103 protein-coding genes and 4 pseudogenes (1 of these 107 running past the window's edge) are annotated in these 112,166 nt (G+C 63.1%); 55 read left to right on the top strand and 52 right to left on the bottom strand.

The genetic code is table 11. The features are described 5' to 3' along the window. Positions 1–179 precede the first annotated feature (179 nt). The 6 genes from recC (at position 180) to ACIQUF_RS19770 (ending at position 11,795) form a co-directional block, all read left to right on the top strand. Positions 180–3,656 (top strand): exodeoxyribonuclease V subunit gamma, encoded by a 3,477-nt coding sequence (gene recC, locus ACIQUF_RS19745; RefSeq protein WP_403134507.1) that lies wholly within the window; start codon positions 180–182, stop codon positions 3,654–3,656. Continuing rightward, the gene (gene recB / locus ACIQUF_RS19750; protein WP_403134510.1) at positions 3,653–7,324 is read left to right on the top strand and encodes an exodeoxyribonuclease V subunit beta; all 3,672 of its coding nucleotides are present in this window, start codon (positions 3,653–3,655) and stop codon (positions 7,322–7,324) included. The genes recC and recB overlap by 4 nt, the downstream gene beginning before the upstream one ends. Then, a complete protein-coding gene (gene recD / locus ACIQUF_RS19755) occupies positions 7,321–9,396 on the top strand; it encodes an exodeoxyribonuclease V subunit alpha (RefSeq protein WP_403134512.1) in 2,076 nt (691 codons plus the stop codon). The genes recB and recD overlap by 4 nt, the downstream gene beginning before the upstream one ends. Positions 9,397–9,465: 69 nt before the next feature. Beyond that, positions 9,466–10,032 (top strand): YfiR family protein, encoded by a 567-nt coding sequence (locus ACIQUF_RS19760; protein WP_403134515.1) that lies wholly within the window; start codon positions 9,466–9,468, stop codon positions 10,030–10,032. Next, positions 10,029–11,300, top strand: coding sequence for a diguanylate cyclase domain-containing protein (locus ACIQUF_RS19765; RefSeq protein ID WP_403134518.1), 1,272 nt, complete (start codon positions 10,029–10,031; stop codon positions 11,298–11,300). The genes ACIQUF_RS19760 and ACIQUF_RS19765 overlap by 4 nt, the downstream gene beginning before the upstream one ends. A 3-nt stretch (positions 11,301–11,303) precedes the next feature. Continuing rightward, positions 11,304–11,795 carry an OmpA family protein gene (locus ACIQUF_RS19770; protein ID WP_403134521.1) on the top strand — a complete coding sequence of 164 codons (492 nt, stop codon included), beginning with the start codon at positions 11,304–11,306 and terminating at the stop codon, positions 11,793–11,795. A gap of 114 nt (positions 11,796–11,909) precedes the next feature. Here the strand turns inward: ACIQUF_RS19770 and ACIQUF_RS19775 are convergent, their stop codons facing one another. After that, entirely contained in the window at positions 11,910–12,860 is a 951-nt protein-coding gene (locus ACIQUF_RS19775) for a LysR family transcriptional regulator (protein ID WP_403134524.1), read from the bottom strand. A gap of 132 nt (positions 12,861–12,992) precedes the next feature. Between ACIQUF_RS19775 and ACIQUF_RS19780 the strand changes: the two genes are divergently transcribed. Then, the gene (locus ACIQUF_RS19780) at positions 12,993–14,519 is read left to right on the top strand and encodes a CoA-acylating methylmalonate-semialdehyde dehydrogenase (RefSeq protein ID WP_400804779.1); all 1,527 of its coding nucleotides are present in this window, start codon (positions 12,993–12,995) and stop codon (positions 14,517–14,519) included. A gap of 10 nt (positions 14,520–14,529) precedes the next feature. Further along, positions 14,530–15,417 carry a 3-hydroxyisobutyrate dehydrogenase gene (gene mmsB, locus ACIQUF_RS19785; RefSeq protein WP_403134527.1) on the top strand — a complete coding sequence of 296 codons (888 nt, stop codon included), beginning with the start codon at positions 14,530–14,532 and terminating at the stop codon, positions 15,415–15,417. Between the two features lie 141 nt (positions 15,418–15,558). Here the strand turns inward: mmsB and ACIQUF_RS19790 are convergent, their stop codons facing one another. The 4 genes and pseudogenes from ACIQUF_RS19790 to ACIQUF_RS19805 all read right to left on the bottom strand — a co-directional run bounded on the left by ACIQUF_RS19790 (position 15,559) and on the right by ACIQUF_RS19805 (position 17,732). Then, entirely contained in the window at positions 15,559–15,924 is a 366-nt protein-coding gene (locus ACIQUF_RS19790; protein ID WP_403134530.1) for a hypothetical protein, read from the bottom strand. Further along, positions 15,921–16,898, bottom strand: a pseudogene (locus ACIQUF_RS19795) (hypothetical protein). Before ACIQUF_RS19795 ends, ACIQUF_RS19790 begins: the two are co-directional and overlap by 4 nt. Before the next feature lie 10 nt (positions 16,899–16,908). Beyond that, positions 16,909–17,148 (bottom strand): annotated as a pseudogene (locus ACIQUF_RS19800) (type VI secretion system tube protein Hcp); the annotation flags it as partial. A 239-nt stretch (positions 17,149–17,387) separates the two neighbouring features. Beyond that, positions 17,388–17,732, bottom strand: a complete 345-nt coding sequence (locus ACIQUF_RS19805; RefSeq protein WP_403134533.1) for a cupin domain-containing protein — start codon at positions 17,730–17,732, stop codon at positions 17,388–17,390. Positions 17,733–17,978: 246 nt separating this feature from the next. Here ACIQUF_RS19805 and ACIQUF_RS19810 point away from each other — a divergent pair. The 4 genes and pseudogenes from ACIQUF_RS19810 to ACIQUF_RS19825 form a co-directional block, all read left to right on the top strand. Next, positions 17,979–18,257, top strand: a pseudogene (locus ACIQUF_RS19810) (type II toxin-antitoxin system HicB family antitoxin); the annotation flags it as partial. A 322-nt stretch (positions 18,258–18,579) separates the two neighbouring features. Then, complete coding sequence (locus ACIQUF_RS19815) at positions 18,580–18,798, top strand: hypothetical protein (RefSeq protein WP_403134535.1); 219 nt, start codon at positions 18,580–18,582, stop codon at positions 18,796–18,798. A gap of 17 nt (positions 18,799–18,815) precedes the next feature. Continuing rightward, a complete protein-coding gene (locus ACIQUF_RS19820; RefSeq protein ID WP_403134537.1) occupies positions 18,816–19,076 on the top strand; it encodes a DUF3077 domain-containing protein in 261 nt (86 codons plus the stop codon). A 145-nt stretch (positions 19,077–19,221) separates the two neighbouring features. Beyond that, complete coding sequence (locus tag ACIQUF_RS19825) at positions 19,222–19,986, top strand: sulfite exporter TauE/SafE family protein (protein ID WP_403134539.1); 765 nt, start codon at positions 19,222–19,224, stop codon at positions 19,984–19,986. On the opposite strand, the gene ACIQUF_RS19830 is transcribed toward ACIQUF_RS19825, so the two are convergent. Continuing rightward, positions 19,976–20,290 (bottom strand): putative quinol monooxygenase, encoded by a 315-nt coding sequence (locus ACIQUF_RS19830; RefSeq protein ID WP_403134542.1) that lies wholly within the window; start codon positions 20,288–20,290, stop codon positions 19,976–19,978. The two genes, ACIQUF_RS19825 and ACIQUF_RS19830, sit on opposite strands and share 11 nt — an antisense overlap. 165 nt (positions 20,291–20,455) lie before the next feature. Between ACIQUF_RS19830 and ACIQUF_RS19835 the strand changes: the two genes are divergently transcribed. The 3 genes from ACIQUF_RS19835 (at position 20,456) to ggt (ending at position 23,886) form a co-directional block, all read left to right on the top strand. After that, positions 20,456–21,046 carry an NAD(P)H-dependent oxidoreductase gene (locus ACIQUF_RS19835; RefSeq protein ID WP_403134544.1) on the top strand — a complete coding sequence of 197 codons (591 nt, stop codon included), beginning with the start codon at positions 20,456–20,458 and terminating at the stop codon, positions 21,044–21,046. Between the two features lie 158 nt (positions 21,047–21,204). Next, positions 21,205–22,101: a LysR family transcriptional regulator gene (locus ACIQUF_RS19840; protein WP_403134547.1), complete on the top strand. Its 897-nt coding sequence runs from the start codon at positions 21,205–21,207 to the stop codon at positions 22,099–22,101. A 117-nt stretch (positions 22,102–22,218) separates the two neighbouring features. Beyond that, positions 22,219–23,886: a gamma-glutamyltransferase gene (gene ggt / locus ACIQUF_RS19845; protein ID WP_403134550.1), complete on the top strand. Its 1,668-nt coding sequence runs from the start codon at positions 22,219–22,221 to the stop codon at positions 23,884–23,886. Positions 23,887–24,000: 114 nt separating this feature from the next. On the opposite strand, the gene ACIQUF_RS19850 is transcribed toward ggt, so the two are convergent. Further along, the gene (locus tag ACIQUF_RS19850) at positions 24,001–25,920 is read right to left on the bottom strand and encodes a methyl-accepting chemotaxis protein (protein ID WP_403134552.1); all 1,920 of its coding nucleotides are present in this window, start codon (positions 25,918–25,920) and stop codon (positions 24,001–24,003) included. A gap of 175 nt (positions 25,921–26,095) precedes the next feature. Further along, complete coding sequence (locus tag ACIQUF_RS19855) at positions 26,096–26,983, bottom strand: neutral zinc metallopeptidase (RefSeq protein WP_403134554.1); 888 nt, start codon at positions 26,981–26,983, stop codon at positions 26,096–26,098. Positions 26,984–27,171: 188 nt separating this feature from the next. Between ACIQUF_RS19855 and pcaH the strand changes: the two genes are divergently transcribed. Further along, positions 27,172–27,891 (top strand): protocatechuate 3,4-dioxygenase subunit beta, encoded by a 720-nt coding sequence (gene pcaH / locus ACIQUF_RS19860; RefSeq protein ID WP_403134556.1) that lies wholly within the window; start codon positions 27,172–27,174, stop codon positions 27,889–27,891. A 10-nt stretch (positions 27,892–27,901) separates the two neighbouring features. Then, on the top strand, positions 27,902–28,507 hold the full coding sequence (pcaG, locus tag ACIQUF_RS19865; protein ID WP_403134558.1) for a protocatechuate 3,4-dioxygenase subunit alpha: 606 nt from the start codon (positions 27,902–27,904) through the stop codon (positions 28,505–28,507). A 33-nt stretch (positions 28,508–28,540) separates the two neighbouring features. On the opposite strand, the gene ACIQUF_RS19870 is transcribed toward pcaG, so the two are convergent. From ACIQUF_RS19870 to ACIQUF_RS19890, 5 genes are all read right to left on the bottom strand, one after another. Continuing rightward, the gene (locus ACIQUF_RS19870; protein ID WP_403134559.1) at positions 28,541–28,975 is read right to left on the bottom strand and encodes a cupin domain-containing protein; all 435 of its coding nucleotides are present in this window, start codon (positions 28,973–28,975) and stop codon (positions 28,541–28,543) included. Positions 28,976–29,084: 109 nt separating this feature from the next. Then, the gene (locus tag ACIQUF_RS19875) at positions 29,085–29,984 is read right to left on the bottom strand and encodes a LysR family transcriptional regulator (protein WP_403134561.1); all 900 of its coding nucleotides are present in this window, start codon (positions 29,982–29,984) and stop codon (positions 29,085–29,087) included. 58 nt (positions 29,985–30,042) lie between these two features. Then, on the bottom strand, positions 30,043–31,128 hold the full coding sequence (gene trmA, locus ACIQUF_RS19880) for a tRNA (uridine(54)-C5)-methyltransferase TrmA (protein WP_403134564.1): 1,086 nt from the start codon (positions 31,126–31,128) through the stop codon (positions 30,043–30,045). Then, positions 31,125–32,420, bottom strand: a complete 1,296-nt coding sequence (locus tag ACIQUF_RS19885) for an NCS2 family permease (protein ID WP_403134566.1) — start codon at positions 32,418–32,420, stop codon at positions 31,125–31,127. The genes trmA and ACIQUF_RS19885 overlap by 4 nt, the downstream gene beginning before the upstream one ends. A gap of 164 nt (positions 32,421–32,584) precedes the next feature. After that, positions 32,585–33,805: an MFS transporter gene (locus tag ACIQUF_RS19890; protein WP_403134568.1), complete on the bottom strand. Its 1,221-nt coding sequence runs from the start codon at positions 33,803–33,805 to the stop codon at positions 32,585–32,587. 347 nt (positions 33,806–34,152) lie between these two features. Between ACIQUF_RS19890 and ACIQUF_RS19895 the strand changes: the two genes are divergently transcribed. The 3 genes from ACIQUF_RS19895 to ACIQUF_RS19905 are packed head-to-tail and all read left to right on the top strand — an operon-like array spanning position 34,153 to position 36,765. After that, positions 34,153–35,589 (top strand): cytochrome ubiquinol oxidase subunit I, encoded by a 1,437-nt coding sequence (locus tag ACIQUF_RS19895; protein ID WP_403134571.1) that lies wholly within the window; start codon positions 34,153–34,155, stop codon positions 35,587–35,589. A gap of 3 nt (positions 35,590–35,592) precedes the next feature. Next, complete coding sequence (gene cydB, locus ACIQUF_RS19900) at positions 35,593–36,600, top strand: cytochrome d ubiquinol oxidase subunit II (RefSeq protein ID WP_403134573.1); 1,008 nt, start codon at positions 35,593–35,595, stop codon at positions 36,598–36,600. 9 nt (positions 36,601–36,609) lie between these two features. Continuing rightward, positions 36,610–36,765 (top strand): DUF2474 domain-containing protein, encoded by a 156-nt coding sequence (locus ACIQUF_RS19905; RefSeq protein ID WP_403134574.1) that lies wholly within the window; start codon positions 36,610–36,612, stop codon positions 36,763–36,765. A 37-nt stretch (positions 36,766–36,802) separates the two neighbouring features. Here ACIQUF_RS19905 and ACIQUF_RS19910 read toward each other — a convergent pair whose 3' ends face one another. Together ACIQUF_RS19910 and ACIQUF_RS19915 are read right to left on the bottom strand one after the other, a co-directional pair. Continuing rightward, the gene (locus tag ACIQUF_RS19910; protein WP_403134577.1) at positions 36,803–37,927 is read right to left on the bottom strand and encodes a methyltransferase; all 1,125 of its coding nucleotides are present in this window, start codon (positions 37,925–37,927) and stop codon (positions 36,803–36,805) included. A 93-nt stretch (positions 37,928–38,020) separates the two neighbouring features. Then, complete coding sequence (locus ACIQUF_RS19915) at positions 38,021–38,734, bottom strand: autoinducer binding domain-containing protein (protein WP_403134580.1); 714 nt, start codon at positions 38,732–38,734, stop codon at positions 38,021–38,023. A gap of 211 nt (positions 38,735–38,945) precedes the next feature. Here ACIQUF_RS19915 and ACIQUF_RS19920 point away from each other — a divergent pair, with 211 nt between their 5' ends. Continuing rightward, positions 38,946–39,722, top strand: a complete 777-nt coding sequence (locus ACIQUF_RS19920; RefSeq protein WP_403134582.1) for a ferredoxin--NADP reductase — start codon at positions 38,946–38,948, stop codon at positions 39,720–39,722. Between the two features lie 30 nt (positions 39,723–39,752). On the opposite strand, the gene mscL is transcribed toward ACIQUF_RS19920, so the two are convergent. Continuing rightward, on the bottom strand, positions 39,753–40,172 hold the full coding sequence (mscL, locus tag ACIQUF_RS19925; RefSeq protein ID WP_400804842.1) for a large-conductance mechanosensitive channel protein MscL: 420 nt from the start codon (positions 40,170–40,172) through the stop codon (positions 39,753–39,755). 177 nt (positions 40,173–40,349) lie between these two features. Here mscL and radA point away from each other — a divergent pair, with 177 nt between their 5' ends. Beyond that, positions 40,350–41,717 carry a DNA repair protein RadA gene (gene radA / locus ACIQUF_RS19930; protein ID WP_400804845.1) on the top strand — a complete coding sequence of 456 codons (1,368 nt, stop codon included), beginning with the start codon at positions 40,350–40,352 and terminating at the stop codon, positions 41,715–41,717. 63 nt (positions 41,718–41,780) lie between these two features. Here the strand turns inward: radA and ACIQUF_RS19935 are convergent, their stop codons facing one another. Both ACIQUF_RS19935 and ACIQUF_RS19940 read right to left on the bottom strand, forming a co-directional pair. Then, complete coding sequence (locus ACIQUF_RS19935; protein WP_403134585.1) at positions 41,781–43,298, bottom strand: nucleobase:cation symporter-2 family protein; 1,518 nt, start codon at positions 43,296–43,298, stop codon at positions 41,781–41,783. Positions 43,299–43,561: 263 nt separating this feature from the next. Further along, positions 43,562–43,924, bottom strand: coding sequence for a PilZ domain-containing protein (locus tag ACIQUF_RS19940; protein WP_403134586.1), 363 nt, complete (start codon positions 43,922–43,924; stop codon positions 43,562–43,564). Between the two features lie 165 nt (positions 43,925–44,089). Between ACIQUF_RS19940 and ACIQUF_RS19945 the strand changes: the two genes are divergently transcribed. From ACIQUF_RS19945 to yjiA, 3 genes are all read left to right on the top strand, one after another. Then, the gene (locus tag ACIQUF_RS19945; RefSeq protein WP_400804852.1) at positions 44,090–46,156 is read left to right on the top strand and encodes a carbon starvation CstA family protein; all 2,067 of its coding nucleotides are present in this window, start codon (positions 44,090–44,092) and stop codon (positions 46,154–46,156) included. 13 nt (positions 46,157–46,169) lie between these two features. Beyond that, positions 46,170–46,367, top strand: a complete 198-nt coding sequence (locus ACIQUF_RS19950) for a YbdD/YjiX family protein (RefSeq protein WP_400804855.1) — start codon at positions 46,170–46,172, stop codon at positions 46,365–46,367. A 71-nt stretch (positions 46,368–46,438) separates the two neighbouring features. Further along, positions 46,439–47,416, top strand: a complete 978-nt coding sequence (gene yjiA / locus ACIQUF_RS19955; protein WP_403134589.1) for a GTPase — start codon at positions 46,439–46,441, stop codon at positions 47,414–47,416. Here the strand turns inward: yjiA and ACIQUF_RS19960 are convergent. Further along, positions 47,352–48,863, bottom strand: coding sequence for a methylenetetrahydrofolate reductase C-terminal domain-containing protein (locus ACIQUF_RS19960; RefSeq protein ID WP_403134590.1), 1,512 nt, complete (start codon positions 48,861–48,863; stop codon positions 47,352–47,354). The two genes, yjiA and ACIQUF_RS19960, sit on opposite strands and share 65 nt — an antisense overlap. A gap of 211 nt (positions 48,864–49,074) precedes the next feature. Here ACIQUF_RS19960 and ACIQUF_RS19965 point away from each other — a divergent pair. Continuing rightward, positions 49,075–50,019: pseudogene (locus tag ACIQUF_RS19965) on the top strand (5-methyltetrahydropteroyltriglutamate--homocysteine S-methyltransferase); the annotation flags it as partial. 26 nt (positions 50,020–50,045) lie between these two features. On the opposite strand, the gene ACIQUF_RS19970 reads toward ACIQUF_RS19965, so the two are convergent. After that, a complete protein-coding gene (locus tag ACIQUF_RS19970; protein WP_403134592.1) occupies positions 50,046–51,224 on the bottom strand; it encodes an acetyl-CoA C-acetyltransferase in 1,179 nt (392 codons plus the stop codon). A gap of 221 nt (positions 51,225–51,445) precedes the next feature. Here ACIQUF_RS19970 and ACIQUF_RS19975 point away from each other — a divergent pair, with 221 nt between their 5' ends. Together ACIQUF_RS19975 and ACIQUF_RS19980 are read left to right on the top strand one after the other, a co-directional pair. Further along, positions 51,446–51,712, top strand: a complete 267-nt coding sequence (locus ACIQUF_RS19975) for a PepSY domain-containing protein (protein ID WP_403134594.1) — start codon at positions 51,446–51,448, stop codon at positions 51,710–51,712. Further along, positions 51,712–52,239: a cytochrome b/b6 domain-containing protein gene (locus tag ACIQUF_RS19980; protein WP_403134596.1), complete on the top strand. Its 528-nt coding sequence runs from the start codon at positions 51,712–51,714 to the stop codon at positions 52,237–52,239. Before ACIQUF_RS19975 ends, ACIQUF_RS19980 begins: the two co-directional genes overlap by 1 nt. 5 nt (positions 52,240–52,244) lie before the next feature. On the opposite strand, the gene ACIQUF_RS19985 is transcribed toward ACIQUF_RS19980, so the two are convergent. From ACIQUF_RS19985 to ACIQUF_RS20000, 4 genes are read right to left on the bottom strand one after another with little or no spacing between them, the layout of a single operon-like run. After that, complete coding sequence (locus ACIQUF_RS19985) at positions 52,245–53,351, bottom strand: agmatine/peptidylarginine deiminase (protein ID WP_403134598.1); 1,107 nt, start codon at positions 53,349–53,351, stop codon at positions 52,245–52,247. Between the two features lie 3 nt (positions 53,352–53,354). Further along, positions 53,355–54,440 (bottom strand): extracellular solute-binding protein, encoded by a 1,086-nt coding sequence (locus ACIQUF_RS19990; RefSeq protein WP_403134606.1) that lies wholly within the window; start codon positions 54,438–54,440, stop codon positions 53,355–53,357. 2 nt (positions 54,441–54,442) lie between these two features. After that, complete coding sequence (aguB, locus tag ACIQUF_RS19995; protein ID WP_403134609.1) at positions 54,443–55,339, bottom strand: N-carbamoylputrescine amidase; 897 nt, start codon at positions 55,337–55,339, stop codon at positions 54,443–54,445. Beyond that, entirely contained in the window at positions 55,336–56,376 is a 1,041-nt protein-coding gene (locus ACIQUF_RS20000; RefSeq protein WP_403134611.1) for an agmatine/peptidylarginine deiminase, read from the bottom strand. Before ACIQUF_RS20000 ends, aguB begins: the two co-directional genes overlap by 4 nt. 136 nt (positions 56,377–56,512) lie before the next feature. Between ACIQUF_RS20000 and ACIQUF_RS20005 the strand changes: the two genes are divergently transcribed. From ACIQUF_RS20005 to ACIQUF_RS20015, 3 genes are all read left to right on the top strand, one after another. After that, positions 56,513–57,397, top strand: coding sequence for a LysR substrate-binding domain-containing protein (locus tag ACIQUF_RS20005; RefSeq protein ID WP_403134612.1), 885 nt, complete (start codon positions 56,513–56,515; stop codon positions 57,395–57,397). Between the two features lie 97 nt (positions 57,398–57,494). Further along, complete coding sequence (gene fabV, locus ACIQUF_RS20010) at positions 57,495–58,694, top strand: enoyl-ACP reductase FabV (protein WP_403134614.1); 1,200 nt, start codon at positions 57,495–57,497, stop codon at positions 58,692–58,694. 77 nt (positions 58,695–58,771) lie between these two features. Continuing rightward, positions 58,772–59,680, top strand: a complete 909-nt coding sequence (locus tag ACIQUF_RS20015) for an alpha/beta fold hydrolase (protein WP_403134615.1) — start codon at positions 58,772–58,774, stop codon at positions 59,678–59,680. A 23-nt stretch (positions 59,681–59,703) separates the two neighbouring features. On the opposite strand, the gene ACIQUF_RS20020 is transcribed toward ACIQUF_RS20015, so the two are convergent. The 4 genes from ACIQUF_RS20020 to ACIQUF_RS20035 form a co-directional block, all read right to left on the bottom strand. After that, entirely contained in the window at positions 59,704–60,045 is a 342-nt protein-coding gene (locus ACIQUF_RS20020; RefSeq protein WP_403134617.1) for a HopJ type III effector protein, read from the bottom strand. Further along, complete coding sequence (locus ACIQUF_RS20025; RefSeq protein ID WP_400799743.1) at positions 60,038–60,334, bottom strand: DUF1244 domain-containing protein; 297 nt, start codon at positions 60,332–60,334, stop codon at positions 60,038–60,040. Before ACIQUF_RS20025 ends, ACIQUF_RS20020 begins: the two co-directional genes overlap by 8 nt. A gap of 9 nt (positions 60,335–60,343) precedes the next feature. Further along, positions 60,344–61,036 carry a dihydromonapterin reductase gene (gene folM / locus ACIQUF_RS20030; protein WP_403134621.1) on the bottom strand — a complete coding sequence of 231 codons (693 nt, stop codon included), beginning with the start codon at positions 61,034–61,036 and terminating at the stop codon, positions 60,344–60,346. Positions 61,037–61,113: 77 nt separating this feature from the next. Next, positions 61,114–61,674 (bottom strand): antibiotic biosynthesis monooxygenase, encoded by a 561-nt coding sequence (locus ACIQUF_RS20035; protein ID WP_403134624.1) that lies wholly within the window; start codon positions 61,672–61,674, stop codon positions 61,114–61,116. Between the two features lie 218 nt (positions 61,675–61,892). Here ACIQUF_RS20035 and ACIQUF_RS20040 point away from each other — a divergent pair, with 218 nt between their 5' ends. Beyond that, positions 61,893–62,825, top strand: a complete 933-nt coding sequence (locus ACIQUF_RS20040) for a MerR family transcriptional regulator (RefSeq protein WP_403134627.1) — start codon at positions 61,893–61,895, stop codon at positions 62,823–62,825. Here ACIQUF_RS20040 and ACIQUF_RS20045 read toward each other — a convergent pair. Both ACIQUF_RS20045 and ACIQUF_RS20050 read right to left on the bottom strand, forming a co-directional pair. After that, positions 62,810–63,427 carry a hypothetical protein gene (locus ACIQUF_RS20045; protein WP_403134629.1) on the bottom strand — a complete coding sequence of 206 codons (618 nt, stop codon included), beginning with the start codon at positions 63,425–63,427 and terminating at the stop codon, positions 62,810–62,812. The genes ACIQUF_RS20040 and ACIQUF_RS20045 overlap by 16 nt on opposite strands. Before the next feature lie 59 nt (positions 63,428–63,486). Continuing rightward, entirely contained in the window at positions 63,487–63,915 is a 429-nt protein-coding gene (locus ACIQUF_RS20050) for a PAS domain S-box protein (protein WP_403134636.1), read from the bottom strand. Positions 63,916–64,017: 102 nt separating this feature from the next. Between ACIQUF_RS20050 and ACIQUF_RS20055 the strand changes: the two genes are divergently transcribed. The 3 genes from ACIQUF_RS20055 (at position 64,018) to ACIQUF_RS20065 (ending at position 66,605) form a co-directional block, all read left to right on the top strand. Continuing rightward, positions 64,018–64,473, top strand: a complete 456-nt coding sequence (locus ACIQUF_RS20055) for a flavodoxin (RefSeq protein ID WP_403134638.1) — start codon at positions 64,018–64,020, stop codon at positions 64,471–64,473. 197 nt (positions 64,474–64,670) lie between these two features. Next, positions 64,671–65,576, top strand: a complete 906-nt coding sequence (locus ACIQUF_RS20060) for an alpha/beta fold hydrolase (RefSeq protein ID WP_403134640.1) — start codon at positions 64,671–64,673, stop codon at positions 65,574–65,576. A 114-nt stretch (positions 65,577–65,690) separates the two neighbouring features. Next, complete coding sequence (locus tag ACIQUF_RS20065) at positions 65,691–66,605, top strand: SDR family oxidoreductase (protein WP_403134643.1); 915 nt, start codon at positions 65,691–65,693, stop codon at positions 66,603–66,605. A 230-nt stretch (positions 66,606–66,835) separates the two neighbouring features. Here the strand turns inward: ACIQUF_RS20065 and ACIQUF_RS20070 are convergent, their stop codons facing one another. Continuing rightward, a complete protein-coding gene (locus tag ACIQUF_RS20070; protein ID WP_403134645.1) occupies positions 66,836–67,618 on the bottom strand; it encodes an IclR family transcriptional regulator in 783 nt (260 codons plus the stop codon). 114 nt (positions 67,619–67,732) lie between these two features. Here ACIQUF_RS20070 and hmgA point away from each other — a divergent pair, with 114 nt between their 5' ends. The 3 genes from hmgA to maiA are packed head-to-tail and all read left to right on the top strand — an operon-like array spanning position 67,733 to position 70,975. Then, a complete protein-coding gene (gene hmgA / locus ACIQUF_RS20075) occupies positions 67,733–69,034 on the top strand; it encodes a homogentisate 1,2-dioxygenase (protein ID WP_403134648.1) in 1,302 nt (433 codons plus the stop codon). A gap of 3 nt (positions 69,035–69,037) precedes the next feature. Beyond that, positions 69,038–70,330, top strand: coding sequence for a fumarylacetoacetase (gene fahA, locus ACIQUF_RS20080; RefSeq protein WP_403134649.1), 1,293 nt, complete (start codon positions 69,038–69,040; stop codon positions 70,328–70,330). Positions 70,331–70,342: 12 nt separating this feature from the next. Beyond that, a complete protein-coding gene (gene maiA, locus ACIQUF_RS20085) occupies positions 70,343–70,975 on the top strand; it encodes a maleylacetoacetate isomerase (protein ID WP_403134652.1) in 633 nt (210 codons plus the stop codon). Here the strand turns inward: maiA and ACIQUF_RS20090 are convergent. Beyond that, on the bottom strand, positions 70,969–71,775 hold the full coding sequence (locus ACIQUF_RS20090) for a SirB1 family protein (protein WP_403134654.1): 807 nt from the start codon (positions 71,773–71,775) through the stop codon (positions 70,969–70,971). The genes maiA and ACIQUF_RS20090 overlap by 7 nt on opposite strands. 123 nt (positions 71,776–71,898) lie before the next feature. On the opposite strand from ACIQUF_RS20090, the gene ACIQUF_RS20095 reads away from it, so the two are divergent. Then, positions 71,899–72,918, top strand: a complete 1,020-nt coding sequence (locus ACIQUF_RS20095; RefSeq protein WP_403134656.1) for a Glu/Leu/Phe/Val dehydrogenase dimerization domain-containing protein — start codon at positions 71,899–71,901, stop codon at positions 72,916–72,918. A 4-nt stretch (positions 72,919–72,922) separates the two neighbouring features. Here the strand turns inward: ACIQUF_RS20095 and ACIQUF_RS20100 are convergent, their stop codons facing one another. Continuing rightward, a complete protein-coding gene (locus tag ACIQUF_RS20100; RefSeq protein WP_403134658.1) occupies positions 72,923–73,186 on the bottom strand; it encodes a YebG family protein in 264 nt (87 codons plus the stop codon). A gap of 226 nt (positions 73,187–73,412) precedes the next feature. Between ACIQUF_RS20100 and ACIQUF_RS20105 the strand changes: the two genes are divergently transcribed. Together ACIQUF_RS20105 and ACIQUF_RS20110 are read left to right on the top strand one after the other, a co-directional pair. Then, complete coding sequence (locus ACIQUF_RS20105) at positions 73,413–73,883, top strand: phosphate-starvation-inducible protein PsiE (RefSeq protein ID WP_403134661.1); 471 nt, start codon at positions 73,413–73,415, stop codon at positions 73,881–73,883. Positions 73,884–73,996: 113 nt separating this feature from the next. Continuing rightward, positions 73,997–74,293 carry a hypothetical protein gene (locus ACIQUF_RS20110; RefSeq protein WP_403134663.1) on the top strand — a complete coding sequence of 99 codons (297 nt, stop codon included), beginning with the start codon at positions 73,997–73,999 and terminating at the stop codon, positions 74,291–74,293. A 3-nt stretch (positions 74,294–74,296) separates the two neighbouring features. On the opposite strand, the gene ACIQUF_RS20115 is transcribed toward ACIQUF_RS20110, so the two are convergent. The 5 genes from ACIQUF_RS20115 to ACIQUF_RS20135 all read right to left on the bottom strand — a co-directional run bounded on the left by ACIQUF_RS20115 (position 74,297) and on the right by ACIQUF_RS20135 (position 79,131). Then, positions 74,297–74,599, bottom strand: coding sequence for a DUF3509 domain-containing protein (locus ACIQUF_RS20115; protein WP_403134665.1), 303 nt, complete (start codon positions 74,597–74,599; stop codon positions 74,297–74,299). A 124-nt stretch (positions 74,600–74,723) separates the two neighbouring features. Further along, positions 74,724–75,071: an HPF/RaiA family ribosome-associated protein gene (locus tag ACIQUF_RS20120; RefSeq protein ID WP_016395445.1), complete on the bottom strand. Its 348-nt coding sequence runs from the start codon at positions 75,069–75,071 to the stop codon at positions 74,724–74,726. A gap of 179 nt (positions 75,072–75,250) precedes the next feature. Beyond that, a complete protein-coding gene (gene fecA, locus ACIQUF_RS20125) occupies positions 75,251–77,578 on the bottom strand; it encodes a TonB-dependent Fe(3+) dicitrate receptor FecA (protein ID WP_403134669.1) in 2,328 nt (775 codons plus the stop codon). Between the two features lie 81 nt (positions 77,579–77,659). Then, positions 77,660–78,589, bottom strand: a complete 930-nt coding sequence (locus ACIQUF_RS20130) for a FecR domain-containing protein (protein WP_403134672.1) — start codon at positions 78,587–78,589, stop codon at positions 77,660–77,662. Beyond that, complete coding sequence (locus ACIQUF_RS20135; RefSeq protein WP_403134674.1) at positions 78,586–79,131, bottom strand: sigma-70 family RNA polymerase sigma factor; 546 nt, start codon at positions 79,129–79,131, stop codon at positions 78,586–78,588. Before ACIQUF_RS20135 ends, ACIQUF_RS20130 begins: the two co-directional genes overlap by 4 nt. Positions 79,132–79,232: 101 nt before the next feature. Between ACIQUF_RS20135 and ACIQUF_RS20140 the strand changes: the two genes are divergently transcribed. The 5 genes from ACIQUF_RS20140 (at position 79,233) to ACIQUF_RS20160 (ending at position 85,203) form a co-directional block, all read left to right on the top strand. Further along, positions 79,233–79,538 carry a DUF3649 domain-containing protein gene (locus ACIQUF_RS20140; protein WP_403134676.1) on the top strand — a complete coding sequence of 102 codons (306 nt, stop codon included), beginning with the start codon at positions 79,233–79,235 and terminating at the stop codon, positions 79,536–79,538. Then, positions 79,535–81,109: a PepSY-associated TM helix domain-containing protein gene (locus ACIQUF_RS20145; RefSeq protein ID WP_403134678.1), complete on the top strand. Its 1,575-nt coding sequence runs from the start codon at positions 79,535–79,537 to the stop codon at positions 81,107–81,109. Before ACIQUF_RS20140 ends, ACIQUF_RS20145 begins: the two co-directional genes overlap by 4 nt. After that, complete coding sequence (locus ACIQUF_RS20150; RefSeq protein ID WP_403134680.1) at positions 81,109–81,435, top strand: DUF3325 domain-containing protein; 327 nt, start codon at positions 81,109–81,111, stop codon at positions 81,433–81,435. Before ACIQUF_RS20145 ends, ACIQUF_RS20150 begins: the two co-directional genes overlap by 1 nt. Positions 81,436–81,439: 4 nt before the next feature. Beyond that, positions 81,440–82,675: a sigma-70 family RNA polymerase sigma factor gene (locus tag ACIQUF_RS20155; protein ID WP_403134683.1), complete on the top strand. Its 1,236-nt coding sequence runs from the start codon at positions 81,440–81,442 to the stop codon at positions 82,673–82,675. 137 nt (positions 82,676–82,812) lie between these two features. Further along, the gene (locus ACIQUF_RS20160; protein ID WP_403134695.1) at positions 82,813–85,203 is read left to right on the top strand and encodes a TonB-dependent siderophore receptor; all 2,391 of its coding nucleotides are present in this window, start codon (positions 82,813–82,815) and stop codon (positions 85,201–85,203) included. 99 nt (positions 85,204–85,302) lie between these two features. Here ACIQUF_RS20160 and ACIQUF_RS20165 read toward each other — a convergent pair whose 3' ends face one another. Continuing rightward, positions 85,303–86,175, bottom strand: coding sequence for a helix-turn-helix domain-containing protein (locus ACIQUF_RS20165; protein ID WP_403134698.1), 873 nt, complete (start codon positions 86,173–86,175; stop codon positions 85,303–85,305). 137 nt (positions 86,176–86,312) lie between these two features. Here ACIQUF_RS20165 and ACIQUF_RS20170 point away from each other — a divergent pair, with 137 nt between their 5' ends. Beyond that, positions 86,313–87,209: a DMT family transporter gene (locus ACIQUF_RS20170; protein WP_403134700.1), complete on the top strand. Its 897-nt coding sequence runs from the start codon at positions 86,313–86,315 to the stop codon at positions 87,207–87,209. Here the strand turns inward: ACIQUF_RS20170 and ACIQUF_RS20175 are convergent. Both ACIQUF_RS20175 and ACIQUF_RS20180 read right to left on the bottom strand, forming a co-directional pair. Further along, positions 87,206–88,180: a 2-hydroxyacid dehydrogenase gene (locus tag ACIQUF_RS20175; protein WP_403134703.1), complete on the bottom strand. Its 975-nt coding sequence runs from the start codon at positions 88,178–88,180 to the stop codon at positions 87,206–87,208. The two genes, ACIQUF_RS20170 and ACIQUF_RS20175, sit on opposite strands and share 4 nt — an antisense overlap. Before the next feature lie 79 nt (positions 88,181–88,259). Then, positions 88,260–89,207, bottom strand: a complete 948-nt coding sequence (locus tag ACIQUF_RS20180) for a LysR family transcriptional regulator (RefSeq protein ID WP_400799821.1) — start codon at positions 89,205–89,207, stop codon at positions 88,260–88,262. A 180-nt stretch (positions 89,208–89,387) separates the two neighbouring features. On the opposite strand from ACIQUF_RS20180, the gene ACIQUF_RS20185 reads away from it, so the two are divergent. Genes ACIQUF_RS20185 through ACIQUF_RS20200 form a run of 4 tightly spaced genes read left to right on the top strand, consistent with a single transcriptional unit; the run spans position 89,388 to position 94,155 of the window. Then, positions 89,388–90,917, top strand: coding sequence for an efflux transporter outer membrane subunit (locus ACIQUF_RS20185; protein WP_403134706.1), 1,530 nt, complete (start codon positions 89,388–89,390; stop codon positions 90,915–90,917). After that, positions 90,914–93,091, top strand: coding sequence for an FUSC family protein (locus tag ACIQUF_RS20190; RefSeq protein WP_403134709.1), 2,178 nt, complete (start codon positions 90,914–90,916; stop codon positions 93,089–93,091). Before ACIQUF_RS20185 ends, ACIQUF_RS20190 begins: the two co-directional genes overlap by 4 nt. Beyond that, the gene (locus ACIQUF_RS20195; protein ID WP_008097766.1) at positions 93,081–93,281 is read left to right on the top strand and encodes a DUF1656 domain-containing protein; all 201 of its coding nucleotides are present in this window, start codon (positions 93,081–93,083) and stop codon (positions 93,279–93,281) included. The genes ACIQUF_RS20190 and ACIQUF_RS20195 overlap by 11 nt, the downstream gene beginning before the upstream one ends. Before the next feature lie 10 nt (positions 93,282–93,291). Then, positions 93,292–94,155 (top strand): efflux RND transporter periplasmic adaptor subunit, encoded by an 864-nt coding sequence (locus tag ACIQUF_RS20200; protein ID WP_403134712.1) that lies wholly within the window; start codon positions 93,292–93,294, stop codon positions 94,153–94,155. A 906-nt stretch (positions 94,156–95,061) separates the two neighbouring features. Here the strand turns inward: ACIQUF_RS20200 and ACIQUF_RS20205 are convergent. Further along, the gene (locus ACIQUF_RS20205; protein WP_403134715.1) at positions 95,062–95,511 is read right to left on the bottom strand and encodes a universal stress protein; all 450 of its coding nucleotides are present in this window, start codon (positions 95,509–95,511) and stop codon (positions 95,062–95,064) included. A gap of 155 nt (positions 95,512–95,666) precedes the next feature. On the opposite strand from ACIQUF_RS20205, the gene ACIQUF_RS20210 reads away from it, so the two are divergent. The 4 genes from ACIQUF_RS20210 (at position 95,667) to ACIQUF_RS20225 (ending at position 100,766) form a co-directional block, all read left to right on the top strand. Then, positions 95,667–96,572, top strand: coding sequence for a LysR family transcriptional regulator (locus ACIQUF_RS20210; RefSeq protein ID WP_400799836.1), 906 nt, complete (start codon positions 95,667–95,669; stop codon positions 96,570–96,572). A gap of 115 nt (positions 96,573–96,687) precedes the next feature. Further along, a complete protein-coding gene (locus ACIQUF_RS20215) occupies positions 96,688–98,229 on the top strand; it encodes an MFS transporter (protein ID WP_403134718.1) in 1,542 nt (513 codons plus the stop codon). Positions 98,230–98,256: 27 nt separating this feature from the next. Further along, positions 98,257–99,318, top strand: coding sequence for an HlyD family secretion protein (locus ACIQUF_RS20220; protein WP_403134720.1), 1,062 nt, complete (start codon positions 98,257–98,259; stop codon positions 99,316–99,318). After that, a complete protein-coding gene (locus ACIQUF_RS20225; protein WP_403134722.1) occupies positions 99,315–100,766 on the top strand; it encodes an efflux transporter outer membrane subunit in 1,452 nt (483 codons plus the stop codon). Before ACIQUF_RS20220 ends, ACIQUF_RS20225 begins: the two co-directional genes overlap by 4 nt. A 4-nt stretch (positions 100,767–100,770) precedes the next feature. Here ACIQUF_RS20225 and ACIQUF_RS20230 read toward each other — a convergent pair whose 3' ends face one another. The 10 genes from ACIQUF_RS20230 to ACIQUF_RS20275 form a co-directional block, all read right to left on the bottom strand. Continuing rightward, on the bottom strand, positions 100,771–101,595 hold the full coding sequence (locus tag ACIQUF_RS20230; RefSeq protein ID WP_403134724.1) for an SDR family oxidoreductase: 825 nt from the start codon (positions 101,593–101,595) through the stop codon (positions 100,771–100,773). 68 nt (positions 101,596–101,663) lie between these two features. Next, entirely contained in the window at positions 101,664–102,128 is a 465-nt protein-coding gene (locus tag ACIQUF_RS20235) for a multidrug transporter (protein WP_403134727.1), read from the bottom strand. Between the two features lie 96 nt (positions 102,129–102,224). Then, positions 102,225–103,679: a mannose-1-phosphate guanylyltransferase/mannose-6-phosphate isomerase gene (locus tag ACIQUF_RS20240; RefSeq protein WP_403135314.1), complete on the bottom strand. Its 1,455-nt coding sequence runs from the start codon at positions 103,677–103,679 to the stop codon at positions 102,225–102,227. 35 nt (positions 103,680–103,714) lie between these two features. After that, positions 103,715–104,362 carry an alginate O-acetyltransferase AlgF gene (locus ACIQUF_RS20245; protein WP_403134731.1) on the bottom strand — a complete coding sequence of 216 codons (648 nt, stop codon included), beginning with the start codon at positions 104,360–104,362 and terminating at the stop codon, positions 103,715–103,717. Between the two features lie 20 nt (positions 104,363–104,382). Further along, positions 104,383–105,540 (bottom strand): alginate O-acetyltransferase, encoded by a 1,158-nt coding sequence (locus tag ACIQUF_RS20250; RefSeq protein ID WP_403134734.1) that lies wholly within the window; start codon positions 105,538–105,540, stop codon positions 104,383–104,385. Between the two features lie 10 nt (positions 105,541–105,550). Further along, positions 105,551–107,008, bottom strand: coding sequence for an MBOAT family O-acyltransferase (locus tag ACIQUF_RS20255; RefSeq protein ID WP_403134737.1), 1,458 nt, complete (start codon positions 107,006–107,008; stop codon positions 105,551–105,553). A 181-nt stretch (positions 107,009–107,189) separates the two neighbouring features. After that, positions 107,190–108,293, bottom strand: coding sequence for a mannuronate-specific alginate lyase (locus ACIQUF_RS20260; RefSeq protein WP_403134738.1), 1,104 nt, complete (start codon positions 108,291–108,293; stop codon positions 107,190–107,192). An 8-nt stretch (positions 108,294–108,301) separates the two neighbouring features. After that, a complete protein-coding gene (locus ACIQUF_RS20265; protein WP_403134739.1) occupies positions 108,302–109,744 on the bottom strand; it encodes an alginate O-acetyltransferase in 1,443 nt (480 codons plus the stop codon). A gap of 13 nt (positions 109,745–109,757) precedes the next feature. Continuing rightward, a complete protein-coding gene (algG, locus tag ACIQUF_RS20270) occupies positions 109,758–111,317 on the bottom strand; it encodes a mannuronan 5-epimerase AlgG (protein ID WP_403134741.1) in 1,560 nt (519 codons plus the stop codon). A 19-nt stretch (positions 111,318–111,336) separates the two neighbouring features. Further along, positions 111,337–112,166, bottom strand: partial view of an alginate export family protein gene (locus ACIQUF_RS20275; RefSeq protein ID WP_403134742.1) — the 3' portion only. The gene runs 649 nt beyond the window's last position; 830 of the gene's 1,479 nt are visible here — the last part of the coding sequence; the start codon falls outside the window, past its right edge; the stop codon is at positions 111,337–111,339.

Here is a 112,166-nt window from a genome sequence, read left to right on the forward strand (position 1 = left end):
TGGTAGTGTGGGGTTTCCCCATGTGAGAGTAGGTCATCGTCAAGATTCATTTCGCAAAACCCCTATCTGCGCGAGCAGGTAGGGGTTTTGTCTTTTCTGGATTTTACTTAGCCCGGTTACGGCAGCCAGCCGTGATATCGTTCCCTATCAGTTCGCAGCCGCCTTCTAGAGAACCCTCAATGGCCAATACCACCTCACTCCACCCCGGCTTCATGATCGTGCACGGCAACCGCCTGGACGACTTGCGCAGCCTGGTGGTGAGCTGGATGCGCCGCTATCCGCTGGCACCGCTGGAAAACGAGATCGCCCTGGTACAGAGCAATGGCATTGCCCAGTGGCTCAAGCTGGCCCTGGCTGAAGACCCGCTCGACGATGATCAGGGAGGTTGCGGCATTGCCGCTGCCATCGATGTGCAGTTGCCAGGCAGCTTCATGTGGCAGCTTTACCGAAAAGTGTTGGGCCGCGAGGAGATTCCCGAGGTTTCTCTGCTCGACAAGGCGCCCCTCACCTGGCGCCTCATGCGTTTGCTGCCAGCGCTGATCGAGCGCCCGCATTTCGAGCCTCTGCGGCGCTTCCTCACTGATGACAGTGACCTGCGCAAACGCTATCAACTGTCTGAACGCCTGGCTGACCTGTTCGACCAGTATCAGGTCTATCGCGCCGACTGGCTGAAGGACTGGGCTGCCGGTGAGCACATCCTCAACACGGCCCGTGGCGAGCGAAAACCGCTGGCTCCCGGCAATCGCTGGCAAGCCGAGTTATGGCGATCATTGCTCGAAGATGTCGGCGAGCAGGGCATGGCCCAGAGCCGGGCAGGGGTGCATCAACGCTTCATCGAGCGCATCAACAGCCTTGAGCAGCCACCTCCCGGACTGCCTTCACGGGTGATCGTGTTCGGCATCTCCTCCTTGCCCGCCCAAGCGTTGGAAGCGCTGGCCGGTCTCGCCCGTTTCAGCCAGGTGCTGCTGTGCGTGCACAACCCTTGTCGCCATCATTGGGCCGACATCGTTGCCGACAAGGACCTGCTGCGCCACCAGTACAAGCGCCAGCAACGCAAGCAGGGCATGCCTTTGCAATTGGACGACGAGTCATTGCACCAGCATGCTCACCCCTTGCTGGCGGCCTGGGGCAAGCAAGGCCGTGACTACATCAATCTGCTCGACAGCTACGACGACCCCGGCAGTTACCAAGGTGTCTTCAGCGATGGTCGCATTGACCTGTTCAGCGAGAGCGAACCGACGAACCTGCTCAATCAACTGCAGGACGATATCCTCGAACTGCGCCCGCTCGCTGAAACCCGTGAGCTGTGGCCGGCGGTAGATACAACCAAGGACCGTTCCGTCCGCTTTCACATCGCGCACAGCCCACAGCGTGAAGTGGAGATCTTGCATGACCAGCTGTTGGCGCGGTTCAGTGCCGACCCGAGCCTGCGCCCGCGTGACGTCATTGTCATGCTTCCGGCAATCGACATTTATGCGCCACATATTCGCGCCGTATTCGGCCAATTGCAGCGCAATGACCCCCGCTACATCCCCTTCACCCTGACCGACCAGGGCCAGCGAGGGCGTGATCCGCTGCTGATTGCCCTGGAACATCTGCTCAAGCTCCCAGACAGCCGTTTCGCCGTCAGTGAAGTACTCGACCTGCTGGACGTTCCAGCGGTGCGCGCGCGGTTCGGCATCCGTGAAAGCGACCTGCCGACCCTGCACCGCTGGATCGAAGGCGCCGGTATCCGCTGGGGCCTGAATGCCGAGCAGCGGGCAACCCTCGGCCTGCCCGAAGGCCTGGAGCAGAACAGCTGGCGGTTCGGCCTGCGGCGCATGCTGCTGGGGTACGCCGTCGGCATGGGCGAGGGCTGCGACGGTATCGAACCCTATGACGAAATCGGCGGCTTGGATGCGGCACTGATCGGCCCGCTGGTCGCCTTGCTCGACGCCCTCGAAGTAGCCAACCAGGCCTTGTCCCAACCCGCCACGGCAGCCCAGTGGGGCGAGCGCCTGAATGCAATGTTGCAGGTATTTTTCCTCGCCGAGGACGAGCACGACGAGTACCTGCTGATGCAGCTGCAGGAGCTGCGCGATAGCTGGTTGGAAGTCTGCGAGACCGTTGGCCTGCAAGACCTGCTGCCGCTCACGGTTATCCGCGAGGCCTGGCTGTCCGGCCTCGACCAGGGCAAGTTGTCCCAGCGTTTTCTCGCAGGTTCGGTGAACTTCTGCACGCTCATGCCCATGCGCGCCATCCCGTTCCGGGTGGTCTGCCTGCTGGGCATGAACGATGGCGACTACCCACGCGCCCAGCAGCCGCTGGATTTCGACCTGATGGCCAGCGACTACCGCCCCGGCGATCGCTCGCGCCGTGAGGATGACCGTTACTTGTTGCTCGAAGCGTTGCTGTCGGCACGCGACCAGCTCTACATCAGCTGGATAGGCCGCAGCATTCGCGACAACAGCGAGCGACCCGCCTCCGTGCTCATCGGCCAGTTACGCGATCACCTCGCCGGCGGCTGGCGGCTGGCCGGTGATGGCAATGATCCGCAGGCGGGCGAGCAGTTGCTACACGCTCTGACTCAAGAACACCCGCTGCAACCGTTCAGCCCCCGCTACTTCCAGAAGGGCAGTGCGCTGTTCAGCTATGCCCATGAGTGGCAGTTGCTGCACCAGCAAGTCGATGAGGATCAACAGGCCGCACCCGCTCTGCCTCCTTACAGCAACGATGAAGCGCTGACTCTGACGCAGTTGCAGGACTTTCTGCGCCACCCGGTACGGCATTTCTTCAGCCAGCGGCTGAAAGTGTTCTTCGAGGCGCTCGAAGCCCCGACCCCGGATGAAGAGCCATTCGTCCTCGACGCACTGCAGCGCTACAGCGCCAGCGAACAGTTGCTCGGTGCCGCTTTGGCCGACCCGGAAAACGCTGAACAGGCATTGCAGGCCCAGGCGCACCGCCTGCAGGCTTGCGGCATGCTGCCCCTGGCCGGGTTCGGCGAGCTGCTGCAGGCCGAGCTGATCCAGCCGCTGCCCGATCTGCTTCAGCGTCACCGCCAGCTATTGCAACGCTGGCCGGAAGTGGTCGATGGTGCGCTGCCGATCCATTTCGAGCACGGCAGCCATCGCCTGGAAGGCTGGCTTGGCCGTGTGTATCAGGCTGATGATCAAAGCCTGCTGAGCATCACCACGGTGCCAAACACCATCAGCGCCGGGCGAAATGGCCTCAAATGGCACCGCCTCATCAGCAGCTGGGTCATGCACCTCGCCGCTTGCGCCGCAGGCTATCCGCTGCACAGCGCGCTGCTGGCCAGTGATGTGACCTTGTTGCTCGCACCGCTGGAACAACACGAAGCTGCCGAGCAATTGGGCCATCTGCTGGTGTCGCGCCAGGCCGCCATGAATGCGCCGCTGCCGGTAGCCGCCAAGACCGCGTTCGCCTGGCTGGCCCAGGACGACCCTGATAAAGCGCTCGCCGCCGCCACCCGTGCCTACGAGGGCGACGGCCGCACCAGCTTTGGTGAGCGCAGCGAAAGCCTGGCCTTGGCCCGTCAGTTCCGTGACTTCGCCGCGCTCAGCGCCGACGAAACTTTCGAAGGCTGGTGCGAAACCCTGTACCGCCCGTTATTCAGTGCAGCCTGGCAGACCCTGGGCAATCCGGAGAGTGGCGCATGACCCAGGTCCGTCCCCTGGCATTGAGTTTTCCCCTGCACGGCAGCCAGCTGATCGAGGCCAGCGCCGGCACCGGCAAGACCTTCACCATTTCCGCACTGTATTTGCGCCTGATCCTCGGCCATGGTGGCGATCAAGGCTTTGGCCGCGAGTTGCTGCCGCCGCAGATACTCGTGGTGACCTTCACCGACGCCGCCACCAAGGAGCTGCGTGAGCGCATTCGTGCACGGCTGGCCGAAGCGGCGCGTTTCTTCCGCGGCGAATTGCCAGACGCTGATCCGCTGCTGAACCAACTGCGTGACGACTACCCTGAGGACCTTTGGCCGCGCTGCGCGAACCGTCTGGAAGTCGCCGTGCAATGGATGGACGAAGCGGCCGTGTCGACCATCCATGGCTGGTGCCAACGGATGTTGCGCGAGCACGCCTTCGACAGCGGCAGCCTGTTCACTCAAAGCCTGGAAACCGACCACAGCGACCTGCTCGGTCAGGTCATGCGCGACTACTGGCGGCGCTTCTGCTACGGCATGCAGGGCGAGGCTTTGGCCTGGGTGCGCGATCACTGGGGCAGTCCGGACGCACTGTTGCCGCGGATCCGCCCGCTGTTTGGTCGCGTGCGTGCCCAGCAGGACGAGCAGGAGCCGCAAACGCTGATCGATGATGCACTGCAGCAGCGGGTCGACCAGCTGCGCCAGTTGAAGGCGCCCTGGCTGCAGTGGGCCGACGAGTTGCAGCAGATCTGCCGGGATGCCGTGGCAGCCAAGCAGGCGGATGGTCGCAAGCTGCAGGCGCGCTACTTCGAGCCGTGGTTCGAAAAGCTACGTGCCTGGGCCGCTGACGAGCAGGTGGTAGACCTTGACCTGGGCACTGGCTTCACCCGTCTGACCCCTGATGGCATGGCCGAGGCGTGGAAGGTCGGTGAGCCGCCTGAACACCCGGGCCTGCATGCCATGCAGAGCCTGCCGCAACAGTTGCAGGCTCTGGCCAGCCCGGATGCGCGTTTGCTCGAACACGCCGCCGCCTGGGTTTCGGCGCGCTTCGAGGTGGAAAAGCGCCGACGCGCCGAGATGGGTTTCGACGACATGCTGCTGCGCTTGCAGCATGCCTTGGCCAGTGACGCAGGCGAGCGGCTGGCCAGCCTGATCCGCGAGCAGTTCCCGGTCGCGTTGATCGACGAATTCCAGGACACCGACCCCGTTCAGTACGGCATTTTCGAACGCATCTACTGCATCAGCGAAAACCGTGCGCAAACCGGCCTGTTCATGATCGGCGACCCCAAGCAGGCGATCTACGCCTTCCGTGGCGCCGATATCTACACTTACCTGTCCGCCCGACGTGCCACAACCGGTCGCCTGCACAGCCTGGACACCAACTACCGTTCCAGCGAAGCGATGGTGGCGGCGGTCAATCAGGTGTTCCTGCAGGCAGAAGCGCGTGAGCAAGGGCGCGGCGCCTTCCTGTTCCGCGAAGCCGACGACAACCCGCTGCCGTTCATCGAGGTGCGCGCGAAAGGCCGCAGCGAACAGCTGGAGATCAACGGCGAAACCAGTGCCGCCCTACAATGCTGGCAGCTGGAAAGCGATGAACCCGTTTCCAGCACCTTGTACCGACAACAAATGGCAGCCAGTTGCGCCAGCCACATTGTTGCCCTGCTAAATGGTGCCCAGCGCGGCGTCAGCGGTTTGCGCCAGGCTGACGGCGAACTTCGTCCCTGCCTGCCCTCCGACATCGCCATTCTGGTACGCGACGGTCACGAGGCACAGTTGGTCCGCGCAGAGCTGGCCGCCCGCGATGTGCGCAGCGTGTACCTCTCCGACAAGGATTCGGTGTTCGCCGCTCAAGAGGCGCATGACCTGCTGGCCTGGCTCAAGGCCTGCGCCGAGCCGGATTCCGAGCGCCTGCTCAAGGCCGCCCTGGCCAGCCTGACGCTGGACCTGTCGCTGGCCGAGCTCGACCAGTTGAACCAGGACGAGCGCGTATGGGAAGCCTGGGTCATGCGTTTTCGTCGCTACCGCGACACCTGGCAGCGCCAAGGTGTGTTGCCAATGCTCCGGCACCTGCTGCACGACTTCCACCTGCCGCGCACGCTCATTGCGCGCAGCGATGGCGAGCGAGTGCTGACCAACCTGCTGCACCTGGCCGAGCTGCTGCAGCAGGCGGCCGGCGAACTGGATGGCGAGCAGGCACTCATTCGCCATCTTGCCGAGCACCTCTCCCATTCCGGCCAGGCCGGTGAAGAACAGATCCTGCGCCTTGAAAGCGACGAACAGCTGGTCAAAGTGGTAACCATCCACAAGTCCAAGGGCCTGGAATACCCCTTGGTCTACCTGCCGTTCATCTGCACCCACAAGCCGGTGGATAGCAGCCGACTGCCGTTGGCCTGGCACGACAGCCAAGGCAACGCGCAAATGACCCTGAGCCCCGACCAGGCGCAAATAGCCCTGGCCGATGACGAGCGCCTGGCTGAAGACCTGCGCTTGCTCTATGTGGCCCTGACTCGCGCCCAACACGCCTGCTGGTTGGGTGTCGCCGACCTCAAGCGCGGTAACCAGAAGAGCTCGCAGTTGCACCGTTCCGCGCTCGGCTACCTGCTTGGCGGTGGCTTCCCATTGCAGGGTTCGGCACAACTGGGGGAGTGGCTGCAGCACTTGTTGGCGGGCTGCCCCCACATTGCTTGCCCAGGCGTGCCGCAGGTCGATGACACTCGCTACCGCACGCCCCACGATGAACACGAGCTGTTGCCTGCTCGCAAGCCACGTCGCGCAGCGTCCGAGCATTGGTGGATCGCGTCCTACAGTGCCTTGCGGGTCGGTGAGCAGACGCTGGGGGCCGACAGCTCCCAGGCACAGCAGCTGCTGGATGACGAGGTCGTGGACGCGCAAGTGTTGCGTGAAGTGCCTGCTGACGGCGGCGATATTCATCGTTTCCCGCGCGGGCCAAATCCCGGCACCTTTCTTCATGGCCTACTCGAATGGGCCGGCCGCGAAGGCTTTGCCGACGTCGCCGCCAATCCCAAGCTGATCGAGCGCACCGTGGGCCAGCGCTGCAACCGCCGCGACTGGACCGGCTGGATCCCAACGCTCAGCCAATGGCTGCAGCAGCTGCTCAGCGAGCCACTGCCAGCCCACGATGCGACCCTGACACTGGCGCAACTGCAGCACTACCAGATCGAAATGGAGTTCTGGTTCGCCAGCCATCAGGTCGATGCCGAGCAACTCGATCGCCTGGTAGCCCGCCACACCCATCCAGGTATAGCGCGCCCGGCCGCTCAGCCGACCTTGCTCAACGGCATGTTCAAGGGCTTCATCGACCTGGCCTTCGAGTTGGGCGGGCGCTACTACGTGGCCGACTATAAGTCCAACTGGCTCGGCCCGGACATCCAGGCTTACGACACCTTGGCCATGGAGAAGGCGATCCTCGCGCACCGCTACGACCTCCAGTACGTGCTCTATCTGCTGGCCCTGCATCGCCAGTTGCGCGCGCGGCTGCCCGATTACGATTACGACCTGCATGTCGGTGGTGCCCTGTTCATCTTCCTGCGCGGCGCCAACAGCAGTGGCCATGGCGTGTATTTCGCCAAGCCGCCGCGCGAGCTGATCGAGGCCCTCGACGCGCTGTTCCGGGGTGTACACGCCCCTCAACAGCAGGACCTGTTTGCCGGAGCTGCGCCATGAGCCGTACCCTCGATGACCTCTTGCCCACGCCGCTGAACGCCGAGCACCTGTTGGCGCTGGCCCCCCAACGCAACAGTGCAGACCTGCTGCAACTGCTCGACCGTTGGGTCGAACGTGGTTGGCTGCGCGCCCTCGACCGAGCGTTCGTGTCCTTCCTCGAAGAGCGCGCTCCCGGTAGTGACCCTCTGTTACTGCTGGCCGCCGCGTTGGCCAGCCATCAGCTAGGCCACGGGCATGTCTGTCTCGACTTGCAGCAGACCATCGCCGAGCCGGACTTCGCCCTGTCGCTGCCACCTGAAGGCGATGCGTTGGCCGGCCCCTTGCTGCTGCCTTCGCAATTACTCGCCGGCCTCGACCTGCACACCTGGCGCCAACGGATTGCCGCGAGCCCCTTGGTGGCCGCTGGCAACACCCCCGGCCAGCACGCGCGACCGCTGGTCATCAGCGCCGAGCGCCTGTACCTGCGCCGCTACTGGAGCTATGAGCGGCAGATCGACGAAACCCTGCGCCATCGCCTCAGCCAGGCTGACGCGGCCCCGGCAGACTTGCCGGCGCGCCTGGCTCAGCTTTTCGATGAAGGCGCCCTGGCCGGCCAGGTGGACTGGCAGAAACTGGCCTGCGCCCTGGCCACCCGCGCAGGCTTCAGCATCATCACCGGCGGCCCGGGTACCGGCAAGACCACCACGGTCGTGCGCCTGCTGGCCTTGCTTCAGGCACCTGCGGTGGAGCAGGGCAGGCCGCTGCGCATTCGCCTCGCGGCTCCGACCGGCAAGGCCGCCGCGCGCCTGACCGAATCCATCGGCCAGCAGGTCGAGCGCTTGCAGGTGAGCGACACTGTGCGCGGGCAGATTCCCACCGACGTCAGCACCGTGCACCGCTTGCTCGGCAGCCGCCCAGGCTCGCGGCACTTCCGCCACCATGCCGGCAACCCACTGCCGCTGGATGTGCTGGTGGTCGATGAAGCGTCGATGATCGACCTGGAAATGATGGCCAACCTGCTCAATGCCCTGCCACCCAAAGCGCGGCTGATTTTACTGGGCGACAAGGACCAGTTGGCCTCGGTCGAGGCGGGCGCGGTGCTCGGTGACCTGTGCCGGGATGCCGAAGAGGGCTGCTACTCGCCCGCGACGCAAGCCTGGCTGGAGCAGATCGGCGGCCAGTCGTTGGCCGACAGCGGCCTCAAGGCTGGCGACGCGCAACGCAACCCCTTGGCCCAGCAAGTGGTGATGCTGCGGTTCTCCCGGCGCTTTGGCGAAGGCAGCGGCATTGGCCAGTTGGCCCGCCTGGTCAATCGCCAGCAAGCCCAGGCGGCACGCGACCTGTTGACGATGCCGCCAGCGGATGTGTTCGGCCTGGCGCTGCGCGGTGAGCACGACCGAGCGTTCGACCGCCTGATACTCGATGGCCTCAACCGCGGTGCAGAAGGCCCACAAGGCTATCGCAGCTACCTGCGCGCGATCGGCCGCTTCCGTCCCGCACTGGGTAGCGCCTTTGACGACCCATGCTGGGAGCAGTGGGCCGGCAAGGTGCTACGCAGTTTCGAAGACTTTCAGTTGCTGTGCGCGGTGCGCAAGGGCGCCTGGGGTGTCGAAGGGCTGAACGAGCGGGTGGCGCGCGTGCTGCACAGTGCCGGGCTGATCGACAGCCAGCAGCCTTGGTACGAGGGCCGCCCCGTGCTTGTAACGCGTAACGACTACGGGCTCGGCCTGATGAACGGCGACATCGGCATTGCCCTGCGCTTGCCGGATGAACAGGGTGAGCCGTTGCTGCGTGTAGCCTTCCCACGTAACGACGGCAGCGGCGGGGTACGCTTCGTCCTGCCCAGCCGCCTCAACGAAGTGGAAACGGTGTTCGCCATGACCGTTCACAAATCCCAGGGTTCGGAGTTCAGCCACACTGCGCTGGTGTTGCCGGATGCGCTCAACCCGGTACTGACCAAGGAACTGGTGTACACCGGCATTACCCGGGCCAAGCACTGCTTCAGCCTGATCGAGCCACGTCAGGGCATTTTCGAGGAGGCCGTGGCGCGCAAGGTGCGGCGGATCTCCGGGCTGATGCTCGAGCAGGTATAGCCCGACTGGATTGGCGGCGTTGTGCTATCGTTGCGCCAATATCTGAAGGGACTTTAAGAGATTTCCCACATGACAGTGGCCGGGAAACGAATGACGGGCTGTGTGCATTCGCTGTTGCTGGCCGTGCTGTTGCTAATGGCCGGCCCTGCCCGGGCGGATGATTCGGCCACTTCCGTGCAGGCCCAGCAGCGGGCCAAGGCAGTGACTCAGGTGGTGCTGGGTATTCTCAGCTACGCCCGCTGGCCAGCCGACCCGGTGCCGCTGCGCCTGTGCCTGGTAGGCCCCACCGAATACGCCGACGACCTGATCAAGGGCAATCTGCAGAACTCCGGCCAACCGCTGCAGGTGCGCCGCCTGCTTGCCGATGACCGCGAGGTAGCCCAAGCCTGCGATGCGGTGTATATCGGCAAGCTCGACCACGGGCAGCGTGATCGGTTGTTCCAGGCGGTCAGCGGCCACCCGGTCTTGAGCATCAGCGAAGCCGACGACCCCTGCACGGTCGGCAGCTTGTTCTGCCTGCGGGTCAGTGACCAGCAGGTGGCTTTCGAGGTCAACCTCGACTCCGTCGCCCGTTCCGGCGTGCGCATCCACCCCAGCGTGCTGCAGTTGTCGCGGCGCCGGGCGGTGCAGCCATGAAGCCCATTGGCAAAAAACATGCTCGCCCGACGCTGCGCTCGGTACTGGGCCGTGGCCACCTCAGTGTGGCCCTGCTGGCTGTCGGCCTGGCCGGGATCTCACTGACCGTACTGGGCGTACTCGCCCTGCGCGTTTACGCCGATCACAACCTGCACCTGATTGCCCGCTCGATCAATTACACCGTTGAAGCCGCCGTGGTGTTCGATGACAGTGCTGCAGCCAACGAGGCGTTGGAGCTGATCGCACGGTCCGAGGAAGTGGCCGATGCCAAGGTGTTCAATAACGACGGTGAGCTGCTGGCGCACTGGCGGCGCAACGCTGACGGCATGCTCGGGCAGCTGGAAGCGCAGGTGGCAACGGCCTTGCAGGGTGAACCGATCCACCTGCCTATCATGCATCAGCAGCAGAATGTCGGGCACATCGAGCTGACGGGCCAGGGGCGCAGCCTGTTGCTGTTCCTGCTCAGCGGCCTCGGCGGCATTCTGTTGTGTACGGCTCTCAGCGCGTTTATCGCCCTGTACCTGTCGCGGCGCTTGCTCGGCGATATCGTCCGCCCGCTGCGAGCCCTGGCCAGCGTCGCCCACGGCGCCCGCCGCGAGCGCAGTTTCGACCGCCGCGTGCCGGAAGCCCCGATTGCCGAACTCAACGAGCTGGGCAATGACTTCAATGCCTTGCTCGATGAACTGGAGGTCTGGCACAGCCACCTGCAAAGCGAGAATGCCACCCTGGCGCATCAGGCCAGCCACGACAGCCTCACCGGCCTGCCCAACCGTGCCTTCTTCGAGGGCCGGCTCAGCCGCAGCCTGCGCAATGCCGCCCGGCAGCAGGACCACATGGCGCTGTTGTTCCTCGACAGCGACCACTTCAAGCAGATCAATGACAGCCTCGGCCACGCCGTGGGTGACGAAGTGCTGATCAACGTGGCCGACCGTGTGCGCGCGCAGCTGCGCGAACACGACCTGGTGGCGCGCCTGGGCGGCGATGAGTTCGCCGTGCTGCTGACACCGCTGCAATCACGCGAAGACGCCGAGCGTATTGCCGAGAAGATCATCGCCAGCATGCACCAGCCGATGCAGCTGGACAGTGGCGACAGCATCAGCACCTCGCTGAGTGTCGGCATCGCGTTTTACCCGGAGGATGGCGACGACTCCGCCAGCCTTCTCAATGCCGCAGACGCGGCGATGTACCAGGCCAAGCGCAAGCGCCGTGGCCAGTGGCAAGCGGCGCAGACGGAACGGTCCGCCGCCGAACTCAAGAACAGGAGCTGAACCGTGATACACCGTTTGCGTTTTCCCTTCGTCGCCTTGTTGCTGGCCATGCTGGCGCTGACCGGCTGCCAGAGCACCCCGCAGAAAGGGCTGACGGCCGAGCAAGTCGCCGTGCTCAAGCGCGAAGGCTTTGCCCCCACTGACGAGGGCTGGGCGTTCGACCTATCGGGCAAGGTGTTGTTCGGTAGTGACCTGGACAGCCTCAACGGCGCGAGCCAGGCGATTGTCGAGCGTATTGGCAAGGCCCTGCTGGGCGTGGGCATTCAAGGCGTGCGGGTCGATGGCCATGCCGATGCCTCGGGCAAGGCGGCGTACAACCAGCAGCTGTCAGAACGCCGGGCGCAGAGTGTGGCCAAGGCGCTGATCGGCGTGGGCATGCCGGCGCAGAACATCAACACCCGAGGCTTGGGCAGCACCCAGCCGGTAGCGGATAACCGCACCAGCGCGGGGCGCACCGAGAACCGGCGGGTGTCGATTGTGGTGGCGTCCTACTGACAGCACACAACCCCAGTGGGGGCGGCTTTAGCCGCGAAGCAAGCGATGCGGTGGATGGCACCGGCGTTGCCGGTGATCGCGGCTGAAGCCGCTCCTACAGGGGAGGTGCGAGCCTTACGCTTTCGCGAACTGCATCTCACGGGTTTCACCCATCAACAACGGCGCATTCGCCTCGGTCACCCCGCGTATGTAATCCCACAACAGGGTAATCCGCTTCAACTTCCTTAAATCCTCCCGGCAATACATCCAAAACTGCCGCGTCACTTCGATCTGCTCAGGCAACACCGTCACCAACCGCGCATCCTGCGCCGCCAGAAAACACGGCAGGATCGCCAACCCACGCCCTTGCAACGCCGCCGTGTACTGGGCAATCACACTGGTGCTGCGCAGGTGCGCGCTGGCATTGGGGATCAGGTTGGCCAGATACAGCAGCTCCGAGCTGAACGCCAGGTCATCCACATAGCTGATGAACGGATGCCCCACCAGGTCGCTGACCTGCTGAATGGGCGCATGGCTGTCCAGGTAATCCTGGGTCGCATACAGCCGCAGGCGGTAGTCGCACAGTTTGCAGCACACGTAAGGCCCATGCTCCGGTCGCTCCAGGGCGATGACGATATCCGCCTCGCGCTTGGACAGGCTGATGAAGTGCGGCAGCGGCAGGATGTCCACCGAGATCGCCGGGTAGGCATCGACGAAATGGCTCAACTGTGGGGTGACGAAGAAGCTGCCGAAGCCTTCAGTGCAGCCCATGCGCACATGCCCCGACAATGCCACGCCTGACCCGGACACCTGCTCGCAGGCCATGTGCAGCGTGCTTTCGATCGACTCCGCATACCCCAGCAAACGCTGACCTTCGGCAGTCAGCACAAAGCCATTGGTGCGTGATTTTTCGAACAGCAAGGTGCCCAGCGCGCCTTCCAGCGAGGTGATGCGCCGCGACACCGTGGTGTAGTCGACGCTCAGGCGTTTGGCCGCGCTGCTGGCCTTGCGGGTGCGCGCCACTTCGAGGAAGAACTTCAAATCGTCCCAGTTCAGCGCACTGAGGGAGGTCAGGTCTTTTTGCATGTTGATCCGGTTTTTTTGTGCGTTCTTGTTGGATGTTTGCACATCTATACTCGAAAAAAGCCCCCTGACGCCACCTCGCGTTTGCACGGCGCTGGCGATCTCGTCCTGACAATAATTCCAAGGAGAACGCAGATGAACGCACCCCAATCCCCCGGCCAGACCAAGGTCGAGCAGGTCAAGCTGCTGATCGACGGCCAGTGGGTCGAATCGAAAACCACCGAATGGCGTGACATCGTCAACCCGGCCACCCAAGCGGTGCTGGCGCGGGTCCCGTTCGCCACCGTTGAAGAAGTGGATGCCGCCGTGGCCGCCGCCGAGCGCGCCTTCAAGACCTGGCGCGACACCCCGATCGGCGCCCGCATGCGCATCATGCTCAAGCTGCAGGCGCTGATCCGCGAACACAGCAAACGCATCGCCGTGACCCTCAGCGCCGAGCAGGGCAAGACCATCGCCGATGCCGAAGGCGACATCTTCCGCGGCCTGGAAGTGGTCGAGCATGCCGCCTCCATCGGCACCCTGCAGATGGGCGAGTTTGCCGAAAACGTCGCCGGTGGCGTAGACACCTACACCCTGCGCCAGCCGATCGGCGTGTGCGCCGGCATCACCCCGTTCAACTTCCCGGCGATGATCCCGCTGTGGATGTTCCCGATGGCCATCGTTTGCGGCAACACCTTCGTGCTCAAGCCGTCCGAGCAGGACCCGCTGTCGACCATGATGCTGGTCGAGCTGGCGCTGGAAGCCGGCGTGCCGGCCGGCGTGCTCAACGTGGTGCACGGCGGCAAGCAGGTAGTGGACGCCATTTGCACGCACAAGGACATCAAGGCGATTTCCTTCGTCGGCTCCACCGAAGTCGGCACCCACGTGTACAACCTGGGCAGCCAGCACGGCAAGCGCGTGCAGTCGATGATGGGCGCGAAGAACCACGCTGTGGTGCTGCCCGATGCCAACCGCACCCAGACCATCAACGCCCTGGTCGGTGCCGCATTCGGCGCTGCCGGCCAGCGTTGCATGGCCACCTCGGTGGCGGTGCTGGTGGGCAAGGCGCGCGAGTGGCTGCCGGATATCAAGGAAGCGGCGAGCAAACTGAAGGTGAATGCCGGCAGCGAGCCGGGCACCGATGTCGGCCCGGTGGTTTCCAAGCGTGCCAAGGAGCGCGTGCTGGGGCTGATCGAGAGCGGTATCAAGGAAGGCGCCAAGCTGGAGCTGGATGGCCGCGACGTGAAGGTGCCGGGCTACGAGCAGGGCAATTTTGTCGGCCCGACTCTGTTCTCCGGGGTGAAGACCGACATGCAGGTGTACACCCAGGAAATCTTCGGCCCGGTGCTTGTGACCCTGGAAGTCGACACCCTCGACGAGGCCATCGCCCTGGTCAATGCCAACCCGTTCGGCAACGGCACCGGTCTGTTCACCCAGAGTGGCGCGGCGGCGCGCAAGTTCCAGAGCGAAATCGACATCGGCCAGGTCGGTATCAACATCCCGATTCCGGTGCCGGTGCCATTCTTCAGCTTTACCGGTTCGCGTGGCTCCAAGCTCGGCGACCTCGGCCCATACGGCAAGCAGGTGGTGCAGTTCTACACTCAGACCAAGACCGTCACCGCTCGCTGGTTCGATGACGACAGCGTCAATGACGGTGTGAACACCACCATCAGCCTGCGCTAAGGAGCTCGCCATGCGTATCGCATTCATCGGCCTGGGCAACATGGGCGCGCCCATGGCCCGCAACCTGATCAAGGCCGGGCATCAGCTGAACCTGTTCGACCTGAACAAGACCGTGCTGGCCGAGCTCGCCGAACTGGGCGGGCAGGTCAGCGCCTCGCCCAAGGAAGCAGCGGCCAATAGCGAGCTGGTGATCACCATGCTGCCGGCTGCTGCCCATGTGCGCAGCGTGTATTTGAACGAAGACGGCGTGCTGGTGGGCGTGCGTCCCGGCACACCGACCGTGGACTGCAGCACCATCGACCCGCAGACCGCCCGCGAAGTGTCCAAGGCCGCTGCGGCCAAGGGCGTGGACATGGGCGATGCGCCGGTTTCCGGCGGCACCGGTGGCGCGGCGGCCGGCACCCTGACGTTCATGGTCGGTGCCAGCCCTGAGTTGTTCGCCACGCTCAAGCCGGTACTGGAGCAGATGGGCCGCAACATCGTGCACTGCGGCGAGGTCGGCACAGGTCAGATCGCCAAGATCTGCAACAACCTGCTGCTGGGCATCTCGATGATCGGCGTGTCCGAAGCGATGGCGCTGGGCAATGCATTGGGCATCGACACCAAGGTGCTGGCCGGCATCATCAACAGTTCGACCGGGCGTTGCTGGAGTTCCGACACCTACAACCCCTGGCCGGGCATCATCGAGACTGCGCCGGCATCACGGGGTTACACCGGTGGCTTTGGTGCCGAATTGATGCTCAAGGACCTGGGGCTGGCCACTGAAGCGGCTCGCCAGGCGCATCAGCCGGTGATTCTCGGGGCAGTGGCACAGCAGCTTTATCAGGCGATGAGCCTGCGCGGCGAGGGGGGCAAAGATTTCTCGGCGATTGTCGAGGGGTATCGCAAGAAGGATTGATAAGCGAGTGGGACTTCATCGCGGGCCGGGTGGCCTTCCCCCTGTAACTGCGCACCAGAGGGGAGGAACCCGTACTGCGGTGTTTTTTCTTTATCCTGCGCTAAATGGTTTTTATAGTTTCAAATAGCTACACGTTAAGGGTTAAAACTTCAGGTAGTGGGTTGCTACAAAGGATGAGAAAAAAATTATATGTAGGGCCCAGAGTGTCACTAGTAGAATTTTAGTTTTCTTAGGGAAAGCATCAATTTCTTGCTGCTCTACCAGGTTTCTATTCGTGAAAATAGATGGGAGTGCGAGTACTGTTGAAATTGTTCCTGTGCGCATTAGTTTCCCGATCAGCCCGGCTCGCTTGTAAGTTTCTTTATTTTTTATGATGTAATGGCTGTTAGGGAAAAATGACTCAAAATACTCGGTCCGCCGGGCAGCGATAAAACACTGTGTTGTCATTGTGATGATGATCAGATTGATGATGGTTGCCGGAATTAACCCTTCATCAATGATATTCACTTTGAAAACTCCCGATACAGAAACTCACCGTAGATCTCACCTTGCTCTTCTCCCACTTTGCCTCCAATGGTTGCTCCAGCACCACCGATCACTACTGCACAAATCAGCCCACCCGTACCTGCCGTTGACAAACCGATCGCGGCACATATTGCAGGGGCTAGAACTGTCCCAGCCACATATCCACCAGCACTTCCGCCAGCCAGCCCTCCTATTAGTGAACCTCCTTCAACATATTTCGCTCTCTCGCAATCCGCTTCACGGCCGAGCGTACAAGCCTTGTGGATTTCGAGTCCTGTTCCTGCGACTTCAAGGGCTACTCCAGCGTAGGCACCTTGCTTTATCAAACTGGCTGCCTTGGCTACACCGGCGACTTTATTTGCATACCCTGCTATCTCGGCCGTGTGGAGAAAGCTCTTGGTGGATATCCCCAGCGTCCTTTTGATGGAGCTTCTATTTTTGAGACCAGAACCGTAAGCAGCTAGCTTGTTCAACTGCTCATCCAGCTTCATGAACGAGGCGGCACGCTTGGCATAGAACTGATCACGAGCCGCCATGGTCCCTGATCCGAGATGCTGTTGATGCAACCTCTCGATTTCCATCAAGGTGGCCTCGATAGCTTTCAGGTGCTTGCTCCAGCCTTCACTGACCACTCCCGCGCCCATGGACGCATGGGCGATCAGGCTTTTCAGCGTTTCGAAGTTATCCAGGAAGAAGTTATCCACACCCTGGCCATTGTGCAGTAGCCCTACGTGCACCTTGGCTGCTTGCCCCATCATCCAGGCTTCCTGACCGGTACAGGAGGCCGTTGTGGAGTCGCCGATGATGATCAATTCTCCCTTTCAGACCACTGTGTTGGCGACGTGAGCATTAAGCACATCAAATTTTTCCAGCGAATGGCCACTAAGCGCCAGGTCAGCTTTGAGCCGATGATAGTTTTGCAGCTTGAGATTCAGAAACGCGCGCGCTTCAGACATGACGATGCCCTCACGCGTATTTTTTATTGCCGATACGGTCCCAGCCACCGGCAATATTGCCGCCGCCGCTTCCATCAATGCGCCGCTGTTGAATATAAGTGGTTTTTATTCGGCCGTAATTGAGTTGCACCACCTCCAGCGGAGTGCCCGTGTCTACACCCTGTGAGTATTCGGCAATGATCACCTCTTCAAGGACGATTTCGTAGTACTTCAATTTGTCGCCACCGGCACGGCAGAGCGCCAGCTTTACTCGTAAGGCTGTCATGGGGCAAGGGCAATGCCTTCGGGGGCAAAGTCGGGTAATTCAGAAAGGGACTACACTGAAGGGATAACTTGAGGGGGAATGTTAAAAGATGTGACAGAATTCTTGCAGTTTGAATGACACATGGATGGGCCGGTGATTCATGCAAACTGCATGTTCAGAAAAACATATGCCCCTGTAGGAAACGTCGTAATTCAAACAGGGGCATATCTGGAGCGGCTTACGAATCAGGCGAAGACAAAGTATTTGCGCACAGTCTCGACCACTTCCCAGGTCCCTTTCATCCCCGGTTCGATCACGAACACATCCCCTGCCTTCAGGTGCTTCGGCTCTTCACCTTCCGGGGTGATGATGCAGTAGCCATCAAGGAAGTGACAGAACTCCCACTTCTCATAATTCACCTCGAACTTGCCTGGGGTGCAGATCCAGGTCCCCATGATCTTGCTGCCGTCGGCCGACAGGTAGGCATTGAGGTTGACGGTGTGCGGATCGCCGCCGATGCGCTTCCACCTGGTGGCGTCCACGACCGGCGTCGGGCAGGTTTCGCGCAGGACGGTGATGAAATCGGACATGGCACAACTCCTGGTGACTGGCTGAATGACTCGACACCATAGGGGGATTGGTCAAGCCGCAGTTGCCTGGGCTCGACGTTCAGGTGCCTGACTGCGCTATCTGTGCCTTAGCCAGCCGCCTGAGGCTGAATGAAATTTCCTACGCATTGAGTCACTCGCTTCAGCGGCTCTTGGAGTGAACTGCCCGATAGGCGTCGCGTTGGATGCGGGGTTTAGTTCGCATTGGTCGATCAATGAGTACAAGCAATGGAATTTCTGGTGGTGTTACACACAGATGATGGTTCGAACTATGGGGTGACTGTTCCTGACCTGCCTGGCTGTTTTTCCGCTGGAGCGAGTGTTGCGCAAGCTTTGGGTAATCTTCAGGAAGCAATGGCCATACATTTTGAAGGTTTAGTCGCTGATAACGAGAGGTTACCGCGAGCGCAGGAAATTCACGTCCACATGGCAAACGAGGATTACGAAGAAGGGATGTGGGCTGTCGTGGATTTCGATGTAACTCCGTACTTGGGTGATGCGAAGCGGCCCCAAAATCCCAGATCCCACAAGAAATCATCAGATTTTCCATCTTCCTTGTAGTCCATTTCCCAAAGATACTCTCGCAGTGCTTAAGTCATTGCGATGGGTATGTGTCGCGCTCTAGTCTCGGCGGGTCGTTGCCAATTCAACGGCCGGGTTTAGCAGCCCAGTCCATATCAGGCTCAAGCATTCACCTTCATGGTGGCTGTGCGCGGGGCACCCTCGGGTGCGCCGGGTGCCTGACTTGCCGGTCTGCTAACCCGCGTACAGCTGCCTCCATTCGTTTAGCAGCGTTGATAGGCAGCTTCATTCCCGTCAGGAGCAAGCCATGCTGAAAATCGTCCCCGATCCACCCCTCAATTCTCTCGAAGACTCCCTCGCCATCATTTCCGAATACCTCGTGTGCGCCCACACCATCACCCAGCAACTGGTGTTCCTGAATGCTCAACAGCCCATGCAGGCGATGGGCTTGGCAGTGCTGCATGAAGTCGAAGCAGCCCGTGGCCTGGTCGAGCAGACCTTGGCCCGGGTGCAGACACGTCACTGAACAGCGAGCAGAAAACCATGGACAAGGAATTCATGACACCCGGCGTGGCCACCATGCGCGTTAGCGAATCGATCCCCGAACTGATGCGCGTGTTGCCTGGTATTCCAGTGAATGTGGCGTTGGAGCAGGCCTCGATCATTCAGGATTGTGTGCGTCACCTGACACTGGAATCGGCCCTGGCAGAGCAGGGCGGCGGCAATTTGATGTGGGCGGCGCATTATCTGAGCGGGATGGCAAAAGCCTTGATGGATGATGCGGCGCAGGGGCTACAGGCCTGAGAGGTGTGGGGCGAGTGCGGGCCTTTTCGCGGGCGGTCCGACGTCTCGGCAAGCCCGCTCCCACAGGTTTCGCGAAGAGGCTTTTCCTGGCAGCATCATGCTCACGCGCGGCAGCGAAACCCTTCCCCCCATCATGATAGCGGCCATGGAAACCTTACTCGCGTTCTACCAAAACATCGGCCCGGCACTCTCGCTGCTGGTGATCATCACCTTCGTGCTGGCGGGCGCGGTGAAAGGCGTAATCGGCCTCGGCCTGCCGACCATCGCCATGGGCCTGCTTGGGTTGGCCATGCCTCCGGCGCAGGCCGCCGCCTTGCTGATCGTGCCGTCGACGCTCACCAACCTCTGGCAGCTGGCGACTGGCGGCCATTTGCTGGCGCTGTTGCGGCGACTTGGGCCCATGCTCGCAGCGATCTTCATCGGCACCTTGCTCGGCAGTGCCTGGCTGGGCATCAACAGCGGCCCATGGGCGGTGCACGCGCTGGGCGCAGCGTTGCTGGTGTATGCGGTGTATGGCCTCATCGGGCCTGGATTGCGCCTCGAGCCGAAAAAGGAAGGATGGCTTGGGCCGTTGTGCGGGCTGGTGACTGGCGTGGTGACCGCCGCCACGGGTGTGTTCGTGATGCCCGCAGTGCCCTATCTGCAAAGCCTGAACCTGAGCCGTGACGAGATGATCCAGGCGCTGGGCCTGTCGTTCACGGTCTCGACCGTGGCTCTGGCCCTCGGCCTGGCCGGGCAGGATGCCCTGGGTGGCCAGGCATTGGGTGCGTCATTGCTGATGCTGGCGCCAGCGCTGCTGGGCATGCTGGCGGGCCAGTGGTTGCGTCAGCGCATCAGCGCGGCGCTGTTCAAGCGTTGCTTCTTCATTGGCCTGGCCGTGCTTGGCGGCCATTTGCTGATCAACGGCTAGCAGAAGAAGCGCTGAGCATCTCGATGGCCTGGATATCGAAGTCGCGTTCCAGATAATCCATGCGCTTTTCGAAGAACTCGACCATGTGCGGCAGTGCCGAATGAACGTCTAGAGCAGCCTTGCTCGCCCAGACCTCGAAGAACACGAACAGGCTCGGGTCAGCCTTGTCGCGCAGCATGTGGTACTCGATGCAGCCAGGCTCCTGACGGCTCGGTTCAACATAGGCGCGGAACAGGGTTTCGAAGGCGTCGGCCATTTCCGGACGGGTCTTGGCCTTGAGGATGAAAGCGTGCTGCTCGCTCATGAATCGATACTCAGTGATGAATGATGAAACGATTCTAAGGCAATAATGCCCTTGGCATTCGTGACTTGAGGGCAATTGTATTTTGACCGCCACCTGCTGTTTCCCACCCCAGCGAGCCTCTAATCTGCCGGTCATTCAATTTGACTCGACCCCTAGAGGCTCAGCATGAAAAAGATTCTCCTGCTCAACGGCGGCAAACAGTTCGCTCACTCCGACGGCCGCCTCAACCAGACCCTGCACGACGCCGCCCTGGCCCATCTCGACCGCGCCGGCTTCGATGTGCAGCAGACCTTCATCGACGGCGGCTATGACGTGCAGGCCGAAGTCGAGAAATTCCTTTGGGCCGATGTGATCATCTACCAGATGCCGGGTTGGTGGATGGGCGCGCCCTGGACCGTGAAGAAGTACATCGACGAGGTGTTCACCGCCGGCCACGGCAGCCTCTACGCCAACGACGGTCGCACCCGTTCGGATGCCTCGCAGAAATACGGCAGCGGCGGCCTGGTGCATGGCAAGCAGTACATGCTGTCGCTGACCTGGAACGCGCCGCAGCAGGCCTTCGACGACCCGAGCGATTTCTTCGAGGGCAAGGGGGTGGATGCGGTGTACTTCCCGTTCCACAAGGCCAATCAGTTCCTCGGCATGAGCGGGCTGCCGACCTTCCTCGCCGTGGATGTAATGAAGCGCCCGGACGTGCCGGCCGCGTTGGCTGCGTATGAAGCGCATCTGAACGAAGTGTTCGGCCAGGCAAAGTAGCTGTTGATGCCGGCCTCTTCGCGGCTAAAGCCCCACAGAGGCAGCACTGCACCCGTGGGAGCGGCTTTAGCCGCGAAGAGGCCGGCACAACCACCGCTAGACTCAAAGGCCACAAGCAGCTATCTAGTACCCGCAAAGCTCCCAACACAGGCGCCGCCGTGAAAACCCGATCCGAGGAACTCCAGGTATTCGTCGCCGTGATCGACTGCGGCTCGATCTCCGCCGCCGCCGAGCAGATGGGCCAGACCCCATCGGCGGTGAGCCGCACGCTGTCACGCCTAGAGGCCAAGCTCGGCACCACCCTGGTCAACCGCACCACGCGGCGCATGGACCTGACCGAGGAAGGGCGTTTCTTCCTCGAACGCTCGCGGCGGGTGCTTGAACAGATGGACGAGATGGAAGAGCGCCTGTCGATGCATCGCCAGAGCGCCACCGGGCGCCTGCGCATCAATGCCGCCGCACCGTTCATGCTGCATGCCATCCTGCCCTGGATCGGCGAGTTCCGTTGCGAGTACCCCGGCATCGAGCTGGAACTCAACACCGACGACCTGATCATCGATCTGCTGGAGCAGAGTACTGACGTGGCCATCCGCATCGGTGACCTGGCCGACTCCAGCCTGCATGCCCGCTCGCTGGGCTGCAGCCCGGTGCAGATCCTCGCCAGCCCGGCCTACCTGGAAAAGCACGGCACGCCACAACAGGTCGAAGACCTGAGCCAGCACTGCCTGCTCGGCTTCAGCCAGCCCGAATCCCTCAACCAATGGCCGCTGCGCCACGCCCAGGGCGACCGCTGGCCAATCCGCCCGGCACTGATCGCCTCCAGTGGTGAAACCCTGCGGCAACTGGCGCTGGCCGGGGAGGGCATCGTCAGCCTGTCGCATTTCATGACCCATGAAGACATCCGCGCCGGCCGCCTGCAGGTGCTGCTGGGTGACGCCAACAACGGCTACCGTCAGCCGATCCACGCCGTGTACTACCGCAACACGCAACTGGCCCTGCGTATCCAGTGCTTCCTTGATTTCATCCAGCAAAAGTTGGCGATGTACGCCTGCTGAATTGCCTGAACGCGACAATTCCTGCCCAAAGGCGGCGAAACCTTCCTTGGTTGATTGCACAGTCGACATGCTTCGGCCTTACTGACTGATCAACAAAAACAACACCAAGGAAGTGTCATGCGTATTGTCCTGTTCCAGTCCATGGCCCTCGGCGCCGCGATCTTGAGCTGTTCATCAGCCTATGCGGCAAACCTGGAAGGCGGCGCGGTGGCCGCGCCCGATCAATATGGCGCACAGGTGGCAGCCGATATCCTGAAAAAAGGCGGCAATGCGGTAGACGCAGCCGTGGCCACGGCCTTTACCCTGGCGGTGACTTACCCTGAGGCCGGCAACATCGGTGGCGGTGGTTTCATGACCCTGTTCGTCGACGGCAAACCCTACTTCCTCGACTACCGCGAAGTGGCGCCCGAGGCCGCGACCCGCAACATGTACCTGGACGACAAGGGCGAGGTCATCGAGAACCTGAGCCTGGTCGGCGTTCGTGCGGCCGGCGTACCTGGCACGGTCATGGGCCTGTGGGAAGCGCATCAGAAATTCGGCAAGCTGCCCTGGAGCGAACTGCTGACCCCGGCCATCGGCTATGCGAAAAACGGCTTCAAGATCGCCGAAAAGCAGTACCAATACCGCAACGATGCCCAGGGCCTGTTCAAAACCGCGACCAACTTCAACGACTACTTCGGCACCATGAAAGTCGGCGAGCTGCTCAAGCAACCGGAGATGGCCCAGACCCTCGAACGTATCGCCGACAAGGGCGTGAGCGAGTTCTACCAGGGCAAGACCGCCGACCTGCTGGTGGCGCAGATGCAGGCTGACAAAGGCCTGATCACCAAGGAAGACCTCAAGGACTACAAAGCCGTATGGCGCGAGCCGATGGCCCTGAGCTGGCGCGGCAACGTGGTGTACACCGCGCCACCGCCGAGCTCCGGCGGCGTCGCTCTGGCCCAGTTGCTGGGCATCAAGGAAGACCGCGCCGCCGACTTCAAGGGCGTGGCGCATAACTCGGCGCAGTACATCCACCTGCTGGCCGAGATCGAGAAGCGCGTATTCGCCGACCGCGCCGACTACCTGGGCGACCCGGCCTTCACCCAGGTGCCGGTCGACAAGCTGATCGCCAAGGATTACCTGGCCAAGCGCGCCGCGCAGGTCAACCCCAAGGCCATCTCGGTCACCGACGACGTCAAGCCAGGGCTGGAACCGCACCAGACCACGCACTTCTCGATCGTCGACAAACAGGGCAACGCAGTCAGCAACACCTACACCCTCAACCTCGACTACGGCAGTGGCGTGGTGGTCAAGGGTGCGGGCTTCCTGCTCAACGACGAGATGGACGACTTCAGCGCCAAACCGGGCGCGGCCAACGCCTTTGGCGTGGTCGGCGGTGATGCCAACGCCATTGCCCCCGGCAAGCGCATGCTGTCGTCCATGAGCCCAAGTCTGATGACCCGCGATGGCAAGGTCGAACTGGTGATCGGCACGCCGGGTGGTTCGCGGATCTTCACCTCGATCTTCCAGGTGATGAACAACCTGTATGACTACGGCATGCCGCTGGATAAAGCGGTGGCGGCGCAGCGTGTGCACCATCAGTTGTTGCCTAAAGACACCATCTACTTCGACAGCTACGCGCCGCTGACCGGGCCGGTGGCGGATGAGCTGAAGAAAATGGGCTATGTGCTGGAGGATCAGGGCTGGGAGATGGGGGATATCCAGGCGATCCGGGTGAACGGGGCGAAGCTTGAGACGGCTTCGGATCCGCGGGGGCGTGGGGTGGGGATGATCGTCAAATAGTTTTGTTCGAATCTCCTGTGGGAGCGGCTTCAGCCGCGAACACCGGCGAAGCCAGCGCCATCCAGCGCGTCGCAAGCTTCGCGGCTGAAGCCGCTCCCACAGGTTTGTAAGTGATCAGACCCGGAACTGGCTGACCAGCATCTGCAAGTGTCCACCCAGGCGCGCCAGCTCCACGCTGGACGCTGCGGTTTCATCACTGGCCGCCGCCGTCTGTTCCGACACATCGCGCACATTCAGGATGCTGCGGCTGATCTCCTCAGCCACCGCACTCTGTTGCTCGGCCGCCGCGGCAATCTGCTGGTTCATCGACTGGATGCTCGACACCGTGCTGGTGATGTTCTCCAGCGACACCCCGGCCTTGCGCGCAAGCTCCACACTGCTGTCGGTCAGGGTGCGGCTGCCCTGCATGGCATTGGCCACTTGCTGAGTACCATGCTGCAGGCCGGCCACCAGTTCTTCGATCTCTTCGGTGGATTTCTGCGTGCGCTGGGCCAGGCCGCGTACTTCGTCGGCGACCACGGCAAAACCACGGCCAGCCTCGCCTGCGCGCGCGGCTTCGATCGCGGCGTTGAGCGCCAGCAGGTTGGTCTGCTCGGCCACCGACTTGATCACGTCCATCACGCTGCCGATCTTCTGGCTTTCCTGCTGCAGCAGGTTCATGGCCTCGGTGGAGCGGTGCACTTCCTCGGCCAGGCGTTCGATCTGGCTGATCGCTTCGCCCACCACGCGGTCACCCGCGCGGGCCTCGCCGTCGGCGCCGGTCGCCGCGTGCGAAGCCTGCTCGGCATTGCGCGCGACTTCCTGAACGGTCGCGGCCATTTCGTGCATGGCGGTGGCGACCTGGTCGGTTTCGACCTTCTGGCTGTTGGCCCCGGCGCTGGTCTGCTCAGTAACGGCCGACAGCTCTTCGGCGGCGCTGGCAATCTGCGTGACGCCGTCGCGGATACCGCTGATCAGCTCGCGCAGGGTGGTGCCCATGCGCGCGATGCCTTGTTGCAGCACGCCGATTTCGTCGCGGCGGGTGATGCGCATGTCGTGGGTCAGGTCGCCACCGGCGATGCGCTCCACGGCCTGCAGGGTCTCGCGCAGGGGGCGGGTGATCTGGCGGGTGATGATGACGGCTGCCAGTACACCGGCGAGCAACGCCAGGAGCGTGGCGATGGTTTGCAGGCTGCGGGCCTGGGCGCTCTCGACGTCACGGCGGTCGATCTGGATCTTGTACAGCGCGTCGCTGCGCTTGACGATGTCGGCGCCCTGCACGGTCATTTCTGCACGGGAAGTGGTGATCTCCGCGACCGCATTGCGGAACTGGCGCACCGCCTCGCGGTAGGCCTGGACCGACTGTTCGAACTGCTGCACGCGGGTGGCATCGGATGGCAGCTGGCGCTTGAGACTGTCGATCTCCACCAGCGCCGACTCCAGCTGGCGCAGGGCCGCCTGTTCGTTGGCCGCGCTGTTGTCGGCGATGTAGCCGCGTACGTCGATACGCACTTGTAGCAGTTGTTGACGCACTTTGCTGATCAGCTGGTACTGCGCCAGGCGCACGCTGTCGGCGTCAGGGCGGGCCATGACGTCCTGGCTGAGGGATTCCATGGCCTCGTCGGCCTTGGCCGCCGATACGTTCATCGCCTCACGGGCGGCCAGGGAGTTCTTGTAGCCAGCGCGCATCTTGTTCAACGAGACCTTGTATTCGCTGATGGTCTGGCCCAGTTCTTTCAGCAGCTTGACGTTTTCCGGGCTCTTGAAGGTGCTGACCAGGTATTCCTGCTGCTTGCTGAACGCGTCCAGCTTGGCCTGGGTATTGGCGGCGGCGGCATCGTCGCCATTGGCGATCATGTACTGCAGGCGCGCGATGCGCAGGTCGGTCAGGTCTTTGTTGAGCTGGCCGATGTCGCCCATCCAGTTGCTGCGGTCGATCAGGCTGCCCAGGCTGGTCCAGCCGGTCAGCGCCAGCAGGCCGGTAAGGACCAGCACCAGGCCGAAGCCCAGGCCGAGTTTAAGGTTGACGCTGATGTTGGCGAACCAGCTGTTCATGCACGCTCTCCAGAAATAATTTCGCTCACTTGATCATTTTTCGATCGCAAGGCGTTGTTGTTCTGGATGCCCGCTGAATCGTGCAGGAGTTATCGGCACGAGACCGCGAAGCTGAAACGCTTTTTCAGCTGATTTGTAACTCTATGAAACCCTTGGCAATTTCACTGACCATTGGTCAAAGGCTGCGCGCACTGAAGGTATCGCAGCTGTTCACATCCCCCTGGGCAAACCCGGCCTTGAACCAGCGCACCCGCTGCGCCGAAGTGCCATGGGTAAACGAATCCGGGACCACGCGCCCCTGGCCCTTCTGTTGCAAACGGTCATCACCGATGGCGTTGGCGGCATTCAGCGCTTCCTCGACATCCCCGGGCTCCAGCCAGTTCAGGCGTTGCTGCGCCTGGTAGGCCCAGACACCGGCCAGGCAGTCAGCCTGCAATTCCTGGCGCACCAGCAGGCCATTGTCGCCCTCCATGCGTTGCCCAGCTCGGCGCGCGGCATCGACCTTGGCCGACACCCCGAGCAAAGTCTGCACATGGTGGCCGATCTCGTGGGCGATCACGTAGGCCTGGGCGAAGTCGCCGGCAGCTGCGAAGCGAGTTTCCATCTCGCGGAAGAACGACATGTCCAGGTACACGCGCTGGTCTGCCGGGCAGTAGAAGGGGCCTACCGCCGCCGAGGCGAAGCCGCAGGCGGAATTCACCTGGCCGCTGAACAGCACCAGCTTGGGGTCGCGGTATTGTTTGCCTGCCTGGGAGAACAGGGCTTTCCAGGTGTCTTCGGTGTCGCCGAGGATCGACGCGACGAATTGCGCCTGTTCGTCGTTGGCCGCCGGCGCCTTGTTGTCTACGCCGCTGGGGGCCTGCTGCTGTTGCTCCATCTGCCCGGTGAGCTGGCCGAGAATCTGCAGCGGGTCCTGGCCGGTCAGCCAGCCGATGCCGACGATCAGCAGGATCGCGCCGAGCCCCAGGCCCTTGCCGCCACCAAAGCGCATGCCACCGCCGCCGCCACCTTCGCCACGGGCATCGACCACGTTGTCGCTGCGCCGGCCTTTTCGCCATTCCATCAGATGCACTCCCGAGCTTGAAACATGAAGTCAAAGATTAGTTCACCTCAGCCAAACGGACTAATGCATAACCATTTGGTTAAGTAACGGACCACTGAATTCAATATTCATCCCTGGCGACTTATCTGAAACTGCATGTCCGCCTGCCACGCCCAGGCGTTCAGATAATTCCAAGAGAGGAAAACGGCATGCCCGCCCAGGACAACAGCCGCTTCGTGATCCGTGATCGCAACTGGCACCCCAAAGCCTTGACTCCCGACTACAAGACTTCGATTGCCCGCTCACCGCGTCAGGCACTGGTCAGCATCCCGCAATCAATCAGCGAAACCACCGGCCCGGACTTCACCCACTTGGGCTTCGGGGCCCATGACCATGACCTGCTGCTGAACTTCAACAACGGTGGCCTGCCGATCGGCGAGCGCATCATCGTTGCCGGCCGTGTCGTCGACCAGTACGGCAAGCCGGTGCCCAGCACCCTGGTGGAGATCTGGCAGGCCAACGCTGGCGGCCGCTATCGCCACAAGAACGACCGCTACTTGGCGCCGCTGGACCCAAACTTCGGCGGTGTCGGCCGCTGCCTGACCGACCGTGATGGCTACTACAGTTTCCGCACCATCAAGCCCGGCCCGTACCCGTGGCGCAACGGCCCCAACGACTGGCGCCCGGCGCACATCCACGTAGGCGTCAGCGGCCCATCGATCGCCACCAAGCTGATCACCCAGCTGTACTTCGAAGGCGACCCGCTGATCCCGATGTGCCCGATCGTCAAATCGATCGCCAACCCTGAAGCGGTGCAGCAGTTGATCGCCAAGCTCGACATGAGCAACGGCAACCCGATGGACTGCCTGGCGTACCGCTTTGACATCGTGCTGCGCGGCCAGCGCAAGACCCACTTCGAAAACTGCTGAGGACCCCGCCATGCCAATCGAACTGCTGCCGGAAACCCCCTCGCAGACCGCCGGCCCCTACGTGCACATCGGCCTGGCCCTGGAAGCGGCCGGCAATCCGACCCGAGACCAGGAAATCTGGAACTGCCTGGCCAAGCCAGAGGCGCCGGGTGAACACATTCTGCTGATCGGCCAGGTGTACGACGGTAACGGCCACCTGGTGCGCGATTCGTTCCTGGAGTTGTGGCAGGCCGATGCCGCCGGCCAGTACCAGGATGCCTACAACCTGGAAAACGCCTTCAACAGCTTCGGTCGTACCGCCACCACCTTCGATGCCGGCGAGTGGACCGTGCAGACGGTCAAGCCGGGTGTGGTGAAGAACGCTGCCGGCGTGCCCATGGCACCGCACATCAACATCAGCCTGTTTGCCCGTGGCATCAACATCCACCTGCACACGCGGCTGTATTTCGATGATGAGGCCGAGGCCAACGCCAAGTGCCCGGTGCTTAACCTGATCGAGCAGCCACAACGCCGCGAGACCTTGATTGCCAAGCGTTGCGAAGTGGATGGGAAGACGGCGTATCGGTTCGATATCCGGATTCAGGGGGAAGGGGAGACGGTGTTCTTCGACTTCTGAATGAAAATGGGGCCGCAATGCGGCCCCAGCATCTCAGCCTTTCACCGGTTTCAGGTCGAATGCATCGCTCTGATACTGGAACAGCAGGCAATCTGCTGCGGCGGTGCAGCCGCTTTCATGCACCAGGTTCGCGGGCAGCTTGTAGTAGGACCCGGCCGGATACTCAATACGCTTGCCGTCGATCACTGCGTAGAACGTACCGCTCAACACCACTGTTGGCAGCGTCTGGCTGTGCTGGTGCAGACCGTTATCAGTGCCTTTCCTGAACTTCACGTACGCTGAATAAGGCCCTTTGCCGAAGATATCCCCTTCAACATTGGCGTAGCTGACAGCGCCGTTGGTCTTGGGTACGTCCTGCCAGTTCAAGGCCGCGCTATCGGTCACTGAAATGGTTTTTTCAGCCGCGTTGACGCCGAGGGCCAGGGTGCTGAGCGCCAAGGTCGCGATAATTGTCTGCACAGCTTTCATGATGAAGTTCCTTCGTTGAGTGACGATGCAACGAAGGTTACCTAAACGAAGAAAGCACAAATACGCGCCTTAGAGGCCATGACCTGTGCTGATAATGCACAGATCGACTTCACCATCTCGCCTCGGCGTAGTACGTCTGCACGTACTCCAGCAATGCCCGCACCTTGGGCGCCAGATAGCGGCTTTGTGGATAAACCGCGTAGAGGTTGCGCGCTGGCAGCTTCCAACTCTCCAGCACTGGCACCAGCCGCCCATCCTCCAGGGCATCATGAACGATGAAAGGGTCGAAGCTGGCGATGCCCAGTGCACCGATGGCAGCGGCGCGCAGGGCCATCGGCGAGTTGGCGCTCAAGCGCCGGGGCATCAGCACTTCACATTGCTCTCCAGTGTCGCGGGCAAGCTGCAAGCGTTGCGGGTGCAACAACTGGCTGTAGCCGAGCAGAGGGTGGTTGGCCAGGTCCTCGGGCGTGGCCGGTGTGCCGTGCCGTTCCAGGTAGCGCGGGGCGGCCACCAGCATGACCTCGCTGGCAGCCAGCCGACGCGCCACCAGGCTTGAGTCAGGCAGGTGGTCGGTGACCCGCAGGCAGACATCGATTTCCTCTTCCAGCAGGTCGACGAAACGGTCACTGCAGTGCAGCTCGATTTGCAACTGTGGATGGCGCTCGACGAAATCCGGCAACCAGCGCCCCAGTTCCAATTCACCAAACGCGGTAGCCACGCCCAGGCGCAAGGTGCCGGTGGGCTGTTGCTGATGCTCGGACAACTCCAACGTCATCGCCTGCATCTGTTCGAGGATCTGCACGCAATGGCGATAGAACAGCGCACCGGCTTCGGTGAGGTGCAGGCGGCGGGTGTTACGGGTGAGCAATTGCGTGCCGAGATGGCGTTCGAGGTGCTTCACCTGGCGTGACAGGACGGTATGCGAGACGCCCGCCTGGTGGGCGGCGGCGCTGAAACTGCCGAGGTCGACGACCCGGCGGAAGGTCTGCATGGCACTGAACTGGTCCATCGGCACAACTCTCCTGGCTGCGTGCGCCGGGGCCATTGCGGCCCCGGTGCAACGCGGATCAGCGCCGGACCAGCAGCACCCCGCTTTCCATGTGATGGGTATACGGGAACTGGTCGAACAGCGCGCAGCGTTCGATACGGTGGGTATCTTGCAGCTGAGCGATGTTCTGCGCCAGCGTCTCGGGGTTGCAGGAGATGTACAGGATTCGCTCGAAACGCCGGGTCAGCTCGCAGGTGTCCGGGTCCATGCCCGCACGTGGCGGGTCGACGAACACGGTGCCGAAGTCGTAGCTTTTGAGGTCGATGCCCTCCAGGCGACGGAACGGGCGCACGTCATTAAGCGCCTGGGTCAACTCTTCGGCCGACAGGCGCACCAGGCGCACGTTATCCACAGCGTTTTCGTCGAGGTTGCTCAGCGCGGCGTTGACCGAAGTCTTGCTGATCTCGGTGGCCAGCACCTGGCGCACGCGGGTGGCCAGCGGCAGGGTGAAGTTGCCGTTGCCGCAGTACAGCTCCAGCAGGTCGTCATCGCGATCGCCGATGGCCTCGAATGCCCAGCTCAGCATCTTCTGGTTCACCGCGCCGTTGGGCTGGGTGAACGCGCCTTCTGGCTGGCGATAGCTGAACACCCGGCCAGCGACGTCGAGTTGCTCTACCGCGTAATCGCGGCCGATGACCAGGCGTTTGCCCTTGGAGCGGCCGATCAGGCTCACACCGAGTTCTTCAGCCAGTTGCCGCGCGGCCACTTCCCAAGCCTCGTCCAGCGGCCGGTGGTAGCACAGGGTGATCATCGCGTCGCCGGCCAGGGTGGTCAGGAACTCCACCTGGAAAAGGCGGTTGCTCAGGTCCTCGCTGGCCTGCCAGGCGGCTTTCAGGCGCGGCATCAGGTCATTGATGCGCTGGCTGGCAATCGGGAAATCATCGATCAGGATGGCCTTGTGCTTCTCGCCGGGGGCGAACATCGCGTAGTGGCGCTGGCCGTCTTCGCGCCACAGGCGGAACTCGGCGCGCAGGCGATAGTGCTCGCGCGGCGAGTCGAATACGGCCGGCTCTGGCGCACCGAAGGGCGCCAACAGCTCGCGCAGGCGGGCGACTTTGCCCTGCAGCTGCGCGTCGTAGGCGTAAGGGTCGAAGACAGCACTCATGCGTTGAACCAGCCCAGCTTGATGACGAACAGGATGGAAAGGATCACCAGGGCCGGGTTCAGGTCGCGGTGGCGCCCGGAGATCAGCTTGACGGCGGTCCAGGAAATGAAGCCGAAGGCGATGCCGTTGGCGATCGAATAAGTCAGCGGCATGGCCAGGGCGGTCACCACCACCGGTGCGGCTTCGGTGACGTCGTCCCAGTTTATTTCCGCGAGGCCCGAGGCCATCAGCACGGCGACGAACAGCAGCGCCGGGGCGGTGGCGAAGGCCGGCACGCTGCCGGCCAACGGGGCGAAGAACAGCGCCAGGAGGAACAGCACGGCCACCACGATGGCGGTCAGGCCGGTGCGGCCACCGGCACTGACGCCCGCTGCCGATTCGATGTAGCTGGTGGTGGTCGAAGTGCCCAGCAGGGAGCCGGCCATGGCCGCGGTGCTGTCGGCGATCAGGGCACGGCCCATTTTCGGCATGTGGCCGTCCTTGCCCATCAGCCCGGCGCGCTTGGCCACGCCGATCAGGGTGCCCGAGTTGTCGAACAGGTCGACGAACAGGAAGGCGAAGATCACGCTGACCAGGCCCACGTCGAGGGCACCGGCGATGTCCAGCTGGAGGAAGGTCGGCGCCAGCGACGGCGGCATGGAAACGATGCCGCCAAATGGCGTCACGCCCATTGCGATCGCGGCCACGGTGACCGCCAGAATGCCGATCAGCACCGCGCCGCGCACCTTCAGCGACTCAAGGCCGACGATCAGGAAGAAGCCCAGGGTGGCGAGAATAGGCGCAGGCTGCTTGAGGTCGCCCAGGCCAACCAGGGTAGCCGGGTTATCGACGACGATGCCTGCGTTATGCAGGGCGATCAGCGCCAGGAACAAGCCGATACCCGCCGCAATGGCCGAACGCAGCGGCAGCGGGATGCTGTTCACGATCCATTCGCGGATGCGGAAGATCGACAGCAGGAAGAACATCACCGCCGACAGGAACACCGCACCCAGCGCGACCTGCCAGGTGTGGCCCATGTGCAGGACCACGGTGTAGGTGAAGAACGCGTTCAGGCCCATGCCCGGCGCCAGGGCGATCGGGTAGTTGGCGATCAGGCCCATGGTGGTCGAGCCGATGGCCGCGGCCAGGCAGGTGGCGACGAAGATCGCACCCTTGTCCATGCCGGTCTCGCCGAGGATGCTCGGGTTGACGAACAGAATGTAGGCCATGGCCAGGAAGGTGGTGACGCCCGCCAGAATCTCGGTGCGCACGTTGGTGTTGTGTGCTCTTAGTTGAAACAGCCTTTCCAGCATGCCCGCTCCCCAAGGCGCCCCCGGCGCCGTGATTGTATCGACCCCATCAGCAAAGCACAGACCGTACCGGATGCCGTGGTTTTGTGTGGGGAGGAAAAAAGCCGCGCATCATACCAGCATGACTGGCGGGGGCCTATGGCCGTTGGGTAAGGGGATTGGCAATGTCAGCCATTGTGCAACCGATCGCGTTTGGCCAAGGTCGGGAACAACTTTATCCACACCCCGGTCACCACCAGGGTGCCGACACCGCCGAGCACCACCGCCGGCACCGTACCAAACCAGTGCGCAGTCACACCCGATTCAAACTCGCCGAGTTGATTCGAGGCACCGATGAACAGGCCATTCACCGCACTGACCCGGCCACGCATCTCATCAGGCGTCTCCAACTGCACGAAGGCGCCGCGGATCACCATGCTGATCATGTCCGCCGCACCCAGTACCACCAGCACCGCCAGCGAGAACCAGAACGAGGTCGACAGGCCGAAGGCAATGGTCGCCACGCCGAACACGCCGACCGCCGTGAACATGGTGCGGCCGACCTTGCGTTCCACCGGGAAGCGCGCCAGCCACAGTGACATCAGCAATGCCCCCACCGCCGGTGCCGAACGCAGCAGGCCAAGGCCCCAGGGGCCGGTGAGCAGGATGTCCTTGGCGAATACCGGCAGCAACGCGGTGGCGCCGCCCAGCAGCACGGCGAAGAGGTCCAGGGAAATGGCCCCGAGAATATCAGGCCGGCTGCGGATGAAGCGGATCCCTGCCAGCAGTGATTCCAGGCTAGCCCGGCCGCGCTGGGGCACCTGTTGGCGCGAATCCAGGCTCAGCATCAGTACACAGGCAATGGCGTACAGCGCCACGGTCGGGCCATACACCCAGATGCTGCCAAAGGCATAGAGGAAACCGCCCACGGCCGGGGCGACGATGGTCGCCGCCTGGGTCGCCGACGCAGACGCCGCCACGGCACGTGGAAACAGCCCAGGTGGCACCACATTGGGCAGCAGCGCCTGGGTCGCGGGCATTTCGAACGAGCGGGTGGCGCCCAGCAGGAAGGCCAACACGAAGATCAACTCGCGGCTGACGTTGTCGGTGGCACTGCCCAGCGCCAGCGCAAGGGCGATCAGCCCCTGCAGGGTCTGGCACAGGGCAGCGACCTTGCGCCGGTCATAGCGGTCGGCGACATGGCCGGTGTGCAGCATGAACAGCACCCGTGGGGCGAATTCGACCAGGCCGACCAGGCCCAGGTCGAGCACGTTGCCGGTGAGCTGGTAGAGGTGCCAGCCAATGGCCACGGTGAGCATCTGGAAGCCGCTGGCGGTGAAGACTCGGGCCAGCCAGAAGGCCACGAACGGGCGGTGATGGCGCAACAACTGCGGTGCTGAATCGGACATCGTGAGCCTGTGGCCTCGGCGCAGTAGAGGGGTCGGCAGCGTATCATCTGTTTGTAACAAACAGTTACTGTTTGCCGTGATCGGCACTTTTTCACGCGTGCGAACAGTGGGGTGGGGCAACGGGTCACGCGGCAATCAACCACACGGCCCGGCGGGCCATTCGAGACTATGCTTCCTAGCAATCGTTGATCTGGATCAATCGTTCCAGAAGCAACGAATTGGCCTATTGGCCGAAATCCCTGCGATCGAACAGAACAATTCCAATGTGCCGCACTCGACTGAAACGTGGGGGCAGTGGGCAACGGGGCCACAAGCCCGGAAGCCGGATTATCTGAAGAGGAAGCACCATGTTCGGAATAGAAGCCCTAGAGCTCGCCCGAATTCAGTTTGCCTTTACCGTGTCGTTCCACATCCTGTTCCCGGCCATCACCATTGGCCTCGCCAGTTACCTGGCAGTCCTCGAAGGCCTGTGGCTGAGGACCCACGAGCAGGTCTACCGTGACCTGTATCACTTCTGGTCGAAGATCTTCGCCGTCAACTTCGGTATGGGCGTGGTCTCGGGCCTGGTCATGGCCTATCAATTCGGCACCAACTGGAGCCGGTTTTCCGACTTTGCTGGCGCCGTTACCGGGCCGCTGCTGACTTATGAAGTGCTCACCGCATTCTTCCTGGAGGCCGGTTTCCTCGGCGTCATGCTGTTCGGCTGGAACCGTGTGGGTCGCGGCCTGCACTTCTTCGCCACGGTGATGGTGGCGCTGGGCACGCTGGTCTCGACCTTCTGGATCCTCGCCTCCAACAGCTGGATGCAGACCCCGCAAGGCCACGAAATCATCGACGGTCGCGTGGTGCCGGTGGACTGGCTGGCGGTGATCTTCAACCCGTCTTTCCCCTACCGCCTGATGCACATGGCCACGGCCGCGTTCGTCGCCACGGCGTTCTTCGTCGGCGCCTCGGCCGCCTGGCATCTGCTGCGCGGGCGCGATAACCCGGCTGTGCGCAAGATGCTGTCGATGGCCATGTGGATGGCACTGATCGTAGCACCGGTGCAGGCGGTGATCGGTGACTTCCATGGCCTCAATACGCTCAAGCACCAACCGGTGAAGATTGCCGCGATCGAAGGCCATTGGGAGAACGTGCCCGGCGAGCCGACCCCGCTGATCCTGTTCGGCATCCCCGATATGAAAGCCGAGACCACCCGCTACAAAGTTGAAATTCCGGCGCTCGGCAGCCTGATCCTCACCCACAGCCTGGATAAACAGGTGCCGGCAATGAAGGAATTCCCGCCTGAAGACCGGCCCAACTCGACCATCGTGTTCTGGTCGTTCCGGGTCATGGTCGGGCTTGGTTTCCTGATGATCTTCGTCGGCCTGTGGAGCCTGTGGCTGCGCAAGCGCGGCACGCTCTACAGCTCACGACCGTTCCTGTACCTGACCCTGTGGATGGGGCCATCCGGCCTTATTGCGATCCTGGCTGGCTGGTTCACCACCGAAATCGGCCGCCAACCGTGGGTGGTCTACGGGCTGATGCGCACGTCCGAAGGCGTTTCCAACCACAGTTATGCACAGCTCGGCTTCACCCTGGTGGCGTTCGTGGTGGTGTACTTCGCGCTGTTCGGCACGGGCTTGGGCTACATGATGCGCCTGGTGCGCAAAGGGCCGAAAACCGGTGAGGGCGATGAGCACACGCCAGGTGGACCCGGACAGAAACGTACGCCGGCACGGCCGTTGTCGGCCGCCGATGATGGCCGTGGGGCCAACACGCCCAGCCTGAGCAAGGAGAACTGAGCCATGGGTATCGACCTTCCGCTGATCTGGGCTGTGATCATCATCTTCGGCGTCATGATGTACGTGGTGATGGATGGTTTCGACCTGGGCATCGGCATGCTCTTCCCCTTCGTCAAGGGCGAGCGTGACCGTGACGTGATGATGAACACCGTTGCACCAGTGTGGGACGGCAATGAAACCTGGCTGGTGCTGGGTGGCGCCGGGCTGTTCGGGGCGTTTCCGATGGCCTACTCGGTGGTGCTCGAAGCCTTGTACCTGCCGCTTATGCTGATGCTGATCGGCCTGATTTTCCGTGGCGTGGCATTCGAGTTCCGCTTCAAGGCCAAGGACGAGAAGCGCCATATCTGGGACAAGGCGTTTACCGGTGGCTCGCTGGTGGCGACCTTCTTCCAGGGCGTTGCACTGGGTGCTTTCATCGAGGGCTTCAAAGTGGTCGACCGGCATTACGCCGGTGGCACGCTCGACTGGCTGACCCCGTTCAGCATTTACAGCGGCCTGGGCCTGATCGTCGCCTACACCCTGCTGGGCTGCACCTGGCTGATCATGAAGACCGAAGGGCCGCTGCAGAAACAGATGCATCACTTGGCCAGGCCGCTGGCACTGGTGCTGCTGGTGGTGATCGGCATCGTCAGCCTGTGGACGCCGATCGCCTACCCGATGATCGCCGACCGCTGGTTCAGCATGCCTAACCTGATCTGGTTCATGCCGGTGCCGATCCTGGTGCTGGTGACCTTCTACGGGCTGCTCAAGGCGGTGGCGCGCAATGCCCATTACACGCCGTTCCTGCTGACGCTGGTGCTGATTTTCCTTGGCTACAGCGGCCTGGGCATTAGCTTGTGGCCGAACATCATCCCACCGTCGATCTCGATCTGGGATGCCGCCGCACCGCCGCAAAGCCAGGGCTTCATGCTGGTGGGCACGTTGTTCATCCTGCCGTTCATCCTCGGGTATACCTTCTGGAGCTACTACGTGTTCCGCGGCAAGGTCACCCACGAAGACGGCTATCACTAGGAGGGGCGCATGATGACAGGCAAACATGGCCTTGAAGAAAAGAAACCCCTTTGGCAGCGGCTGGGCTGGCTGCTGCTGATCTGGGCGATGAGCGTGGCGGCGCTTGGGGTGGCCGCTTATGTGATGCGGATGTTCATGAGCGCGGCCGGGCTGACTACCCACTGACGATGCAAGGGGGCTGCAATGCAGCCCCTTTTTCTGTTTACTTGCGGGCCTTGAGAATCACGAATTTGGGCGTCGCCGCCACTTGTTCAACACCCCGGAACAACCGCGCCAGCTTGCTGTGATAACCCAGGTGGCGGTTGCCGACGATAAACAACGCACCGCCCACCACCAGCGCCTCACGCGCCTGCTGGAACATGCGCCAGGCAAGGAAGTCGCCCACCACCTGCTGCTGGTGGAACGGCGGATTGCACAGCACCACGTCCAGCGATTGCTTTTCCACCCCGGCCAGGCCATCACCGGCCAGCACGCTTACCTCACGCTCGCCCAGTGCCGCCTGCCAGTTTTCCTGGGCCGACTGCACCGCCATGTACGACTCGTCGACCAGGGTGTAATGCGCCTCGGGGTTGGCCAGCGCGCTGGCGATGCCCAGCACGCCATTGCCGCAACCCAGGTCAGCCACACGAGCGTTACCCAGGCCACGCGGCAGGTGCGGGAGAAACGCACGAGTACCGATGTCCAGATCGTCGCGGCAGAACACGTTGGCATGGTTGAGCAGTTCCAGTGCCGGCGTTTCCAGTCGATAGCGAGTCGGGTAGGGCGAACGCGCGGCAGGGCGCTCGGCGACGGTGGCGGTCAGCAGACGCGCCTTTTTCTGTGCCAGAGAGGCCTGCACCGGGCCGATGTACTTTTCCAGCAGATCGCCCGCCGCCCGCGGCAAGTGCTTGATCATGGCTCCGGCGATCACCTGGGCGCCGGGGGCCAGGTGGCCTTGCAGGCGGATCAACTGCTCTTCGAGCAGGGCCAGGGTCTTGGGTACGCGCACCAGCACGCGATCGAACGGGCCTTGCCAGTGCTCGCTGGCCGGGACGAAGGGTACGCTGTCGAATGCTTGGCCGTTGCGTGCAAGGTTTTTTTCCAGGGCCAGGTGGGCCAGGTGCGAATCCCCACTGCTGACCACCGACACATGGCCGACCAGGCTGGCAGCCAGGGCGCCGAAGCTGTCATTGAGCACCAGGACATGGCTGTCTGCGGCCAGCTGCTGCCCATGCAGCTGTTCGAGCAGGTATTCATCGGCGGCATCGAAGGCCTGCAGTGGGTCGTTGGCCTGGTCCGGCTGGCGGATCAGGTCGAGTTCGGCATAGGGGGTGGTCAACAGGGGCATGGCGTCTGGCTCGGGTACGGATCTGCCCGTTGCGGATCGCCACGAGCTTTGGCCGGCGATTCTACAGGGCTTTGCCGACGGTCGCAGGCCTGGCTATTGATCGATCAGGCCGCGCATCATGGCGATGGCGATGGCGCCGGCCTTGTTGGCGGCATTGGTCTTGGTGATGACGCTGCGGATATGGAAGTTCACCGTGCTCTGCGACAGCGACAAGATGCAGGCGACATCGGCAGCGGTCTTGCCAGCAGCCGACCATTTCAGCACTTCGATTTCACGCTCGCTCATTCTGGGCTGGGGCGGGCAGAGCCGGGCCAGGTGATGCTCGCTGATGATCGCGTGCAGGGTGTGGCACAGCCACTGCACCTTGCCAGCCTTGTCGTAGAGTTCGGCGATGCTCACGTCGCCTATCGGCCTGGCCACACTGACCTGGCTCTCGTGATGCTGCTGGTCGTGCAGGGACTGGGTCCAGCCATGGCGCAGGCCATGTTGACACGCTTGTTCGCGATACAGCGGCACTTCGCGGTACAGGTCGTCGGTCCACAGCACCGGCATGGTTGAGGCATGGCTGCGAGCGGCTGCCGCGTCCTGTTTGTAGAACTCGTCGCGCTGATATCGCTCGATCCATTCAACGGGATAGTTGCTGTAGAGGTAGAGCTTGGGTGACTGTGCAGCCAGCTGAATGCGCAGCTTCAGACCCAGGAATTCCATTTCCATGTCTTGCGCCAGATGCACGGCGAGATCGAACACGTTCTGTGGCGCGCTCTCGCTGATCAATTGATGGAGATGCTCATGATTCCACTGAAGCATCTGTCACACTCCCTGAAGTTCGCGAATCCAATCCGTTTGCATACCCGGAAGATTGTAGGAAAAGACCGAGGGCGGCGTTGGGATTTTTTGTTATAGCAATCAGGTTTTCCATGAAATCAGGACGAAAGTCCAGCGGTGCCCCTACACTCCAGCGGTTTTTATCTGGCCCGGTTTGCGCGACACTGTGCGCACGCCATCCAGGAAGCCGATCATGACCGCAAGTGCCGACAAGTTTACCCGCCAGACGCTGCTCGACGTCCAGCCGTTGACGCCGAACCTGTTCAGCCTGCGGGTGACGCGCGACGCGGGGTTTCGCTTCCGTGCCGGCCAGTTCGCCCGGCTGGGCGTGACCAAGGCCGATGGCAGTGTGGTCTGGCGTGCCTATTCGATGGTCAGCGCACCGCATGACGAACACCTGGACTTCTTTTCCATCGTGGTGCCGGGTGGCGAGTTCACCAGTGAGTTGAGCCGCCTGGGCGAGGGTGATTCGCTGTTGATCGACCGTCAGGCATTCGGCTTCCTGACCCTCGATCGCTTCGTCGGTGGTCGCGACCTGTGGCTGCTGGCGACCGGTACCGGCATTGCACCCTTCATGTCGATCCTGCAGGACTTCGAGGCCTGGGAACGCTTCGACAACATCAAACTGGTGTATTCGGTGCGCGAGGCCAAGGAGCTGGCGTATGTGGACGAAATTGCCGGGTTGGAGCAGCGCGAATACCTGGCCGAATTCGCTGGCAAGCTGCAGTTCATTCCCGTGGTCACCCGTGAGCAGCACCCGGGCGCCTTGAATGCGCGCATCACCACGCTGATCGAAAATGGCGAACTGGAGAAAGTGGCGGGGCTTGAATTTTCCCCCGAGCACTCGCGGATCATGCTCTGCGGTAACCCGGAGATGATCGACGAAACCCGCAAAGTGCTCAAAGCGCGTGACTTGCAGCTGAGCCTGAGCAAGCGGCCGGGGCAGGTGGCGGTAGAGAACTACTGGTGATACAGGGGGCGCAAGGCGCCCCCTGTCATTTCACGGCAGGCGATTCTGGTTCTGCGTCTTCAGCAGATCGCGAATCTCGGTCAGCAGTGTTTCCTGAGGCGTCGGCGCCGGTGGCACGCTCGGCGCCACGGCTTCTTCGCGCTTCAGGCGGTTGATCACCTTCACGCCCATGAAGATCGCGAAGGCCACGATCACGAAGTCGATCACGGTCTGGATGAACTTGCCATACGCCAGCACCACGGCCGGCACATCGCCTTCAGCTGCTTTGAGGGTAATGGCCAGGTCACTGAAGTCCACCCCACCGATCAGCAGCCCCAGTGGCGGCATGACCACGTCACCGACGAAAGACGAGACGATCTTGCCGAAGGCGGCGCCGATGATGATACCGACCGCCATGTCGACGACATTGCCTTTGACCGCGAAGGCCTTGAACTCACTGATCATGCCCATGTTCGATTCCTTTGTAACAAATGGTGAGGTTAACCCAGTGTAAGCCACTAAAACGCTTCATGCGTGGCACACAGGGGTAGTGACTGCGCTTAGAACGAATAGTTTTGTCGCATCCCGGCGCGTTCGAGACACGTCTGCGTCGGCTATCATGGCAACTTTTTCCAGGAGACCCTGCCCATGGCCAAGGCCAAGCGTTTGTATGGCTGCACCGAATGTGGCGCGACCTTCCCCAAATGGGCCGGCCAGTGTGGCGAGTGCGGGGCCTGGAATACCCTGGTCGAAACCATGATCGAGAGCGGCGGCGCGGCGGCGCCCAGCGGGCGCACCGGTTGGGCCGGGCAACAGGCGCAGATCAAGACCTTGGCCGAGGTCAGCGTCGAAGAAATTCCCCGGTTCACCACCAGCAGCGCCGAACTCGATCGGGTGCTGGGCGGTGGCCTGGTCGACGGTTCGGTGGTGTTGATCGGCGGCGACCCCGGTATCGGTAAATCGACCATTCTCCTGCAAACGTTGTGCAACATCGCCGTCGGCATGCCGGCGCTGTATGTCACCGGCGAAGAGTCACAGCAGCAGGTGGCCATGCGCTCGCGGCGCCTGGGCTTGCCGCAGGATCAGCTGAAGGTCATGACCGAGACCTGCATCGAAACCATCATCGCCACGGCGCGCCAGGAAAAACCGCGGGTCATGGTCATCGACTCGATCCAGACCATCTTCACCGAGCAGTTGCAGTCGGCGCCCGGCGGGGTCGCCCAGGTACGCGAGAGCGCGGCGCTGCTGGTGCGCTACGCCAAGCAGAGCGGCACGGCGATCTTCCTGGTCGGCCACGTCACCAAGGAAGGCTCGCTGGCCGGCCCGCGCGTGCTGGAGCACATGGTCGATACCGTGCTGTATTTCGAGGGCGAGTCCGATGGCCGGTTGCGCCTGCTGCGGGCGGTGAAGAACCGCTTCGGTGCGATCAACGAGCTGGGTGTGTTCGGCATGACCGACCGTGGCCTGAAAGAGGTGTCCAACCCGTCGGCGATCTTCCTCAACCGGGCTCAGGAGGAGGTGCCGGGCAGCGTGGTCATGGCCACCTGGGAAGGCACCCGGCCTATGTTGGTGGAGGTGCAGGCGCTGGTCGACGACAGCCACCTGGCCAACCCGCGCCGGGTCACCCTGGGCTTGGACCAGAATCGCTTGGCCATGCTGCTGGCCGTGCTGCACCGGCATGGCGGTATTCCCACCCATGACCAGGACGTGTTCCTCAACGTGGTGGGCGGGGTGAAGGTGCTGGAAACCGCATCCGACCTGGCGTTGCTGGCGGCGGTGATGTCCAGCCTGCGCAACCGGCCGTTGGCCCATGGGCTGCTGGTCTTCGGTGAGATCGGTCTGTCAGGGGAAGTGCGACCGGTGCCGAGCGGGCAGGAGCGTTTGAAAGAAGCGGCCAAGCATGGCTTCAAGCGCGCCATCGTGCCCAAGGGCAATGCACCGAAGGACCCGCCGGCAGGGTTGCAGGTGATTGCCGTGACCCGCCTGGAACAGGCGCTGGACGCATTGTTCGAGTAGGCAAACAAAAAGGGGAGCCGACGATGCGCATCGGCTCCCCTCTCTTTACCGCTCAGTCAGCGGTCAATGCTCGGCCACCGGCGTTCGCCTCGGCGTGGCATTGCCATGCTCGTCCAGCTCCAGCAACGGCACTTCGTTGCCCTCGGCATCGAACAGCTTGCCGTCCTTGAAGTAATCGCCATCACGCAGCGCGGAAATGTCCGAGTACTGGATGGTGCGCTCGTAGGCGGCAGCGAAAACGGACTGGTTTTCCGAGTTGCCGGTTTTGAAGTGGTTGAAGATCAGGTTCAGCAGGATGGCCATGATCGCCGCCGAGCTGATGCCCGAGTGGAAGATGGTCTCGAACCAGTTCGGGAACTGATGGTAGAAGTTCGGCGCGGCAATCGGGATCATGCCGAAGCCCAGCGAGGCGGCGACGATGATCAGGTTGACGTTGTTCTTGTAGTTGACCTTCGACAGGGTGCGAATGCCACTGGCCGCCACGGTGCCGAACAGCACGATGCCCGCACCGCCCAGTACCGGAGTCGGTACTGCGGCGATCACCCGGCCCATGACCGGCAGCAGGCCGAGCACCACCAGGATCACGCCACCGGTGGCCACCACGTAGCGGCTCTTGACCCCGGTCACGGCCACCAGGCCGACGTTCTGGGCGAAGGCGCTCTGGGTGAAGGAGCCGAAGATCGGCGCCAGGATGCTCGATGCCATGTCAGCGCGCAGGCCGTTGCCCAGGCGCTTGGAGTCGACTTTGGTGTCGATGATCTCACCCACGGCAAGGATGTCCGCCGAGGTTTCCACCAGGGTCACCATGATCACGATGCACATCGACAGGATCGCCGCGATGTGGAAGGTCGGCATGCCGAAGTGGAACGGCGTGGGGAAGGCGAACATCGGGCCTTCGGCGACCTTGCTGAAGTCGGTCATGCCCAGCGCCCAGGCGATCAGGGTGCCGCACACCATCGCCAGGAGAATCGACAGCCGCGAGATGGTCGCGCTGCCCAGCTTGCTCAACAGCAGCACGATGGCAAAGGTCAGCCCCGCCAGGCCGATGTTGGCCATGCTGCCGAATTCCGGCGAAGCGCTGTTGCCGCCCATCACCCAGCGTGCGGCCACGGGCATCAGAGTCAGGCCGATGGTGGTGATGACGATGCCGGTGACCAGCGGCGGGAAGAATTTGGTGATACGCGAGAACACCGGGGTGATCAGAAAACCGATCAACGACGCCGCCATGACCGCGCCCAGCACACCGGGCAAGCCACCGCCGCCTTCGCTGCTGAGAATCGCCCCCATGGTCGCCACGCCGGCGAACGATACGCCTTGCACCAATGGCAACTGGCAGCCGAAGAACGGCAAGCCAAGCGTTTGCAGCAGCGTGGCCAGGCCGCCGGCAAACAGCGAAGCGGCGATCAGCATGCCGATCTCGGCACCGTTCAGGCCTGCGGCCTGCCCAAGGATCAAGGGTACTGCGACGATCCCGCCATACATGGTCAGCACATGCTGCAGACCATAAGCCAGGTTGGCGCCAAGCCCGAGGTTTTCATCCTCGGGGCGCTTGGCGGGAGACGTGCTAGGGGACGTAGTCATTGAGCAGGCTCGCTGTTTATTGTTGTGCCGCTACTGTAGACACTTCCTACAAATCATTGCCACAAGAATTGTATACAATTTTTTGATTGGAGCGCGCACAGCCGGCCTTGCAGTGTGTGCTTGACTGCAATGCAGATCGCGTACCAAGTGGATAAATGCTGTGCTAGAAGGGTGTGTACAAAGCTCAGCCGCCCAGGCTGGAAGCTGTCTGGGTAGACAAGAAACATAAGGTGGGAAAAATCTAAGCTAGCTAAGAGATTCCATTATTCGATGAGTTCGCGCAGCTCGCGCATCATTTCGGTGCTGTCGGCCAGGTTCAATTCCACAAGACGGTGCAGATGGGTCATCGAGTCGACGTCGATATAAAGGCAGACGAAACCCAGGCGGGTGTCCTCTTCGTGGCGCAATTCCACCTGCATCTGCACGCGGACTTTTTCATCGAGATGGATGATCGCGTCGAAATCCTGAGTCTGATCGGCATTCCAGGACGTGGGGCGTTCAACCAGCAGGCCCTTGAGCGACAGATCGAGGAGTTTTACCGGCCAACGGCAATCACCCTGGCGCAATTCGGCGGGGGCATCGAAGTCGATGCGTTGGAAACGGCGACGTTCGTCGTGTTGACGCATGGGCAAGACCTCCGGGGTTCATCCTGACTATAGTTAATCCTGTACGCCTATCAGGTACCGCAATCTGGCCGCAGAGGCTCTAGACCAAAGCAAGTGTGGCAATGCGTCTTGACTCGCCCTAGACTCGATGGGCGGTCTTTCCAATCCACCAGCTGGAAGTAAACCATGAACAACAATAATAGCCTGCTACGCCACATTCCGTGGCTGGCGCTGGCAGTCATAGGAGCCTGCGCGCTGGGTGTGGTTGCCCTGCGTCGCGGCGAAGCGATCAACGCCTTGTGGATCGTGGTCGCGTCTGTGGCCATCTACCTGGTCGCCTATCGCTACTACAGCCTGTTCATCGCCACCAAGGTGATGCAACTCGACCCTCGCCGCGCCACACCGGCGGTGCTCAACAACGACGGCCTGGACTACGTTCCGACCAACAAACACATCCTCTTCGGTCACCACTTCGCCGCCATTGCTGGCGCCGGCCCGTTGGTCGGCCCAGTGCTCGCCGCGCAGATGGGCTACCTGCCCGGCACGCTGTGGCTGATTGCCGGCGTGGTGCTGGCCGGTGCGGTGCAGGACTTCATGGTCCTGTTCCTGTCCACCCGCCGCAACGGCCGCTCGCTGGGCGACATGGTGCGCGAGGAAATGGGCCGTATCCCGGGCACCATCGCCCTGTTCGGCTGCTTCCTGATCATGATCATCATCCTAGCGGTGCTGGCGCTGATCGTGGTCAAGGCCCTGGCCGAGAGCCCGTGGGGCATGTTCACGGTCATGGCGACCATCCCGATCGCGATGTTCATGGGCGTCTACATGCGCTACATCCGCCCGGGCCGCATCGGCGAAATCTCGGTGGTCGGCGTGGTGCTGCTGCTGGCGTCGATCTGGCTGGGGGGCCAGATTGCCGCAGATCCGGTCTGGGGCCCGGCGTTCACCTTCACCGGCGTGCAGATCACCTGGATGCTGGTGGGCTATGGCTTCGTCGCCGCGGTGCTGCCGGTGTGGCTGGTGCTGGCGCCGCGTGACTACCTGTCGACCTTCCTCAAGATCGGTACCATCATCGCCCTGGCCATCGGCATTCTGGTGACCATGCCCGAGCTGAAAATGCCGGCGCTGACCCAGTTCACCGACGGCACGGGCCCGGTGTGGAAGGGCACCCTGTTCCCGTTCCTGTTCATCACCATCGCCTGCGGCGCGGTGTCTGGCTTCCACGCGCTGATTTCCTCGGGGACCACGCCGAAGCTGCTGGACAACGAAACCAACGCCCGTTACATCGGCTACGGCGGCATGCTGATGGAATCGTTCGTCGCCATCATGGCCATGGTCGCCGCCTCGGTGATCGAGCCGGGTGTGTACTTCGCCATGAACAGCCCGGCCGCCGTGGTCGGTGCCGATGCCGTTTCGGTGGCGCAGACGGTCAGCAGCTGGGGCTTCCTGATCACCCCGGAGCAGCTTGAGGCCGTCGCCCGCGACATCGGCGAGCACACCATCCTGGCCCGTGCCGGTGGTGCGCCAACCCTGGCGGTAGGTATCGCGCAGATCCTCCACCAGGTGTTGCCGGGTGAAAACACCATGGCCTTCTGGTACCACTTCGCGATCCTGTTCGAGGCGCTGTTCATCCTGACTGCGGTGGACGCCGGTACCCGTGCTGGCCGCTTCATGCTGCAGGACCTGCTGGGCAGCTTCGTGCCGGCGCTGAAACGCACCGAATCGTGGACTGCCAACCTGATCGGCACCGCCGGCTGCGTGGCGCTGTGGGGTTACCTGCTGTACCAGGGCGTAATCGACCCGCTGGGTGGCATCAACACCCTGTGGCCGCTGTTCGGCATCTCCAACCAGATGCTGGCCGGAATCGCCCTGATGCTCGGCACCGTGGTGCTGATCAAGATGAAGCGCCAGCGCTACGTCTGGGTCACCCTGCTGCCGGCGGTGTGGCTGCTGATCTGCACCACCACTGCGGGCCTGATCAAGCTGTTCGACCCGAACCCGGCGGTTGGCTTCCTGGCCCTGGCCAAGAAGTACAGCACCGCACTGGACGCCGGCCAAGTGCTGGCCCCGGCCAAGGACATCGGGCAGATGCAGCACGTGATCTACAACGCCTACACCAACGCCGGCCTGACCGTGCTGTTCCTGCTGGTGGTGTTCAGCGTGCTGTTCTTCGCCCTCAAGGTTGGCTACGCCGCCCTTGGCCGCAAGGAACGCACCGACAAGGAAACCCCGTTCCAGGCTTTGCCTGACGCTTGAGAGGACTGCTGCGATGTTCAACGACCTGGGTCGACTGGGTAAATACCTGGGGCAGGCAGCCCGCCTGATGGTCGGCATGCCCGACTACGACAACTATGTCGAGCACATGCAGAGCAAGCACCCGGACAAGCCGGTGATGAGCTACGAGGCGTTCTTCCGCGAACGCCAGGAAGCGCGTTACGGTGGCAAGTCCGGCCCCAAGTGCTGCTGAGCCGGCACACTGCGTGAACCTGTGGGAGCCTGTGGGCTCCCACAGTCATTTTCAGCTTGAGGAGATTTTGCGTGCAGACGCCTATTCCCGTAACCGTCCTGACCGGCTTTCTCGGTGCTGGCAAGACCACCTTGCTCAAGCACATGCTCAAGGCCGAGCACGGCCTGAAAATCGCCGTGATCGAAAACGAGTTCAGCGAGGCCGGCATCGACAGCCAAATGCTTGGCGACGAGCCGGTGCAGGTCATGACCCTGGCCAATGGCTGCGTGTGCTGCAGCATCCATGGCGACCTGACCCGCGCCCTGTACCTGCTGCTCGAACGCCTGGATAGCGGCGAAATCGCCTTCGACCGCCTGGTGATCGAATGCACAGGCCTCGCCGACCCGGCGCCGGTGGCGCAGACCTTCTTCATCGAAGAAGACTTGCGCGACCGCTACATCCTCGACGGCATCATCACCCTGGTCGATGCGGCCCATGCCGAGGTACACCTGACCCAGACCATCGCTCAGGCCCAGGTTGGTTTTGCCGACCGCCTGCTGCTGAGCAAAACCGACCTGGTCGAGCCTGCGGCGGTGCAGGCCCTGCGTGAGCGCCTGGCGCGCATCAACGGCCGTGCGGCCATTGGCGTGGTGGAGCATGGTCGGATCGACCTGGCCGAGCTGCTCGATGTGCGCGGCTTCAACCTCAACCCGGACCTGGGCGCGAACCTGCAGTCAACTTTGCGCCCGGTGCTCAAGCCCGCCACCCCGGATCGCATCTCCACCCTGGTGCTGCGCACCGAGGTGCCGCTGGACATCGACCGCCTCAGCGACTTCATGAACGAGCTGCTGGAAACCCACGGCAAGCAACTGCTGCGCTACAAGGGCGTGCTCAACATCGCCGGGGAAGATCGGCGCCTGGTGTTCCAGGGCGTGCTCAAGCTCTATGGCTTCGACTGGGACGCCGAGTGGGCCGATGGCGAAAGCCGCGAAAGCGTGATGGTGTTCATTGCCGATGAGCTGCCTGAGGAGACGATTCGGGCTGGCTTCGAGGCGCTGGCCGCAGGCTGACCTGGCGCGGCTCCGAGGCGTCGAACCACTGCGGCCACGAGCTGCGGTGGCGAGTCTCGACCTCGATGCACGGGATCAACCGCTCAGTGAGCACGGCGGTCTGCCGTACAGCCTTGGCGGTGCGGTACTTGACGCTGTGGATGCACTCGCGGTCGCCGAATTCGCAGCGGTTCAGCGCGGTTCCGCCGCAGGGGCCGTTGGCCAAACCTTTGGGGCAGGTTTCCGGGCAGATGTACAAGGTGTCTTCAAGGCGGCAACGGCCGCAGGTGTCACAGCCCAGCAGCGGTCGCTTCACGCTGCGCTCCAGGCCATGCAGCCAGCGAGCACCGCGGCGGGTGGCCCAGAGCGGCTGACGTACAGCCCAGCCGAAGGCCTTGCTCAGCCAGTTGTTGCGGCTGAACAGCAGCGCATGAAAACCGTGCAGCAGGTGATAGCGCCATTGTTCTTTGCGGCTTGCATTGACCTTCGATTCGCCCTGGCGCCAGGCCGCTTGCGGCGGGTGGAACGTCACCGCTGGCAGGCCAGGCATCTGCCAGCTCTCGGCCCAAGCGGGCGTCCACTGCTCCAGCGAATGAATGCGCGCCTGCCAGTGCTCAAGGCGCTCTTCCAAGGCCAGCAGCTGCTTGAGCTCGTGTATCCCCGATAGGTGCACCCCGGCATAGCCCATCAACTTCACGCCAATGATCTGCAGGGCCAGGCGATCGACGCTGCGCTCCTGGGCGTAGGCCTTGGATACCGCCGCTTCGGCTTCAAGCAGGTCGCACATGGACGGCGAGACGGTCACCCCGGCGACATGCTCGAGCATCGCCGCGCGGGCATGGGTCAGGCTCATCAGGCACGCCAGCATGGGCTTGGGCGCAGCCTGACGGTTCATCCACTGCATGGCTTCGCGGTGCTTGCTGGCATCGAAACCCAGCTGCAGGGTAAGAAAGTCTGCCCCTGCTGCGAGCTTCTTCTCGGCCTTGAAATACTGCGCGCCGCCTTCTTCCTCCCGGTACTTGAACGGGTTGAGCGCGGCACCCAGCAACCAGTGGGGGCAGGCCTGGCGCGCGATCTGCAGGGCGGCGACCGACTCCAGGTAACGCACCGGGCGTTCGCCGGGCTGGTGGCCGGGCAGGCGGTCGCCGGTGAGCAGCAGCAACTGGTCGAGGCCGGCGGCATCCATGCGTTGCAACTGGGCAAGCAGGTGATGGCGTTCGCGGTCCTTGCCGGAAAAATGGGGCAGGGCGGGGAGAGGCGCGCTGAAGCTGGCCAGGGCATCCAAGGGCGACAGGTCCAGCGGGCTGCCAACCCGGTCGCCAATGGCCACGGTCATCGGCCAGCCGCACAGCTGCGCGCGCGCCATGATCGCCTCCATGGCGGCGAATCGCTCTGCCGAGGGCTTGGGCACGAACTCCATGACGCAGACGAAAGTTTTTTCGTGCAGCGCCGATTTCAGCAGGCTCATGGCTGGGGACACCTGGGTTGATCAGGGGGCAGTGTGCGGCAGGGCGCAAGCGGGATCATGTCCAAAGGCGAAGGATGTTGCTCTGAACAAGACAAGCGGACAAGCGAATCATGAAGAATTCTTGGGTTCATCTCAAATTTAATGAGTTTGTCTCAAGCCCCGCGTGCCCGGAAAATGTTCTCGAACATTTATGCACTTTTAGGGGCAAGGCATGGCACTGGCACACAACCTGGGATTTGGCCGCGTCAGCGGCGATTGCGAACTGAAGAAAGCCCAGGAAGCCTTCTGCAACGGTGAGCTGGACGAAGCCGGCCTGCGTGAAGTGGGTCGTGAGCTGCGCGCCGCGCGCTGGCAAGCGCAGAGGGACGCCGGCATCGAGCTGCTGCCGGTTGGCGATTTCGCCTGGCATGACCGCGTGCTGACCCACTCGTTGACCTTCGGCGTGGTCCCAGAGCACTTGCAGGGCCGTGACGCTGCCAAGCCCACCTTGCATACCCTGTTTGCAATGGCCCAAGGCGCCAGCGCTCAGTGGTTCGACACCGATGACTATTATTCAGCGCCTGAGTTTATCGCCGACCAGCAGTTCTCTCTGAGCTGGGAGCAATTGTTCGAGGAGGTCGAGGAAGCCAAGGCGCTCGGCCACGCCATCAAGCCGGTGGTGATCGGCCCGCTGACCTACCTGTGGCTGGGCAAGATTAAAGATTCCGACTTCGACAAGCTCGAACTGGTCGACCGCCTGTTGCCGCTGTACGACGAACTTCTCAACCGCTTGGCTGCGCAAGGGGTGGAGTGGGTGCAGATCGACGAGCCGATCCTGGTTCTGGACCTGCCGCAGGCATGGAAGAACGCCTATGAGCGCGTCTACAACATCCTGCAGCGCGCGCCGCTGAAAAAAATGCTGACCACCTACTTCGGTGGCCTGGAAGCCAATCTAGGCCTGGCCGCCAACCTGCCGGTCGATGGCCTGCACGTCGACCTGGTGCGTGCTCCGGACCAGTACACGACCGTCCTGGACCGTTTGCCGGCGTACAAAGTACTGTCGCTGGGCCTGGCTCAGGGGCTTAATGACTTGACCTGCGATCTGGAAAAGGCCGGCGACCTGTTGCATCACGCCGCCGAGCGGCTCGGTGATCGCTTGTGGGTAGCGCCGGCCTGCTAGCCGCGGCCTGCCTCAATCCCTGATCAACGCTCGATCGCCAACGCCACACCCTGGCCGCCGCCAATGCACAACGTGGCCAGGCCTTTCTTGGCATCGCGCTTGATCATTTCATGCAGCAGGGTCACCAGTACGCGGCAGCCGGATGCCCCAATCGGGTGGCCCAGGGCAATAGCGCCGCCATTCACGTTGACCCGCGCCGCATCCCATTCCAGCGCCTTGCCCACCGCCAGTGCCTGTGCAGCAAAGGCTTCGTTGGCCTCGATCAGGTCCAGTTCGCCCAGCTGCCAGCCCGCTTTGTCCAGGCAACGTTGGGTCGCCGATACCGGGCCGATGCCCATGATCGCCGGGTCAACGCCGGCACTGGCATACGCGGCAATCTTCGCCAGCACCGGCAGCCCCAGAGCCTTGGCCTTGCTCGCGCTCATCAGCAGCACTGCGGCGGCGCCGTCATTGAGGCTGGAGGCATTGCCTGCGGTAACGCTGCCGTCTTTCTTGAAGGCCGGGCGCAGTTTGGCCAGGGATTCGGCGGTGGTGTCCGGGCGTGGTTGTTCGTCACGGTCGAACACCTTGGGTTCGCCTTTCTTCTGCGGCATCACGATCGGCGTGATTTCGGCCTTGAAGCGGCCCGCTTCGATGGCCGCTACCGCCTTGCGCTGCGATTCGGCGGCGAACGCGTCCTGTTGTTCACGGCTGAGGCTGTATTTTTCGACCAGGTTTTCCGCCGTGATGCCCATGTGATAGTCGTTGAACGCATCCCACAGGCCGTCGGTGATCATGCTGTCGATCAACTGGCCGTGGCCCATGCGCTGGCCGGTACGGGCCGAAGGCATCACATAAGGCGCGAGGCTCATATTTTCCTGGCCGCCAGCAATCACCACCTCGGCGTCACCACAGCGGATGGCCTGGGCTGCCAGGTGCAAAGCCTTCAGGCCGGAGCCGCAGACTTTGTTCAGGGTCAGCGCCGGTACGCTGTAAGGCAAGCCGGCCTTGATCGCGGCCTGGCGGGCGGGGTTCTGCCCGGCACCGGCGGTGAGCACCTGGCCGAGGATCACTTCGTCGACCTGCGCTGGGTCCAGCCCGGTCTGTTCCAGCAGGTGCTTGATCACGGCCGCGCCCAGGTCGACGGCGGGCACACTGGCCAGAGCGCCCTGGAAGCTGCCGATGGCGGTACGGGTGGCGGCGACGATGACCACATCGTTCATCTTGTTGTTCTCCGAATGCAGTTAGGCGCCGAGCGGGCGCGGTGCCTCCAGCTTCGGTGGGTTTGGCTCATTTGTTAAGTTTGTTTTTCTTTGCCATTGATGTGAAAAGCAAATGAATGGCTTCCCTGCAGTAAACAGGCAAACGCTACGCCGCTGGCTAAGCTTGATGGGGCTTGGACGCGCATCGTGTTGTTTCACTCAACAGACTGGAGCTCATAGCCATGCGTACCCTGATTGCCATCACTCTTCTTCTCGGCTGCAGCAGCGCATTCGCCGCCACTCAATGCACCACCGCTGACAAAAGCACCTGGCAAGACCAGGACAAGTTCCAGGCCCAGCTGAAGGAGCAGGGTTACAAGATCAACAAGTTCAAGGTCACCAAAGGCAACTGCTACGAGATCTACGGCTTCAACAAGGAGGGCAAGAAGGTCGAGATCTACCATGACCCAGTCACTGGAAAGGCGGTAAAGACCGAGATCGAAGACTGATGTCGATGCCCACGGTACGGCTGTGGGACCCGCTCCTGCGGTTGTGCCACCTGTCTTTCGCCACCGTGTTCTTTGCCGATTACTTCTTCAACGAAGAGGGTGACGACTGGCATCAGTGGCTGGGCTATTCCGCGCTGGGCTGCGTGCTGGTGCGCCTGGTGTGGGGCTTTGTCGGGCCGCAGAGTGCGCGTTGGGCCGATTTCTGGCCAACGCCGGCGCGCCTTGCTGCCCATGCCCGGGCGTTGGTACGGGGCGAGCCTTACCATCGCCTGGGGCATTCCCCGATCGGCGCTCTGGTGATGCTGCTGATGCTGGCCGGCATCACAGGGCTGGGCCTGACCGGCTGGGCCTCGCAGGAAATCGATGCACTATGGGGCGCCGACTGGCCCATGGAGGTGCACAGTTTCCTGGCGGATGCCGTGCTGGCGCTGGTGTGCGTGCACGTGCTGGCGGCCATCGTCGAAAGCGTGCGCCTGGGCGAGAATCTGCCGCTGTCGATGATCACCGGGCGGCGTCGCCAGCGCTAGGCGAATCACACGGCCGGGCACTGGTGGGTGACGCAATGGATACCTCCACCGCCTGCGGCAATGGCATCGATATCCAACTGCACGATGTCGCGCCCTGGGTACAGCGCGGCCAGCAATGCCCGCGCCTTTTCATCAACCTGCGCATCGCCGAATTGCGGGGCGATGACCGCGCCATTGATAACGAAGTAATTGATGTAGCCCGCCGCGAAGTCGGCATTATTGCTGAACCTGTTGCGGCGCCCGTGCATTGGTGGCGAAACCAGGTGCACTTGCAGGGTGCGACCTTCGGCGTCGGTCGCCTGCTTGAGAATGTCCAGGTGTTTGCGAGTCACGTCGTAATCATAGGATTCGGGGTCGTTGTCCAGGTTGGCGATCACCACACCGGGCCGAACGAAGCGGGCATAGAAATCCACATGCCCGTCAGTGATGTCTTTACCGGCGATGCCTGGCAGCCAGATGATCTTGCTCAAGCCCAGGCGCTCCTTGAGTTCGGCCTCGACCTCAGCCTTGCTCCAGCCCTTGTTGCGGTTGGCGTTGATCCAACTGCTCTCGGTCATGATGCCGGTGCCATGGCCGTCCACTTCGATCGCGCCACCTTCGCCCACCAGTTCGCTGCGCTGGTAATGCGCGCCTGTCAGCGTGGCCGCGCGCTTGGCCAATTGGGCATCGTTGCGGTGGCGCTGCTTGTTGCCCCAGCCGTTGAAGTTGAAGTCCACCGCGCCAAGGGCGCCGTCGTCATCGACGACGAAGTTGGCGCCGATGTCGCGCATCCAGATGTCGTCCAGTGCGCAGGTGACGAAGCGGGTGTTGTAACTGCCGCAATGCTGCTCGGCCAGCTCCCGCTCGCTGGCACGGCAGAACACGGTCACCGACTGGTAGCGGGCGATGGCCTGGGCGATGCGGCCAAGGGCGGCCTGCACGTCGGCGGTGAAGTCTTCCCAGATAGCGTCCTGGGCGCCGAAGGCGATGAATGCGCGTTGCTGCGGCTCGCCCTCGTCGGGCATGAACCAGCGCCCCGGTTCGTCAGCGCGGGCCATGCCCAGCGGCAGGCCCAGGCCGGCGCCAAGGCCGGCAGCCAGGGACAGTTGCAGGAAGGTTCTACGGTTTGGCATGTGTCAGTCCTGTGCAGTCTTGAAGCGCGTCCACACCCGCATGCGTGCGCGCATGTCGGCTTGCGGAATGTCCCGGCCCGGGATCAGGCGGGCGTAGGTGGCTTCGTCGAGGTAGATATCGGGGTTGTCGCGCATCTGCGGGTCGACCGCCTGGCGCGCCTTGGCACTGGCGGTGGGGTAGCCGGTGAAGTTGCTGATCGCGGCCATGTTCGCCGGGCGCATGACGAAGTTGATGAAACGATAGGCGTATTCGGGGTGCTTGGCGTCGGCGGGGATGGCCATGGTGTCCATCCACACCGTGGTGCCCTGGCGTGGGACGCGGTACTGGAAGTCCAGCGCCTTGCCGGCGGCGGTTGCCGTGCGCTGGGCCTGGATCACGTCGCCGCTGTAGCCCAGCGACAGGCAGAGGTTTTCGTTGACCAGCTCGGTCACCGGCTGGGACTGGAACTTGCGGATGTACGGGCGCACGGCCTTGAGCAGCTCGCTGGCCGCGGCCAGGTCCTCACGCTTGGCGCTGCGCGGCTCGCGGCCCAGGTAATGGAGGACCACGGCCAGCACTTCGTCTGGCGAGTCGATCACCGAGATGCCGCAATCGGCGAACTTGGCCGCCAGCTCCGGTTTGAACAACAGGTCGAGGTCGTCCAGCGGCGCATCCGGCATGCGCTCGCGGACCTTGGCGGCGTTGACCGTCAGGCCGATGGTGCCCCAGGTGTAGGGCACGGTCGCCTGGCTGGCCTTGGGGTATTGCGCATGCAGCTTGCGCAGGCCGGGTTCGATGTCGTCCAGCGCCTCAAGCCGGCTGGGGTCGAGCGGCTGCAGGCTGCCGGCGCGCATCAGGCGCTCGGCCACGGTGTCGCCGGGGAACACCAGGTCGTAGCCGCTGCGCCCGGACATCAGCTTGGCTTCGAGTACTTCGCTGCCGTCCATCACGTCATAGATCACCTGGATGCCGGTCTCGGCGGTGAACTGCTTGAGGGTGTCTTCGGCGAAATAGTCCGCCCAGTTGTAAAGGCGCAGCGTCGGTTGGTCGGCGTGAGCCTGGCTGGTGCACAGGGCCAGGGCGAGCACGGCTATCGCAGGCAGCTTCATGGTCAGGTCCTCGCGACGTGGGGGTGGGCGCCGTCCAGGGTCAGCAGCGGCGCGTACATTTCTGGGCGGCGGTCGCGGTAGATGCCCCAGCTCAGGCGGTCTTCACGCATGCGTGCAAGGTCCAGGTCGTGCAGCCAGATGCCGCTGCTGTCGCGGTCTGCTTCGGCGAGCAGCGCGCCTTTGTGGTCACAGATGAACGATGAGCCGTAGAAGCGCATGGCCAACGTTTCGTCGCTTTGCGCCACCTCGCGGCCCACGCGATTGGCGGCGACCACCGGCAGCAGGTTGGCGGCGGCGTGGCCGCGCATGGCGACCTGCCAATGGTCGCGCGAATCTAGTTCGGCGGCGCCGGGCTCGGAGCCGATGGCGGTCGGGAACAACAGCACTTCGGCGCCCATCAACGCCAGGCAGCGGGCGGTCTCGGGGAACCACTGGTCCCAGCAGATGCCGATGCCCAGGCGGCCGAAGGCGGTGTCCCAGACTTTGAAGCCGGTGTCGCCGGGGCTGAAGTACTCCTTCTCCTGGTAGCCGATGGCATTGGGGATGTGAGTCTTGCGGTAGACCCCGAGCAGGCGGCCATCGGCGTCGGCCACGGTCAGCGAATTGAAGAAGGCATTGCCGGCCCGTTCGTACCAGCTCAGCGGCAATACCACGCCCAGTTCTCCGGCCAGCGCGGCGAAGCGTTGCAGGATTGGGCTGTGCGGGTACGGCTCGGCCAGGGCCTGGTGACGGTGGTCCTGTTCGATGCAGAAGTACGGCGTGGCGAACAACTCTTGCAGCAGGATCACCTGGGCACCTTGCGCGGCGGCCTGGCGCACCAACTGCTCGGCGCGGTCGAGGTTGTCGGGCAGGTTCCAGCTGCACGGCATCTGGGTGGTGGCGACGCGCAGCAGGCTCATCGGCTGACCTCCGGCTGTTGCTGGGTGATGCAGTGGATGCCGCCACCGCCGTGGGCGATGTGGTCGATGCGCACCGGCACGATTTCCCGGCCGGGGAAGGCGTGGGCCAGTTGGGCGGCGGCTTCGGCGTCGGCGGCGATGCCGTAGGCCGGCATGATGATCGCGCCGTTGGCGATGTAGAAGTTGGTGTAGGAGGCGCAGAACACCTCGGCGTCCTGATCGACCGCAGCGCTGGCCTCGTAGAGGTCGAGGAGTTCAAAGTGACGGCCCCGGGCGTCGGTGGCCAATTCGAGGGCGCGGCGGTTTTCCCGCACGACGTCGGCGTAGACCGAGTGGTGTTCATGGGTGGCGTCGACCAGCAGCACGCCGGGGCGGGCGAAGGCGCACACACCATCGATGTGGCCATCGGTCATGTCGCCGGTCACATACTGCGGGTCGCCCGGCAGCCAGATGGTCTTGCTGACGCCCAGGTAGCGGGCGAAGCATTCCTCGAAATCGGCCTTGCTGATGCCGGGGTTGCGGTTGGGGTTGAGCAGCACCGACTCGGTGGTGATCAGCGTGCCTTCGCCGTCCACATGGATCGCACCGCCTTCGTTGCACAAGGGGGTGCTGAAACCGTCCAGGCCCAGGTGGTCGAGCATGCGTCGGCCCAGGCTGCGGTCGTGGGCATGGTGCGACTTGCCGCCCCAGGCGTTGAAGCGCCAGCTCAGCCCGGCGAGGCCATGTTGTGGATGGCACAGGAAGCTCGGCCCACTGTCACGGCACCAGCTGTCGTCCACGGCCAATTCGATCAGTTCGATGTTGGCACCACACAGGACGCGAGCGCTCTCTACTGCAGAGGGATCAACGACCATTTTCACCGGCTCGAAGCGGGCGATGGCGGCGGCGACGCGGGCGTAGTCGCGCTGCACGTCGGCGAGGTTGACGTTCCAGCCGTTTTCCCACAGGGCTTGATTGTGTGGCCAGATCATCCAGGTTGCCGCGTGGCAGGCCCATTCGGCGGGCATGCGCCAGCCGCTGTCGAGGGACAGGTGCATAGAGAACTCCGATCTATTAAGGATTTTTTATCAACGAAGCCCGCCGTCGCGGGTGTTGGTGTCCATGCTATGGCTATGAAGGGCGTGCGACAAACGATAGATTTAGCGCATATCTGATCAGCACGGCTTATCGATCATGCTCAAACACTGGCCACCCCTCAATGCGCTCAGAGGCTTCGAAGCGGCTGCCCGGCTCGGCAGTTTTCACAAGGCTGCCGTGGCGCTCAATCTCACCCAGTCGGCCATCAGCCAACAGATTCGTAGCCTGGAAACCTACCTGGAACAGCCGCTGTTCCACCGTGCAGGCCGCAGTGTGAGCCTGACCGATGCCGGGCATGACCTGCTCAGCACCACCCAGTCGCTGCTGCAGCACTTGGCCGTGGGTATTCGCCGACTGGAGCAATACCGCAAGCCCAACCAACTGGTGGTCAACACCAGCCCAGCCTTCGCCCGGCACTGGCTGCTGCCGCGGCTGGCTGATTTCCATCAGCGCTGCCCCGAGGTGGACCTGTGGCTGTTCACCAGTTTCGAGGTGCCGGACATGGCCAGCGAGACCATCGACCTGGCCATCCGTGACGACCTGAGTGCGCAGGCCGAATGCAGTTTCAGCGTGTTGCATCAGGATAGGTTGTACCCGGCCTGCCACCCGTCGCTGGTGTCTTCGGCGGCACGCACCACCTTGCACGGCGAACGGGAAATGGACTGGAGCCACTGGCAGCTGGAAGGTGGCGAAGATGTCGGGCAGCAGGGCAAGGGGCTGAACTTTTCCGACCCCGGTTTGTTGCTGGATGCCGCCAGTGAAGGGCTGGGCATCGCCCTGGTCAGCCAGTTGCTGGCCCAACGGGCGGTGCAGGAGGGGCGCTTGCAGGCGCTCTCGGCGCAGCGGGTACGCGGCCCAGCATGGGCCTGCCTGGTGCATCGTGACAGCCAGGACGATCCCTTGGCGCGACGCTTTCTGCAGTGGCTGCAAGGCCAGCTGGCAGAGCAAGCGCCGTTTTGCATCCCCTCAAACACCCCGTAATATGTGTCGGATAACCTGCGGGGGTAGTCTCACCCTCTGATCAAACGGAATCGCCCATGGCGGCGCTTCCCTGCATAAACCTGACGAGGTACAGACATTGGCCATCATTCATCCTAAGGTTCGCGGTTTCATCTGCACCACGACTCACCCGAAGGGCTGCGAGCTCAACGTCCGTGACCAGATCGAAGCCACCCGCAAGCTGGGCGTACGCGAGGATGGCCCGAAGAAGGTCCTGGTCATCGGCGCATCCAGCGGCTACGGCCTGGCGGCGCGCATCACCGCAGCCTTCGGCTTCAAGGCCGACACCCTGGGTGTGTTCTTCGAGAAACCAGGCACCGAGACCAAACCCGGTACCGCCGGCTGGTACAACGCCGCTGCCTTCGATAAGTTCGCCAAGGCCGAAGGCCTGTACAGCAAGTCGATCAACGGTGATGCCTTCTCCGACGAAGCCCGCGCCAAGGTCATCGAGCTGATCAAGAACGAAATGGGCGGCCAGGTCGACCTGGTGATCTACTCCCTGGCCTCGCCGGTGCGCAAGTTGCCGCAGACCGGTGAAGTGATCCGCTCCGCGCTCAAGCCGATCGGCCAGCCGTACAAGTCGACCGCCATCGACACCAACAAAGACACCATCATCGAAGCCAGCATCGAGCCGGCCACCGAGCAGGAAATCGCCGACACTGTCACCGTCATGGGCGGCCAGGACTGGGAACTGTGGATCGATGCCCTGAACGCCGCTGGCGTGCTCGCACCGCAGGCCCGCACCGTAGCCTTCAGCTACATCGGCACCGAAATCACCTGGCCGATCTACTGGCACGGCGCCCTGGGCAAGGCCAAGCAGGATCTGGACGAAACGGCCGAGCGCCTGGCCAAGAAAGTCGGCGGCAGCGCCAACGTGGCCGTGCTCAAGTCGGTGGTCACCCAGGCCAGCTCGGCCATTCCGGTCATGCCGCTGTACCTGTCGATGGTCTTCAAGATCATGCAGGAGAAGGGCGTTCACGAAGGTACCCAGGACCAACTGGACCGCATGTTCCGTGACCGCATGTACCGTGCCGACGGCGCCCCGGCGGAGCTGGACGAGAAAGGCCGCCTGCGCCTGGACGATTGGGAACTGCGCGACGACGTGCAGGACGCCTGCAAGGCCATGTGGCCGCAGGTGACCACCGAGAACCTGTTCGAACTGACCGATTATGCCGGTTACAAGAAACAGTTCCTCAACCTGTTCGGCTTCGAGCGCGCTGACGTCAACTACGACGAAGACGTGGCGACCGATGTGAAGTTCGACTGCATCGAGCTGTAATTCGATGTAGAAGATGGGGGCCGATACAGGCCCCCATTTTTTTGCTAGCGTTGGCGCACAACAACAGGAAGCGCGCCATGAGCAGCCTCACCCAACCGGCCACGCCCTTTCGCCAGATCGCAGCCGACGGCTACAGCCTCGGTGGTTTCTGCTGGCGCCACGCCCAGGCCAATGCCCAGCGCCCGCTGGTGATCATCAACGCTGCCACGTCCGTGCGCTGCCGTTACTACGCCCGCTTTGCCGACTACCTGTTCGCCCAAGGCTGCGACGTCCTTACCTACGATTACCGTGGCATCGGCGAATCCCGTCCAGCGTCCTTGCGCGGTTTTCAGGCGTCATGGAGTGACTGGGGTCGTCTGGATTTCGAAGCCATGCTGGCGCACGCCGCGCAGGCATTTCCCGGGCAGCCGGTGGATGTTGTGGGGCATAGTTTCGGCGGCTGCGCCGTAGGGCTGGCGCCGTCTGCGGGTCAGGTCCGCCGGGTAGTGATGGTGGGCGCGCAGTTCGCCTACTGGCGCGACTACGCGGCCGATCAGCGTTGGCGGCTGTTTGGCAAATGGCATGTGGTGATGCCGTTGCTGACCCGTGCATTCGGCTACTTCCCCGGCAAGCGCCTGGGCTGGATGGAAGACACGCCGGCAGGCGTGGTGATGGACTGGACCACGCGTACCCCGCGCTATGAGCACAGGCCCAGCGGGCGTCGCCTGGAGAGGCTGCCCTTTGCCCAGCTGCAGGCTGCTACGCTGGCGATCAGCCTGACCGATGACCCGTTTGGCACCGTGGCGGCAACCGAGCGACTGCTCGCTTATGTGCAGGGTGCCGAGCGTCGGCATCTGCGGATCGCGCCTGTGGATATCTCGGTCAAGGACATTGGCCACTTCGCGTTTTTCCATGATCGGTTTCGCGAAAGCTTGTGGCCTGTTGCGCTGCAATGGTTGCAGCACGGCAGGTTGCTGGCAGACGGGCCGGGGCAGATCATCAGCTGACCGTGCCTGCCGGCCCGTGGCTATCAGGCGTTGCGCGAAAGCGGCTGCGCGGTGAATTTCACACCCGCCAGGCCATGCTTGATCAGCGCGCGGATGTTGCCATGGTCAGTGCCCTCGGGCGTTTCCAGCACATCGCGGTAGTGCTCGCCGAAGGCCAGCAGGGCCTCCTGATCGCTCAAACCTTCCAGCAGGGCCAGGCCCAGGGTCTTGCACGAGCCTTCGTTCTGCCCGGCGGCGTTTTCCACACCGCCATTGTTGAAGGCTTGAGGCTGGTAGCTGTAGTTGCCGGCAATGAACGCCAGGGTATCGGCAAAGGCGTGTTGGCCGCTGGCCAGGCTGGCGCGCAGGGTATTCAGATCAGTCACGAGGTTTTCCTTTTTCAAATGCCGCCTGCTGGTCGGCACTGGCTTCTTTCTGGTACTGGGCTTTCCACTCGGCGTAGGGCATGCCATACACCGCTTCACGGGCGTCATCCAGGCTGATATCGACCTGGCGCTCGTCGGCAGCGGCCTTGTACCACTTGGACAGGCAGTTGCGGCAGAAACCGGAGAGGTTCATCAGGTCGATGTTCTGCACGTCGGTGCGTTTCTGCAAATGGTCGACCAGGCGCCGGAAGGCGGCGGCTTCGAGTTCGAGCTGTTGTTGGGGGGTCATGGGCTTCTCTCAGGTCATGCGATTCTTCAAGTGGCGGCCACCGTTGACGACCACCTGGCTGCCAGTGCTGTACTGGCTGGCGAGCAGGTACTTGACCGTCTCGATCAGTGGCCCGGCGCCGGGTTCGAACGGCAGCAGGGCCTTTTGCAGGGTCTGCTGGCGGTAGGCGTCGTCACCCCCTTCCTTGAGGATCAGCAGCCCGGGCAGGATACCGTTGACGTGTACCTTGGGCGCGTATTTTTCGGCGAACGACAGCACCATGTTCTGCAGCGCGGCCTTGGTGGCGGCATAGCCGATATGGCTCTTGCTGCCCCGCGAAGAGGTTTCGTCGCAGATGTGGATGATGTCGGCCTTGTCGACCTTGGCCAGCAGGTCACCCAGTGCAAGGTTCAGGTGATACGGCGCTTCGACGTGCAGGCGGAACATGGTCTCGAGGTTGTCCAGGCCGTCGTCGAGCCACAGCGAGGCGTTGTGGATGATCGCGCGCAGCCCGTCGTAGTGCTGCTGGAGATGGTCGATCAGTGCCTGACGGTCGCTTGCCTGGCACAGGTCGGCCTGGAAGTGCACGATGTTCGGGTGTGCGGACTGCGGCTGAGCGCTGCGGCTGGCACTGACCACGGTATGGCCGGCCTCTGCCAGTTCCAGGGCCAGGGCCAACCCGACGCGCTGGCTGGCTCCGGTAACGAGAATGGGGCTGTTCATGTGCGGGCGGTCAACTTGTCTTTCCTGTCGTTGCCGCCCAGCATACCCGAACTGTTTGCCTGTTGTATGGCCAGGCCTCAACGGCCGCGCAGCGCCGCGCCAGTCGGCGGCGAGGCGTGCAGCCAGTTGGCCAGCAGGCGGGTCGAAAGGGGGATGAACAGGTAGACCATCAGCGGCGTCAGGGCCAGGGTGCTGAGCATGACCCGCGGCACCAGATCCACGGCGGCCAACCAATGGCCGAACAGCAGATTGAACAGCAGTGAAACCGGGAAGAACGCCAGCCAGATGGCCACTGCCTGCTTCCAGCGTGGCGGTTTTTGCACCGTATTGGTGCCGAACCAGTCGTCGATGCCGCTTACGCGCCTCTCTTTGGGGCGCTCGAACAGTCCGTTGCCGCGTTGCAACCACGCCCTGCGAGAGGCGGAATGCTCCCACGCCTGCAAGGTGGGTTCGTCGCTGAAGCGGAAGATGATCTGGAATTCATCGCCATCGCGAGGTGGAGCGAGGATGCCTGAGCCGAGATAGCCGGGAAAGTCGGTGGCCAACTGCTCGCCTTCATGCAGCCAGGCCAGCAGGTCCTGGTAGCGGCCATGGGCGGCGCGGCGCGACACCATCAGGGTGACGGGTGGGGTAGACATCGTGTATCTCCTGGCGACGGGGTTGGCGGGTAGCCGACCCCTTGACTGTGTTGCCCGGGGTGGTGGGCAGCGCAGGCTTGGATGCAAGAATTGGGCGCGAAGTATCGCGCAGTTGTCATGATTGGCAAATATCCAGTGGCAAATGGTGGCTAACCTGTAGCTCAACACCTCGTAGTAGAATGCGCATTCAATTACCGCGCACAGGTTACTCAGTGCAGATGAACAAACACGGACGTACCTCGCACCTCGAAGCAGGGGTGGAGCACCAGGAGCTATATCCGATTCGTGAAGTGTCCCGGCTCACAGGGGTCAATGCCGTGACCTTGCGTGCCTGGGAGCGCCGTTACGGGCTGATCCAGCCTACCCGTACCGAGAGCGGCCACCGGCTGTATTCGCAGGTTGATATCGACGATATCCGCCGTATCCTCGGTTGGCTTGAGCGCGGCGTTGCGGTGAGCAAGGTCGGCAGCATCCTGGCGCGCGGCCAGGCTCATGTGCAGGACACGCTTGTGGGCGATTCCGCTGCTCGCTGGCAAGCGCAAGTACGTGAGGCGGTGCAACGCTTCGATGCCGTCAGCCTGGACCGGCTGTTCGACCAGGTGTTCGGCGCCGTCAGCCTGGACCAGGTGTTCACCGAGGTGTTCATGCCTGTCTGGCATGACCTGGCGGCAGGGCAGGGGGCGTTCGGCAAGACCAGTGAATGGTTGTTCCTCGATCAGTTTCTACGGGCTCGGGTGTTCTCACGCCTGCAGCTTGCTCGCGGGGGGCGTACGTGCAGTGTGCTGCTGGCCCCTTTGCCCGGTCAGTGCTTCGAACTGGAGTTACTCATCACCGGCCTGCAGCTGGGCAGCGACGATGTCGGGGTGACTTTGTTGATGCCTGGGCAGCCGCTGGATGAACTGGTGGTGGTCTGTAGCAAGCTGAGGCCGGATGCCGTGGTGCTGTTCTCCAATCACCTACCCACTGCCGAACTGGGCAAACGTTTGAGCCGTCTGGGCGTGGCGCTGGAGTGCCCGTTGCTGTTGGCGGGCGAGGCAGCGGAGATGGCCCAGGAGCGCCTGGCGGGCAGCCCGGTAGCCTGTCTGGGCGCGGAGGGTGCCTTGATGCGGCTGCGCTTGCGGCAATACCTTGCGGGTCAGCTCGATACCTGAGCGTGCAGCTCTGGATGGGCTTGGCGATGGGCGTGAAGGATGTATTCACGCAGACGCTCGATTTCTTCGTCTGCGCTGCGGCTGAGGTCGTAGGCCGCAAGGTCCGGCCCGATACGCCGGCGTAGCCTGCCGTGCAGGCTGATTGGCGGGATGCCGGCTGGCGCGAAGCGCAGGTCGAAACGCGTGGGCGCTTCCGGCAGGCCGCGAACTTCCAGCAGCGCGCCTTTGAACGAAATATCGCGCACGAACAATCCACTGACTTTGGACTGTGCATCAAGCAGTGCGCTCGGCTGGTCCATCGACAGGCGCCAAGGGCGCAACATCGGGCCGTCTTCGTAGATTTCCGGTGAACCGATCTGCAGGTGCACGGCGTGGAATTCGTCCTCCACCAGCTGCAGCGGGAAACTGATCTGCTGATTGTTGAACTGTGCCTGCAGAGTGACCTGATCGTTGGCGACCAGGCGGGTCAGCAAGGACTGGATGTGACGGTCGCCATTGACCCGCAGGCTCGACATGGGGTCGGCCAGGTTCAATTGCGGGGAATGCTGCATGTCCTGGATGAAATCCAGCTCGTCCTGGGTCAAAAGCGCATCGGCGTGCATGATCGAACTCGGTGGTGACGATTTCTTCAACGGGATTGACCGTGCCGTAGGCGCTTGGTTCAAGGGTGCTCGTCAGAATTTCGACGAGCGTGCAATTCTGCCAGTTCGCGTTCCAGCTCGACCTGGCGGCTGACATCCTTCTGGATACCAATGAAATAGGTGCGCTGGTCGGCATCGCTCCTCACCGGGGTGATCGACAGCTCGTTCCAGAACGAACTGCCATCCTTGCGATAGTTGCGCAGCACTTCGCGGCACGGCCGGCCCTCGCTCAACGCCTTGCGAATGCGTGCGCGGCCAAGTTGGTCGCGGTCATCGGCCTGCAGGAAGCGGCAGTCCTGGTAAAGAATCTCATCACGGCTGAAGCCGGTCAGGCGTTCGAACGCCGCGTTTACGTAGATCAGGATGGTGTCTTCGCCTTCCTGTTCGGCAACGACGATCCCATCGTTGGACGCGTCGACCATGGATTGCAGCAACTGCGCGTTGATCATGCCCGGGCCTTTCACAGAGGGGGACTTTGGTAGGTGCGGCCTTTTGCCACCGTTGAATGCTAGTATCCTACGTTTTCACTCAGTTTCGGAATCCACTTCCCGATGAAAGTCGCCATTATTTCCGGCTCGGTGTATGGCACCGCCGAAGAAGTTGCCCGCCACGCCGAATCGCTGCTCAAGGCTGCCGGCTTCGAAGCCTGGCATGCGGCCCGCGCCACGCAGCAGGATCTCGAAGGTTTTGCCCCGCAAGCGTTGCTGGCAGTGACTTCGACCACCGGCATGGGCGAGCTGCCGGATAACCTCATGCCGCTGTACAGCACCATCCGCGACACATTGCCCGCCGCCTGGCGCGGTCTGCCGGGGGCGGTGATCGCCCTGGGCGATTCCAGTTACGGCGATACCTACTGCGGTGGTGGTGAGCAGTTGCGTGAGTTGTTCGCCGAACTTGGCGTGCGTGAAGTGCAACCGATGCTCAAACTCGATGCCAGCGAGACGGTCACCCCGGAGACCGATGCCGAGCCTTGGTTGGCAGCGTTTGCCCAAGCCTTGAAGGCTTGAGACAGGCCAGCAAAGTGACCGTTCGTGCCACTGACTCGCTCGGTCATCAAGCTGGCTGGCAACGCAAGTTTCACCGGCATTGCGCCTGACTAGACTCAGCCTCGACATAGAGAGCACATGTATGTGCCGAGGTGACATGCAATGACCGCAGCCTTGCCCTATTCCCTCAACACCCCCTCACTACCGGGACGACTCTAATGCCTCTGGCCGAGATACCATTGTGCGTCTGGCGTACCCGGAGTCAGAGTTTCACATTCCGGGGCCAGAGCATTCGCTACTGGACCGCAGGGCAAGGAGAGCCCCTGCTGCTTCTGCATGGATTCCCGACCGCCAGTTGGGATTGGCATTACCTCTGGGCACCGCTGGCCCAGCGCTTTCGGCTCATCGCTTGCGACATGCTCGGCTTCGGCGATTCGGCCAAACCGCTCAACCACGCTTACAGTTTGATGGAGCAGGCTGACCTTCAGCAGGCGCTGCTTACCCACTTGCAGGTCAGCCAGCCCGTGCACCTGCTGGCGCACGATTACGGTGGCAGCGTGGCCCAGGAACTGCTGGCACGACACCACGAGCAGCGCGCAGAAATTGCCAGCTGCGTATTCCTCAACAGCGGTTTGATTGCTGAAAGCTGCCGGGTACTGCTTGTGCAGAAGCTGTTGCTCAGCCGCTTGGGCTGGCTGGTGGCGCGTTCTTTCGGGCGTGATGATCTGGTGCGCAATGTCACGCAGGTCTACGGCCCGTGCACACACCCCAGTGAGAGTGCGCTGGATGACTTCTGGAGCCTGATTGCAGCCAACGGCGGTACGCGCATCCTGCACAAACTGGTCGGTTTCGTGACTGAGCGCAGGCTGCATCGCGAGCGCTGGGTCGGCGCACTGCAGCGCGAAAGTGTGCCGCTGCGCTTCATCAATGGCGTGGTCGATCCGCTTTCTGGCGCGCACATGGTGGAGCGCTATCGGCAATTGGTGCCCAATCCGGACACCGTGCAACTGCAAGGCATTGGCCATTACCCGCACACCGAAGCGCCGGTGCAGGTGTTGCGCCATTACCTGGCCTTTCGTGAACAACCGCTGAGCTTCCTGCCGCAAAAGGTGGCCTGGTCCTGAACGGGTGACATCGTTCAGCGTTATCGCCTGGCATTCAGCCTGAGTGAGCTTGATTGTCCGCCGGCAAGGGCTGGCGGACACTCGACGTATTCAACCTGACCTGGAGCCATGAGCATGAGCGAGCCGGTAAGTCTGCAAGACCGTGTGGTGATCGTCACAGGGGCCGGTGGTGGCCTGGGCCGAGCCCATGCGCTGCTGTTCGCCGCACGTGGCGCCAAGGTGGTGGTCAACGACCTTGGCGGCTCCACCCAAGGCGAGGGCGCGAGCGCTTCGGCGGCCGACCGGGTGGTGGACGAAATCCGCGCCGCAGGCGGTACGGCGGTGGCCAACCACGATTCGGTCAGCAAGGGTGCACGCATCGTCGAACAGGCTCTGGACAGCTTTGGCCGGGTCGATGTGCTGGTGAACAATGCCGGCATCCTGCGCGACAAGTCCTTCCTCAAGATGGAAGACAGCGACTGGGAGCAGGTTTACCAAGTCCACGTCGAGGGTGCCTACAAAGTTACGCATGCCGCCTGGCCGCACTTGCGCGAGCAGAATTGGGGGCGGGTGATCTTCACCGCCTCGACCTCTGGCATCTACGGCAATTTCGGCCAGGCCAACTATGGCATGGCCAAGTTGGGCCTGTATGGTTTGACCCGCACTCTGGCCATCGAAGGGCGCAAGCACGGCGTGCTGGTCAATGCGATTGCGCCAACGGGTGGCACACGCATGACCGAGGGCCTGATTCCGCCGCAAGTGTTCGAGCGCCTCAAGCCTGAACTGGTCAGCCCGCTGGTGGTTTACCTGGGCAGCGAGCAATGCCAGGACAGCGGCCAGCTGTTCGAAGTGGGCGGTGGCTGGATTGGCAAGGTGCGCTGGGAGCGCAGCCTGGGTGTCGGCTTCGACCCGCGCGAAGGGTTCACGCCGGAACAGGTCGCGCAGCGCTGGGCGCAGATCGGTGATTTTGCCGATGCGGTGCATCCGCAAGACAGCTTGCAGGCGTTACAGCAGATGATGGCGAACCTGCAGAAGTACCCACTGGGGTGATTTTTCACGGGCAATAAAAAAGGCCGCTGCAAAGCGCAGCGGCCAATCGAGACGTTAGATCAAGGAGCTTCAAAATCAACGTCGGTGAACCTCGCGGGCCTGAGGGGCTGGGGGGGTAGTTGCCCTTCATGCCGGCCAGTGAGTGAAGAATAAGCGCTTGATCGGGTGGGAAAAATAGCCGCTGGTGACATTCACCTTTACGTTTCGGGCAACAGTGCCACAGCGCTGTTTCAGGGCTTTGGCGAGTGGCCCATGCGCCAGCTGGTGTCTCGCGCCGCCGCCAGCAGGCGCTGCGCCGCTGGCCCGTGTTCATCGGCATGGAAGATCGATGTCGGCCCAACCACGGTCATCACCGCCGCGATCTGTCCCAGGGCGTTGAACACCGGTGCCGACAGCGCATCCACCCCTGGCATCAGCAAACCATGCACATGGTGCAAACCCTGTTCGCGGATGCCGGCCAGCAGCGCGTCGTAGTCACTGGCGCTGTGCTGCAGCACGGCAAGTTCCTTGTCACGCAGCTCAAGGGTTTCACGTTCCGGCAGGTAGGCTGCGAACACCAGCCCGGTGGACGAGCTGAGCAGCGGCAGGACCGAACCGATCTGGGTTACCACCGTGACGGCGCGCACCGCAGGCTCGATGCTCACCACCGTCGCACCCTGATTGCCCCACACGGCAATGAAGCAACTCTCATTCAGCTCATCGCGCAATTGCGAAAGCGGCAGCGCCGCGACCTTGAGCACATCGATGCTGCCCAGTGCCGCCAAACCCACCCGCAATGCCTCACGTCCCAGCCCGTAGTGGTTGGTGGCTGCATCCTGTTCGGCAAAACCACTGGCGATCAGGGCCTGCAGGTAGCGGTGCACTTTGCTCGCCGGCATCTGCACGTGTTCGGCCAGGCGCGACAGCGAGGTGGATGGCGACAGTTCGGCGAGCGCCTTGAGGATGTCAGTGCCGACTTCCGCCGAGCGGACCTTCTGCTTGCCGTTGTCGGTGGGGGAGCTGGCTTTGACCATGGATAGGACGTTTCCGAGTTTTACGAGTCGCGCCTTTATAGCTTGACGCCTGTCACGGAGCAAATTACGTTATTCGTAATGTGATTACGATAATAACAATTTTCGGAGGCATCGATGAACCGCGACGCGTCGCCCGACCTTCACTACCTGAGCGGCTTCGGCAACGAATTCGCCAGCGAATCACTGCCTGGGGCGCTGCCCGTCGGGCAGAACTCGCCGCAGAAGGCGCCCTATGGGCTGTATGCCGAGCTGCTGTCCGGCACGGCGTTCACGATGGCGCGCAGCGAGCTGCGCCGTACCTGGTTGTATCGCATCCGCCCTTCGGCCCTGCACCCACGTTTCGAGCGTCTGGCGCGCCAGCCCTTGAGCGGACCGCTCGGTGCGGCCAACCCCAATCGCCTGCGCTGGAGCCCACAACCCTTCCCGACCGAACCGACCGATTTCATCGAAGGTTGGCGGCCGATGGTGGCCAACTCGGCGGCGGAAAAACCGGCTGGCGTCAGCATCTACATTTATTGCGCCAACCGCTCGATGGAGCGGGTGTTCTTCAATGCCGACGGTGAGTTGTTGCTGGTGCCGGAGCAGGGCCGCTTGCGAATCGCCACCGAACTTGGGGTGATGGAGGTTGAGCCGCTGGAAATTGCGGTGATCCCGCGCGGAATGAAGTTCCGCGTCGAACTGCTCGATGCCCAAGCCCGCGGCTACATCGCCGAAAACCACGGCGCACCGCTGCGCCTGCCCGACCTTGGCCCGATCGGCAGCAACGGTCTGGCCAACCCGCGTGACTTCCTGACGCCGGTGGCACATTACGAAGAATCCGATGGCCCGGTTCAACTGGTGCAGAAGTTCCTCGGTGAACATTGGGCCTGCGAGCTGCAGCATTCGCCGCTGGACGTGGTCGCCTGGCACGGCAGCAATGTGCCCTACAAATACGACCTGCGCCGCTTCAATACCATTGGCACGGTCAGCTTCGATCATCCCGACCCGTCGATCTTTACCGTGCTGACCTCACCGACCAGCGTGCATGGCTTGGCCAACATGGACTTCGTGATCTTCCCGCCGCGCTGGATGGTGGCCGAGAACACCTTCCGTCCACCGTGGTTCCACCGCAACCTGATGAACGAGTTCATGGGCCTGATCAGCGGCGCCTACGATGCCAAGGCCGAAGGCTTCCTGCCGGGCGGCGCCTCGCTGCACGGGGTGATGAGCGCCCACGGGCCCGATGGCGAAACCTGCGAGAAAGCCATTGCCGCCGACCTGGCGCCGCACAAGATCGACAACACCATGGCCTTCATGTTCGAGACCAGTCAGGTGCTGCGCCCGAGCCAGCAGGCCCTCGAATGCCCGCAATTGCAGGCCGACTACGACAGTTGCTGGGCCACATTGCCGAGCACCTTCAACCCGAACCGGAGATAACCCATGACCCTGTCCGCCATTGCCCGTAGTTGGGTCGAAACTGCCAATGAGCACCGCGACTTCCCGCTGCAGAATTTGCCGTTGGGCATCTTCAGCCGCCCGGGTGAAGCGCTGCGCTGCGGCGTCGCCATCGGCGATGCGATTCTCGACCTGGAGGCCGCACTGGCCGCCGGTTTGTTCGAGGGCCAGGCCAAGGCCGCCGTGGAGGCCACCCGTGGTGGTGCACTGAACGCCTTCTTCGCCCTCGGCCGCAATGCTCGCGTGGCCCTGCGTGAGCGGTTGTTGGCGCTGTTGGGCGAACACAGCGAACATCAGGCTGCGCTCAAGCCCGCGCTTCACTCGGCCAGTGACTGCCAGTTGCACCTGCCGGCCAAGGTCGGTGACTACACCGATTTCTACGTGGGCATTCAGCACGCCACTAACGTCGGCAAACTATTCCGCCCCGACAACCCGCTGCTGCCCAACTACAAGTACGTGCCGATCGGCTATCACGGCCGCGCCTCGACCTTGCGTCCGTCGGGCACCGACGTTCGCCGTCCCAAAGGCCAGACCCTGCCGGCCGGCCACACTGAGCCGAGCTTCGGCCCCTGCGCGCGCCTGGACTACGAATTGGAACTGGGCATCTGGATCGCCCAGGGCAATGACATGGGCCAGGCGATTCCAATCGCCGAAGCCGATCAACACCTCGCGGGCCTGTGCCTGCTCAACGACTGGTCGGCGCGCGATATCCAGGCCTGGGAGTACCAGCCGCTAGGGCCGTTCCTGTCGAAAAGTTTCATCACCACGCTGTCGCCCTGGGTGGTCACTGCCGAAGCGCTGGAGCCGTTCCGCTGCGCCCAGCCGCCGCGGCCCGAGGGTGATCCGCAACCGCTGGCGTATCTGTCCGACGCGCGCGACCAGGCCAATGGCGCCTTCGACATCGAACTGGAAGTGCTGCTGCTCACCGAGCGCATGCGTGAGCAGGGCTTGCCTGCCCACCGCCTGGCGCTGAGCAACACCCTAAACATGTACTGGACCGTGGCGCAGTTGATCACCCACCACAGCGTTAACGGTTGCCAATTGCAGCCAGGCGACCTGTTCGGCTCGGGCACGCTGTCCGGTGCCACGCCGGATTCGTATGGCAGCCTGTTGGAGATCACCGAGGGCGGCAAGCAGCCGGTGGAGTTGGCCAGTGGCGAGGTGCGCAAGTTCCTCGAAGATGGCGACGAGATCATCCTGCGTGCCCGTTGCCAGCGTGATGGAGTGGCCAGCATCGGCTTCGGTGAATGCCGCGGCAAGATCATCGCCGCCAACTGAGGGAACCGGGCCATGGAGCTGTACACCTATTACCGTTCCACATCTTCGTACCGGGTGCGTATCGCCTTGGCACTCAAGGGCCTGGACTATCAGTCCCTGCCAGTCAACCTGCTCAAGGGCGAGCAACGCGCCAACGATTATGTTGCGCTCAACCCGCAGGGTAGGGTGCCTGCGCTGCGCACCGATGAGGACGCGTTGCTGGTGCAGTCACCGGCAATCATCGAGTACCTGGAAGAGGCTTATCCACAGCCTGCGCTGTTGCCGGCTGGCGCTACGGCAAGGGCCAGGGTGCGTGGCGTGGCAGCCATCATCGGTTGCGATATCCACCCGTTGCACAACGTCAGTGTGCTCAACCAGCTGCGCCAGTCAGGCCACGACGAGACCCAGGTCAACCAGTGGATAGCCCACTGGATCGGCCAGGGGCTGGCGGCTGTGGAGCAACTGATCGGTGATGAGGGCTATTGCTTCGGCGAGGCGCCCGGGTTGGCGGATGTCTACCTGATCCCGCAACTGTATGCGGCCGAACGCTTCAACATCGACCTTGGCAGCTATCCGCGCATCCAACGGGTTGCGCAATTGGCTGCTGGGCACCCGGCATTCGCCAAGGCGCACCCCGCCTGCCAGCCGGATACCCCCGCTCAGTGAATCGAACGGTTGGCCAGCGGCAGCTTGCCAATCCGTTCGGACAACTTCAGGCGCTGCACCGGGTCATCGGTCAGTAGCAAGGCGTGCTCCAGGTCGAAGCGTTCGGCCTGTGGGCAATCCAGGTGTTGATAGAGCGATGCGCGGGTCGTGTAGTCGCTGACCTGCACCGGGCCCAATTGCATGACCCGCTCGGCGTCGATCAGCGCAGCCAGGTGGTTGTCGTTGCTGATGTGCAACTGGCGCAGGTTGCGCGACAGGCGCTGCAGCATCTGCGTTGGCGTGGCCGTGCGCAGGTGTTCGGCGGTGAGCGGTACATGGGGGCCAAACTGGCGAGCGAGTAGCTCGCGGCAATCATTGGAGTACAAGCGCCGGCCGCCGCAAGGGTCGAGCAGATGATCGGCGCCGGGTACCCGCAGCAAGAAGTGGCCAGGGAACGCCACGCCTTCCAGCGGAATGGACAGGCGCCGGGCCAGTTCCAGGGTAATGATCGCCAGCGCCAGCGGCTGGCCGCGACGGCGCTGCAGCACTTTGTCCATCAGCGCCGCCTGCGGGCGCAAGGGGTGGTACTCATCCTGCTGGAAACCCAGCGTGTTCAATTGGCGAAGCAGGGGCTGGGCCAGTTCGCCCACGGGTAGCATTGGCAGGCTGGCACTGATCTCAGCGTACAAGTGCTGCAAGATGACAAGGCTGGCAGCGGGCTCGACTTTCCGATCGTGCTCTACGGCTATCCACAAGGTAGCTTCCAGCAGGGCGACCGGCTCGCGTTCCAGGCAGGCCAGGCAGGCTTGGCGTGGGTTCATCGGGGTATCTCCACATGCTTGAGTAATAGCTGTGGCGCCGCGATTCGTCCAGTGGTCCGGTTGCCCGGTACTGTGTAAGCCGATGCCTATACTAGAGAAAGCACCTCGCAGGGGAGCCCGCCGATGTTCGCGCTGATGCAAAGCACCCGCACCCAGTCGCTGCACCTGTTCACCGATCCAAAAACGGGCCTCAAGGCTGTGGTGGCTATTCACAGCGAGATCCGTGGGCCGGCATTGGGTGGTTGTCGCTACCTGCCCTATGCCGATGATGAAAGCGCCATGGCCGATGCCATTCGCCTGGCTCAAGGCATGAGCTACAAGGCGGCCCTGGCCGGGTTGGCGTTGGGCGGTGGCAAGGCGGTGATCATGCGCAACCCGCATGTGGAAAACCGCGCGGCGCTGTTCGAGGCGTTCGGCCGCTTCATCGACACCTTGCAAGGTCGTTTCATCATCGCCGTGGACAGCGGCACCTCGACCCTGGACATGGACTGCATTGCCCAGAGCACGCCGCATGTGACCAGCACCACGGCATCGGGTGACCCATCACCGCATGCGGCCATGGGCGTGTTCGCCGGCATTCGCGCGACGTGCCTGGCCCGCTTGGGCAACAGTGACCTCAAAGGCTTGCGCGTGGCGGTACAGGGCCTGGGCAACGTCGGCTACGCCTTGGCCGAACAACTCTATGCGGCAGGTGCCGAGTTGCTGGTCAGTGACCTGGACCCTGGGCGGGTACGGCTGGCGGTCGAGCAGTTCAATGCTCACCCGGTGACCAACGACGCGTTGATCAGCACCCCCTGCGATATCTTCGCGCCGTGCGGCGTGGGGCCGGTGCTCAATGGCCAGACGGTGATGCAGTTGCGCTGTGCGGCGGTAGCCGGCGCGGCCAACAACCAGCTGACCACCTTGCAGGTGGCTGACCAGTTGGAGTCACGGGGGATTCTTTACGCGCCGGATTACGTGATCAATGCCGGTGGTTTGATCTACGTGGCGATGAAGCACCGCGGTGAAGAGTTGAGCACCATCACCGGGCAACTGGCGCGAATACCCGAGCGGCTGACCGAAGTGTTTGCCCACGCCCAGGCCGAGAAGCGCTCGCCAGCAAGGGTCGCGCAAATGCTGGCGGAGCGGTTGCTTTACGGTTGAAGCATCACTCTACGGCGCCACCTTCCAGCAACTCTGCCAACGCATCTGGCTGGCTCTTGAACGCCCGGGCGAACACGTCACGGTTCTTGGCCATGTAGATACCGGCTTCCTCGACTTGTTGCTCACTCAGCGAAGGCACCGCCTTCTGCAACACCTCGGCCAGGCGCTCGGCCAGTTCGAGCATTTTGTCGTGACGATCTGCTTCGGCCTTATCCATGAACAAGCGCTCCGGGTCGCGGCTGCTGCGGTACACCACTTCGACGGCCATTCATCACCTCTGTGCCTTTTTGCGGTTGGTTGATCGATTACTGTATGCGCATACAGTAATAGCATCGTCCTTCAGGTGCAAGCTTTGACGCAAAAAAGCCTAGCTCACAGGTGCCTTGCGGCAATCGGTCGCCTTCCAAGGCAGGGGCGTGGCCCTTTAACTGCATGGCGCAAACGTCACAGCGGTGACGCATCATCCTTCAGGTCGTATCGGAGAGCTGGAAATCGTGAACATCAAATGGGCGGATAAACTGCGCAAGGGCCTGCACGGCTCGGCCGACTCGCTGGGCAATCTGTGTGTCGAGGCGTTCCACTACCTCGCCCTGTTCGGCATTGGCGCGATCACCGCCTATGCGGCAGTGATGACTTTCCTGGACATGCTCGGCAAGGGCGGGATCAGTGTCGATGACATCCTGCTGCTGTTCATCTACCTGGAACTCGGGGCGATGGTTGGCATTTACTTCAAGACCAACCACATGCCGATCCGCTTTCTCCTGTACGTGGCGATCACTGCGCTGACCCGCTTGTTGATAGGCGATGTCTCGCACCACAAGGCGCCGGATGAAGGCTTGTTGTACCTGTGCGGCGGCATTCTGCTTCTGGCGTTTTCGATCCTGGTGGTGCGTTATGCCTCCTACCGCTATCCGTCGACCAAGGTGCTGGATGCCAATGGCAAGGAAGTGGAGGACGGCAAGTAAGGTGCTATCTATCTAGTGCCGATGCCTGCCTGTAGAGGCGTTGAATCCTGACAGGCGCTCAATAAAGGTCGTGACATAGGGTCACGATTATCGAGCGCCTCAGGAGAACAACAATGAGCATCAACGCCGAAAATGTGCATGCCCACCTCAAGAAAGCGCTGAACCTTGACCCCTATAAGGTGCATGTCACCGAAGTTGCCGATGTCATCGAGTTCAGAGTGGTGCGTAGCAACTCGCTGGTCCAAGAGTCTCTGCACTGGTTGAAACGGAAGGAGGAACCCACCTACGACCAAGGTCTGGTTGGGATGTTTCATGCCCCCGGCACCTTCGACCCCGCTCACCGCGTGGCGGGTCTGCGCCTCTCGACCTTGGAGCGTGAAATCGGGCGGATGTTGAGTTCCCTGGGCTGATCGTCAGTTGGCCACGCCGACTGCCGTGAACGGCCGAGCATCAGGGGCGGTTTTACGGGTCAGCGCGGCCAGCACCTGCAGCGGGTTCTGCCCCAGCTCGATGGCCAGGCCCAGGCGGATGCTGTCGATGACCCGCTGCAGGCGCACCGGGTCGTTGCGCTGGGCCTGGCTGATCAGGCGCTTGGCGACCACGCCAGCATCGTCCGACAGGGTCAGCATGATGCTGCCGTCCAGGCGTTCGATGCTCAAATTGACCCGGTACTCGGGGGCGAAGGCGGCGCTGATCTGCTCGAATGGGTTGTTCATGTTCAATATTCTGCAAAGATTGATTGCAGGAGTTGACCCGCCAATCCCCAGGTTTGTTCAGGCCATTGATCAGTACAAACGAAAACGCCCGGCACATGGCCGGGCGTTGTTGTTCACAGGCGAATCAGGCGTCGGGGTCGCTCAGCTCCAGCACGCCGCGCTTGCTGCGCAGTTTGCCGTAGAAGTGTTCCAGCGCATTGTTCAGCTTGCTGGCGGCCCCGTCGACCGCCTGGTCCAGCGAGGTGGCGGTGTGGGTCACGGAAATCGGTTGATGGCCTTTCGGGCGAGCCTCCATCTGGCAGCGTTTGTCATGCGGCCCGGGCTTGGCGCCGTTCTCGTCGCGCAGGTGCACCTCGATGCGGGTGAGGTCTTCCTCGTAACGTTCGAGTGTGGCTTCCAGCGTACTGCGGACCCACTCGTTGAGACGGATGTTGCCTTCGATATGGTTGCTGCTGTTGACCTGGATTTGCATGATTCAATCCTTATTCAGCTTGCTCGCATGGAGGCGTGCCTAGGCCCTTGAGGGCCTTGATATTTCTGCGCCTCTTGACTCTAAGGTCAGGCAACCGCGGAATGAATTCAACCCCTTTTTGAAAATAAATTTCTTGTAGCACATCCAGATGAGGGGCCGCCAAGCGGCCCGACATTCGATCAGAACTCAACCGACGTCTGCACGTACAAGGTCCGTGGCTCACCCACATACTTGCCCTTGTTGTTGTCATCGAACGAGCGCGTGTAGTACTCGCGGTTGAACAGGTTTTTCACCCCCACCGCGACTTTCAGGTTCGACAGCTGCGGCCCGAAGTCGTACCCGGCACGGCTGCTGACCAGCATGTAACCCGGAATGCGCCCGGTGCTGCCATCGGCGCTCTCGGCGCTGGTGTTGGCGTTGTCCGCGTACTGGCTGCTTTGGAAGCTGGCATCCAGGTTCAACTGCCACGGCCCGTCGGTATAACCCACGCCCAGGTTGCCCTTGTGGCGCGACGAGAACGGCACCTGATTGCCTTTGTTCGGCCCATCTTCGCGGATGGTCGCGTCAACGAAGGCGTAACTGGCGTGCACGTCATAGCCTGCCAGCGCCGGGCTCAGCCCATCGAGCGCATAGTGCACGCTGGTCTCGATGCCCTGGTGGCGGGTCTCGCCGCGGGCGATCACCGAGTCGTTGGTCTGGTTGCTCTCGTACTGGTTGTCGAAGTTGATCAGGAAGGCGCCGATCTCGGCCTGCAGGTCGCCGTTGTCGTAACGGGTGCCGACCTCCCAGGTGCGGGCTTTTTCCGGCTTCACTTCGCCGCTGGTCACGCGGTTGGGCATCTGGCTGTACTGGACGCTGCCGAACGAGCCCTCGGTGTTGGCGTAGAGGTTCCAGCTGCCGGTCAGGTGGTACATCACGTTCAGCGCAGGCAGGGCGGTGTTGTAGCTGCCCTGGTAGCGCTGGCCGCTGAGATTGTTGTTCTGCGCGGAGTCGATCATCTCGTAGCGCACGCCCGGGGTGATGGTCCAGCGGCCAATGTCGATGCGGTCATCCAGGTAGATGGCATGGGCTTCGGTGCTGCCCCGGGTATCGCGGTCGTTGCGGCTGGCGGTGGTCGGCAGGTTGCCGTTGACCGGCTCACGGAAGCGCAGTTCGTGGCCGGCCTCGTTGATGTAGCGGTAGCCGATGCCCAGCTCATGCCAGCTCTCACCGAGTGCGAGGCCTTGCGAGAAGCGTGTTTCGATGCCGCGTACCCAGTATTCGCGGGGCGACAGCGAAACGAAGCTACCTTGGTCGAGGTAACCGCTGCGCAAGGTCTTGGTGAAGAAGCTGTTGACGCTGAACTGACGGTCGTCCTGTTTGTAGTCGTAGCCGAAGTTGACCAAGGTGCGGCGGCCCCAGAACTTGTCTTTCAGGCGCGTCGACTGATACGGGTCGGCGTCGAAATCGGCCGTGCTCAGGCCACCGGGCATGTCGGCCTCGCCCTCGTAGTACTGGGCCATGGCGTGCAGGCTGTTGGCTTCGTCCAGTTGCAGCTTGCCCTTGAGAATCAGGTCGTCGATCTGCGTATCGCTGTGCTCGCGCCAGTCGCCGCCGCGCACGCCGGAATACAGCAGGGCGCCGCCGAGGCCGTTGTCGTTGGTGCCACCGACCAGCAGGTTGGCGCTGTTCTTGAACCCGTCATGGCTGGACGACGGGCTGATCTGATTCTGCATGGCGGCCTTGAAGGTCGCCTGCTCGGGGATGGCGCGGGTCACGAAGTTGACGATGCCGCCGACGTTCTGCGGGCCATAGCGCACGGCACCGCCGCCGCGCACCACGTCCACCGCATCCATGTTGCCCATGCTGATCGGCGCCAGCGACAGTTGCGGTTGGCCATAAGGGGCGAAGGGCACTGGGATGCCGTCCATCAGCACCGTCGAGCGCGACGCCAGGCGCGGGTTGAGGCCGCGAATGCCGAAGTTCAGTGCCAGGTCATGACTGCCGGTGCCGTTGTTGTCCGGGGCGTTAACGCCTGGCATGCGGTTGAGCACTTCGCGGGCGGTGGTGGCGCCGTTGCGTTCGAACTCATCACGACGTACGACATCGCGGGCACCGGCGTGCTCGAAAACGTTGTCCTGTTGCGCTTCGCCCAGCCAGTCGCCAACCACGGTCGACGCGCCAAGCTCTACGGCAGCCCCAGGTTTGGCGGCATCGACCGGTTGCAGGCTGAAGGCATTGTCGGCCTCCTGCTTTGCCTGCAGGCCGCTGCCGCGCAACAGGGCGTCTAGGCCCTGGGCCACATCGTACTGGCCGTCCAGGCCTTGGCTGCTCATGCCTTGAGTCAGTTGCGAGCCGAAGGAAATCAGCGCGCCGCTTTCGCGCCCAAACTGGTTCAGGGCGTCTTCCAGCGAGCCGGCGGCGATGTGGTAGCTGCGTGCCTCGGCGGCGTGCAGGGCCGGCGTGGCAAGGCCGAGGCTGGTGGCGAGCAGCAGGGCGTGGACGAGAGGAGTGGGGCGCTGGGGCATCGAGAAGGGTCCTGTAAAAAGGGGTTCTGCCTTCTCTGTCACGCGAGGTTCAGGAAATGGCTCAGGTGATTGAAACTATTTTCAACTGACCCGCGCTTCGAGCGTGACCCAGTAGCGGGTGAAGCGCCGCACGCGCACCGGCAGGGCCACCTCCAGCATCTGCAGAATCCGCTCGCTGTCATCCAGCGGGTACGAGCCGGACACCCGCAGGTCAGCCACCCGTTCGCTGCAGCCCAGCTGCCCCTGGCGATAACGCCCAAGCTCGGCGAGAAAGTCGGTCAGGCGCATCTGCGACGCCACCAGCATGCCGTCGACCCAGGCGCCGCTGTTGCGGTCCAGCGGGGCGATGGCCTGCCAGCCTTGCGCAGTAAAACGCGCGCGCTGCCCGGCCAGCAGCGGTTGGCCGGCGAAACTGGCCTGGCCACTGAACACCGAGACCAGGCTGAAACCCTCGAACTCGCGCACGTTGAAGCGGCCGCTGTCCAGTCGCAGCGCCCCTTCAGCGGTGCGCAGCAGCAATGGGCGTGTGTCGCGGGCCACGTCCAGCGCCAGCTCTCCCTCCAGCAGCCGTACCACGCGTTGCTGGCCATCGAAGCGCACATCGGCGGCGCTGCGGGTATTGAGTTGCAGCAGGCTGCCGTCGTCCAGCTGCATGCGCCGGCGCTGGCCAACCGGGCTGCGGTAGTCGGCCATCAATCCGGGCAAGGGGTTGTGCGAATTCAGGCCCATGCCGGCGGCGCTGGCCAGGCCCACCAGCAGCAACGTCTTGAGCGCCCGACGACGGGCCGGGGAGGGTGGTGCCTGGAGCGTCGCATGTACCACCGGCGAGGTGGCGCCCCGCAAGCGCTCGTTGACCTGCTGGATATGGGCCCAGGCCCGCTGGTGCTCATGATCAGCCAGCAGCCAGTGTTGCAGCGCCTGTTGCTGGGTGTCGTCGAAGTCGTCGCCCTGGGACTCGATCAACCAGTGCACGGCCTGCTCGGCCACCTGGGAAGAAAACGACGTATTCACAGGGCAAAATAGCAGCGCAAGGCCGCCTTGTTCAGGTAACGCTTGACCGTGGTCAGCGATATCCCCAGCTCGCGAGCGATTTCTGCCTGGCCCAGGCCATCGACCTGCGCCAGCAGGAATGCGCGTTTGACCAGCGGCGGCAGGCCGTCGAGCAGGCGGTCGAGCTCCAGCAGGGTTTCGAAGATGATTGCCTTCTGTTCTTCGCTTGGTGCCACGCTTTCAGGGACTTGCGCCAGCGCGTCCAGGTAGGCGCGCTCCAGTTCCTGGCGACGGAAATGGTTGCACAGCACGCGCTTGGCCACGGTGGTGAGGAATGCGCGTGGCTCGATCAGTTGCGGAGTTTCGCGTGCCTGGAGCAGGCGCACGTAGGTGTCCTGGGCCAGGTCGGCGGCACTCTGCGGGCAGCCCAGGCGACGGCGCAACCAGCCGGTCAGCCAGCTGTGATGGGCGTGGTAAAGGCCTTCGACCGTAGATGAAAGGGCGCTGGGCACCGTGATACTCCGGCGCCAAATCGCGCAACTGGTAGTAAGAATTGTTCGCATTGTAGTGACATGCCTGTTGCTCGGCAACCGAGCGTTCAGACTTTGCTTATGAGAATTGAAATCATTACTATTGCAGCCCCGAATTTCTCCGGACCACCGCCATGAAGCGCAATGCCGCCGGCCTTCCTCTCAGCTACCGCCTGGCCGTGACCTCACGCAGCCTGGCTGCGCTGCTGGGTGGTTACCTGCTGGCGTCCATGGCCAGCGTCTGCATCGCCCTGCTGGCACCCTTGCCGCAGGTCGACGCGGCCATGACCGGCATGATGCTGTCGTTCGTTTTCTACCTGTTGGCCTTCATCTGGTGTTTCGCCTGCCGCAGTGCATGGCGGGCCTGGCTCGGCGTGTTGCTGCCAAGCCTGCTGCTGGGGATGGTCAATGGGCTCGCCTACTGGATGAAAAACCCATGAAGGAAGGTTTCCGTCAGGCGATGGCCTGGTTGCACACCTGGACCGGGCTGATTTTTGGCTGGCTGCTGTTCGCCATCTTCCTGACTGGCACGCTGTCGTACTTCAAGGAAGAGATCAGCCACTGGACGCAGCCGGAAGTCCATCGCCATGCCGTCGACCCGGTGGCCAGCCTGGGCATGGCCCAGCGCTACCTGGAGGCCAACGCCGGGCATTCGTCGAGCTGGATGATCCGCCTGCCCAACGAGCGCGAGGCAGCGCTGAGCGTGGGCTGGCGTGACCCCAATGGCGGTCGGCGGGGTTTTGTCAGCAAGAAGCTCGATGCGCAAACCGGGGAACCGGTGGAAGCTCGCGACAGTCGCGGCGGCGAATTCTTCTACCGTTTCCACTTCCAGCTTGAAATGCCCTACCCCTGGGGGCGCTGGCTGTCGACGTTCTGCGCCTTCATCATGTTGCTCGGCCTGATCACCGGGATCATCACCCACAAGAAGATTTTCAAGGAGTTCTTCACTTTCCGGCCCGGCAAGGGCCAGCGCTCGTGGCTCGACGGGCATAACGCCATCGGCGTGCTGGTGCTGCCGTTTCACCTGATGATCAGCTACAGCAGCCTGGTGATCTTCATGTACATGGTGATGCCGGCCAGCATCATGGCCAGCTATGGCGGCAACACCGACGGCTATTTCAACGACCTGTTCGGCCGAGATGAAGTGCCCAAGGTGGCCAATGTCGCGGCGCCATTGGTGCCGTTGGCCAGCCTGTACGCCAAGGTGCAGGATCAGGTGCCGGGCGCGCGCATGGGTTACATCCAGGTGCACAACCCGGGCGACCGCAACGCCCGCGTCAGCTTCGCCCAGGCGTCGGCCGACAATGTCGCCTACAAGCGCAGCGCCAACTGGATGTTCGACGGCAGCACGGGTGAACTGCTGAGCCAGGGTGCTCCGGAAACAGCAGCGATGATGACCTCGTTCACCATCGTCGGTCTGCACATGGGCAACTTCGCCGGGCCTTGGCTGCGCTGGCTGTACTTCGTGTTCGGCGTGGCGGGCACTGCGGTAATTGGCACGGGCCTGGTGATGTGGCTCGGCAAGCGCCAGCTCAAGCATGCAAAAAGTGAGCGTATGCCAGGCGAACTGCGCCTGGTCGAAGTGCTCAACATCGCCAGCATGAGTGGCCTGATGCTCGCCGTGGCCGGGTTCTTCTGGGCCAACCGGTTGCTGCCGGCGGCGATGCAGGGACGGGCCGACTGGGAAGTGAACACGTTCTTCGTGGTGTGGCTGCTGTCGCTGGTGCACGCGGTACTGCGCCCTGGGCGCCGGGCCTGGGGCGAGCAACTGGGGCTGGGGGCGCTGGCCTTCGCTGCGCTACCGTTGCTCAACGCTGTAGCGACCGGGCAGGGGCTGAACCATTCCGTGCTGGCCGGCGACTGGGCCATGGCCGGCTTCGACCTGACGGCGCTGGGCACTGGCCTGTTCCTGGCCTGGGCCGCAGGCAAGATGCTGCGCGCGCCAAAACCGGTAGCCAAGCGCGCACCACGGGCGCCCAAGGCGACGGCTGAAACCGTCGAGGTGAACTGATGTTGAGTATCGCCATGATCGGTTACGCCGGGTTCGCCGCCTTGTGCCTGGCGATGGACAAACATTTCAGCGACCTGCTCGGGCGCAAACCCAGGCCTGGACAATTACGTGGCCTGCGTTTGCTGGGTTGGCTGTTGCTGTTGGTGTCGGTGGTGCTGTCGGTGCACCAGCGTGGCTGGGCCCATGGCCTGGTGGAATGGATCGCGGTGCTGATGGCCGGGGTGACCTTGTGGGTGTTCGGGTTGCCGTATCAGCCGCGCCTGTTGCTGGGGCTGGCGGCGGTCAGCCTGGTAGTGGGTCCGCTGCTGGCCGTGTTCGCCGGGTGACGCCTTGACCGAGCCGGACAGCGACAGTAGCCGCGCACGTTTCGTCCAGGTATTCCTGGCCCAGCGTGCGCGCATGGAGGCGCTGGTCAGCCGCCGGGTAGGCTGTCGTGCCACGGCGTCGGACCTGGTGCAGGAACTGTTCCTGCGCTTCTGGCGCCGCCCCGAGTTCAAGGTCGAGGCACTGGATACCTACCTGTTGCGCTGCGCCGGCAACCTGGCCATCGATCATTTGCGCAGCGAGGGCAGCCGCGCACGCGTCGCCCAAGCGTCGCTGCCGCTTGATGAAACTCACTCGCCCCAGGCCCCGGAGCAGGCGCTGGAGGTCGACCATGACCTGCAGCGCATCGAAGCTGCACTGCGTGCCTTGCCCGAGCGTACCCGGCAGATCTTTTTGCTCAACCGCATCCACGGTTTGAAGTACAGCGAAATCGCCGACGCCCTGCAACTGTCCCAGAGCACTGTGGAAAAGCACATGATGCGCGCCCTTGACGCGTGCAAGGCGAGTGTTGCCGCGCCCAGGTCCTCGCACTGGCGTCGTGCACTGGGCGCAGCCGCGTGCCTGGTGCTGGCCATCGGCGTTGCCGGCGGCTGGCGTCCCGGAGACTGGCTGCAGGACCTGCGGGCCGATTTCAGCAGCGCCGACACGATTCACCAGGTGACGCTGGCGGACCAGTCGCAGGTAACACTGGATGCGGGGAGCGCTATCGCGGTCGACTTCCAGCAGGGCGAGCGCCATGTGCGGTTGCTGCATGGTGCTGCATTCTTCAAGGTTACGCACACCGGTGAGCCGTTCGTGGTGGAGGCTGCCGGTGGCCGGGTGCGGGTGCTCGGCACCGAGTTCGAAGTCCGCGATCAGGCAGACGGTGCTCAGGTCACCGTGCGCAGCGGGCGCGTGGCGGTTACTTCGGCACAGGGGCAGGCGCCCCGTGAGCTGACGGCCAATCAGCAATTGGCGTATGCCGAAGGGCTTGCGGGAGAAATCCTGAGTGTGGACAGCGACAGCCGCCTGGCCTGGCGCCAGGGTTGGCTTACTTACGACCAGGTGCCGTTGGCGCAGGTGGTCGAGGATCTGCGGCGCTATTACCCAGGGCGGATCGTGTTGCTGGGTGACGAATTGGGGCAGCGCAGGGTCAGCGGCAGCTTCCCGGTAGATGAACCGCTGATGGCGTTGGATTCGCTGGGCAAGGTGATGGGCTTCTCCCGGCACACCGTTCTTGGGCGTTTCACAGTTATTCGGTAGTTGCTGGTGCTGGCCCCGCGAAGAGGGCGGCACTGAAAAAACTTTCAAAAGCGGATGAGGTAACAGGACGTGGCATCCGTGTAATGAGTGGAAGTGCGATTCATTCGCAGTCACAACCCTCTCACAGGTCAGCGTCCATGAAGTTCACCCCGCGTTGCGTTCCCCTCTGGCTCGGCTTCTCTGCGCTTGCGGCCATCACCGCGGCCCCTGCTGTACTGGCTGCCGAGCAACTGCAGTTGCATACCTTCGCCCAGCCCAGCCAACCCTTGGCCCAAGCGCTCAACGCCTTCAGCCGCGCCTCGGGGCAAAGCGTGGTCTACACCCTCGAACTGCCAGACGTGCAGGCCCCGGCCCTCGATGGCAGCTTCAGCGCCGAGCAGGCCCTGCAACAGTTGCTGGGCAACGCCGGCCTGACTTGGCGCCGGGTCGACGCGCGCACCCTGACCCTCGAACTGCTGGACACCTCCGGCGCCCTCAACCTGCAGGCCACCCCGGTGAACGCGCAGATGGACGCCTACAGCTATCAGCCCCCCGCCAGCGCCTCGATCATGCGCGGCCAAGGCCCGTCCCAGGACATCCCCCAGGCCATCAACGTGGTGCCGGCGCAGGTGATCCGCGACCAGGCACCACGCAATCTCGATGACGCCCTGGCCAACGTCAGCGGCATCACCCAGGGCAACAACTTCGGCGGCACCTCCGACACGGTGATGAAGCGTGGCTTTGGCGACAACCGCGATGGTTCGATCATGCGTGACGGCATGCCGATCGTGCAGGGTCGCAGCCTCAATGCCAGCACCGAGCGGGTCGAAGTGCTCAAAGGCCCGGCCTCGCTGCTGTACGGCATCCAGGACCCGGGCGGGGTGATCAACGTGGTCAGCAAGCGCCCACAACTGCAGCAGTACAACGCCCTGACCGTGCGTGGCTCGACCTACGGCAGCGGCAAGAATGGCAGTGGTGGCGGTTTCGACAGCACCGGCGCGCTGGGCGACAGCAAGCTCGCCTACCGCTTGATCGTCGACCATGAGGACGAAGACTACTGGCGCAACTATGGCGTGCACCGCGAATCGCTGGTGGCGCCGTCGTTGGCCTGGCTGGGCGAGGACACCCAAGTGGTCTTGGCCTACGAGCACCGCGAGTTTCTCTACCCGTTCGACCGTGGCACCGCATTCGGCAGCAACGGCCACCCGTTGGATATCCCGGCCACACGCCGCCTGGATGAGCCCTTCAACGACATGGAAGGCCGTTCCGACCTGTACCGCCTGGAGGTCGACCATCAACTGGCCGAGGACTGGAAACTGCACTTCGGCTACAGCTTCAACCGCGAGACCTACGATGCCAGCCAGGTGCGCGTGACCGGCGTCAACGAAGCAAAGGGCACCCTGACACGCAGCATCGACGGCACCCACAACGCCATGAGCCGCGACCAGTTCGCCACCTTGAGCCTCAACGGCAACGTCGAGTTGGCCGGGATGCAGCATGACCTGCTGTTCGGCGTCGACCACGAAGACCGCAAGGTCTTTCGCGGCGACCTGATCCGCCAGACCGCCAGGTCCACCTTCAGCTACGTGAACCCGGTCTACGGCCAGGAAGTGGAGGGCAGCACGGTACGCGCCAGTGACAGCGACCAGACCGACAAGCTGCGCACCGACGCGTTGTTCGTGCAGGACGCGCTGCACCTGGACGAGCACTGGATCCTGGTGGCCGGCGCGCGCTTCCAGCAATACGACCAGTACGCCGGCCGTGGCCGTCCGTTCACGGTCAATACCGACAGCAATGGCCAGGCCTGGGTGCCGCATGCGGGCATCGTCTACAAGGTCGATGACCAGCTGTCGTTCTATGGCAGCTACAGCGAGTCGTTCAAGCCCAACTCCAGCATTGCCCCGTTGACCGGCGGCGTGGTGCTGGATGGCTCGGTCGCGCCCGAAGAGGGCAAGTCGTGGGAGTTGGGCGCCAAGCTTGACATGCCGGGCAGCCTGACCGGCACCCTGGCGTTGTTCGACATCACCAAGCGCAACGTGCTGGTGGCCAACTTCGATACCGGCACAGGCGAGACCGTGTACAGCAATGCCGGCGAGGTCAATTCACGGGGTGTGGAGCTTGACCTGACCGGGCAGCTCAGCGAGCGCTGGAGCCTGATCGGCAGCTATGCCTTCACCGACGCCAAGGTCACCAAGGACCCGGACCTTGAAGGTAAACGCCTACAGAACGTGGCCAAGCACAGCGGTTCGCTGTCGGCCGTGTATGACTTCGGCAGCCTGTTCGGCGGCGACCGCCTGCGCTTCGGCGCCGGAGCGCGGTATGTCGGCGAGCGCGCGGGTAACGCGACCAACACCTTCGACCTGCCGAGCTATACCGTCGCCGATGCCTTTGCCACGTATGAGACCAAGCTCGACGAACACAATGTGCGTTTGCAGCTCAACGTGAAGAACCTGTTCGACAAGGTCTACTACAGCTCGGCGGTGAACCAGTACTTCGTCGCCATTGGCGATGCGCGGCAGGTGAGCCTTTCCAGCACCTTCGAGTTCTGAACATGACCCTGTGGGAGCAGCTTCAGCCGCGAAGCAAACGACGCGGTGGATGGCACCGGCTTGGCCGGTGTTCGCGGCTGAAGCCGCTTCTACAGGGTTTCAGCTGAAGGCTGCGCGATAATCGCCAGGCGTGGCACCGAGTGCCTGGCGAAAGCGGTTGCTGAAATGACTGGCACTGGCGAACCCGCACAGCAAGGCAATCTCGCCCAGCGGCAACTGGCCCAGGCGCAGCAGCTGGCAGGCACGGTGCAACCGCCGGGCCAGCAGATACTGGTGGGGCGGCAGGCCAAAACTGGTGCGGAACATGCGTGCGAAGTGATATTCGGACAGGTTGCAGCGCACGGCCAGCTCACCGAGGGTAACGGGCTGGTCGAGGTGCGCATCGATGTACTCGACCAACTGCCGACGCAGGTTCGGCGCCAACCCGCCTTTGAGGCGCAAACCTTGGCGCAGGCCAACCTGGCTGAGCACTGCATGATCGACGATCTCGTGCGCCAGGCTGCTGGCCAGCAAGCGCTCGCCGGGTTCGTCCCAGTCCAGGCTGATCAATTGGCGAAAGCGCAGCGACTGCTGCGGGTCGTCCAGAAAGGTCGCCTCTTGCAACTGCAACTCCCGTGGCTCGCGGTCGAGCAGGCGAACGCAACCCAGGGCGAACTGTGCCTCGCTGATATACAGGTGCGCCAGACGAATCGAGCCGTTGACCACCCAGTTCGACTCGTGGCCAGCCGGCATGATGCACAACTTGTTCGGTGCGCCTTTGTCGGCCGGGCGCTGGCGGCGGAAAGTGCCGGTGCCGTCGGCGATATAGCAAGACAGCGTATGGTGGCTGGGTGCCTGGTAGTCGCGGGCATCGTCACGGTTGCGCCACAGCGCCGCCGCCAGGCCATCACCCAGGTGCGCGCTCAGCTCCAGCTTCGCGTGGGGCGAGGCGTGCATGGCGTTGAACACTTGCAACTGGCTGAGTGGGGTCATTGGCGTTTCCTCTGGTGGCCATCGTACTGCGCTTGTGCGGCGGTGACAGCTGCCTGAGGGGGAAAAGCGCAAGTTTGTGCAAGCAGAGTGGGGCGGGCAGGGCGAACACTGCAGGCTCGCTCCGAGGAATCCTTGCCATGAACCTGTCGCTCTACCTGCTCACCGTCCTGATCTGGGGCACCACCTGGATTGCCCTGAAACTACAGCTGGGCGTGGTCGCCATCCCGGTCTCGATCGTCTACCGCTTCGCCCTGGCCGGCCTGATCCTGTTCGCCATCCTCCTGCTCAGCCGCCGCCTGCAACCGATTAACCGGCGAGGCCACCTGATCTGCCTGGCCCAGGGGTTGTGCCTGTTCTGCGTCAACTTCATGTGCTTCCTCACCGCCAGCCAGTGGATTGCCAGTGGCCTGATCGCCGTGGTGTTTTCCACCGCGACGTTGTGGAATGCACTGAACGCTCGGGTGTTCTTCGGCCAGAGGATTGCCAGCAACGTGCTCGGTGGCGGCGCGCTCGGCCTGCTGGGGCTGGGGCTGCTGTTCTGGCCCGAGCTGTCGCACCATGCGGCCAGCCGTGAAACGCTCTTCGGCCTTGGCCTGGCGCTGCTGGGTACGCTGTGTTTCTCGGCGGGCAACATGCTTTCGAGCATGCAGCAGAAAGCCGGGCTCAAACCGATGACCACCAACGCGTGGGGCATGGCCTACGGCGCTACGATGTTGGGGCTGTATTGCCTGGTCAGCGGTATCCCGTTCGACATGGAGTGGAACACTCGTTACATCGGCTCGCTGATGTACCTGGTGATTCCGGGCTCGGTGATCGGCTTCACCGCCTACCTGACCCTGGTCGGGCGCATGGGGCCGGAGCGTGCGGCCTATTGCACGGTGCTGTTCCCATTGGTGGCGCTGAATGTATCGGCGTATGCCGAAGGCTATCAATGGACGGCCCCAGCGCTGCTGGGGCTCGTCGCGGTGATGGCGGGTAATGTGCTCGTATTTCGCAAGCCAAGGGTCAAGCCTGAGGTGATTCTGGCGCGTTAGCCCTTCCACACCTGCGGATTCACCAGGTCCTGCGGCCGCTCACCCAGCAGCGCCGCACGCAGGTTGTCGATCGCTCGGTTGGCCATAGCGTCGCGGGTTTCGGCGGTGGCCGAACCAATGTGCGGCAGGGTCAGCGCATTGGGCAGCTTGAACAGCGGCGAGTCGCTCAGCGGTTCCTTCTCGTACACATCCAGGCCGGCGCCGCGAATGGTGCCGTTCTGCAACGCGTCGATCAGCGCCGCCTCGTCGACAACCGGGCCACGGGCGATGTTGATCAGGAAGGCGCTCGGCTTCATAAGCTGCAGCTCGCGCGCGCCGATCAGCTTGCGCGTGGCATCGGACAGCGGTACCACGATGCAGACGAAATCGGCTTCGGCCAGCAGTTGCTCAAGGCTGCGGTACTGCGCGCCCAGTTCCTGTTCCAACGCCGTCTTGCGGCTGTTGCCGGCGTAGAGAATCGACATGTTGAAACCGAAGCGGCCACGGCGGGCGATGGCCGCGCCGATGTTGCCCAGGCCGACGATGCCCAGTGTCTTGCCGTGCACATCGCTGCCGAACTGCGCCGGGCCGACGGTGGCCTGCCACTGGCCCGCCTTGGTCCAGGCATCCAGCTCGGCGGTACGCCGCGCACAACCCATGATCAACGAGAAGCCAAGGTCGGCGGTGCTTTCGGTGAGCACGTCGGGGGTATTGGTCAGGGCGATGCCGCGCTCGTTGAAGTAGTCGACGTCATAGTTGTCGTAGCCGACCGACACGCTCGACACCACTTCAAGCTTTGCCGCTCCTTCAAGTTGTGCACGGCCCAGCTTGCGGCCAACGCCGATCAGCCCGTGGGCTTCAGGCAACGCTTCGTTGAACTGGGCACTGATGTCGCCGAGTTTCGGGTTCGGCACGATCACGTTGAAGTCTTGCTGCAGGCGCTCGGCCATGGCCGGGGTGATGCGGCTGAAGGCCAGGACGGTCTTTTTCATCGGGCAACTTCTCAGGGCAGTGGGTCGGTGGATTGCTTAGCAACCTACCATTGTCCACCGCCCCAATGCAGCTGGTTTTTCAGTTGGCGATCAGCAACTCATGGGTTTTCAGGTCCGCCTCATGGGCGGCGAGAATTTCCGGCAGCGAGTTGCGCAGGTACTCGACCCAGGTCTTGATCTTGGCATCCAGGTACTGGCGCGAGGGGTAGATCGCATACAGGTTCAGCTCCTGCAGGCGGTAGTCCGGCAGCACCCGCACCAGGCTGCCGTCGCGCAGGCCGTCGATGGCCGAGTAGATCGGCAGCACGCCCATGCCCATGCCGCTGCGGATCGCCGTCTTCATCGCGTCGGCCGAGTTGACCTGGAACGGCGAGCTGGTGATGTTGACCAGCTCCTGCCCCTCAGGGCCGTCGAACAGCCACTTTTCCAGCGGGATCACCGGGCTGACCATGCGCAGGCAGGCGTGCTGCAGCAGGTCGACGGGCTTGTGCGCGAAACCATGTTTGGCCACGTAGTCGGGCGAGGCGCAGACGATGCTGTAGGTGATGCCCAGGCGCTGTGACACGAAGCCTGAGTCCGGCAATTCGGTGGCCAGCACGATGGATACATCGTAGCCCTCGTCGAGCAGATCCGGCACGCGGTTGGCCATGGTCAGGTCGAAGGTCACGTCCGGGTGCGATTCGCGGTAACGGGCGATGGCATCGACCACGAAATGCTGGCCGACCCCGGTCATCGAATGCACCTTCAACTGCCCGGCAGGCCGGGCGTGGGCGTCGCTGGCCTCGGCTTCGGCCTCCTCGACGTAGGTGAGGATCTGTTCGCAGCGCATCAGGTAGCGCTTGCCGGCTTCGGTCAGGGCGATGCGCCGGGTGGTGCGGTTGAGCAGCCGGGTTTGCAGATGGGCTTCCAGGTTGGAGACCGCCCGCGACACGTTCGCGGTGGTCGTATCCAGTTGTGCCGCGGCGGCAGTGAAACTGCCGAGCTGGGCTACGCAACTGAAAGCACGCATGTTTTGCAGGGTGTCCATGGGTCACTCTCAAGGTAGAGGACGAAATTGTGTCACGAAGTTACTTAAAAGTGCCTTCGACCAAAGCCGGATTATCGCTGTTTCGGTAACAAAGATTCGCAGGAATCTGCGCTTATCGCCAGTGTGGCGGCCCCCTAGAATTGCTCGGCCCCTCCACCTCTTCCTCGGGAAATCGCAGCTGTGCCGCGTCGCATCATCAGAACGCTTCAAGCGTTCAGTGCCTGTGCCCTTAGCCTCACCTTGAGCGGTTGTATCGGAACCTGGGGTATTGCCCCGCAAAGCAAGACGCTGCCAGCCAATACCTTGACCACTGACGCGGCCATTCGTGATGCCGCCACCGACGCCCACTGGCCCGACCAGCAGTGGTGGCACGCCTATGGCGACCCGCAACTGGACCGCTGGCTTGCATTGGCCGTGGCCGGCAGCCCGAGCCTGGCCATGGCGGCGGCGCGGGTGCGCGAAGCCAAGGCCATGGCCGGCGTGATCGAGTCGGCAGAAAAGCTCCAGGCCAACGGCCAGGCGACTCTCAAGCGCCACAACTGGCCCGAAGACCAGTTCTACGGCCCCGGCGCGCTGTCGGGTGCCGACACCTGGGACAACAACGCCGTCATCGGCTTCAGCTATGCCCTTGACCTGTGGGGCCGCGAACGCAACGCCAGCGAACAGGCGGTGGACCAGGCGCACATGAGCGTGGCCGAAGCCCGTCAGGCGCAGTTGGAGCTGCAGAACAACGTGGTGCGCGCCTACATACAGCTGAGCCTGCACTTTGCCCAGCGCGATATCGTCAAGGCTGAGCTGGAACAGCAAGAACAGATCCTGGCCCTGGCCAAGCGCCGCCTCGATGGCGGCATCGGCACCCATTTCGAAGTCAGCCAGGCCGAAGCGCCGCTGCCCGAAACCCACCGCCAGCTCGACAGTCTCGACGAAGAAATCGCCCTGACCCGCAACCAGCTGGCGGCACTTGCCGGTAAAGGGCCAGGGGAGGGCGCGCAGCTCCAGCGTCCCAGCCTGACCCTGGCAGCCCCGCTGAAACTGCCGTCGGCACTGCCCGCCGAACTGGTCGGTCAGCGCCCCGACGTGGTCGCCAGCCGCTGGCAGGTGGCCGCTCAGGCGCGTGGCATCGACGTCGCCCACGCCGGCTTCTTCCCCAACGTCGACCTGGTCGGCAGCCTCGGCTTCATGGCCACGGGGGGCGGGCCGCTGGAATTCCTCACCGGACGCAAGTTCAACTACAACGTCGGCCCGGCCATCAGTCTGCCGATCTTTGACGGCGGCCGCCTGCGCTCGCAATTGGGTGTCGCCTCGGCGGGCTATGACGTCGCTGTAGCGCGCTACAACCAGACGGTGATCGGCGCGCTGAAGAACATTTCCGACCAGTTGATCCGCCGTGAGTCGATGAAGGAACAGTCGCACTTCGCCGCCGAATCGGTCGCCGCCGCACAGAAGACCTACGACATCGCCATGGTCGCCTTCCAGCGCGGGCTGACCGACTACCTCAACGTGCTCAACGCGCAGACCTTGCTGTTCCGCCAGCAACAAGTGCAGCAGCAGGTCCAGGCGGCGCGGCTGATGGCCCATGCCGAGCTGGTGACCGCGCTGGGCGGTGGCCTGCAGGCCGGCAAAGATGTACCGGCAGAAGAACGCCAGGCCGCACCGAAAACGCCGGCCACGCTGGCCGTCTTCGACCGTAACGCGGACCACGCCGAATGAGCACGTCAAGCCTGCCGCTGCGCTGGCTGAGCAGCCTGGAATGGCGCCGGGGCTTCTTTGCCTGGGCGCGCACCGATGGGGTGACCTGGGTCTACATCTTCAAGGTGCTGGCCGCCGCGTTCATCACCCTGTGGCTGGCCATGCGTCTGGAGCTGCCACAACCGCGCACGGCGATGATCACCGTATTCATCGTCATGCAGCCGCAAAGCGGCCATGTGTTCGCCAAGAGCTTCTACCGGGTGCTCGGCACGTTGGCCGGCTCGGCGATGATGGTCGCGCTGATCGCGATCTTCCCGCAGAACACCGAGCTGTTCCTGCCCAGCCTGGCGCTGTGGGTGGGCCTGTGCTCGGCGGGTGCCATGCGCTACCGCACCTTCCGCGCCTATGGTTTCGTGCTGGCCGGCTACACGGCGGCGATGATCGGCCTGCCGGTGCTGCAGCACCCTGACCAGGCATTCATGGCGGCTGTTTGGCGGGTGCTGGAGATTGCCCTGGGGATTCTCGTGTCGACCTTCGTCAGCGCCGCGATCCTGCCGCAGTCGGCCAGCGCCGCCATGCGCAACGCGTTGTACCAGCGCTTTGGTGTGTTCGCCGGGGTGGTGGTCGAAGCGTTGCGCGGTGACAGCCAGCGCGACCGTTTCGAAACCAGCAATGTGCGTTTTGTCGCCGAAGCGGTCGGCCTCGAAAGCCTGCGCAACGTCACCGCCTTCGAAGACCCGCACATGCGCAGGCGCTCTGGCCGCCTGGTGCGCATGAACAGCGAGTTCATGGCCATCACCACGCGCTTCAACGCCTTGCACCGCTTGCTCGAACGCTTGCGCGCGCGCGGCCCGCTGCAGATCGTCGGGGCCATCGAGCCGGGCTTGAATACCTTGGTCGAGCTGCTGCAACCCTATGTGGGTCGGGCCTTGACCGATGCCGATGCGCTGCGCTTGACGCTGGAGCTGGCGGCATACAAAGAGGGGCTGCAAGCTCAGGTCCGTGGCCTGCGTGCCGAGTACTTGCAAACCGAGCCCAGCGAGTCCGACCTGCTCGACTTTCACACAGCCTTCGAGCTGCTCTATCGCTTCGTCGACGAGATGTTCAGCTACGCCGAGACCCACGCCTCGCTGGCCGCGCACAAGCACGAGCGCGAGCAGTGGGACGAGCCTTACGTGGCCCAGACCAGCTGGCTGGTTTCGCTGGCCGCTGGCGTACGCGCCTCGGCGGTCTTGTTGCTGCTCGGCAGTTACTGGCTGCTCAGCGACTGGCCCAGCGGGGCGATGATGACCTTGATCGCGACGGTAACTGTGGGCCTCTCGGCAGCATCGCCCAACCCCAAGCGCATGTCGTTCCAGATGGCCTGCGGCACGGCGATCGGCGCGTTCATCGGCTTCTTCGAAACCTTCTTCGTGTTCCCCTGGATCGATGGTTTCCCGTTGCTGTGCATGGTGCTGGCGCCGGTGTTCGTGCTCGGCGCGTTCCTGTCTTCGCGGCCGGCCTATGCGGGTTACGGGATTGGCCTGCTGGTGTTCTTCGCCATCGGCTCGGTGCCCAACAATCTGACCGTCTACGACCCCTACACCTTCATCAACGACTACATCGGCATGGTCATCGGCATGTTCGTCTGCGCCGCGGCAGGCGCGATCATCCTGCCGCCGAACAGCCGCTGGCTGTGGAGCCGCCTGGAGCAGGAGCTGCGCGAACAGGTGCTGTTCGCCATCAGCGGGCGCCTGCGTGGCCTCGGCTCGGCCTTCGAAAGCCGCACCCGCGATCTGCTGCACCAGGCCTATGGCCTGGCCGCTGGCAAGCCGCAGGTGCAGAGCGCGTTGATGGGCTGGATGTTCACCGTGCTGGAAATCGGCCACGCGATCATCGAGCTGCGCAAGGAACAGGCCCGTGCGCCGATCCACCCGGCCTATGCCGAGTCGCAGCCCTGGCGCCAGGCGATCCGCGTCATGGGCAGAGCCCTCGCGCGGCTGTTTCTGCAGCCCAGCGCCAGCAACCACGAACGCGCGCTGGTGGCGGTGGACCACGCCATCAGCCGCGTGCAGGCCACTGACGAACCGTTCGCCCGGCACTTCGACACCTCGGTGCTGCGCCGCGCGCAAAGCTACCTGCACTTCATCCGTTCCTCCCTGCTCGACCCACAGTCGCCGCTGGCCCCGGCGAAAGGACTGCACCATGCCCCGTGAGATCGCCTTCCATGGCGTGTACATGCCCACCATGACCTTGATGTTCCTGTTCGCCCTGGGCCTGGCCTGGGGCCTGGACCGCTTCATCGCCAGCCATGATGGCTATCGCTTCTTCTGGCACCCGGCGCTGCTGCGCCTTTCCCTGTTCGTCTGCCTGTTCGGCGCCCTGGCGCTGTCGCTCTACTGGTGAGAAACCTTCGATGAAAAAGTTCTTCAGCCTGATCGCCACCTTGCTGGTGCTGACCGCTGCCGTGGTGATCGGCCGCCAGTTGTGGCTGCACTACATGACCACGCCGTGGACCCGCGATGGCCGCGTGCGCGCCGACATCATCAACGTCGCCGCCGACGTGCCGGGGTATGTGGTGGACGTACCGGTCAAGGATAACCAGCGGGTGAAGAAGGGCGACCTGCTGATCCAGATCGACCCCGAGCACTATCAATTGGCGGTCGACCAGGCCAAAGCGATGGTGGCTTCCCGCAAGGCGACCTGGGAGATGCGCAAGGTCAACGCCCGCCGCCGCGCCGACATGGACAACCTGGTGATCTCCAAGGAAAACCGCGACGACGCCAGCAACATCGCCAACTCCGCCTTGGCCGACTACCAGCAGGCCCAGGCCGAGTTGGCGGCGGCCGAGCTCAACCTCAAACGCACGCACATCGTCGCCACGGTCGATGGTTATGTGACCAACCTGAACATCCACAAGGGTGACTACGCGCGGACCGGTGAGGCGGTGATGGCGGTGGTCGATGAAAACTCGTTCTGGGTCTACGGCTTCTTCGAGGAAACCAAGCTGCCGCATGTGAAGGTCGGCGACCAGGCCGAGCTGCAGATGATGAGCGGCGAGCGCATCAAGGGCCATGTGGAAAGCATCGCCCGTGGCATCTACGACCGCGACAATCCGCAAAGCCGCGAGCTGATCGCCGATGTGAACCCGACCTTCAACTGGGTGCGTTTGGCGCAGCGGGTGCCGGTGCGGATTCATATCGATGAAGTGCCGGACGGGTTTTTATTGGCGGCGGGGACGACGTGTACGGTGGTGGTGAAGCCGAGTGAGGGGCTTTAGGAAATAGACTACGTACGGGTGGGAAAGGGATGGCATGAGGTACATGTGCCTCACGCTGCACAATGCTGGTTCCGCATTGCGCATCGCCCGCCCAGCGCCTGAGTGTTCGCTGTTAGTGATCCGGAAATGAAATGGCCCCGCGATGCGGGGCCATTGATACGTACCTAGCGTCTTCACCAGCATGACCATCGGACTTCTGGGAGAGGGCGGCCTAGGGCTGCACTGCGAATGCTAATACAGGACGGTCGATTTTGACAAACCCGGATTGGAGCCAATCGCTCGAACAGGCATTTTCAAAACCGCGCTTGGCTCGGTATGCAATCAACCCTCGCAAAACAAAGGCTGCTACTGCCTACGCCCACAATATGCTTTTGGGGCAGGCACTTTATCCCTGCTTGCATGTGCTGGAAATCAGTCTGCGTAATTCCATGCACCAAGCGTTGACGCTCAAATACGGAAGGGCGGACTGGTGGGAAGAGCTACTTCGTTTACTGCAGCGGACCGTTCCGAGATCGAGAAAGCTAAAAGCGCGATCAAGGCCAAGCGTCACGTGGTCACACCGGACAAAATCATTTCCGATCTAAGTTTCGGATTCTGGGTTTCCTTACTGAATACCCGCCATGAGCATAAGTTTTGGAAGGAATTACGGCTGGCGTTTCCTCGATGTCCGAAGCAAAGACGACAACGCAACGATATATCGAAGATTTTGAACCTGATTCGGGACCTTCGTAATCGCGCCGCACACCATGATGCCTTGCTTTGGCTGCAGCCTGACATTCGACAACGGCACATGCTCTGCCTTGAGGTCATCGGTTGGGTAAATCCCGATTTGAAACCTTGGCTTACGCAATACGACGGATTTCCTCAAGCTTGGTCCAATTGGATCGGCGGCACTGCATACACTCCTTAAACCGCAGCCCCTACCAACACCGGCACCTCTACCCGATCAATCACCTTCGCGCTGATCGACGGATCCAGCAACCGCCCCAGCCGCGACAAGTGCCGGTGGCCCATGATGATCAGCTCGCACTGCAGCTCCTGCGCCTTGCTGATGATGGCCTCGACCGGTTGCCCGGCGACCATGCAGCCCTGGCTGGTGAATCCGGCCTGCTGCAGGCTGTGAACGGCGTCGGCCACGGCGCGGTCACCCAAACGTTGCTCCTCGCATGCGGCGGGGTATTCCTCCAGTTCTTCAGGGGTGTAGGGCGCGGGTTTGTCGTGCACGGCAAAGGTCGAGTCGATGGCCAGCAGCACGTGCAGTTCGTGTTCATCGGGGCGGCAATAGCGGCGGGCGAGGGAGAGCAGGGCGGTCGAGGCAGGGGAGGCGTCGATGGCGATCAGGACGGGGCTGGGCATGCGGGATCCTTGCTGAAGCTAGCTGTTCGGTTGCATCACTTATGGCCCATCCCACCCTCAAGATAAATGCCCCACCACGCACGACCGCATTGCGTCTGGTGCAATCATCCGACCTGTTAATATCGCCATTCCCACAACCGCCACGGAAATCGGCCATGCAACTCCCGGACATGAACCTGCTCGTCGCCCTCGACGCGCTGCTCGACGAAGGCAGCGTGGTCGGCGCGGCGCAGCGCATGAACCTGAGCCCGGCGGCGATGAGTCGAACCCTGGGGCGCATCCGCGAGGCCCTCGGCGATCCGATCCTGGTGCGTGCCGGCCGGGGCCTGGTGCCGACGCCGCGGGCGCTGGCATTGCGCGAGCAGGTGCATGGGCTGGTGGAACAGGCCGGGCAAGTGTTTCGCAGCCGGGACGATGTCGACCTGGTCAACCTCGATCGGGCGTTCAACATCCGTACCAATGACCTGTTCATCGCCCTCTATGGTGCTCAGCTACTGCGCATGATGCTGGCCCAGGCGCCGCGGACCGTGTTGCGTTTCGTACCTGAGGGCAGCGGAGATGACGATGCGGTTCTGCGCAACGGACAGATCGACCTGATCATCAGTTCTTCGGTAGAGCTGGGCCCGGAAATCAAAGTGCAAAGCCTGTTCAACACTTACTTCGTTGGCCTGGCGCGCGAGGATCATCCGATCTTCAATGCCTCGATCACTCCCGAGCGCTTTGCCGCGTACCCACAGATCAGCGTGTCACGACGCGGCCGGGCCAATGGGCCGATCGATGTGGCGCTCGCCAACCACAAGGTCGAGCGGCGGGTGGCGCTGATCACCACGAGTTTCCATTCGGCGATGTTCTCGCTGCCGGACTCGGACCTGATCCTGCCCATACCGGCCAATATCCTCAACAGCGTGCAACGCTTGAAGTTGCCACTGCGTTCTTTCGAGATCCCGGTGCCGTTGGAAAAGGTCAACGTGATGCAGGCCTGGCACCCACGTTTCGACAATGACCCGGCGCATCGCTGGTTGCGCCAAACCCTCAAGGTATGCGGCAGTATCGACCCGTGAAATCAAACATGGATTGCGTCTGACGCAATATAAACCTGCCAACAAGTTGGTTTTCGTCAGCATTCGACCTTCTTAGACTTGCTCCAGCCCAAATTGTTGCTGGAGTTGTCTGTCCATGAGTTCCCTGTCCGCCCCTGCTGCCGCGATCGCCGCCGCCCCCGCGCCGGCCGCACCTGCGCAGACGGCGTTCGGCCTGCGGGTGGTGGTCGGTCTGTTCGGCGTGTTGCTGGCGGTGCTGTGCGCCGGCCTCAACGAGTCGGTGACGAAGATTTCCCTGGCGGATATCCGCGGCGCAATGGGCATCGGCGCCGACGAGGGCGCCTGGCTGCTGGCGGTGTACAGCGCCGCCTCGGTCTCGGCCATGGCCTTCGCGCCGTGGCTGGCCACCACCTTTTCGCTGCGCCGTTTCACCCTTTGCGCGGTCGGCTTGTTCGCCGTGCTCGGCCTCTTGCAGCCGTTCGCCCCCAACCTGCACAGCCTGATGCTGCTGCGCATTGTGCAAGGCTTCGCCTCCGGCGCCTTGCCGCCGATGCTGATGAGCGTGGCGCTGCGCTTTCTGCCACCGGGTATCAAGGTCTACGGTCTGGCGTGTTACGCCCTGACGGCGACCTTCGGGCCTAACCTGGGCACGCCGCTGGCGGGGTTGTGGACCGAATACGTGGGGTGGCAGTGGGCGTTCTGGCAGATCATCCTGCCGTCGGCCCTGGCCATGTTCTGCGTCGGCTGGGGCCTGCCGCAGGATCCGCTGCGCCTGGAGCGCTTCAAGCAGTTCGACTGGCGCGGCGTGCTGCTTGGCCTGCCGGCGATCAGCTGCATCGTCCTCGGCCTTTCGCTGGGTGACCGCTGGGGCTGGTTCGACTCTGCGCTGATCTGCTGGCTACTGGGCAGTGGCACACTGCTGTTGGTGCTGTTCATGTACAACGAGTGGTCCGAGCCGCTACCGTTTTTCCAGCTGCGCATGCTGTCGCGGCGCAACCTGAGTTTCGCCTTGGTCACCTTGGCCGGCGTGTTGATCGTGTTGTCGGGAGTCGCCAGCATTCCATCGGCGTACCTTGCGCAGATCCAGGGTTATCGCCCGGCACAAACCAGCCCGCTGATGATGCTGGTGGCCATGCCGCAGCTGATCGCACTGCCACTCACGGCCGCACTGTGCAACATCCGCGCGGTGGACTGCCGCTGGGTGCTGGCCACGGGGCTGGCGATGTTGGCGGTGTCGTGCGTCGGCAGCAGTCTGCTGACCAGCGAATGGATCCGTGGCGATTTCTACCCGTTCTACCTGCTGCAGGTATTTGGCCAGCCGATGGCCGTGTTGCCGCTGCTGATGCTGTCCACCAACGGCATGACCCCGCAGGAAGGCCCGTTCGCCTCCAGCTGGTTCAACACCGTCAAAGGCCTGGCCGCCGTTGTTGCCGGTGGCCTGCTGGACGCCCTCGGCACCCTGCGTCGGCATTTTCATTCCAACCACCTGGTGGACAGCCTGGGCAACGCCCCGCTGGTCGATGACAGCACGGCGGGCCTGGCCAAGCGCATCCACGACCAGGCGCTGGTGCTGACGTCGGCCGACCTGTACCTGGTCATGGCGTGCATCGCCGTGGCGCTGATCTGCCTGATTCCCTTCGTGCCTACCCGGGTCTATCCGCCGCGCGCGGTGGCCTGAACCCTGGATGATTTCGAGACACCTGACATGACCAACCCACGCAAAACCCTCTTGATCGGCGCGGTACTCGCTGTGGCCGTACTGGCCGGCATCGTCGGCCCCTGGATGCTCGGCAGTGACCACCGGCAAAGCACCAATGACGCCTATGTGATCGCCGACTACACCGTGGTCGCGCCCAAGGTCGCCGGCTTCATCAAGCAAGTGCTGGTCGAAGACAACCAGCAAGTGCAGGCCGGCCAGTTGCTGGCGACCATCGACCCCCGTGACTATCAGGCCGCGCTGGACGCTGCCCAGGCCCAATTACTGGTGGCCAAGGCGCAGAGCGCCGATGCCCGCGCCACCCTGGAGCGCCAGGCGGCGTTGATCGCTCAGGCCGAAGCGGCGGTGAAGGCGGCCCAGGCCGAGGCGTCGTTCGCCGACCATGAAGTCAACCGCTACAGCCGCCTTGCCGAGCAGGGCGCCGGCACCGTACAGAATGCCCAGCAGGCGCGCAGCCGGGTCGACCAGGCCCGCGCACGGCTGGCCAACACCCAGGCGGCGCTGGTCGCCACACGTAAGCAGGTGGACATTCTCAGCGCCCAGGTGGCCAGCGCCGATGGCCAGTTGAAGCGTGCCGAAGCGGGCCTGGAAAAGGCGCAACTGGATCTGTCGTATACCCGCATCACCGCGCCGGTAGACGGCATGGTCGGTGAGCGTGCGCTGCGCGTGGGGGCTTTCGTCAACCCGGGCGCGCGCCTGCTGTCGGTGGTGCCGTTGCAGCATGCCTACGTGGTCGGCAACTTCCAGGAGACCCAACTGACTCATGTGCAGCCGGGCCAGCCGGTCAGCATCAGCGTCGATACCTTTTCCGGCGAAACCCTCAAGGGCCATGTCGAAAGCATCGCGCCGGCCACCGGCGTGACCTTCGCCGCCGTCAAACCGGACAACGCCACCGGCAACTTCACCAAGGTGGTGCAACGCATCCCGGTGAAGATCGTCTTCGATGACGGCCAGCCGCTGCTCGCACGTCTGCGGGTGGGCATGTCGGTGGAAGCGACCATCGACACCCATGGCGACAAGCTCGCCGGCAGAGAGGTGAGTGCACGATGAAACCAGCATTGCGCTTGAGCCCCTTGCTGCTGGCCGCGGTCATGGCGGGCTGCACCCTGGGGCCGGACTTCCAGCGCCCCGACAGTCAGGCGCCGAAGCAATGGGCACCCCTGCAGGGCGAGGCAGCGGCCAGCCAGCCGCAGGCCGAACCGCTGGAGCTGCGCTGGTGGGAGACCTTCCACGATGCGCGCCTGAGCGCGCTGATCCAACAGGTGGCCGAACGCAACCTCGACCTGCAGATCGCCAGCGCCCGGTTGCTGCAAAGCCGCGCCTTGCGCAGCACGGTCGCAGCTGACGAAGCACCGTCAGTCGATGTGAACGCCGGTTACAGCCGCGCCCGCAACAGCGCCGAAGGCCTGAGCGACCCGTCCGGCAAGGCCGGCAAATCAGCATTTAACTTGTGGCAGGGCGACCTGGTCGCCGGTTGGGAGCTGGACCTCTGGGGGCGCGTGCGTCGCCAGGTGGAAGCCGCCGACGCGACGGTGGAAGTGGCCGAGAACGACCGGCGCGGGGTGCTGTTGGCATTGTTGTCGGAAACGGCCGGCAACTACATTCAGCTGCGCGCCGTGCAGCATACCCTCGACGTTACCCGCGACAACCTCAAGGTTGCCCAGCACAGCCTGAAGCTGTCCCAGGACCGCCAAGCCGAAGGGGTAGCGACCCGCCTCGACGTGGCCCAGGCCAGCGCCCAGGTCGCCTCGATCGAAGCGCGCCTGCCAAGCCTGGAAGCCCGCCGCGATGACCTGATCAACGCCCTCAGCCTGCTGGCGGCCGAGCCACCGCGCAGCCTGCAGGCGCAGTTGCTGGAGGGCGGCGAATTGCCTGCGCCGCAGCAGCAGTTCGCGATCGGCCTGCCGTCCGAACTGGCCGAGCGCCGGCCCGATATACGCCAGGCCGAGGCGCGCCTGCATGCGGCCACAGCAAGCATCGGTGTGGCCAAAGCGGACTTCTATCCGAGCATCCGCTTGTCTGGCAGCGTCGGCTTCCAGGCCATGCAACTGTCGGACTTCGGTGCCTGGGATGCCCGCCGTTTTGCCTTCGGCCCGCAGCTGTCGTTACCGATCTTCGAGGGTGGCCGGCTTAAGGGCACGCTTGAACTGCGTGAGGCGCAACAACAGGAAGCCGCGCTCAACTACCGCAAGGTGGTGCTCGGTGCCTGGCATGAGATCGACGATGTGCTGCGCCTGTACAACGCCAGCCAGCTGCGCCGTGATCATCTGGCCGAGGCGGTACGGCAGAACCGCATCGCCCTGGAGACCGCCCAGCGCCAGTACGTGGAAGGCGCGGTGGACTTTCTCAATGTGCTGACCGTGCAGGGCGCCCTGCTGGCCAGCGAAGAGCAGTGGATCGACAGTTCGGCGGCGGTGTCGCAGGCGCTGGTGGGGCTGTACAAGGCCCTCGGCGGTGGCTGGCAGGCGTTTGATGCACAGCCTTCGAAGAAGGTGTGAGGCATTAAAGCGGACGCAGCAGCCCGAAGCGTTTTCGCAGTACCCAGTTCAGTAACCGCCGTGGTAGGCAACGGGCAAGCAAGGGTAACGCGGTACTGCCATTGCCCAGCCGCACCAACATTGGCACAGGCGATTTGCGTGTAGCAGCCAGCAACCCTTGAGCGAACTCCGCTGCAGACGTTGGCCGGTCTTGCGAAGCGCGGGCGCGTGCCTGGATATGCTCGCGCAGCGGCCACCACGGCGACGTTTGCGCCACCACCTGGTCGGCCTGGCGTTGAGCATTGCTGGCGAATTGCGAGGCGATTGCTCCCGGCTGCACTTCCATCACCCGGACCCCGAACGGCGCCAATTCCAGGCGCAGGGCATCGCTCAGTGCCTGCACGGCGGCCTTGGACGCGCAGTAGGCGCCGGCGAATGGCGTGACCAGCACACCCGAAACACTGCCGATATTCACCACCAACCCACGCGCGCGGCGCAGCAGCGGGAACAGGGCGCGGGTTACGCCGACCACGGCGAACACGTTGGTTTCGAACTGTTGCCGCATGGCCTCCACACCACCGTCGAGCAACGGGCCCATGGCGCCGTAGCCGGCGTTGTTGATCAGGATATCCAGGCGACCCTGACGTGCTTCCAACTCTTCGGCAAGGCGCGCGAGGGCTTCGCTGTCGTTGACGTCCAGTTGCCGGGAAGTGAAGCCGGCGGCGGCCAGGTGTTCGACGTCTTCGGCTTTACGGGCGGTGGCCCAGACGTCGTGGCCGGCATCGCGGAAGGCTTCGGCCAGGGCGCGGCCGATGCCGCTGGAACAACCGGTGATGAGGACGGTGGGCATGTGAGAGGGCCTTGGGTTAGGGAGAGGTGTGTGAGCTGTGCCGGCCCTTTCGCGGGGCAGACTGTAGATCAATTGGCGAATGTACCCTGCAGATGCTCCGCACGAAACTCCAAAGTCTGCGGCCTGTACCCGGAACGCAGTGGCGGCAACGGCAGACAATCCTTCCACTCGGCCCCCGGCTGCAGTTCACCCGGCCCACGATAGCGCGGCGCGGTGTAGGTATTTTCGGCAAGGTTCACACTGTCGCCCGGCGCATAGGCGCCGACCCGCCAACGCAGTTCGGTCAGTGGCGCCTTGTTGCCGTTCTTCATGTGCACTTGCAGCGCTCGGTCGGCAGGGCATTGTTCGGGGGCGTAGGTCAGGCGCAGGTCCAGACGCGCCAGCTGCGAGGCTTCGCGGCTGTCTTGCCAGGCGACGAAGAGGGCGACCAATCCCAGACCGCAGACAGCGGCCAGCGAAATCGGCAGGGCCTTGCCTGGGTAGCGCAGCAGCAGTACCAGCCAGGTGAGGATGAGGAAGGCGCCGATGATCATGGGGTGTACAGACCTTGGTTGCGCAGGGTCTGACCATCGTAGCCGGAAATGGCGGAGGGCTCAAAAGCGGGGCCGCGATGCGGCCCCTGGATTCAACTACTGCGCGATGGTCTTCACCGACACACCACGCTCCACCGGCGTGGACGTGCGCCCATACACATCCTCGAAGCGCTCGATATCATCCTCGCCCAGGTAGCTCCCGGACTGCACTTCGATGATCTCCAGCGGGATCTTGCCTGGGTTGCGCAGGCGGTGGATCGAGGCGATCGGGATGTAGGTCGACTGGTTCTCGGTGAGCAGGAACACGTTTTCGTCACAGGTCACCTCGGCGGTGCCGGACACCACGATCCAGTGCTCGGCACGGTGGTGGTGCATCTGCAACGACAGGCTGGCGCCCGGCTTGACGGTGATGTGCTTGACCTGGAAGCGGCCGCCCATGTCCACCGAGTCGTATGAGCCCCACGGGCGATACACTTCCAGGTGGTTCTGGGTTTCGCTGCGGCCCTGCTCGTCGAGGGTCTTGACCATCTGTTTGACGCCCTGGACCTTGTCCTTGTGGGCGATCATCATCGCGTCCTTGGTTTCGACCACGACGATGTTTTCCAGGCCAATTACCGACACCAGTTTGCCGTTGCCGTGGATCATGCAGTTGCGGCTGTCCTGCACCACCACGTCGCCCTTGGTGACGTTGCCGTCGGCGTCCTTGTCGTGCACTTCCCACAGCGACGACCAGCAGCCCACGTCGCTCCAGCCGGCCGACATCGGCACCACGCAGGCGCGCTGGGTCTTTTCCATCACCGCGTAGTCGATGGAGTTGTCCGGGCAGCAGGCGAAGGTGGCTTCGTCGATGCTCAGCACATCGCCGTCTTCCTGGCTGCGCTCCAGGGCCAGCACGCAGGTGTCGTAGATGTCGGCGTCGTGTTTTTTCAGCTCTTCGAGGAAGCGGCTGGCGCGGAACAGGAACATGCCGCTGTTCCAGAAGTAGCCACCGGCGGCGACGAACTCGGCGGCGCGTTTCTCGTCGGGCTTCTCGACGAACTGCGCGACCCGCGCCACGCCTTCGGGCAGCAGGGCGTCCTGGCTGGAGCGGATGTAGCCGTAGCCGGTCTCAGGCTTGGTCGCCGGCACGCCGAACAACACCATCTCGCCACGCTCGGCAGCCACGGTGGCCAGGGCCAGGGCGCGTTGCAGGGCTTTCTGATCGTCGATCACGTGGTCGGCCGGCAGCACCAGCATCAGGTCATCACGGCCTTCGTTGACCAGCTTCATGGCAGCCATCGCCACCGCTGGCGCGGTGTTGCGGCCGAAGGGTTCCATCAGGATGCCCTGGGTTTCCAGTTTCAGCGCCGAGAGCTGCTCCTGGACGATGAACTTGTGGTCCTTGTTGCAGACCACGATCGGCGTGTCCATGCCTTCGAACACCAGGCGTTCGATGGTTTGCTGGAACAAGGTGTGCTCACCGGTCAGGGCCAGGAACTGTTTAGGGAACTGCTTGCGCGACAAAGGCCACAGACGCGAACCGCTACCACCAGAAAGAATTACCGGGATCATCATGTTTCTCCAATAGTCGTTATGAGGCAGGGGGATCAGTTGCTAGCCACGGGGCGAGTTACCCACACCGGCGACAAGTTGCTGCCGGAACCCGTTACGTACAGCACGGCAGCTTCGCCACGCTCCAGGGCGACCGGTTTCAGGTCGCTGACTTTCTTGTTGCCTTCGAACAAGGCCAGGTTGACCTTGACCGGATTGATCTCACGCTCGCCACGGCCCTTGGTGGCCACGGATGGCACCACTTCAGTCTTGCCGTCGGCAGTCTTCAGGGTCACGGCCTGGTCGCTGAGGTTCTGCACGCGCACCAGGGCTTTCTGCTTGTTCTTGAACGGCGGCTCTTCGATCAGCTGCGGGTTGCCGCTGCCGTTGTTGACCAGGGTGTAGTACTTGTCCGAGGCCAGCTTGACCGGGACGCTCTTGCCGCCCACCTGGGCGGTGTAGTCACCGCCTGGCAGGAAGCTGAAATCGCTGCTGGCTTGAGCGCCGACCTGCTTGATCTGGGTGTTGCCGACGCTGGCCGCAGCCGGAGCGCTGGCGGCGTTGAACAGGCGCACGAAGGTCGAGCCTTTCGGTGCGCTCGGGCCGTACAGCGCGGCGTCGGCGCCGGCGAAGGCCTGCATGGAAGCGAGAGACAGGCCGGCCGCGAGGGTGAGGGCTTTGGCAATGGAAGTCTTGGTAGTCATGTGCATTTCCTCTCTATCGATCAGTGATTCGTCCGGGTGGACGACAAGGCCAGGTTTTCTTCGGATTTACGGGAGTTTTTCAGCTGCGCGATCCACTGCGGATCGAAGCTGCTGAGGTCGTTTTTCATCGGCAGATAACGTTCGGGGAATTCCCACACCACCACCTGTGGCGCGGCGTTCTTGAAGGCATCGCTTTGCAGGTACTTGAGCATCGGCAGCAGCGGGCCGTGGCCGTCTTCGGCGTAGTTGGCGACGTCGCTGCGCAGGGCCTGCTGCAGGGCGCCGAGGAAGTTCCAGTGCGGATTGGCGCTGTAGCTGGTGCCCACCAGCGCCACCGGGATCTGGCTGTCGGCGAACAGCGCATCGCCGGCTTCGCCTTCGGCCTCGGCCGGGCGCGTGGTGCGTTGCTGCAGGTTGTCCGGGGTCGGCAACAGGTTGCTGAACAGCGGGTCGAGTGGCAGGAAGTTGGTCAGGTCGCCTTTGTACGGCGCGGTATTGCCGGCTTCGGTGATGAAGGTCTGCGGGTCGCCGTTGAGCAGGCTCTGGCGGCTGACCGCTTCAGCCAGGGCTTGCGCGGCGACTTCGGCGCCCATGGGCGTCCAGTGGGTGTCGGTGCGCAGGAACACCTGGCCGCGGGCCTTGGCCTGTTCCATCGGCGCCATCAGGTCCGGGGCGAACACGTTGGCCTGGCGGGCCTGGGCGTGGAACTGGTTGTACAGGTCGTCATGCAGGCTGGCGGGCAGCTCCTTGCCGACGTACTCCGAGTACACCCGCGCCTTGGCCGGGACGATTGCCAGCACCAGCTGGCTGCCGTGCTGCTGCAGGGTGTCGCGCACGCCACGGATCAACGCCAGGTTTTCCTGCATCAGCTGGTCGGCACCGGCGGTGGGCTTGAACTCTTCGTCGCTGAACAGCCACTGGTCACGGCCCAGCACCACGCCAGGGCGGCCTTCGTTGAACAGCTTGAAGTCCAGCGCGGCCCAGAGGTTGGTGCCCAGGCGCTTGATCGGGAACTCGGCGTCGTAGTGGGTCTCGGCGGCCTTGGCCAGCTTGCCGTTGAGCAGGGTCATCGGCTCGGTGCGCTGGAAACTTTGCAGGCCACCAGTGGACCAGGCGCCCATGCCGACCAGCAGGCCGATGAACGACAGCGAATAGGTGATGCGTAATGTCCGGGTCATGTCATCCACCTCAGAACTGGAAGTACAGGAACGGCGAGTAGCTCTGCGCCGAAAGCTTGAGGATCGAGGCGACGAACAGCAGCAGGATCAGGGCGCGGGTCATCACCCGGGTCCAGTCCAGGCCGATCGAGCCGTCGGCGTTGACCTGCACGGGGGTCGCCGTGGGCGTCGGCTTGGCATTGCGGTAGAAATCGCGCAGGCCGAAATACGCCAGGCTGAGGTAGGCGATGACCAGGGTGGCGACCTGCAGACCGGTGAGCTGGGAGCGGTTGAGCTCGGACAGCTGCCACTCGCCGAAGCTGAACATGGCGCCGTACATGCGGGCGGCGACGTGCAGGTTTTCGGCGCGGAAGATCACCCAGCCGACCACCACCAGCAGGAAGGTGAAGGCCCATTTGACCGGGTTGAAGCGCTGCGGATTGGTGTCCAGGCCCAGTGCCCGCTCGATCGCCAGCCACATGCCGTGCCAGGCGCCCCAGATGATGTAGGTGAAGTTGGCGCCGTGCCACAGCCCGCCCAGCAACATGGTCAGGAACAGGTTGCGGTAGGTGTTGAAGGTGCCTTTGCGGTTACCGCCCAGGGTGATGTACAGGTAGTCGCGCAGCCAGGTCGACAGGCTGATGTGCCAGCGCCGCCAGAACTCGGTGATCGATTGGCTGATGTACGGCTGCTTGAAGTTCTCCATGAAACGGAAGCCCATCATGAGACCTAAGCCGATGGCCATGTCGCTGTAGCCGCTGAAGTCGAAGTACAGCTGCGCGGTGTAGGCCAGGGCGCCGAGCCAGGCGTCTCCGGTGGTGGGGTTCTGCAGGGCGAAGCAATGGTCGGCGACCACCGCCAGGGTGTCGGCGATGAACACTTTCTTGATGAAGCCCTGCATGAAGCGGGTGCAGCCTTCGGAGAACTTGTCCAGGGTGTGGGTGCGGTTGTTGAACTGGTCGACCAGGTCCTTGAAGCGCAGCACGGGGCCGGCGATCAGGTGCGGGAAGATCGCCACGAACGCCGCGAAGTCGATCAGGTTGCGGGTGGCCGGGGTGTCGCCGCGGTACACGTCGATGATGTAGCTGATCGACTCGAAGATGTAGAACGAGATCCCGATCGGCAGCAGCACGTGGGTGAGGATGAACGGCTCCAGGCCGAACGAGCTGATGATCGCGTTGAGGCTGTCGACGCCGAAGTTGGCGTACTTGAAGTAGCCGAGGATCGCCAGGTCCACGCCCACGCCCAGCAGCAGCCAGCGCTGGGCCGGCTTGGTGCGCACGCCGGCGGCGCCGACTTTCAGGCCGATCCAGTAGTTCCACAGGGTGACGCCGGCGAACAGGGCGAGGAAGTCCACCCGCCACCAGGCGTAGAAGATGTAGCTGGCGACCAGCAGCAGCAGGTTGCGATAGCGTTGCCCGCTCAGGTAGTACAGGCCGAGGAATATCGGCAAGAACAGGAACAGGAACACGTTGGACGAGAAGACCATCCCGGTTCTCCTAAGTTGTTCACAGCATCCAGGGCAAAGCGCCCCCCAAACCCCCCACCCAAAGCGAGGGGTCACCGAGATCCTGTAGGAGCGGATTTATCCGCGATTGCGATCGCCATGGCAGCGGTTCTGGGCCTGCAGACGCCATCGCGGATGAATCCGCTCCTACAAGGGTTTTGCGTTACTTCTTCGAAGCCGCGCTCGGGTCGTAGACCCGGGTCACGTTGCCGCCCAGCCGGAAGCTGTCGAACGGCTGCATGTCATGCTTGCGCTGCAGCGTGTCGCCGACGCACTGGTACAGCGCGCACCAGGGTTCGAGCCAGGCGTACTTGCTGTCGACCTTGAGGTCTTTCATGTCCTGCTTTTCACCGGCGCGTTCGGCGAAGTGACGTGGGTCGCGGGCGCCGTACAGCACGCCTTCGCCCAGGCGCTGCAGGGCGAAGTTGTTTTCGCTGCGCAGGTCCACGTTGTTGGCCTTGGCGAAGCTGGCGATCATCGCCAGCGGCGGCAGGGCGTAGTTGTGGTAGGCCAGGGCGCGCTGCTTGCGCTTGACTTCGTTGGGCAAAAAGCCCTGCGCGTCGACCTGGTTGGCGCCGACCTTGTATTCCTTCACCGCCCAGTCGAACAGGTCGCGGCGGTCGGTGGCCACGGCGGTGGCCATCACCGACCAGGCCGCCCAATAGCTGTGGTTGTTGATCTTCGCCAGCGGCAGATTGCTCCAGTCGCGCACGGTCTGTTCGGCGAGGCGGCCGAACCACTTCTCGATCAGCTCGGCCTCGGCCTGGTGCGCGGCCAGTGGCTGCGAGTTGGAGAACTTCAAACGCAACCACGAACCGCTCATGCTGCCCAACGCCCATTTGCGCATGGACTTGCCGGTGTGGTTGTAGTTGGTCGACATCAGCGCATCGGCGCGGGCCCAGGTACCCAGCCAGGTCAGGGTGCAGTCGAGCTGCGCCGGGCGGCCGTCGCGCATGTACTGGTTGACCATCTTGGCCACGCCACGCTCAAGGCTGGTGATGTCCTTGGTGGAGTCGCGGAAGGCCTTTTCCGAATCCTCATTCAGGGTCGCTCGCGCCCTGTCCGAGCCTTCGTACTTGCTGCGGAACTGCAGTGCGCCGGTATACGGCTTGGGCGGCGCGTCGCAGCGGAAATTGCCGTCGCTGGTCTTGAGCTTTTCGATCCCCTCGTAATAACCCTGGGGCGGTACCAGCGCGGCATGCGCGGCACCCCCGAACAGGGCCAGAGCGAGCAGGGCGGGGCGGAAGAGTCGCTGGGTCTGGGTCATGGGTCGCCTCACTGGCCGGCTTGCGCGGTGTGCGCGGGCACGGCGAAGTTGTTGCGTTTGCAGAGCTTGGCCTCGACCTTCTGGGTGCCTTCCTCCGGCCCCTGGACCTCGAAGGCCAAGATGTTCTGGCTGGCCCAGTCTTCGTCTTCGCGCATCTGGAAGACGAAGCGGCCGTCGGTGTCGGAGGTGGTCGGTTTCTCCAACTTGATATCCTCGTGGCGGCCGTTGAGGTACCAGAGGGTCGCCTGCAGCACCTTCACCGAAGGGTCCTCGAACTTGACGTCCATCTGCAGGTTGCGGTTGATCAGGTCTTTGATCACGCCGCCCTTGCCGTTGACCATCAGCTCGTTCTTGCCGGGTTTGAGCGTGGTGCTGGCGCTCATCAGTGCCGGGCGGGCGTCACAGCCATCGTCGAGCAGGCCGAGGATCTGCCGCCAGATGGTTTCCTGGTCCAGGCGATACAGCGGCGAGAATTCCCAGATCAGAATTTTCGGCGGGTTGTTCTGGAACTCCTCGCTGCCCAGGTACTGGATCATCGAGCCTTCCAGGCCGCCGCCGGGGAAGGCGACGTTGAGCACGTCGGCGCCGATGTACTGTTCGAGGAAGCCCGAGAAGTTGTAGTTCTTGCCGCTGTGGCTGGTGCCGACCAGGGTGATCTGCGCGTTGCCGCTGTCGCCGAACAGGTCGTCGCCACCGCCGCTCGAGCCTTTCGGTTCGGTGGCGAACTGGTCCATGTACTGCACCGCGTAGCTGGTGTTGCACAGCTGGCCGGCGACATTGTGCAGGGTGCCGGTCTTGCCCATGCGCCCGGACTTCTGGGTTTCGAATTCCTTGCGCGGAATGCCTTCGAAGGCCGGCATCTTGTGCACGGTGTCGGCCACGATCTTGGCTGCGCGCTCGGCGCCGTAGGGCGTCCAGTGCTGGTCGCCGCGGAAGTAGAAATCCTTGCCCTGGTCGGCGGCGGCCAACTGCTCGTTGGTCAGCGGCGACAGGTCAGGCACGTTGTAGCCCATGCTGGCGAAGCGCTTGAGCATGGCCTGGTAGTTGCCCAGGGCCTTCTGGTAATCGAAGGCGGCTTTCTCGGCGGGCTTGAGCATGTTGCGGTTCACCAGGCCGCGGGTCGGCTGGTAGACCACGACCAATTCCACGCCGCGCTTTTTGAACGCGTCGTGCACCTGCTGCAGGCGCTTGTAGCCGGCCGGCGTGGTGTTGAATTCGGTGCGCAGGTCTTCGCGGGTACGGAACAGCCAGTCGCCCTGGGCCTGCACCAGCGTGGTGAAGTTCTGCTGGTAGCGCGTGGTGTAGCGGCTGGCGTCATGCGCCTCGGGGCACAGCTGGCAGCAAGGCTCGGCGGTGAAGGCCGGGGCCTTCACCTCATCGGCGCGCACGCCCTGGCTGATGGCCAGAAGGGCGGCGGACAGGCCCAGCAGTTTGATCAGGTGTGGAGTCATGGTCTGGGCTTCCTTAATCGATCATTTCGGTCTGGCGTTCGACCGGGTCGATCAGCACGGCCTTCTGCTGGCGCACCAGCAGGTCGAGGATTTCGTCCTGGCGCTCGCCGAGGATGCCGTTGAGGCTGATGCCGCTGGCTTTGCGCGGGGCGAGCATGGAGACCTTGTACAGCTCGACCGACAGCGGCGAGTCGATCGACAGCGGGCCGGTGCCGTTGGCCGCCAGTTCACCGCCGACTACGATCAGCGAAACCTTGGTGTCGAACGGATCGAGGTCGATGTCACGGTCGGTGTCGGAGAGGTCCTTGATGTGCCCGTACACGCCGACCAGGCCGTTGGCCATGGCGATGTTTTCGTACAGGCGGATGTTCACGCTGTTGCGCACGCGGATGCCGTGGCGGCGGTTGTTGATCAGCTTGTTGCCCCAGATCAGGTTGTCGCCGCTTTCGTACAAGGTGATGCCGTCGGTGTGGTTGCGGTAGATCTCGTTGTAGGCGATCAGGTTGTTGACGCTGTTGCGGTCGATCACCACGCCCGAGAGCTTGTTGTCGTAGCTCTTGTTGTTGATGATCCAGCTGTCGTTGACCTCACGCGAAACGATGATCCCGTGCTTCTTCTTGGTGCCGTACACCGTGTTTCCGGCGATGATCAGGCGGTGCGAACGGTCGTGCGGGTCGATGCCGTAGACGATGTTGTCGCGGTAGGTGCTGTCCTTGACCACGAAGTCCTGCGTCTCGTAGCAGTAGAAGCCGTACCACATGTCGCTGAATTCCGAGCCGATGATCCAGCCGGTGGGTTCCGGGCGGCCCATGCGCTTGGCCATGTTCGGCGTGTACTGCGAAATACTTACGCCGTACGACTTGGACTTGGCGTAGCCGAAGCTGGCCATCTTGGTGTTGACGATGTAGGTCTCGGTGCCGCCCCACGACAGCAGGAAGGGGCGGAATTCCTTGGGCGAGCGAAAGGTCGCCGGGCCGTTGTCCTTCTCGCGCCAGCCGGTGACCTGGGTGTCGCTGACGAACAGCTTGCCGTCGTTGACCAGGAACGCACCGCCTTCCTGGGACAGGCGCAGCTGCTTGACCTTGCCGTCGATCTCGAGGATGCCTTTCTGCCCGACCACGATCGGCAGGCGCGCCAGGTACACACCCGGCTCGACCTCACGCAGGTACTGGTTGGGCACTTTCTTGCTCAACTCCACCAGGTCGACATGGCCGTCATCGACGAAGATCGCCTGGGGAATGCCGTGCTGGCGCTGCACCCACTCGGCGGCCTTGTTGTCGCCGCCGATGAATTCCTTCAGCGACTCTTCCTGCAGCATGCGGCGCACGCTGACCTTGCCCTTGTGGCGGCGGTCGATCTTCTTCTGCACGGCTTCTGCGGTGTAGCCGCTGAGGTCGGGCAGCTTGGGCGGGTCCATGTGCAGCGGCTCGACCGGTGCGCTGGTCACGGTGTAGGTCTTGGCCTGCTGCAGTTCCTTGGCAACCACCGGTTGTTCGGCGGCGACGGCCAAGTGTGAGGCCAGCAGTAGTGCGCTGGCCAGGAGGCTGTGACGGATGTGCGGGTGAAGGTTCATAGCAGGTCCTCTCCCGGCCTCAGAAGCGCCAGATCACGTCGACGAAGGCGCGGTGCATGTACGAATCCGCTTCCTTGCCATAGGCATCGCCCGGCTTGAACACACCGGCGCGCAGGCGCACCAGCGCGGACGGCTCGTCGATCGCCTGGCTCATCGAGGCCGGCAGCAGGCCTTGCTTGAAGTACTTGGTGACGACCACGTCCATTTCCTGGCCGAGGTCTTTTTCACCGTTGACCAGCGGGCGGCTCACGCCGTTGTCGTTGACCGCTGCGTTGATGCCGCTGGAACCGATGTTCTGCTCACCATCGACGCGCCAGAACTTGTGGTAGATCAGGCTGGCGTCGTAGTCGTCACGCAGCTGCCAGGAGGCGAACAGGGTGGCCGCCTGCAGGTTGCCCAGCTCGCCACGGAAGGCTTCGCCGAAACGGTGCACGCGCGAGCGGGTGCCGGTGAAGTTGGAGCGGTTGCTCTCAAGGCCGGTCTGCTCGAAGTTGTTCGAACCGTCGTCGCCACCGCCGCCGCTGCCACGGGCATAGGCCGCGCCGACTTGCCATTGGGGGTCAAGGCGCAGGCGGATGCCGAGGTCGGTGGCCCAGGCGTTGACGTCGCCGCTTTGTTTGCCGGTGGCCACCTGATCGTCGCCGACCTGCTGGCTGCTGAGTTTGTCGCGGTCACCGGTCAGCCAGGTCAGGCTGCCCCAGTAGTTGACGGTGTGGTCGTTGCGCCAGTTATAGGCGTCGCTGTTGGCTTCCAGGCCCAGCCAGGTGAGGTCGCCGGTGCGCGTCTTGTCCAGTGCATCAATGGTTTCGCCCGGGCTTTTCAGGCTGCCGCTGTCATGGGTGTGGTGGG

It is taken from the genome of Pseudomonas sp. NPDC090233, from assembly GCF_044772285.1.
Lineage (GTDB): Bacteria > Pseudomonadota > Gammaproteobacteria > Pseudomonadales > Pseudomonadaceae > Aquipseudomonas.

Coding starts and splice junctions, on each gene's coding strand:
- ACIQUF_RS20095 (WP_403134656.1), top strand. CDS start 71,899: ATGTTCGCGCTGATGCAAAGCACCCGCACCCAGTCGCTGCACCTGTTC.
- ACIQUF_RS20230 (WP_403134724.1), bottom strand. CDS start 101,595: ATGCCCACCGTCCTCATCACCGGTTGTTCCAGCGGCATCGGCCGCGCC.
- ACIQUF_RS19945 (WP_400804852.1), top strand. CDS start 44,090: ATGAACAACAATAATAGCCTGCTACGCCACATTCCGTGGCTGGCGCTG.
- ACIQUF_RS20050 (WP_403134636.1), bottom strand. CDS start 63,915: ATGATCAACGCGCAGTTGCTGCAATCCATGGTCGACGCGTCCAACGAT.
- ACIQUF_RS20145 (WP_403134678.1), top strand. CDS start 79,535: ATGAAGGAAGGTTTCCGTCAGGCGATGGCCTGGTTGCACACCTGGACC.
- ACIQUF_RS19830 (WP_403134542.1), bottom strand. CDS start 20,290: ATGAGCGAGCAGCACGCTTTCATCCTCAAGGCCAAGACCCGTCCGGAA.
- ACIQUF_RS19825 (WP_403134539.1), top strand. CDS start 19,222: ATGGAAACCTTACTCGCGTTCTACCAAAACATCGGCCCGGCACTCTCG.
- ggt (WP_403134550.1), top strand. CDS start 22,219: ATGCGTATTGTCCTGTTCCAGTCCATGGCCCTCGGCGCCGCGATCTTG.
- ACIQUF_RS19835 (WP_403134544.1), top strand. CDS start 20,456: ATGAAAAAGATTCTCCTGCTCAACGGCGGCAAACAGTTCGCTCACTCC.
- ACIQUF_RS19990 (WP_403134606.1), bottom strand. CDS start 54,440: ATGAAGCTGCCTGCGATAGCCGTGCTCGCCCTGGCCCTGTGCACCAGC.
- ACIQUF_RS19905 (WP_403134574.1), top strand. CDS start 36,610: ATGATGACAGGCAAACATGGCCTTGAAGAAAAGAAACCCCTTTGGCAG.
- ACIQUF_RS20225 (WP_403134722.1), top strand. CDS start 99,315: ATGAAACCAGCATTGCGCTTGAGCCCCTTGCTGCTGGCCGCGGTCATG.
- pcaG (WP_403134558.1), top strand. CDS start 27,902: ATGCCAATCGAACTGCTGCCGGAAACCCCCTCGCAGACCGCCGGCCCC.
- ACIQUF_RS20040 (WP_403134627.1), top strand. CDS start 61,893: ATGAACAAACACGGACGTACCTCGCACCTCGAAGCAGGGGTGGAGCAC.
- ACIQUF_RS19920 (WP_403134582.1), top strand. CDS start 38,946: ATGACCGCAAGTGCCGACAAGTTTACCCGCCAGACGCTGCTCGACGTC.
- ACIQUF_RS20115 (WP_403134665.1), bottom strand. CDS start 74,599: ATGAACAACCCATTCGAGCAGATCAGCGCCGCCTTCGCCCCCGAGTAC.
- ACIQUF_RS20000 (WP_403134611.1), bottom strand. CDS start 56,376: ATGCACCTGTCCCTCGACAGCGGCTGGCGCATGCCCGCCGAATGGGCC.
- mscL (WP_400804842.1), bottom strand. CDS start 40,172: ATGGGCATGATCAGTGAGTTCAAGGCCTTCGCGGTCAAAGGCAATGTC.
- ACIQUF_RS20005 (WP_403134612.1), top strand. CDS start 56,513: ATGCTCAAACACTGGCCACCCCTCAATGCGCTCAGAGGCTTCGAAGCG.
- ACIQUF_RS20220 (WP_403134720.1), top strand. CDS start 98,257: ATGACCAACCCACGCAAAACCCTCTTGATCGGCGCGGTACTCGCTGTG.
- aguB (WP_403134609.1), bottom strand. CDS start 55,339: ATGAGCCTGCTGCGCGTCGCCACCACCCAGATGCCGTGCAGCTGGAAC.
- ACIQUF_RS20210 (WP_400799836.1), top strand. CDS start 95,667: ATGCAACTCCCGGACATGAACCTGCTCGTCGCCCTCGACGCGCTGCTC.
- ACIQUF_RS20055 (WP_403134638.1), top strand. CDS start 64,018: ATGAAAGTCGCCATTATTTCCGGCTCGGTGTATGGCACCGCCGAAGAA.
- ACIQUF_RS20140 (WP_403134676.1), top strand. CDS start 79,233: ATGAAGCGCAATGCCGCCGGCCTTCCTCTCAGCTACCGCCTGGCCGTG.
- ACIQUF_RS20060 (WP_403134640.1), top strand. CDS start 64,671: ATGCCTCTGGCCGAGATACCATTGTGCGTCTGGCGTACCCGGAGTCAG.
- ACIQUF_RS20100 (WP_403134658.1), bottom strand. CDS start 73,186: ATGGCCGTCGAAGTGGTGTACCGCAGCAGCCGCGACCCGGAGCGCTTG.
- trmA (WP_403134564.1), bottom strand. CDS start 31,128: ATGAGTGCTGTCTTCGACCCTTACGCCTACGACGCGCAGCTGCAGGGC.
- algG (WP_403134741.1), bottom strand. CDS start 111,317: ATGAACCTTCACCCGCACATCCGTCACAGCCTCCTGGCCAGCGCACTA.
- ACIQUF_RS20180 (WP_400799821.1), bottom strand. CDS start 89,207: ATGGACACCCTGCAAAACATGCGTGCTTTCAGTTGCGTAGCCCAGCTC.
- ACIQUF_RS19870 (WP_403134559.1), bottom strand. CDS start 28,975: ATGAAAGCTGTGCAGACAATTATCGCGACCTTGGCGCTCAGCACCCTG.
- ACIQUF_RS20265 (WP_403134739.1), bottom strand. CDS start 109,744: ATGACTCCACACCTGATCAAACTGCTGGGCCTGTCCGCCGCCCTTCTG.
- ACIQUF_RS20070 (WP_403134645.1), bottom strand. CDS start 67,618: ATGGTCAAAGCCAGCTCCCCCACCGACAACGGCAAGCAGAAGGTCCGC.
- ACIQUF_RS19915 (WP_403134580.1), bottom strand. CDS start 38,734: ATGCTTCAGTGGAATCATGAGCATCTCCATCAATTGATCAGCGAGAGC.
- ACIQUF_RS19805 (WP_403134533.1), bottom strand. CDS start 17,732: ATGTCCGATTTCATCACCGTCCTGCGCGAAACCTGCCCGACGCCGGTC.
- ACIQUF_RS19775 (WP_403134524.1), bottom strand. CDS start 12,860: ATGCAAAAAGACCTGACCTCCCTCAGTGCGCTGAACTGGGACGATTTG.
- mmsB (WP_403134527.1), top strand. CDS start 14,530: ATGCGTATCGCATTCATCGGCCTGGGCAACATGGGCGCGCCCATGGCC.
- ACIQUF_RS19935 (WP_403134585.1), bottom strand. CDS start 43,298: ATGACTACGTCCCCTAGCACGTCTCCCGCCAAGCGCCCCGAGGATGAA.
- ACIQUF_RS20165 (WP_403134698.1), bottom strand. CDS start 86,175: ATGACCCCACTCAGCCAGTTGCAAGTGTTCAACGCCATGCACGCCTCG.
- ACIQUF_RS19960 (WP_403134590.1), bottom strand. CDS start 48,863: ATGAGCCTGCTGAAATCGGCGCTGCACGAAAAAACTTTCGTCTGCGTC.
- ACIQUF_RS20025 (WP_400799743.1), bottom strand. CDS start 60,334: ATGACCCCCCAACAACAGCTCGAACTCGAAGCCGCCGCCTTCCGGCGC.
- ACIQUF_RS20135 (WP_403134674.1), bottom strand. CDS start 79,131: ATGCGAACAATTCTTACTACCAGTTGCGCGATTTGGCGCCGGAGTATC.
- recC (WP_403134507.1), top strand. CDS start 180: ATGGCCAATACCACCTCACTCCACCCCGGCTTCATGATCGTGCACGGC.
- ACIQUF_RS19980 (WP_403134596.1), top strand. CDS start 51,712: ATGTCGATGCCCACGGTACGGCTGTGGGACCCGCTCCTGCGGTTGTGC.
- ACIQUF_RS20065 (WP_403134643.1), top strand. CDS start 65,691: ATGAGCGAGCCGGTAAGTCTGCAAGACCGTGTGGTGATCGTCACAGGG.
- ACIQUF_RS20190 (WP_403134709.1), top strand. CDS start 90,914: ATGAGCACGTCAAGCCTGCCGCTGCGCTGGCTGAGCAGCCTGGAATGG.
- ACIQUF_RS19950 (WP_400804855.1), top strand. CDS start 46,170: ATGTTCAACGACCTGGGTCGACTGGGTAAATACCTGGGGCAGGCAGCC.
- ACIQUF_RS20015 (WP_403134615.1), top strand. CDS start 58,772: ATGAGCAGCCTCACCCAACCGGCCACGCCCTTTCGCCAGATCGCAGCC.
- ACIQUF_RS19765 (WP_403134518.1), top strand. CDS start 10,029: ATGAAGCCCATTGGCAAAAAACATGCTCGCCCGACGCTGCGCTCGGTA.
- ACIQUF_RS20045 (WP_403134629.1), bottom strand. CDS start 63,427: ATGCACGCCGATGCGCTTTTGACCCAGGACGAGCTGGATTTCATCCAG.
- ACIQUF_RS19850 (WP_403134552.1), bottom strand. CDS start 25,920: ATGAACAGCTGGTTCGCCAACATCAGCGTCAACCTTAAACTCGGCCTG.
- ACIQUF_RS20035 (WP_403134624.1), bottom strand. CDS start 61,674: ATGTCTACCCCACCCGTCACCCTGATGGTGTCGCGCCGCGCCGCCCAT.
- ACIQUF_RS19970 (WP_403134592.1), bottom strand. CDS start 51,224: ATGAACGATGTGGTCATCGTCGCCGCCACCCGTACCGCCATCGGCAGC.
- ACIQUF_RS19875 (WP_403134561.1), bottom strand. CDS start 29,984: ATGGACCAGTTCAGTGCCATGCAGACCTTCCGCCGGGTCGTCGACCTC.
- ACIQUF_RS20200 (WP_403134712.1), top strand. CDS start 93,292: ATGAAAAAGTTCTTCAGCCTGATCGCCACCTTGCTGGTGCTGACCGCT.
- ACIQUF_RS20175 (WP_403134703.1), bottom strand. CDS start 88,180: ATGAAAAAGACCGTCCTGGCCTTCAGCCGCATCACCCCGGCCATGGCC.
- ACIQUF_RS20150 (WP_403134680.1), top strand. CDS start 81,109: ATGTTGAGTATCGCCATGATCGGTTACGCCGGGTTCGCCGCCTTGTGC.
- ACIQUF_RS19910 (WP_403134577.1), bottom strand. CDS start 37,927: ATGCCCCTGTTGACCACCCCCTATGCCGAACTCGACCTGATCCGCCAG.
- ACIQUF_RS20235 (WP_403134727.1), bottom strand. CDS start 102,128: ATGATCATCGGCGCCTTCCTCATCCTCACCTGGCTGGTACTGCTGCTG.
- ACIQUF_RS19820 (WP_403134537.1), top strand. CDS start 18,816: ATGGACAAGGAATTCATGACACCCGGCGTGGCCACCATGCGCGTTAGC.
- maiA (WP_403134652.1), top strand. CDS start 70,343: ATGGAGCTGTACACCTATTACCGTTCCACATCTTCGTACCGGGTGCGT.
- ACIQUF_RS19815 (WP_403134535.1), top strand. CDS start 18,580: ATGCTGAAAATCGTCCCCGATCCACCCCTCAATTCTCTCGAAGACTCC.
- recB (WP_403134510.1), top strand. CDS start 3,653: ATGACCCAGGTCCGTCCCCTGGCATTGAGTTTTCCCCTGCACGGCAGC.
- ACIQUF_RS19975 (WP_403134594.1), top strand. CDS start 51,446: ATGCGTACCCTGATTGCCATCACTCTTCTTCTCGGCTGCAGCAGCGCA.
- ACIQUF_RS19895 (WP_403134571.1), top strand. CDS start 34,153: ATGTTCGGAATAGAAGCCCTAGAGCTCGCCCGAATTCAGTTTGCCTTT.
- ACIQUF_RS20255 (WP_403134737.1), bottom strand. CDS start 107,008: ATGGTCTTCTCGTCCAACGTGTTCCTGTTCCTGTTCTTGCCGATATTC.
- ACIQUF_RS20120 (WP_016395445.1), bottom strand. CDS start 75,071: ATGCAAATCCAGGTCAACAGCAGCAACCATATCGAAGGCAACATCCGT.
- fecA (WP_403134669.1), bottom strand. CDS start 77,578: ATGCCCCAGCGCCCCACTCCTCTCGTCCACGCCCTGCTGCTCGCCACC.
- ACIQUF_RS20245 (WP_403134731.1), bottom strand. CDS start 104,362: ATGACTACCAAGACTTCCATTGCCAAAGCCCTCACCCTCGCGGCCGGC.
- ACIQUF_RS20240 (WP_403135314.1), bottom strand. CDS start 103,679: ATGATCCCGGTAATTCTTTCTGGTGGTAGCGGTTCGCGTCTGTGGCCT.
- ACIQUF_RS20205 (WP_403134715.1), bottom strand. CDS start 95,511: ATGCCCAGCCCCGTCCTGATCGCCATCGACGCCTCCCCTGCCTCGACC.
- ACIQUF_RS20250 (WP_403134734.1), bottom strand. CDS start 105,540: ATGACCCGGACATTACGCATCACCTATTCGCTGTCGTTCATCGGCCTG.
- hmgA (WP_403134648.1), top strand. CDS start 67,733: ATGAACCGCGACGCGTCGCCCGACCTTCACTACCTGAGCGGCTTCGGC.
- ACIQUF_RS20215 (WP_403134718.1), top strand. CDS start 96,688: ATGAGTTCCCTGTCCGCCCCTGCTGCCGCGATCGCCGCCGCCCCCGCG.
- ACIQUF_RS19890 (WP_403134568.1), bottom strand. CDS start 33,805: ATGTCCGATTCAGCACCGCAGTTGTTGCGCCATCACCGCCCGTTCGTG.
- ACIQUF_RS20170 (WP_403134700.1), top strand. CDS start 86,313: ATGAACCTGTCGCTCTACCTGCTCACCGTCCTGATCTGGGGCACCACC.
- ACIQUF_RS20110 (WP_403134663.1), top strand. CDS start 73,997: ATGAGCATCAACGCCGAAAATGTGCATGCCCACCTCAAGAAAGCGCTG.
- recD (WP_403134512.1), top strand. CDS start 7,321: ATGAGCCGTACCCTCGATGACCTCTTGCCCACGCCGCTGAACGCCGAG.
- ACIQUF_RS20195 (WP_008097766.1), top strand. CDS start 93,081: ATGCCCCGTGAGATCGCCTTCCATGGCGTGTACATGCCCACCATGACC.
- ACIQUF_RS20090 (WP_403134654.1), bottom strand. CDS start 71,775: ATGAACCCACGCCAAGCCTGCCTGGCCTGCCTGGAACGCGAGCCGGTC.
- ACIQUF_RS19760 (WP_403134515.1), top strand. CDS start 9,466: ATGACAGTGGCCGGGAAACGAATGACGGGCTGTGTGCATTCGCTGTTG.
- ACIQUF_RS19855 (WP_403134554.1), bottom strand. CDS start 26,983: ATGGAATGGCGAAAAGGCCGGCGCAGCGACAACGTGGTCGATGCCCGT.
- ACIQUF_RS19780 (WP_400804779.1), top strand. CDS start 12,993: ATGAACGCACCCCAATCCCCCGGCCAGACCAAGGTCGAGCAGGTCAAG.
- ACIQUF_RS20160 (WP_403134695.1), top strand. CDS start 82,813: ATGAAGTTCACCCCGCGTTGCGTTCCCCTCTGGCTCGGCTTCTCTGCG.
- ACIQUF_RS19940 (WP_403134586.1), bottom strand. CDS start 43,924: ATGCGTCAACACGACGAACGTCGCCGTTTCCAACGCATCGACTTCGAT.
- pcaH (WP_403134556.1), top strand. CDS start 27,172: ATGCCCGCCCAGGACAACAGCCGCTTCGTGATCCGTGATCGCAACTGG.
- fahA (WP_403134649.1), top strand. CDS start 69,038: ATGACCCTGTCCGCCATTGCCCGTAGTTGGGTCGAAACTGCCAATGAG.
- ACIQUF_RS19985 (WP_403134598.1), bottom strand. CDS start 53,351: ATGCCAAACCGTAGAACCTTCCTGCAACTGTCCCTGGCTGCCGGCCTT.
- ACIQUF_RS19885 (WP_403134566.1), bottom strand. CDS start 32,420: ATGCTGGAAAGGCTGTTTCAACTAAGAGCACACAACACCAACGTGCGC.
- cydB (WP_403134573.1), top strand. CDS start 35,593: ATGGGTATCGACCTTCCGCTGATCTGGGCTGTGATCATCATCTTCGGC.
- radA (WP_400804845.1), top strand. CDS start 40,350: ATGGCCAAGGCCAAGCGTTTGTATGGCTGCACCGAATGTGGCGCGACC.
- folM (WP_403134621.1), bottom strand. CDS start 61,036: ATGAACAGCCCCATTCTCGTTACCGGAGCCAGCCAGCGCGTCGGGTTG.
- ACIQUF_RS20260 (WP_403134738.1), bottom strand. CDS start 108,293: ATGACCCAGACCCAGCGACTCTTCCGCCCCGCCCTGCTCGCTCTGGCC.